Genomic DNA, 115,343 nt, shown 5'->3' with positions numbered 1-115,343 from the left:
GGATGGTAATCGCTCAACAGCCTCAGGTAAACAGTCTCGAAAAGAAACCTTTATTGTTGCCACAGGAATTACTCGTATAATCCGCGAGCTATCCCTTAAGAGTAAGAACCCATGGCACTTCCCGGCATAATCTCCTGTTTACACCCGGTATCCTCCTCCGCAGAACTCAGTCGCCAATTGCAGCAGGGCCAGCAGACACGCGCCGAAGCCTTCTGGTTGCCTGCCGCCCTGCACGATCAGGCGGCAGCAGTTTTGGCTGCGCTGGATGACAAGAGCAGCCTGTTTCTCGACCAGCCCGTTGCCGGACTTTCCCTGCGCAGCCACGACGGCGTCATGCAGGAAGCGGGAACCCTGCTGCTTGGCAATGGCCAGCAGCTGACACTGGCCAGCACAAAAGGGGATGGCGGCCTGGTCCCCACCAGCGCGCTTACCGAGATGGCCGACTGGCTCGAGGCGGGCCACCGCCACTTTTGCTGTTCAGCTGCAGTACAACCTGTGGCCCGGGCCATCCTCAATATCTGGCCCCTGGATCCCTACCTGGCCCGGCATTTTTTGGTCAGTTTTACACCCTTACTGTGCGAAGCAACCGAGGCCGATTATCTGGCGGTGTTCCAGGCGAGGGAATCTCCCGCCATGGCGCAATCTGACTGGGTTCAGGCCTATATGAAACTCGAAAAGAGACTGCACAGATCCTATTTGGATCACTAATTAATCTGGATAAACAGCCAGTTACCCACACGACACAATCTGCCATATGGATTATGTGTGAGCTTGATCATGTTTTGAATTCGGCATAGAGTGCGCCACGTCATCGGAATGACACCGGCTGTTCGTGAAGGGGTGAACCTTTGTTTTTGCAATGCCCCCCGCTCGCTAGTGCACCAGGAATGCGTGCCTCCCGGAAGGAACCGGGATCCCTGCCAGACTCAACGCTGTTGTTCGGCAGAGCCTGCAGCTTACATAAATTAAAAAGTGCGAAGCACGTGAACAACGTGCCATCTCAACGAGGATTTTTTTATGATGAAAATGGCTCCTTCCCTGATCGCCATCGCCATGGCTGCCATGGGTGCAACTGCCGCTCACGCCGCTGACGACATCTACTTCGGTGCCGGTGCTGGTGCTGCCCACTTCAACGGTCTGAACAAGATCGATGGCGGCGGTTACGCTGGTACTGAAGACGCTGCTGCTGCCAACGCCTTCGTCGGTTACAACTTCACCGAAAACTTTGGTACCGAATTCGGTTACCAGTACGCTGGCCGCGGCAACACCGACGGTCTGCGTTACGAGAACCAGGGTGCCACCCTGTCCGGTATCGCTCGTCTGCCGCTGGGCGGCGACTTCTCCGCTTTCGCTGAAGGCGGCGCCTACTGGGCTCACACCGACGGTCTGGGCACCAGCGACACCAAAGTATCCCCGCTGGCTGGCCTGGGCGTGACCTACAAGGTCAACGACGCGCTGGATCTGCAAGCTCGCTACCGCTACATGTGGGACGTGGCTGACCTGCACGCAGGCGACGCCCCGGACGACGTACGCTACAAGTCCAACCAGAGCGTTGCGACCCTGGAAGCCGTATACCACCCGTTCCGTACTTCCTACGTAGCTCCGGCTCCGGCTCCGGTTGTTGAAGAAGCCCCGGCCCCGGCTCCGCAGGTAGTTGAGAAGAACTTCGCCCTGAACTCCGACGTGCTGTTCGCCTTTGGCAAAGACAGCCTGAAGCCGGAAGGCGTTGCTGCCCTGAACGCTCTGTACCAGCAGATCGTTGAGTTCCAGCCGAAAGATGGCAACGCTGTTGTCGTTGGTTACACCGACCGTATCGGTTCCGACGCCTACAACCAGAAGCTGTCTGAAGCCCGTGCCCGCACCGTTGCCAACTTCCTGGTCAGCAAGGGTATGGCTGCCAGCAAGGTTGCCATCGAAGGTCGTGGCGAAGCCAACCCGGTTACCGGCACCAAGTGCAACGGCGTGAAAGCCAAAGCTCAGCTGATCTCCTGCCTGGCTCCGGACCGTCGCGTAGAAGTTCGCGTATCTGGCGTACAAGAAGTTCAGAAGTAATCTGACTTAGTTCAGATAATGCGAAAAGGGGATGCCACGGCATCCCCTTTTGTTTGCCCGCCGTCTGTTTTTGAGCAAAAACACAGCAACCAGCGTCACTTCCTGTCAAATCGTTTCCCCCGGCTTCCTTCTCCATAATCACCGCAGCGCCGCGCCAGTGCTGGATATCTGTACAGAAACTTGATCCGTGCGAGTCAAAAGAATACAGTAAACCCGCTTGTAAGGTATTGGATGAACTATTAAAAGTGCATTCGGCACGGTTAGTTGTCCATGAAGCCAAGGCTTCGTGAGTATCCAGGAACCATCTCTTTTTTCATTCAGACCAACCGTGGTTCACCATGGAGGTCGCAGTGTGACTGTCATCTGCGGCCGGTATAACTGAAAGAGTGCGCAGTACGCCCTAGCACGGCAAACTCAACGAGGATAAAACGATGAAAATGAAAATGGCACCCACCCTGATTGCTCTGGCCATCGCAGCCATGGGCACCACCACCGCTCAAGCCGCCAACGACTGGTACACAGGTATGGGCGCAGGTTGGGCTTATGGTCACGACCTGGACGACTTCGGCAAAGACGCAGACAAGGACGCCACCGCGCTCTCCCTGTTTGGTGGCTACAACTTCAACGAGAACTTCGGCGCCGAGCTGGGTTACCTCTATGCCGGCAAAGGCGGCGTTGACGGCGTTGACTTCAAGACCCAGGGCGCGACCCTGTCCGGTCTGGCCCGTCTGCCGCTCGGCGACATCTTCTCCGTGTTTGCAGAAGGCGGCGCCTACTTCAACCACGTCAACGGCAACGGCAGCAGCGACAACGGTACAGCCCCGCTGGCCGGTCTGGGCGTGACCGCCAAGCTCTCCGACCTGCTCGATCTGCAAGCCCGCTACCGCTACATGTGGAACCTGGGTGACGAGCAGAAAACCTGGGAAACCGACATGAGCGTGGCGACCCTGGAGCTGGTGATGCACCCGAACCGCACCACCTACGTTGCCCCCGTGCCCGCCCCGGCACCCGAGCCCGTTCCTGAGCCGGTGATGGTCGACAAGAACTTCTCCCTGAGCTCGGACGTGCTGTTTGCCTTCGGCAAATCCACTCTGAAGCCGGAAGGTGTGGCCGCCCTGAACACCCTGTATCAGCAGATCGTTGACGTTCAGCCCAAAGATGGCAGCGCCGTGGTCGTCGGTTACACCGACCGCATCGGCTCCGAAGCCTACAACCTGAAGCTGTCCGAAGCCCGTGCCCGCACCGTGGCCGACTTCCTGGTCGGCAAGGGTCTGCCGGCTGGCAAGGTCTCCATCGAGGGTCAAGGCAAGGCCAACCCGGTCACCGGTACCCAGTGCAACGGCATCAAGGCCAAGGCTCAGCTGATCTCCTGCCTGGCGCCGGACCGTCGCGTTGAAGTGCGCGTCACCGGTGTACAGCAAGTTCAACAGTAAGTCGTCAGCCCGCTGACCATGAAGGAGGCCATCAGGCCTCCTTTTTTATTCCCCTCGTCAGGCCCGCCAACCTGCTCCGCTTTTGTGCGCATTTCTGTGCACATTTCCTGCCAACCTGCCCCGTCAGCTGGTTAAACGCTCTGCATCACCTATAAATAGTGGTGGTTGTACTCAACAGGGCTTGCGCCCTACTACACCAGCATCGACGAGGATACGCGATGAACATAAAAGTAAAACCGGTTTGGATTGCATTGGCATTGGCGGCCACGGGTGCCCAGGCGGCGCCGGACAACGACTGGTACGCCGGGGTGGGTGGCGGCTGGGCCATCGCTCACGATCTGGGTGACTTTGGCAAGGATGCGAGCAAGGACGCCACCGCGCTCTCCCTGTTCGGCGGCTACAACTTCACCGAGAACCTGGGGGGGGAGCTGGGTTACCTGTCGACCGGCAACTGGGATGTGCAGGGCAATGACTTCAGCAGCCAGGGCGCCACCCTGTCGGTGATTGGGCGGCTGCCGCTGGGGGATATCTTCTCGGTGTTCGCCGAGGGGGGCGGTTACCTCTACCACGTCAAATCCGTCAACGGCGGTGACAACAACCTGGCTCCGCTGGCCGGCCTCGGCCTCACCGCCAAACTGCACGACTGGGTCGACATCCAGGCCCGCTACCGTTATCTGGTCCGGGTCGGCGACGATCCTGACAACGACAAGGTGGGCAGCGGTACCCAGCGCTGGGTCAGCGACATCAGCACCGCCACCCTGGAGCTGGTGATCCACCCCAACCGCAGCAAACCGGTCGAGCCGGCCCCCGCCCCCATGGTCGTTCCCCCGCCACCGCCCGCCCCCGAGCCGGTGGATCAGACTTTCAACCTGAGCTCGGACGTGCTGTTTGCGTTCGGCAAGGCGGATCTCAAGCCGGAGGGGATGCAGGCACTCGACTCGCTCTACCAGCAGATCGTCGACGTCCAGCCCAAGGATGGCAGTGCCGTGGTGATGGGTTACACCGACCGCATCGGGTCGGATGCCAACAACCAGAGGCTGTCGGAGGCCCGCGCCAGCACGGTCGCCAACTTCCTGATCGGCAAGGGGCTGCCCGCCGACAAGGTGAGTATCCAGGGCAATGGCGAGAGCAACCCGGTCACCGGCAGCCAGTGTGATGCCATCAAGGCCAAAGCCGCCCTCATCGACTGCCTGGCCCCGGATCGCCGGGTGGAAGTGCGGGTCACCGGCACCCAGGGGAGCGCCGCGCCCGCCGCACCTGAGATGCCAGCAGAGCAGTGAACCCGGTCGAGCAGAGGACCGGGCGTGTGACCAGGTGCAGATGACAGCGCGCCGGCCAGCGAGCCCGCCACGCCATGCACAAAAAAGGGATGCCGAGGCATCCCTTTTGCTTTGCTCCTTTGCGCAGGATCAGAAGGAAGTGCGGCGATAGCGACGGTACTCTGGGCGCCAGAAGTTCGCCTCGATGGCCTGATCGATCACCTCGTCCGGGGTCTGCACTGCCTTGCCCTGCAGCATGGCGGTCTTGGCCACCATCTTGGCGATGTAGCGGGAAACCTCATGAATGTCCGCCAGATCCGGCAGCAAGGAGCCCTCCTCCCCCTTCACCAGCGGTGAACACTCTGCCAGCGCGCGGCTGGCCGACATCAGCATGGCGTCGGTCACCCGGGTGGCACCGGCGGCGATGACGCCAAGGCCTATCCCCGGGAAGATGAAGGAGTTGTTGCACTGGGCGATGACGTAGCGCTTGCCCTTGTACTCCACCGGTGCAAACGGGCTACCGGTGGCCACCAGCGCCTGACCATCGGTCCAGCGGATGAGGTCGGCCGGGGTGGCTTCCACCCGGGAGGTGGGGTTGGAGAGCGGGAAGATGATGGGGCGGGCACAGTGCTTGTGCATGGTCTTGACCACCTCTTCGGTGAACAGCCCCGGCTGGCCGGAGACCCCGATCAGGATGTCAGGGCGACCGTGCTCCATCACCTCCAGCAATGAGATGTTGTCCCCCACCGGCCAGTCGGCGATCCGTTCCACCGGCTGGGAGAGACGGCGTTGGAAGTCGAGCTGGTTGGGGATCTTGTCGGTGATGAGGCCGAATCTGTCCACCATGAAGACCCGGCTGCGCGCCTGGGCATCGGTCAGCCCCTCGGCTTTCATCTGCGCCACTATCTGCTCGGCGATGCCGCAACCGGCGCTGCCCGCGCCGAGGAAGGCGACCCGCTTCTCGGAGAGCTTGGCACCGGAGGCCTTGCAGGCGGCGATAAGGCTGCCGAGGGTCACGGCGGCGGTGCCCTGAATGTCGTCGTTGAAGCAGCAGAGCTCGTTCTTGTAGCGATTGAGCAGCGGCATGGCGTTGTTCTGGGCGAAATCCTCGAACTGCAGCAGGATATCGGGCCAGCGGCGCTTGACCGCCTGAATGAAGGCGTCGACGAACTCGGCATACTCTTCGCCCGAGATGCGCGGATTGCGCCAGCCCATGTAGAAGGGGTCGTTCAGCAGCTGCTGGTTGTTGGTACCCACGTCCAGCACCACCGGCAGGCAGTAGGCTGGCGAGATGCCACCGCAGGCGGTGTAGAGCGACAGCTTGCCGATGGGAATGCCCATGCCGCCGATGCCCTGATCGCCGAGGCCCAGGATCCGCTCACCGTCGGTGACCACGATCACCTTGACGTTCTGCTTGGTGGCGTTTTGCAGCATGTCATCGATCCTGTCCTTGTCCGGATAGGAGATGAACAGGCCACGGGCGCGGCGATAGATGTTGGAGAACTCCTCGCACGCCTTGCCGACGGTCGGGGTGTAGATGACCGGCAGCATCTCGGTCAGGTGGTTGGTCAGCAGCCGGTAGAACAGCGTCTCGTTGGTGTCCTGGATGTTGCGCAGGTAGATGTGCTTGTCCATGTCGTTGCCGAACGCCATGAACTGACGGTAGGCCCGCTCGGCCTGCTCTTCGATGGTCTCGATATTCTGGGGCAGCAGGCCTTCAAGGTTGAAGTTGCTGCGCTCTTCGCTGGTGAAGGCACTGCCCTTGTTGAGCAGCGGGGTCTCCAGCAGGGCCGGACCGGCATAGGGAATGTAGAGGGGACGTTTCTGGTTATTATCTTCAAACATGGATCGGGTACCTAAACGATGACCTGGACGAAGGAGTTCGCCGATCCTATGGGCTTGCGCCGTTAATTTCAAAGAGTTTGCACATCCGTTGCAAAAGGTTTGCGACCTAGGCGACGAAAGGCGCCAGGGGTCAGACCAGTGAGCCGGCGAAAGCGGTTGGCAAAGTTGGCGCCGTCGCTGTAACCGACCCGGCCGGCCAGCTCGCCCAGCGGCCAGTTGGTATAGAGCAGCAGCTGGCGCGCCTTGTTCATACGAAGCTCGGTTAGCCAGGCCATGGGGCTCATGCCGAACACCTGCCGGCAGAGCCGGTGCAGGTGGGGCACCGAGCAGGCCATCTGGTCGGCCAGCAAGGCCACGCTCCAGGGCTCGTCGAGGCGTGCCTCCACCCGTCGAAACAACGCCTGTAACCGGAGCTCGGGGGTGCCGCGCACCTCCCCCTGCAGGGTACGCTCCAGGAGCGCCAGCAGCAGGCTCAGCAGCTGGGGCTGCAGCGGTGAACGCACCCCCTCCCCCTGCATCAGGCTAAGCAGATGATAGAGCGGCTCCCCCTCCTCCCCCTGCCAGATGCGGTGACCGAGCCGGTGCAGGTGCTGCCAGCGCGGCACGTCATCCAGCAGGATCCAGCTGGTGCGCCACTGCGCCCCCACCAGCTTGAGGCCGCCCGGCACTGCCGCCGGCAAGAAGATGAGCGAACCGGCCGGGATGGGCCGCTCGCCGTCATCGGTGAGCAGGGCGCCCCCCTCGTCGTGGCTCACCATCAGGATGTGGAACTCAGGCCGGTTACGGCGGATCAGGTAGTGATCGCGGATGTGCGAGAGCCCGGTCAGGAAGATGCCCGCCTCGCCGAGCAGTGGCAGCCCTTCTCGCCCCAGCATCCGCTCCTCGCAAGCCGGGGCGATTTCCAGACACTCGCTGACAAACGGCATAGCACCTCAACAGGATAGTTTTGCACAAGAAAGCCGAGAGAGGCTCACAGTGAAGCCACCCGCCACTCCCCCTATCATACCCATGACAAACCTTGCTTTTTAGCTACCCGGTTAACATAAATGAATTATTGGCAAGCGATTTTAAAACAAACCACCGATCGTGAGTTCATGACCCGATTGTGGCGGCTGGCCCTGCCGGTCTCGCTGCAATCCATGATGTTCTCCCTGCTCGGTCTCATCGACATCATGATGGTGAGCCAGCTTGGCACCACGGCTGTGGCGGCGGTCGGCTTGGGTAACCGGGTCTTCTTCTTCAATCTGCTGGTGATAGCGGGGCTCTCGGGCGGGGTCTCGGTATTGGCGGCACAATATTACGGTCGCGGCGAGATGGCCGGGGTGCGCCGCTCGCTGGCGCTGGCGCTGGTGGGCGCCCTGGCGGTGAGCCTGCCGTTTGCCCTCGTCTACCTGCTCTCACCTGGCAGCGTGCTCGGCTTTGCCAGCCAGGAGCCCGCGCTGCGCGAGCTGGCGGACGAGTTTTTGATGATCACCGGCGCCACCATCCTCTGCACCGCCGTGGTGGTGCCGCTGGAGTCGGCGCTGCGCTCGGTCGGCAATGCCGCCGCCCCCACCCGCATCGGCATCATCGCCATCATCGCCAACGTCATCCTCAACTACGCCCTCATCTTCGGTCATTTCGGCTTCGAGGCGATGGGGGTGGCCGGCTCGGCATGGGGTACCACGATTTCGCGGCTGCTGCAGACTGCACTGCTGCTGTGCTATGTGTGGCGCATCGAACCCCGCCTGATCCCGCGTAAGCAAGACTGGCTGGCCGCCTTCAAGCGCAAGGAGGTGGTGCGCTTCACCCTGATCGCCCTGCCGCTCCTGTTCCATGACGGGCTCTGGGCCTTCGGCATGCTGCTCTACGGCTTTCTTTACGCCCACCTTGGCACCGACTCGCTGGCCATCATGACTACCCTCGGCACGCTGGAGAGCATCCTCATCTCCCTCTTCTTCGGGTTGGCGGTGGCCTGCTCCACCTTGCTCGGCCACCGGCTCGGGGCGGAGGAGTACGAGGTCGCCTGGCAGCACTCCCAGCTCTTCCTGCTGCTTGCCCCCATCGGTGCCCTGCTGGTAGGGATCGCGGTCTGGCTGCTGCAGACCCACCTGCTGCAGTGGGTCGGCAACCTGCCGGGCGAGCTGATGACAGAGGCCGGCCAGGTGCTCGCCATCCTGTGTCTGGGGATGCTGCTCAAGGTGTTCAACATGGTGGGCATCGTCGGGGTGCTGCGCTCAGGCGGGGACGTCAACTACAGCATCTTCATCGACATCGTCGGCATGTGGTGCATCGGCCTGCCGCTCGCCTGGGGGGCGGTCAACCTGCTCGGCTGGTCCCTCTCCTGGGTGGTGGCGGTGATCCTGCTGGAGGAGCTCAGCAAGATGCTGCTGGTGCAGCGCCGCATCCGCCAGCGCCGCTGGCTGCGCAATCTGGTGCTGGGATAAGGGAAGAGAGCAAAGCGGGAAAATGCGGGGTCATATCAATGACAGAAAATCCCCGTTTGCAGTATGCTGGCCCCCTCTTCAATCAGAGGCAGGGCCGACCCTTATGCCCCCTGCCCAGTAGTCGTTTAAGGAGACGAGCATGCAACCACAAAAAGAGCTGATCACCGAGACTGCCCTGCTGGAGATGGCCAACAAGATCATCAAGGAACACGAAGACTTCATCCACGGCATGCGTGCCGATTCGGTGGAGCAGAAGGGGGAGATCCTGGTGTTCAAGGGGGAGTTCTTCCTGGCCGAAGATGGCACCCCGACCGGCAAGACCATGGCGGTGTTCAACATGTTCAAGCTGCTGGCCCAGCAGCTCTCCGGCAAGTACCAGCTGGGCTGAGCCCGCTCAACCCCGCTCAAGCAAGATGCCGCCCTCAGGCGGCATCTGTCTGTATGGCGGCGAGCGCCGCCGGCTTGCCACCCGGCTCCCCCACCACGCAGTTGCGCCCGGCCATCTTGGCCATGTAGAGACACTCGTCGGCCCGGTTGAGCAGGTCTTCGACCCCCTCGCCACGCAGGGCCAGGGTCAGGCCGATACTCACCGTCACCTCCAGCAGTTCATCGGAGGTGGGGCTCTTCACCAGCCGCGCCTCCACCGCCACCCGCAGCCGCTCGGCCACCCGCTTGGCCTGGGCCAGCTCGGCGCAGTCGGGCAGCAGAATGGCAAACTCCTCGCCGCCGTAGCGGCCCAGCACCATGCCGGGCTCCAGCTGCTCCGCCAGGGTCGCCGCCACCTCCTTGAGCACCGCATCCCCCGCCAGATGGCCGAAGGTGTCGTTGATGCGCTTGAAGCGATCCAGATCCAGCAGCAGCACAGCGAACGGCACCTGCTTGCGCACCATGTTCATCCTCGCCTTCTCCAGCTGCTTCATCAGCAGGCGGCGGTTCATCATGCCGGTCAGCTCGTCGGTGGTGGACTCCCGATAGAGCTGCAGCAGCATGTTGAGCTGGCCGCACTGCACCCAGCTGCTGGCCAGGGCAAACAGCCCCAGCAGCCAGATCTGGTTGAGGGTCTGCACGCTCCAGAGCGGCTGCCCCACCAGCAGCCAGTTGCCGGCCAGCATGGTGACCAGAATGCCCCCCGCCAGCTGCAGGCCGAGGGAGAGCGGAATGGGGAAGATGGCGAACAGACTGATGAGCAGGTAGGGGAAGGCCATGTAGCCCGCCTGCAGCTCCTGAGCCGCGCCGAAGCTGTGCAGGCAGATGAGGGAGAAGAGCATCATCACCGCCATCAGGTAGCCAAGCGCCAGCTTCATGCGTTCGCGTTTGAAATGGATGAGGTAGGAGAAGGGGATGAGCGGGGAGAGGGCGAGCAGGCAGAAGATCCGGGCCTGAAACAGTTCATCGAACTGGGCGGCAGGCAAGGTCAGCCAGTCCACCACCGCCCAGGCGGGCAGGCCCACCATCAGCAGACAGGTGAGCAGCCGAAGACGCACCGTCATAAAGCCCATGCGGGTCAGGGTAAAATCTTCGGAGTGGGCACGGGCACTCCAGAACTCCGACAGCTTCAGCATCCAGAGCCTCCAAATCGCAACAGAGGCCTCATTCTACGCCGTGCGGCGGCAAAATCCTATGCAACCCGGGCCATTTACGGGCGAGCGCCGTCACACAAACCGGCGGATCATAATCGCCACGCGCAAACGTTTCAACCCATGGAAAAATAAACCCGTTTCCAGCCGAATTAGCGCTGGTCAGCCCGTTCTCAATCACTAAAATAGCGCCCAATTTTCTCCCCCCCCCACACATTCGAGGTATTTATGGAACAGGCTGCCGCCGTACGCGCAACCCGAGAGGCCCATCCACCCAGACGAGCCCACAGCGAACTGGTCTACGGCATAGAGGATGTCCCACCCCTGCCCCAGACCCTGTTCGCCGCCCTGCAGCATATGCTCGCCATGTTTGTCGCCATCATCACCCCGCCCCTCATCATCGCCAACGCCCTCGGCCTCCCTGCCGCCGACACCCGCTATATCGTCTCCATGTCGCTGGTCATGTCCGGCATCGCCTCCTTCATCCAGACCCGCCGCTTCGGCCCCCTCGGTTCCGGCCTGCTCTCGGTGCAGGGCACCAGCTTCAACTTCCTCGGCCCCATCATCGCCTCCGGTCTCGCCCTCAAACAGGCGGCCATGCCCACCGAGGATCTGCTGGGCACCCTGTTCGGCACCATGCTGGCGGCCGCCCTCACCATCGTGGTGATGAGCCGCTTCCTGCACCTGGTCAAACGGATCATCACCCCGCTGGTGACCGGCATCGTCGTGCTGCTCATCGGCCTGACCCTCATCAAGGTGGGCCTCATCAGCATGGGTGGCGGCTACGGCGCCCTGTCGGACGGCAGCTTCGCCAGCCACACCAACCTCTTCCTCTCCCTGCTGGTGCTCGGCCTCATCGTGCTGCTGCAGCGCAGCCGCAACCCCTGGCTGCGCCTCTCCGCCATCATGATCGCCATGCTGGTGGGCTATGCGGTGGCGCTGCTGCTGGGCAAGGTCAACGCCCCCACCTTCGACGGCCCGCTGCTGATGGTGCCTGTTCCGCTGCACTACGGGCTCGGCTTTGACTGGCAGCTGTTCGTGCCGCTCGCCATCATCTTCGTGGTGACGGCGCTCGAGGCCATCGGCGACATGACCGCCACCTCCGACATCTCCGGCGAGCCGCTGGAAGGACCTGTCTACATGGAGCGGATCAAGGGAGGCGTGCTGGCCGATGGCGCCAACTCCATGCTGGCGGCGGTCTTCTCCACCTTTCCCATGTCCACCTTCGCCCAGAACAACGGCGTCATCCAGCTGACCGGGGTGGCCAGCCGCCACGTCGGTCTCTTCATCGCCGCCATGCTGGCCCTGCTCGGCCTGTTCCCGGCGGTGGCGAGCCTGGTGCAGCAGATCCCCGAACCCGTGCTGGGCGGCGCTACCATCGTCATGTTCGGCACCATCGCCGCCGCCGGCGTGCGCATCATCTCCCGCGAGGAGCTCGACCGCCGCGCCCTGATGATCCTGGCGGTGTCGCTGGCCATGGGCCTCGGGGTGGCACAGGTGCCGGAAGTGCTGCAGCACCTGCCGGATCTGGCCAAGAGCGTGCTCTCCTACGGTGTCGCCACCGGCGGCCTCACCGCCATCATCATGAATCTGCTGCTGCCCAAGCGCGCCGCCGCACAGGCCTGACACTCCGCCATCCTTGCACCAAAGCCCCGCCATGCGGGGCTTTACCTTGCCAGCCGCCACGGGTAGTGTGCTTGGCAGCCTCTGCTCAGGATGCCTTTCATGCCCTATACCCTGCTTCCCCCTCTGCCCAGCAACCACACCCCGGATCAGATCCTGGCCGAGGAGCAGCGCTGGCTGCGAGAGTGTGCCCATGACCGCCAGCCCCTCGCCCACCTCTGGCAGGCGCCCCAGAGCCTTATCGTCACCCGCAAGGACACCCGCTTGCCCCGCTACCAGGCCGCCTGCGAGCAGCTTGCCGCCGAGGGCTGGCCCGTGCATGTGCGCGACAGCGGCGGCACCGCCGTGCCCCACGGCGCCGGCATCCTCAATCTGTCGCTCATGCTGCCTCGCACCACCACGGATCTCGCTCACTACTACCGGCTGCTAGGGGCACCGCTGCTCGCCCTGCTGGGGGAATACGGTCTCGCAGGCAGCTATGACTTCGTGCCCGGCTCGTTTTGCGACGGCCAGTACAATCTGGTGATCGGGGGTCGCAAGGTGACCGGCACCGCCCAGCGCTGGCTGGCGCCGGGTCAGGATCACCACGGCGCTGTGCTGGCCCAGGCCATGCTGCTGGTGGCCGGCGACGTGGACGAAGGCACCCGGATGGCGAGCCGCTTCTACGAGCTGGCGGGTGGCGAGCTGCGCTTTCTGCCGGGCACCTCCACCACCATCGCACAAGCCATCGATTGGCAAGGGCGCGATGGCGAGCTGGTAGAGAGGGTGAAAGCCCGGCTCACCGCGCTGCTGAGCAAGGAGTGAGCACAGGCCCTGCAGCTAGGCTGCAGCAGCCTACTTCCCTCATAAAAGCACCCATAGAAAAAGCCACGACCCGGGTCGTGGCTTTTCGTTTGAATGCAGTGTCGTGGCATCAGGCCGTCTGTGGCTCGGGCTCGGACTCCGTATCGCTGTCCCGGCTGAAGTAAGCGCGGGTCTCGGCAATCACCACGTGGCGCAGGCCGATAAGGCCGATGAGGTTGGGCACCGCCATCAGGCCGTTGACGATGTCGGCCAAGAGCCAAATCATGTCCAGATGCAGGAAGGCGCCGCACGCCACCAGCACCAGGTAGACCAGGCGGTAGGGCTTGATCGCCTTCACCCCGAACAGGTACTCGGTGCAACGCTCGCCGTAGTAGTTCCAGCCAAGGATGGTGGTAAAAGCGAAGAACAGCAGGCCTATGCTCACCAGATACTGGCCGACATGGGCATCGAGCCCCTGGGCGAAGGCCAGACTGGTCATGGCCGCGCCGCTCGCATCGCCGCTCCACACCCCGGTCACCACCAGGGTCAGGCCGGTCATGGTGCAGATGATGATGGTGTCGATGAAGGTGCCGGTCATGGAGACCAGCCCCTGCTCCACGCAGGAATCGGTCTTGGCCGCCGCCGCCGCGATGGGGGCAGAACCCAGTCCCGACTCGTTGGAGAAAACCCCGCGCGCCACCCCGGACTGGATCGCCAGCATGATGCCGGCACCGACGAAGCCGCCGGTGGCCGCATGGCCGGTGAAGGCGCTCTGCAGCACCAGCGCCACTGCATCCGGCAGGGCGGCGGCGTTGCTCACCAGCACGCCGAGGCAGGCAACGATGTAGAAGATGGCCATGAAGGGCACCACCTTGCTCGACACGCTGGAGATGGACTTGATCCCCCCCAGGGTCACCAGTGCCACGATCAGGGTCAGCAGCACGGCGGTCACTTCACGGGGCACCGAGAAGGAGAGGCTCATGGCGTCACTGATGGCGTTGACCTGGGGGAAGGTGCCGATGCCGAAGAAGGCGACGCCGATGCCAAACAGGGCGAACAGTTTGGCGAGCAGCTTGGAGCCGAGCCCCTTCTCCAGATAGTACATGGGGCCGCCCGCCATCTGGCCGTTGGCGTCCTGCTGGCGATATTTGACCGCCAGCAGGCACTCGGCGTACTTGGTGGCCATGCCGAACAGGGCGGCCATCCACATCCAGAACAGGGCGCCCGGGCCGCCCAGCTTGATGGCGGTGGCGACCCCGACGATGTTGCCGGTGCCTATGGTGGCGGAGAGGGCGGTGCAGAGCGCGCCAAAGCTGGAAACATCCCCCTGCTTGCCCTGACCCTGATCGCGGCCAAAGACCAGACGCAGGGCGAGCGGCAAACGCACGATCTGAAGCAGACCCAGACGCAGAGTGAGGTAGACGCCGGTCCCGACCAGCAGGATCAGCAGGGGTGGCCCCCAGATAAAGCTATCGATGGCGGCGAGCGCCGATTGAATTGATGACATGCATCCTCCTTAAGAAACAGAAATTAAGGAGGAGAAGGATGATCTTCCCATAGGTGTCGCGATCCCCAGAGGCGATCGGATGCGGGCCAAAAACGTGTTCACACTCTTGCTGCGAGGCCGTGATCAAGGCTCATGCGCTGCTCGAAAGCCTCATGTATTCACATACACTCCGGTTCCTGCGCTGCTCTTTACCTTGCTGACGACCTCTCGTTACAGACCGTGAACAGTTCCAAGCTCAGGTACAACCATCCCATCCCCTCTGTCCTTTTGCCTGAGAGTTTCCGGCGCCAGATTGCGATGCAATCACGGTGCCTTGCTCCTTCGGCGCCCGATTCAACGGGTCTCTCCAGAGTATCGTCCAGTAGCAGTCCACACCGGTTGCCCGGTACCTGAAAGATTCACTTCTTCGGTGGATGGTTGCCCATCGCTCTCCTGCTACCTTCATCCGAACTAGTTTGGATTAGGAAGCGGGCATGGTAATCCAAAAAGTGTGAGCTGTCTTCCACTCGCGCCCACTCGTCGCCGATTTTTTCGATCCCGGCCAGGCTGAGGCCGAATGTTATTTGTTCGTTAACTATCAATACGTTAGGCAAGGTTGCCTGCACAGCCTGCCGCTCGCTGGTCAAAACATGGGCCATATCAAGATGGTCTTTCGTCTCGACCAGAAAAACTTGCCGACATATCCAATCAAAAAGGTTGCGCACAAACGCAATAAGCCGATAATCCCGCGCATAACTAAGCACTTCGCAAGGAAGTTATGCAGTGTGCCTGGTTGGTCCCACCGGACCGCTCGCCTGACCCGGCCGTCGCCGGTTCAATCGCATATGGCTTGGGCATATCACGCCCCCTAAGGATGACCAAAAGAGAATGAACGAGACCCTGGTTGCACAAGATTACCGTCAGCTGGTTGAACAATTCGGCTCCCCCCTGCTGCTGCTCGACAAGGCAGCCGTCCGCAAACAGTATCGGGCCCTGGCCGCCGCCCTGCCCGATGTACGATTGCACTATGCACTCAAACCCCTGCCCCACGAGGCAGTGGTCTCTGTCTTGAAGGAAGAGGGGGCCTGTTTCGATCTGGCCACCAATGGCGAAGTGGATCTGGTGCGCAGTCAGGGTGTCCGCCCGGGGCGCTGCATTCATACCCATCCCATCAAGCGCGACAGCGATATCCGCTATGCGCTGGAGTACGGCTGCACCGTGTTTGTCTACGACAACCCGCTGGAGCTGGAGAAGTTCCTGCCTTACAAGGACGAGGTGAAACTGCTGCTGCGGGTGAGCTTCCCCAATCCCGAGACCAAGGTCGACCTTTCCAAGAAGTTCGGCTGCACTCCGGAGCAGGCGCTGCCGCTGCTGCAGCTGGCCCATGCCAAGGGGATCAAGGTGATGGGACTGTCGTTCCACGTCGGCTCCCAGGTGCCCCATGCCCGTCGCCACGTACAGGCCATCGACGCCTGCCGCGAGATCATGGAGCAGGCCTGGGAGCTCGGCCTCAAGCCCTGGGTACTGGACATCGGCGGCGGCTTCCCGGTGGATTATGAGGGCGGCGAGTTCGACATCGACGGCTTCTGCGCGCCGATCCGCGAGGCGCTAGCCAAGCTGCCGGCTACCGTGCAGAAGATTGCCGAGCCGGGCCGCTTCATCAGCGCGCCGGCCATGACCTCGGTATCCAGCGTGATGGGCAAGGCCCATCGCGGCGACAAGATCTGGTACTACCTGGATGACGGTCTCTACGGCAGCTACAACGGCCAGCTCTATGACCACGTCACCTACCCGGTGAGCACCCCGCTGGCTCGCGGCGAGCTGCACAACTCTGTGCTCTCCGGCCCGACCTGCGACAGCGTGGATGTGATCCGCGACGGCATCATGCTGCCTGATCTGGCCATCGGCGAGCTGGTGGTGGGCCGGGTGATGGGGGCCTACACCTGGGCATCGGCCTCCACCTTCAACTTCTTCCCCAAGGCAAACATCCTCATTCTGGACAGCTGCCAGAAAGGACAGAAGATGGTTGCCGTGGCCTGACAACAGGCCGAATGCAAAGAGTGGAAGCCGCAGTTTCCACTCTTTCGTGGCATTATCCGGTTAAAACCAGTGCAAGTCTGTTATTGCATGCAAGGTAACTCGACCGTCTGGTATGACTGTGTTTGACATGGTTGGTAGGATTGGAGCCAGGGAGTTTCTCTGCTCACAGCTAGAAGAACTACCATGACTAATCCCAGCAACCATATACCCGAACAGCGTATTAAGGAACTCGAGCAACAATTTGTACTCTTAATCCAGAAAGCCCAGTTTTTTGAGGTCGTCGTCAAAGCACTCAAAAGAAACCACCCAGTGCATCTTGTAAAAAGCGACTCGACAAGTCAACAGGCTTGCCTGTTTCTGGGGATAAACCGTCGGGCTTATTACAAGTGCAATCGGGTCGCCGACCTCCTTCACACACAGAAGTTTTAGGTGTTGGGGTTTTGCTGCGACAGCCACAAGTAAGCGCCATAACCCGGAAGATGCATTATCCGTTGAATGGTTAAGACGATACCGTGCTGATAGTTGGGATAGACAGGCTGTTTGGGATATTAGTCGAGCCCTGCCTGTTGATTCTATTAATGATGAGATATTCCCCCACAGCTTCATCCTTCTATTTTACTGTCCCCCCAGCTTGTGCAAGGTAAGGCCGGAGCCGACCACCCTGGCGGCTATGGTTCTCAAATAGGAATCAATCAAATGGCGTGATGACGGGGAACTCATCCGCAACGCGGCCTCGAAGTATCGTGTTGCTCGGGCTTGTATCTGTCTTTGCATGAGCGGCACGGGGCGGAGCTCGATAACAGATGGCTATAACTGTTACCGAATACATTGGCTGGACAGGTGAACGGGATTCTGAAATGAAAATTGCTACTGAGAAGCCCACAGGATCTGGCGAAAGCGAGTGAGACGGGACGTGAGGCAGCGGATATATACCATTTGGAGCTATCACATTATGTATTGAAATACAGAACCCCCGATGCGGTACATCCGAGATTCTGAGTAACGAGAAGCAAGTCGAGAATGTATAACCCTCTTTCAGAACAGGCCTATCCCATCTGCCGCAGGGTCGGGAAGCATCATTATCCATTCAGCCCCCACGGATCGGACCGTCATCCCCCAGCTGCATACCCTCAGCAGCGGAATTGCCCCACTTTCTCCTTGAGATCCCCCGACAGCTGCTCCAGCTCGTGACAGTTCTGGTTGAGCTGGGTGGCCGCCCCGGTCGATTCGGTCGCGATATGGGCGATGTTGACCACGTTGCGGGTGATCTCCTCGGCCACCTTGCTCTGCTCCTCCGCCGCCGTGGCAATCTGGGTATTCATCTCGTTTATTACGTTGACCGAGCTGACGATCTCGCCGAGCGCCTGACCACAGGCCAGCACGGTACGGTTGGACTCCTCCACCTGCTCCAGCCCCTGCTCCATGCTGCTGGCCGCCTGATTGGCCCCCTGCTGCAACTTGACGATGGTCTTGCCGATCTCTTCGGTGGAGCGCTGGGTACGCTGGGCCAGGGTGCGCACCTCATCGGCCACCACCGCAAAGCCACGCCCCTGATCCCCTGCCCGCGCCGCCTCGATGGCGGCGTTGAGTGCCAGCAGGTTGGTCTGCTCGGCGATGCCGCGAATGGCGTCCATCACGCTGCCGATGTCCCGGCTGTCATCTGCCAGCTGGGTGATCATGGCCGCCGTGTTCTGGATCTGGGAGGAGAGGTGTGACATGCGCGCAATGGCATCCTCCACTATCTGATGGCCGTGCCGCGCGCTGTCGTCGGCATGACGGGCCGCATCGGCCGCCTGGTTGGAGCTGTTGGCCACCTCGGCTACCGTGCTGCTCATCTGGTTCATGGCGGTCGCGGTCTGATCCGTCTCCGCCTGCTGCTGGGCAAACCGCTGGCGGCTCTCGACCCCGATATGGGCCAGCTGGGCCGAGGCCCTGGCAAGCTGCTCGGCGGTCTCGTTGATTTGGGCGATGAGGCCGCGAAAATGGCGGATCACCTCGTTGAGGGAGTGCGCCAGACTGCCCATCTCATCCTTGCGCAGCACGGGGGCCAGCCGGCTCAAGTCGAGATCCGTCTGCATGCCGCGCAGGATCTGCCCCATGGCCGCCAGCGGCTGGCTGACGCTGCGCCCGGCCCAGATCCCGATGAACAGGACGCTGCCCCCCACCACCACAAACAGCGCGACAAACAGCTGGGTCAGCTGCTGCCTGAGCTGGTTGAGCTCGGCCACGTTCTCTTCCGCCTCCTGCAGCTGGAACGCCACCTGATCGCTCACCGCATCGCTGACCGGGTCGATCACCTGATAGAGCGGCATGATGGCGGCGGCGAGCGCCGCGTTGTGTTCGCCCGGCGAACCGTCCAGCAGCCCCATCACCTTTTCTATCTCCCGGTTGGCGGCGGCAAACAGCGCCTCCACCTTGTCCGCCCGCCTGCGCTCCTCGTCACTCATGTCATGGCTGCGATACTGGCGCCAGATGGTGGCGATCTCCTGCTGGGCGGCGCTCATGTCGGCCTTGGAGCGAGCCGGCTCGAAGCCCCCGACGTTGGCCTTGTTGGCGGCATCGATCACCTTGACCGCATAGAGATCGGCGATCTGCTTGAGCTCCTTGAGCTGGACCACCTCCCCCTGATACATGGCGTTGATGCCGGTCATCAGCCGGGACATCGCCTGGGTTGCTCCTATGACCAGCAGCAACAGCGCCAGCAGGGGAACAACACAGCCCAGGATCAACTTCTGCCTGATTGAAATACCTTCCATGGCTTTCTCTCCACTGAAACAGATTGACTGGTCTGAGCCAGCCGCCCAAAAAGCGGTTTTGCCAGACGAAGCGAGCTGCCATAATTGACTGCAAATACCTTTGCAATATTTGGCCCAAATGCAAACACTGCAAAATCACTTCCTGCTCGCCATGCCGAGCCTCACCGACCCCTATTTCGAGCGCTCGCTGGTCTATCTGTGCGAACACAACGAAGAGGGCGCCATGGGGCTGGTGGTCAATATTCCGGTGGACATGTCGCTGGAGACCATGCTGGATCAGCTCAAGCTGGCACCGCCCGCCAACCCGGAACTCAAGCAGCCGGTGCTGCAGGGGGGGCCGGTTCACGCCGATCGCGGCTTCGTGCTGCACAGCTTCCGCCCCGGTTTCAACTCCACCCTGCAGGTGGGGGACGAGCTGATGGTCACCACCTCCAAGGACATACTGGAGACCCTGGGTACCGAGGAGGCACCGGCGCACTGGCTGGTGGCGCTCGGTTACGCCGGCTGGAGCGCGGGGCAACTGGAACAGGAGCTGGTGGACGGCGCCTGGCTGGTGATCCCCCCCAATCCGGATCTGGTGTTCAAGACCCCCATCCACCAGCGCTGGCAACGCGCCGCCGCCAGCATCGGGGTCAATCCCGTTCACCTATCCAGCGACATCGGCCACGGCTGATGCAATCTGCTGTGCAATTTGCGACGCATTCTGAGGAAATTACCCAATGTCATCACGCAGTATCATGGGCTTTGACTACGGCACCAAGAGCATAGGGGTCGCCATCGGTCAGGAGCTCACCGGCACGGCCCGCCCGCTGCGCGCCCTCAAGGCCAACGACGGCATCCCCAACTGGGACGAGATAGACAAGCTGCTCAAGGAGTGGCAACCGGACCTGCTGGTGGTGGGTCTGCCGCTCAACATGGACGGCACCGAGCAGGAGATCACGGTGCGCGCCCGCAAGTTCGGCAACCGCCTGCACGGCCGCTTCGGCAAGCAGGTGGAGTTCAAGGACGAGCGGCTCACCACTACCGATGCCCGCGCCCGCCTGTTCGAACAGGGTGGCTATCGGGCGCTGGAGAAGGGGAGCGTGGATGGCGTCTCCGCCCAGCTCATCCTGGAAGCCTGGATGGAAGAGCAATACGACTGATCTGCCGGGGTGAGGCGCTCGTGCGCCTCACCCCTTCTGCCCCTCTCAGGCCTTGGCCTGCGACAGTTCCTCCTCCTCGCCATGGCGCTCACCGGCCTGCATCATGCGGTTGAGCCAGGGCACCATCAGCCCCATCACCCCCGCCACCAGCAGAGTCACCAGACCAATCTTGCCGAACACGTCCGTGTAGATGGGCAGGGTCTGCAGCGGATCCGTCACCCCCTGCGGCACCGCGGTAAAGGTCGCCACATAGCCCCCGAGCAGGGAGGCCATCGCCTGGGTCAGGAACCACATGCCGAGGATGAAGCCCATCAGCCGCTGCGGCACCAGCGCCGCCACCATGGCCAGCCCCAGGGCGCTGATCATCAACTCCCCCAGACTCTGGAACAGATAGATGAGCACCATGAACCAGGGTGAGGTGAGCCCCTGCGCATCGGCAAACCAGATGCCGGACGCCGCCGCGGTGAGAAAACCGAGGGAGCAGAACAGCATGCCCAGGGTGAACTTGAGCGGCATGGTGAGATCCCGCCCCTGGCTGCCCAGCCGGGTATAGATCATCGCCAGCACCGGGCTGCCCAGCACCACCCAGAAGGGGTTGAGCGCCTGGAAGCTGACCGGGTTGACGGTCACCCCCAGCATTTCATGGTGCATGTTGTTGATGGCAAAGAAGTTGAGCGAGGTCGGCATCTGGGCATAGAGCACGTAGAACACCACCGCCTCCAGCATCAGCACGAAGGCCACGTACATCTTGTTGCGCCCGACGCTGTCGAGCTTGAACGCCTCGCGAAAGAAGAAGACCACCACGGCCAGGGTCACCGTCATCAGCACCATGTTGGCGATCACCACGTGGTGCATCAGCCAGGCGCAGAAGAAGACCAGAGCGACCGAGCCCAGCAGCACCAGCAGCAGCTTGCCGTAGTCGAGCGGCAGGTGGTCGGGGGCCGAGCCTATTCCCTTGACCATGCGGCGGCAGGCGAAGAAGGTGAGCAGGGCTATCACCAGGCCGACCCCGCACAGGTTGTAGGTCACTGTGTAGCCGTAGTGATCGGCCACCACGGGAGCCAGCGACAGGGAGATGAGTGAGCCGACGTTGATCGACATGTAGAACAGGGTGAAGGCGCCATCCAGCCGGGGATCACCGGGCTCGTAGCACTTGGCGAGCAGGCTGGCGGGGTTGGCCTTGAACAGGCAGTTGCCGACGGCGATGGTGCCCAGTGCATAGAAGATGAGGTCGGGGTTGTAGATGGACATGCCGGTCATGAAGTAGCCGATGACCAGTACGATGGCCCCCAGCACCATGGTACGCTTGGTCCCCAGAATATGGTCACCCACGTAACCGCCCACCGAGATGAGGCCGTACACCAGCGCCGAGAAGGCACCGAAGGTGATGAAGGACTGCTCCTGGGAAAAGCCCAGCTGCTGGACGAAGAACACCGCCAGCAGACCCTGGACGCCGTAATAGCCGAAGCGCTCCCATAGCTCGACGAAGAAGATCATGAAAAAGGGTTTTGGTTGTTGCAACAACCCGGTCGGGGTGGATGGACGCATGCTAACCTACCTGTCTGTATGTATTTTCTTATTCATGTGAGCGGCCCCGCAGCCGGGTTGGCCAGGGGTCGCAAGCTTGCTGCCGCGATGCAGACGAAGGGGGGAACAGGCCGGCTGGCCCGGATGGGGTGATGCTGAGGGGCGATGGTTTTCGCCATGCCATGAACCTCCCTGCTCGGGTCATCGATCCCTTGCTGGCGGCAGACCGAATATCGGCGGGCAACCAAAAATGGGGGATCGAACGGGCCTTCCTCTCCTGCCGCGACTCGCTTCCAGTCAAGATGGCCCGGCATTCACCGCATAACGTTAAAACATCGAGCAATCATCACTATTTATGATAATTAACTACATATGAAGTAAGTAAGCCGCAGATCACACTTGTAACTATGCTATTAGTGAAGTTTTCTAATATGGCGGGATTAGTTTTGTTAATCTCAAACGGGTCTTTATTTTACTGCTGCCCCCAGACCAGATGACAACGCCGGGCAAAGCCCGGCGTTTTTCAGAACAGGTGGGTCGCGGCAAATGGCGCCGTGACCCGCGGCCAGTGCCGACTCAGGGAGCCAGCTTGCTCAGGATGGCGTGGGCCGCCTTTACCCTCTCCTGGATGGGGTAGTTGCGGTTGGCCAGCATGACGATGCCCACTCCCTTGGCCGGCACGAAGGCCACATAGGCGCCAAAGCCGTTGGTCGAGCCGGTCTTGTTGAAGAGCCGCTGGCTCCCCATCTCCTTCGGCGCGGCCGTCGTCGGATTGGCCTTCATGATCACCTGGGCCGAGTTGCCTGCCAGCAGCGCCTGCTCGCTGACCGGATAGGGGTAACTCTCCCAGCCCAGTCCCTGGGTCATCCCGCCTACCGAGTAGTGCCCCTGGTGGGTCAAAGCGATGGCCTGCTGCAACCCCTTGTCATCCACCCCGTTGATGTTGGCCTTCACGAAGGCGAGCAGATCCGCCGAGCTGGTCTTGATGCCGTAGGCCTCATCGGCCAGCATGCCGGGATTGACCCTGATGGGCTTGTCCTCTTTCGAATAGCCATAGGCGTAGTTCGCCATCGCCTGCTTCGGCACATTGATATAGGTGTGATGCAGGCCGAGCCCTGGCAGCAGGGTCTGCTCCATCAACTGGGCAAACGGCTGCTGCAGACTGCTCGCCGCCAGATAGCCGAACAGGCCGATACTGGGGTTGGAGTACTGGCGATGGCTGCCTGGCTGATAGGCCGGCGTCCACTGGCGATAGTAAGTCTGCATCTGCTTGAGCGATTCCACCTCGTCGGGGAATTGCAGCGGCAGACCCCCGGCACTGTAAGTGGCAAGCTCGGCCATGGTAATGCCATCAAAGGCGGAGCCCTTGAGCCAGGGAGCGTGCCGGCTCACCTTGTCATCCAGCCCAATGCTCCCCTTGACCACGGCGTAGGCCCCCAGAGTCGCGGTCAGGGTCTTGCTGACCGAGCCAATCTCGAACAGGGTCTGCTCGCTGACCTTCTTCCCCGTTGCCAGCTCGGCAACCCCGTAGTTGAAGTAGTGGGCCTGCCCCCCCTTCAGCACGGCGACCGCCATGCCCGGGATCCTGTGCTCTTTCACCAGCGGACGAATGACGTCATCCACTACCCCGACCAGCGGATCGGCGGGAGCGGCCTGGGTGAGGGGCGACAGCAGCAGGGCGCTCAGCGCCAGCAACGACAAGGGTGAGGTTTGCTTCATGACGATAGATCTCGTGAGGTTGGAAAGCCGCCAGCATAGCGGGCCAATATGTGGCGAACATGAGCACAGGTGAAGTCTGTGTGAAGTCGCGCCTCAAATCATCCGGATTCAATGGGTTATCTGCAACTTATCCTCTTGCCACCGAACTGGCGTATTAAGCTGTAGGGGCAACGACACCGAGGGGAGGCACCCGTGCAGACACAACCACAGATAACCCGGCTGCTGACGGCGCTGGAGCAGGTGATCCTGGGCAAGCCGCTGCAGCTCAAGATTGCCCTGGTGACCCTGCTGGCCCGCGGCCACCTGCTGATCGAGGATCTGCCCGGCATGGGCAAGACCACCCTGGCCCACGCCCTGGCGCAGGTGCTGGGGCTCGACTGCCGGCGGGTACAGTTCACCGCCGATCTGCTGCCGGCCGACCTGCTGGGGCTGCAGATCTTTGACCCCCAGCAGCAGCAGTTTCGCTTTCACCCCGGCCCCGTCTTTGCCCAGGTGTTGCTGGCGGACGAGATCAACCGCGCCAGCCCCAAGGTGCAGAGCGCCCTGCTGGAGGCCATGGCCGAGGGCAAGGTGAGCATCGAGGGGCAGAGCCACCCACTCCCCTCCCCCTTCTTCGTCATCGCTACCCAGAACCCGGCGGATCAATCGGGCACCTACCCCTTGCCGGAATCCCAGCTCGATCGCTTCGCGGTGCGCCTATCTCTGGGCTTTCCGACCCCGGATGCGGAGCGGCGGCTGCTGCGTGGGGCCAGTCAGAGCGCTCCCCTCGAACGCCAGCTCGATGCCGCAGATCTTGCCGCCCTGCAGGCCGAGGCGGCGCAGATCCACCTCGCCGATGCCACCCTCGACTACCTGCTGGCACTGGTGCAGCAGAGCCGCTTCGACGCCGAGCTGCCGCAGCCGCTCTCGCCCCGCGCCGCCCAGACCCTGCTGGCGGTGAGCCGGGCCTGGGCGCTGGTGGCGGGCCGCCGCTTCGTCAGCGTGGAGGATGTGCAGGCGGTCTTCCCCTACGTGGCCGAGCACAGGCTCAGGGGGAGCTTCGGGGTGCAGCGCGGTGAAGCCTGCCCGCTCAGCCAGCGCCTGCTGGCCCGGGTCGATCCGGATCGCCCCTGATGAACTGGCGCCAGCGCAGAGCCAGGTGGCAGCAAGGCTGGCTGGCCAGGCGCATCCCGCCGGCGCGCCAGCTCACCCTGCAGGGGCGCTGTCTGTTCATTCTGCCCACCCGGCTCGGCCTCTGCTATCTACTGGTGATGCTGGCCATCTATCTGCTCGGCACCAACTACCAGAACAACCTGGTATTGCTGCTGGCCTACGGCCTCGGCAGCCTGTTCATGGTCACCATGTGGCTCACCCACCGCAACCTGCTGGGGCTGGCCCTGCTGGGGGGGCCTGCCGTGCTGGGAGAGGTGGGCAGCCCCTTGCCCATACGCATCACGGTGCGCAGCGAACGGCCGCTGCAGGCACTGCAGTTTTCCCTCAATGAAGGGCGGCTCTGGCTAGCGCAGGTGGATGCGGTGCCCCAACCCCTGCTCCTGCCGGTGCTAGGTACCCGGCGCGGGCGCCTGCCGCTGGAGAGGCTGCGGGTGGAGAGCCGCTACCCCCTCGGCCTGTTTCGCTGCTGGTCGCTGCTGGATTTGCAACTGGAGGGCTGGCTCGCCCCGGCCCCGGCGTACGGCCCATTGCGCGGGGAGGCCGCGACCGACGCGGCGGGCAACCGGGGACAACCCACCCCGGCCTCGATGGGAGATTTCGACATGCTGCGGGCCCACCAGAGCGGGGAGCCGCTCAGCCGGGTTGCCTGGAAACAGCTCGCCCAGGGGCGCGGCCTGCTGGTGAAGCAGTTCTGCGAGCCGGGACAGGATGATACCCACCTCTCCCTCTCCCGGGTTGGCGGCCAGGATCTCGAAGCGAGGCTGGCGGTGCTCGCCTGGTGGTGTGGCGACTATGCCAAACGGGGCATTCCCTTCAGCCTGACCCTGGCGGGCCGGACGCTGGGGCCGGACAGCGGCCCCGCCTTTTTGCAGCGCTGCCAACTGGCACTGGCCCGCTTCGACGCCCGGGAGCCGATGCCGGAGACAGACCTCGATGCTGCTCGATAACCGGCGCCTGCTGCCGCTGCTCGCCCTGCTGCAGTTGCTGCTGATCCCAGCCCTCTGGCCCCAGCTGCAGCTCTGGGTGATGGCAGTCTCGCTGCTTGCCCTTGGCGTGCGGGCCATGATGCTGTGGCGGGGCTGGCGCCCGCCGCCCGCCGCCGTGCTGGCACTGCTGGCCATACTGGGCGTGGCGCTGCTGGGCTGGCAGTGGCGCCAGCTCGGCACCCTGCCGGCCCTCATCAACCTGCTCTGGCTCGGCTACGGCCTCAAGCTCATCGAGGTACGGCGGGAGCGGGATGTGGAGCAGGTGCTGCTGCTCGCCTTCTTTCTGGTCGCGCTGGCACTGGTGCAACGGCAAAGCATGGGGTGGGCCCTGGCGATGGCGGGGGCGCTCTGGCTGGCAGTCACCACCCTGCTGGCGGCGGTGCAGCCCCTCGGCCGACGGCTGTGGCTGCACGCCAGCGTCACCCTGCTGCTAGCCGCCCCCCTGCTGCTCACCCTGTTCCTGCTGTTGCCAAGGCTACCGCCGCTCTGGCAGATGCCAAGCAGCAACCGCGCCCTCTCCGGCCTCTCGGAGGAGGTGGCCCCCGGCGACATCAGCGAGCTGGTCAACTCCTCCGAGCTGGCTTTTCGCATCAGCTTCGCCTCAGCGCCCCCCCTGCCGCAGGAGCGCTACTTCCCGCTGATGCGCCAGGAGCTGTTCGATGGCCGCCGCTGGTTGTTAAGCGATGAGGTGCGCCGCTGGCAACAGTCCCAATCCGTGCAGACGCAGCCGGCGGCCAACCCGACCACCCCGCTGCCTGCCGGCGGCTATCAGGTGATCGCCGAGCCCCAGCGCCACCGCTGGACCCTGGCCCTGGCCGATCCCGAGGTGCTGAGCGGCCCGGTCACCTTGAGCCCCCTCGCCACCCTCTATCGCCAGGATCGGGGGGATGGCCGCGTCAGCTACCGGGTCAGCACGGCCGCCATGGCGCCACCAGCCAGCCAGGCGACCCGCCAGCTCAACCTGCAGTTGCCCGCCACCGGCAACCCCAAGGCGCGGGCCCACGCCCTGATGCTCAAGGCCCGCCATCCGACGCCGGAGGCGCTCGCCGCCGCCCTGCTGGGCGAGTTTCGTCAGGGCGACTTCTACTACACCCTGCAGCCGCCACGGCTGGGACAGGACGGGGTGGATGATTTTCTGTTCGAGAGCCGGCGCGGTTTTTGCGGTCACTACGCCATGGCCACCGCCTTCGTGCTGCGGGCGGCCGGCATCCCCGCCCGGCTGGTGACCGGCTACCTTGGCGGCGAGTGGAATCCGAGGGGCAACTATCTGGAGGTGCACCAGTTCGACGCCCACGCCTGGGTGGAATATCTGGATGAGCAGAACCGCTGGCAGCGGCTCGATCCCACCGCCGCGGTGGCGCCCCAGCGCATCGAGGGGGGCATGCCGGCGGCCCTTGGCGGCGAGTTCGCCGCTGCTGACCCGCTCTCTTTGCAGCGCTATCGCAACTGGGTCCTGCTCAACCAGCTGCGCTGGTGGGGGGCCAACCTCGATTACCAATGGACCCGCTGGGTACTCAACTATGATGCGGCCAGCCTGTGGCAACAGCTGGGGCAACGCTGGCCGGCGCTCTCAGGCCATACCCACTGGCTTATTCTGGCCGCCCTGTCGGGGGTGGCGGCTCTGGTGGGCGGGCTGCTGCTCTGGCGTGGCCCGACCCCGGCGAGACTGCGGCTATGGCAGCCCCTGCGCCGGCGCGCCGCCCGCCACGGCTGGCAGCCCTTGGCCGGAGAGAGCGTGGCCAGCTGGTGCGAGCGCCTCGCCGATCTCAGACCCTTGCTGGCGCGGCCGCTGCGACAGGGGGCCTGGCTCTACCGGCGCTGGCGTTATGCCCCGCTGTCACCCACGCAGCGCCAACGTACCCTGCGCCAGCTGCGGCGCCGGCTACGTCAGATCTGCCGGTGCTGGGATGCCAACAGCTGACGGCAGTGTAGCGTCAACACACCTTGCACAAGGTACGGCGACGACTGCGTCAGATCTGCCGGCGCTGGGATGCCCAAAGGTGACGACGATGAAACGGCGCCCAAACAAAAGGGGAGCCCATGGCTCCCCTTGTTATCAGACAACGGCGACTGCGAGGCTTATGCCTGCTTGCTGTTTTGCGCCGGATTGTCCCAGATACCCTCTTCCAGCTGGCTGCGGATCTCGGGGTACTTGTTGGCATCGAAGGTGGGCAACTTGCCCAGCTTGAGCTGGTCGTTGTAATCCTTGGCCAGCTTGATGGCTACCCCGGAGAGCAGCAGGATGGCCACCAGGTTGACGATGGCCATCAGTCCCATGGAGACATCCGCCATGGCCCACACGGTCGGCAGCTCGCCCACCGAACCGAACATCACCATGCCCAGCACGAACAAGCGGAACAGCATCAGGCCGCCCTTGTGGTTGTGCTCGAGGAACACCAGGTTGGTCTCGGCGTAGGAGTAGTTCGCCACGATGGAGGTGAAGGCGAAGAAGAAGATGGCCGCCGCGATGAAGATGTTGCCACCGCCACCGATCTGGGAAGAGAGCGCCCGCTGGGTCAGCTCAACACCTGTGATGCCTGAGCCAGGCTCAAACTGGCCGGACATCAGGATGATGGCGGCAGTACAGGTACAAATGACGATGGTGTCGAGGAACACCCCCAGCATCTGCACATAGCCCTGGGAGGCCGGGTGCGGCGGATAGGGCGTCGCGGTCGCGGCGGCGTTGGGGGCGGAGCCCATGCCCGCTTCGTTGGAGAAGAGGCCGCGCTTGATGCCGTTGATCATCGCCTGGGAGATGGCGTAACCCAGCGCACCCGAGCCTGCCTGCTCAAGACCGAGAGCGGACTTGATGATGAGGCTGAACACGCCCGGCAACTCGTGAATGTTGACCAGCACCACGAACAGCGCCATCAGGATGTAGGCCAGTGCCATGAAGGGCACCACCAGCTCGGCGAAGCGGGCGATGCCGCGGATGCCGCCGAAGATGATGAGGCCGGAGAGCACCACCAGAGCCAGACCGCTGACCCAGTCGGGGATGCCGAAGGCCACGTTCATCGCCAGGCTGATGGAGTTGGCTTGCACCGCGTTGAACACCAGACCGAACGCCAGGATCAGGCAGAGCGAGAACAGCACCCCCATCCAGCGCATGCCGAGCCCCTTCTCCATGTAGTAGGCGGGGCCGCCACGGTAGTTGCCATCCTCATCCTTGACCTTGTAGAGCTGGGCCAGGGTGCTTTCGACGAAGGCGGTCGCCATGCCGATGAAGGCGATCAGCCACATCCAGAAGATGGCGCCCGGGCCACCCAGATAGATGGCCACCGCCACACCGGCCAGGTTGCCGGTGCCGACGCGGGCGGCAAGGCTGGTACAGAGGGCCTGGAAGGAGGAGATTCCGGCCTTGTCTGATTTGCGGCTGTTGCGCAAAACGGAAAACATGTGGCCGAAGTGGCGGACCTGGATAAAACCCAGACGGAAGGTAAAGAAGATGCCGACGCCGATGAGCAGGTAGATGAGCACGGCTCCCCACATCAGGTCGTTAATCATTGCGATCAAGGTGTCCATATTTCTCTCGTTGTTATCACATCCATGGTCAGTCTGCGCTGACCCCTTGCTGTCGATTTCTGAATTTGCGGTTCACTAAAGGGGCGGAATCTAGCATAGCGAAGGAGTTCAGAATAGTGATCGGGATCACTACGGAAACAAAAAACGAGCGTTTTAGCGCAATAAAGCTTCATTTAACTCGCAAAATTTCAACAAAACTGAGAATCCAATCAATCGGCCAACAAATTAGACCCATAAGAAAACCTTTTGGCAATTATCTACATAGAGGTATAACCGGCAAAAAGGAGGCAAACCATTACGCAAGCGTTTACCCATCGGGGATGCCAAAACGGCCCGCTTTCGCCAAACGTTTTACACGTAATAAAATTTCAAGTGGCTGACCACACAATTTATGTGATCGAGGGCACAAAACAGATAATCAACCAAAAAAGTTGTTTTTGACGAAGGATAATTTCAGCGACTAAAAACAGATAAAAGTCGTTTTTTATCAAACACTTTTATCCACTCCTTCCCGCCTGCGCCAGGGAGTGGCTGATAAGCATACAGCCCCCCCTATTGCAGGATGCGCCACATCCGTATTAATTAGGCAGGCAATGACGATGGGGCCTGCCCATCGCGCTTTTCTGAGCCTGAGTCGCCGGGATTTTGTAATTTTATTTCAGAACTGTCGTCTCACGCCCGCCACCCCCGAGCCTGCGTCCTCACCAAGAGAGTGCGCCCTCATAAAGAGATGATATTTGCCATGGCCGATAAATTAACCCAGCTGAAAGCCCTGACCACAGTTGTCGCCGACACCGGCGATATCGAAGCCATCAAGCGCTACCAGCCCATCGATGCCACCACCAACCCCTCTCTGGTGTTGAAGGCATCCGAGATCCCCGAGTACGCGGCACTGATCGAAGACGCCGTCACCTGGGCCAAGGCCCAGAGCCAGGACAAGGCACAGCAAATCATCGACGCGGGCGACAAGCTGGCGGTCAACATCGGTCTGGAAGTGCTGAAGATCGTCCCGGGCCGCATCTCCACCGAAGTGGACGCCCGTCTCTCCTTCGACACCGAGGCCAGCATCGCCAAGGCCCGCAAACTGATCCGTCTCTACAACGACGCCGGCATCAGCAACGATCGCATCCTGATCAAGCTGGCCTCTACCTGGGAGGGGATCCGTGCCGCCGAGGTACTGGAGAAAGAGGGTATCCAGTGCAACCTGACCCTGCTGTTCTCCTTCGCCCAGGCCCGTGCCTGTGCCGAAGCCGGTGCCTTCCTGATCTCCCCGTTCGTGGGCCGCATTCTCGACTGGTACAAGGCCAAGAACGGCCGTGACTACACTGCCAGCGAAGATCCGGGCGTGGTCTCCGTCACCTCCATCTACAACTACTACAAGCAGCACGACTACCCGACCGTGGTCATGGGTGCCAGCTTCCGCAACACCGGCGAGATCCTGGAACTGGCCGGCTGCGACCGCCTGACCATTGGCCCGGCGCTGCTGGAAGAGCTGAGCAAGGCTGAAGGTGCCGTGGTTCGCAAGCTGGACTACACCGGCGAGCGCAAGGCCAAACCGACCCCGATGACCGAAGCCGAATTCCGCTGGGAGCTGAACCAGGACGCCATGGCTCACGAGAAGCTGGGCGAAGGCATCCGCATGTTTGCCATCGACCAGGGCAAGCTGGAAACCATGCTGGCCAGCCGCCTCTGATTGCTGCGCCATCTGCCGACAAAAACCGGGTTCCCGCAAGGGCACCCGGTTTTTTTATGGGCGCAGGATCCGCTGTCATGGGTTCGTCACGAAAACGTTTTATTTTCAATGCCGGTATGTTATACGGATGGTGAAAACGAGAATAACCAAGGAGGGAGCCATGGAAATGTTCAACTTCGATTATGAAGATGTAGTTGAACTCGGTTCACGTAGCCGCGGGACAACGGGAAAAAAACGTAAATGGCGTGAGATAGAGGCGTTGAAAGACAAGCACCGCCTGCAGAAGGAGCTGCAATCCATCGACATCGCCTACGAAGGTCTCTCAGACGAGATCGAGTTGTAAAAACAAGGCCCCGGTTAACCGGGGCCTTGTTTTTCAAGAGAGAGTTACCCCTCAGGAAGAGAGCGGCAGCGACAGGCGCCTGGCCAGATCCTGAAAGTGCTGGCTGATCTCGGGCCCGAACAGGGGATCCCCGATGGCGCGGTTCTGCCAGACCTGCTCGAGGTGACGCCAGTCATCCTCGGTCAGCGAGTCGCGCAGATGGGGGAAGATGACCCCCTCTTCGTAGTTCATGTGCGCCTCCTGCAGCGCCACGAACTGCTCCAGCTTGGCGGTGAACTGATCGAGCGGAATGACCGCATCCATCAGGATCATCTCCACCATCTCCCTGAGCTCGGCACCGGCCTCCACCAGCTTGGCATGCTCCAGTTGCAGCCGGTTGGCCACATCCCCTTCCACTATCCGGTACTTGAGGTAGTAGTCATAAATGATGTCTTCCTTCGGATGGTGATACTTGTCCGATACCTCCCGCAGGTAATCCACCACGTCGCGGATCAGGAAATAGCTGACCCTTTCTTCGCTGCGAATGGCCGCCAGCTTCTGCTTGAGCAGACCCAGCAACCGGGCGATGTTGAGATGATCCTTGTGCAGACTCGCTAACATGGGCACTCCTTGCGCTGAAATGAGACGATTCTGATCCGAGTATACGGCCATTTATCGCGCCGACTTTGCACTCAATCAAGTCAGCTGCAGAGAAAACGGCCAGTGGCGCATGCTGCCCCGCCCTCCCGACGGAGCAAATCACGGCTGTCTGCCCCCGCGTTATTCGCAGACCGAGTGCCAGTTGATGGGGCTCATCCCCTGCTGGCTCAGCAAGCGGTTGGTCTCGGAGAAGTGGCCGCAGCCGATGAAGCCGCGATGGGCCGAGAGCGGGCTCGGGTGGGGAGCGCTCAGCACGTGGTGGCGGCTCCGGTCGATGAAACGCCCCTTCTTCTGGGCGTGGGCGCCCCACAGCAGGAAGACCACCCCCTGACAGCTGGCGTTGATCTGCTCGATGACCCGGTCGGTGAAGGTCTCCCAGCCCAGATGGGCATGGGAGTGGGCCTGGCCTGCCTGCACCGTCAGCACCGTATTGAGCAGCAATACCCCCTGGGTGGCCCAGGACTCCAGAAAACCGTGATTGGGTGTGACAAAACCCGGCAGATCCCGCTGCATCTCCTTGTAAATGTTCACCAGCGAGGGAGGCGTGCGCACGCCGGGCAGGACGGAGAAGCAGAGGCCATGGGCCTGGTTCGGACCGTGATAGGGATCCTGACCCAGGATCACCACCTTGACCTGATCCAGCTCGGTCAGCTTGAAGGCGTTGAACACGTCGGTGGCCGGCGGGTAGATCACCTTGCCCGCCTCCCGCTCGCTCCTGACGGTCGCCAGGGTTGCCTTGAAATAGTCCTGCTCCTTCTCGGAGCCAATCACATCAGTCCAGGTCAGCACCCCAATCTCCTCATTGAATCTGTCGGGGGAGGCGCTTATTTCGACCCGGCCGCTCGTGCGTGCAGGCCGGTGCGCCTCTCTCCTCGATATACAGGGCCGGATGGATGGCCTGCGCCCTGCTCACCCGCTCGGGCACAGCGCAGCACGCCACCATCCTCGATGAATACGGCAGGCCCGGGGTCACCTTGCTTTTTACGCAGGCCAATCGGCCAGCACGCGCCCCCTGCCCCCATTAATGCAGCAAGGGGCTCAGGATAGGGGGCCAGCCCCCAAGACGCAACCAGGATGCCCCTGCGGATTCCTTCTCCCGGCCAAGCCGTGGCCACCGCGCTCACCTTTCGGTCGCCGCTGGCCATCTTCGGGTGAGCAAGAGGTCGGCACTGAACTCCCACGCGACTCCCCATGGCCTGGTCTGGCGATGGCTGGGCCACTCTCCCGCTCGCCTGCCGACCCCCATTGCCCTCTCTTGCCTTGGTTAAGCCTCTCCTTCACCTTTTTGGCGTATCCCTAAACATTGGTTTATCCCCTTCACCTACTGTATGGCGAATCCAGCTTCGAGCGGGCTGGAACATGAAAAGATGTAGTTAAATTACTAGATTTAATTAATGAAAGATGCATAATTTGGATATCTTTCATAATCAGAAAAATGACCTATTTTTGATTAATCTCAATAATCTAATCCCTTAACATCCGCACAGATCGCGTATTTTTTGATTTAGATCAATTTTCGTAATATTACCATCGTGGTATATATGACCCAACAAAGTAAAGGTGTAAGGCAAGGGCCCTTTAAATCATCCCGGTGGTTTAAATACATCAGGGTAATGTCCTTACAGTTGAATCCGCTTTCCTATGAGGAGTCATACCATGATCAAGGGCATCCAAATCACCCAGTCTGCCAACGCCGCTCTGCTGAACTCGTTCTGGCTGCTGGACGAAGAGAAGCAACAGGCTCGCTGCATCTGCGCCAAGGGTGATGCCTTTGCCGCCGATCAGGAAGTCAGCCTCTCCGACCTGGGCCAGTTCGAATACCGTGAACTGCCGGTACAAGCCGAGCCGGCCGTCGAAGGTGGCCAGCACCTGAACGTCAACGTCCTGCGTCGCGAGACCCTGGAAGACGCCATCGCCAACCCGGAGAAGTACCCGCAGCTGACCATCCGCGTCTCCGGCTACGCCGTGCGCTTCAACGCACTGACCCCGGAACAGCAGCGTGACGTGGTGACCCGCACCTTCACCCAGAGCCTGTAAGTCGCTCTGTAGCAACCGGTATCATGAAAAACGGCCCAAACGGGCCGTTTTTTTATGGCTTGAATTCCCCCCCGTTGGCTGCCCGTGCTCGACAAGCTGGCAGCGCACGGCGCAGGTATCGGTGGTTCAATGCTGATCCACCTTGACCGCCAGCGGCGGGTTGTTCAGCGCCTCGTGCATCTGCTGCTCGTCAAGCTGATCGCAGTAACGGGCCACCACCAGGGTTGCCACCCCGTTGCCGATGAGGTTGGTCAGGGCGCGGGCCTCCGACATGAAGCGATCGATGCCGAGGATCAACGCCAGCCCGGCCAGCGGCAGGTGGCCCACCGCCGAGATGGTGGCCGCCAGCACGATGAAGCCGCTGCCGGTCACCCCGGCCGCCCCCTTCGAGGAGATGAGCAGCACCACCAGCAGGGTGACCTGCTGGAACAGATCGAGCGGGGTATTGGTGGCCTGAGCGATGAAGATGGCCGCCATGGTCAGATAGATGGAGGTACCGTCCAGGTTGAAGGAGTAACCGGTCGGGATCACCAGCCCCACCACCGACTTCTTGCAACCGAGCGCCTCCATCTTCACCAGCATGCGCGGCAATACAGATTCAGAAGAGGATGTACCAAGCACGATCAGCAGCTCTTCCCGAATATAGGAAATAAAACGCAGGATGCTGAAACCATTCGCTCTGGCAATAGAGCCCAGTACCAGGAAAATAAACAACAGGCAGGTCATGTAGAAGCAGGCGATTAATTGCCCGAGCTGAACCAGCGAGCCGATACCATATTTACCGATGGTAAATGCCATGGCACCAAATGCACCCACCGGTGCCAGCCGCATGATCATATTGATGATCCCGAAAATAACCTGGGAGAAGCTGTCGATGACATTGAATATCACCTTTCCCTTCTCGCCGATATGGTGCAGGGAGAAGCCGAACAGCACCGCAAATAACAGCACCTGCAGAATATTGCCGCTGGCGAAGGCGCCGATCACGCTGCCCGGGATCACGTCCAGCAGGAAGGGGATGATGCCCTGTGCCTTGGCCTGTTCGGCGTAGGCCGAGATGGCGCTGGCATCCAGCGTGGCGGGGTCGACGTTCATGCCAGCCCCCGGTTGCAGCAGGTTGACCACGCACAGCCCGATGATGAGGGCGATGGTGCTGACCACTTCAAAATAGAGCAGCGCGATGGCACCTGTCTTGCCCACCGCTTTCATGCTCTCCATGCCGGCAATGCCGGTCACCACGGTGCAGAATATAACCGGGGCGATGATCATTTTGATTAATTTGACGAAGCCATCTCCGAGCGGTTTCATGTCCGCTCCGAGGTCGGGATATATATGTCCCAGGATGACTCCGAGGGTGATCGCTAACAACACCTGAAAATACAGGCTGCTGACTATTTTTTTCTGCATTCTTAACGTCCTGTCAGTTTAATGAGATGTGTCATGGCAGAAATACGCATGCAGCAAGCCGTGACGAAATATGGATTATCTCGCCCGGTTCGTGCCGTTCCCTCATCACAACAGGGGCTACTTTCACATGTTGAAAGAAGCAATTAATAGACATCAATCACACAACGGATTTAACAACATTAACACCATGGCAACCCGGATGTATTTATTCCGCGATTGATTTATGCTGGCCCAGGAAATAAAAACAGCGCGAAAACAAAAATGCCCCGCAGTGCGGGGCATTTTTATGGGGCCAGCGTGGGCCAGGTTCAGATGGAAGTATCGAGCGGCTCGAAGCCCTTGACCAGATCGTCGATGGCCTTCATCTGCTTGAGGAAGCCTTCCAGCTTCTCCAGCGGCAACGCGCTCGGGCCGTCGCAACGGGCCACCTTGGGGTCCGGGTGGGATTCGATGAACAGACCGGCCAGACCGACCGCCATGCCGGCACGGGCCAGCTCGGCCACCTGCTCGCGACGACCGCCGGAGGCGGCGCCCATGGGGTCACGGCACTGCAGGGAGTGGGTCACGTCGAAGATGACCGGGTAGCCGCCGGTGCTCTTCTTCATCACCCCCAGCCCCAGCATGTCCACCACCAGGTTGTCATAACCGAAGTTGACGCCGCGCTCGCACAGGATCAGACGGTCGTTGCCGCACTCCTCGAATTTGTCGGTGATGTTCTTCATCTGGCTTGGGCTCAGGAACTGCGGCTTCTTGATGTTGATGACGTTGCCGGTGCGGGCCATGGCCTCCACCAGATCGGTCTGGCGCGCCAGGAAGGCGGGCAGCTGGATGACGTCGACCACCTCGGCCACCGGTTTGGCCTGATGGGGCTCGTGCAGATCGGAGATCACCGGCATGCCGAAGGTCGCTTTCAGCTCCTGGAAGATCTTCATCCCCTCTTCCAGACCCGGACCGCGGTAGGAGTGGATGGAGGAGCGGTTGGCCTTGTCCCAGCTCGCCTTGAACACGAACGGGATACCCAGCTTGGAGGTCACTTCCACGTACTTCTCGCACACGGCCATCGCCATGTCGCGCGATTCCAGCACGTTCATGCCACCGAACAACACGAACGGTTTGTCGTTGGCGACGTCGATGCCATTGACCTTGATATTCTTCTGTTCCATCTCAGGCTTCCTTAGGTAAAAGGGCTTGCAGGGCTTGAATCCACATCCGGCCGCACAGCCCCAGGCTGCGCGGCCTCGATACTCGTCTGTTGCATCTCCCAGGCCTTGCATGCAGCGGCATGGGACTCTCAATTAGGGCCTCGCATGCAGCGAGGCCGTTAGCTCCTCAGTGGAGGGGCTTGGGGCTCAGATCCAGTGCGGCCAGCTGGGCTTTCAGCACGTCGGCCACCGGATCGTCCGGGCACTGTTCAATAAAGTATTCAAAATCGTCGGCGGCAAAGCGCGGGCAGTCGAGCTGCTCGTAGATGAAGCCGCGATCCCGGGTCTCCAACGGGTCGCCGGGCTTCATCCGCAGCAACAGTTCGCTGCAGCGCAGCGCCTCGGTCATCCGGTCCTCCCGCAGCAGGGCGCCCTTGCTCACGTTGAGCAGCCGCTCGATGATCTCCCACTGGCCGGCAGGCTGCAGGTGATCCGAGGTGAGGGTGGCCAGGTTGCCGAGAGCCCCGCGCAGCAGCAGCTCGATGTGGTGCAGGCTCAGCTCGTCGCCGGTGAAGGGGTCCACATAGACCTCTCCCTCGCTGCCGGCGAAGCTCACCAGGAAGTGACCGGGAAAGCAGATCCCCTCCACGTCCAGCCCGAGCTTGCGCCCCAGCTGAATGATGAGGATGCCAAGGCTGACCGGAATGCCCTGCTTGCGGGCCAGGACCTGGGCCAGATCGCAGTTGGCCACCGAGAAGTAGTCCTGCCAGTCGCCGTGAAACCCTAAGGTCTGGTAGAAGCCCTGCAGCAGCTGACGGCGCACCTGGTCGCAATCCCCTTCCTCGATGGCCTCGTCCAGCCAGGCGTCAAGCCGAGCCAGCTCCGCCGTCCCGCGGCCGCTGATGCCATGGATCTCGTCACTCACCGACAGCGCCAGCTCGGCGATGTCATGGGCTTCGAAATCGGTCCATTCGTCTACGCGTATCATCGTCATCATCCTTAACCGAACAGGCTGGCCTGCTTGTAGACGGCCAGCTTGGCGATGAAGAAGAGCCAGCCGAGGGCTCCCAGAAACGCAAACCAGCGGATGCCGTTACTGCGGGCCAGGCGCAGTGCCATCATGGCCAGAAAAGCCACCACCAGGATGGCGGTCAGCTTCTCGCTGAGCCAGGGGGTGGCGTTGTTGAGCGGGTTGAGATCCAGCACCATGCACAGCAGCACGCCGGAGAGCACCACCAGGCCGTTGAGCCAGCCGCTCAACCGAAGGGTACGGGCGCTGGCGGCGCGGCTCGAGCCGGTCTGCAGCCAATAGAAGCGCAACATGAACATCAGCACGGCCAGGCCAATCAGCAGCAGGTGCAGATGTTTGATAGCAAAATACATAACGTGTCCTTGAACAGAGGCAGGCCCGGCCCGCCCGTCATCATCACTGAGCCAGCCGCCCCAGGGTCACCCGCTCGTTATCGCCGTAATCGCGCACGGTTTCCACCTGCACGTAGCCCTGTTGCAGCAGGAGTTGACGCACCGCCTCCCCCTGCTGCCAACCATGCTCCAGCAACAGCCAGCCGCCCGGCAGCAGATGGGCCGGTGCCCCGGTCACGATGAGGCGAATATCCGCCAGCCCCTGCTCGTCCGCCACCAGGGCGGAGCGGGGCTCGAAGCGTACGTCCCCCTCGTCGAGGTGCGGATCCGCCCCGTCGATGTAGGGCGGGTTGGAGACGATCATCGCAAAGCGCGGCGCCTTGCTTGACGAGGGCGCGACCAGCGGTTCGAACCAGCTGCCGTCGCGCACCTCGATGGACAGACCCAGCGCGGCGCTGTTGGCGCGCGCCAGGGCGGCTGCAGCCGGCATCCTGTCCACCGCCCATACATCGGCATCCGGTCGCTCCGACTTGAGCGCCAATGCGATGGCGCCGGTGCCAGTGCCCAGATCCAGCACGGCGCAGGGGCCTGCTGGCAGCCGCGCCAGCGACTGCTCGACCAGCACCTCGGTGTCGGGGCGCGGGATCAGGGTGGCCGGGCTCACCTTCAGCGGCAGTGACCAGAACTCCCGCTCACCAATCAGGTGGGCGATGGGTTCGCCATTGAGACGGCGTTCTAGCCAGCCCTGCAGGGTCGCCTGCTGGGCGGCATCGAGCTCGCGCTCCGGCCAGGTCATCAGGTAGCTGCGCCGGCACTCCAGCAGATGGCAGAGCAGCGCATCGGCATCGGCGCGGGGGGATTCCCCGGAGGCCAACGTCGCCATGATGTGGGCGCGAGCCTGCTGGATCTGCATCAGTTGCTCTCGGCCAGGGAGGCAAGCTGGTCGGCCTGGTACTCCTGGATCATCGGGTTGATGACGCAGTCCAGGTCCCCTTCCATGATCTCGCCGAGGCGATAGAGGGTGAGGTTGATACGGTGCTCGGAGAGGCGCCCCTGCGGGTAGTTGTAGGTGCGGATGCGCTCGGAGCGATCCCCCGACCCTACCAGGTTGCGGCGGGTGCTCTGCTCGGCGGCGCGGTGGCGCTCATCCTCGGCCGCCTGCAGACGGGCGGAGAGTACCGACATCGCCTTGGCGCGGTTCTTGTGCTGGGAGCGCTCATCCTGGCACTCCACCACCAGGCCGGTGGGCAGGTGGGTGATGCGGATGGCGGAGTCGGTCTTGTTGACGTGCTGGCCACCGGCCCCGGAGGCGCGGAAGGTGTCGATCTTCAGATCCGCGGGGTTGATCTCGATCTGCTCGGCTTCCGGCACTTCCGGCAGCACGGCGACGGTACAGGCGGAGGTGTGCACCCGGCCCTGGGATTCGGTTTCCGGCACCCGCTGTACCCGGTGACCACCGGATTCAAACTTGAGGCGGCCGTAGACGTGCTCACCCTCCACCTTGGCGATCACCTCCTTGTAGCCGCCGTGCTCACCGTCGTTGCAGCTGACAATGGAGACCCGCCAGCCCTGGCGCTCGGCATAGCGCGAATACATGCGAAACAGATCGCCCGCAAAGATCGCCGCCTCGTCACCACCGGCGCCGGCGCGGATCTCCAGATAGCAGTTGTTGTCATCCTTGGGGTCGCGCGGCAGCAGCATCACCTGCAGCGCCTGCTCCTGCTCCTCGAAGGTCGCCTTGGCCAGCGGCAGCTCCTCCTGCGCCATCTCGCGCAGGTCGGCATCCTCCTCTTCCAGCATCTGGCGGGTGGCGTCCAGGTTCTCTTCGGCCTGGCGGAATTGCTGGAAAGCGTGAACGATATCTTCCAGCTGGGCATATTCCCGGGTCAGGGCGCGGTAGCGATCCTGATCCGCGGCCACGTCCGGCTCGCCGAGCATGGCCTGTACTTCTTCGTGGCGCTCGATGAGGCCTTCCAGCTTTCTGATCAGTGACGGGTTCATAAATCTTGTGTTCTCGATGGAGGACGGGACGACCGGGTGATCGCCCCCAAACTATGACTCTTGTGACAACCCCAGCACCTGGCGCAACTGGGCCAGCTGATGGTGATCCCCCTGGGCGGCGGCCTGGCGCAGGGCCTGGGTCGGTGCGTGGATCAACTTGTTGGTGAGGCGGTGGGCCAGCGCCTTGAGCGCCTGCTCGGCAGGCTCGCCCTGTTGCAGGGCCAGCAGGGCGCGCTGCAGCTCCTCATCGGCCACCTGTTGGGCCTGATGGCGGTAATCGCGGATGAGATCCACCGAGTGGAGACTGCGATACCAGCCCATGAAGTCATCGCGCTCTTCCTGCACGATGAGTTCGGCCTCGGCGGCGGCCCGTTTGCGGGTCTCGAGGTTCTGCTCGATGATGCCCTGCAGGTCATCCACCGTGTAGAGATAGGCGTCCGAGAGCTCGTCCACCTCCGCCTCGATGTCGCGGGGCACGGCGATGTCCACCAGGAACATGGGCCTGAAGCGGCGAGCCTTGAGTGCGCGCTCCACCATGCCCTTGCCGATGATCGGCAGGGGGCTCGCGGTGGAGCTGATGACGATGTCCGCCTCGTGCAGATAGTCCGGGATCTCTTCGAGCGTCATCACCTGGGCGCCGAACTCCTCGGCCAGCAGCTGGGCCCGCTGCAGGGTGCGGTTGGCCACCATCATCTGGGTGACGTTCTGTTCGCGCAGGTGGCGGGCCACCAGTTCGATGGTCTCGCCGGCACCGACCAGCAGCACCTTGGTCTGGGAGAGATCGGAGAAGATCCGCCGTCCCAGGCTCACCGCGGCAAAGGCCACCGACACGGCGCTGGCGCCGATCTCGGTATCGGTGCGCACCCGCTTGGCCACCGAGAAGGATTTCTGGAACAAACGCTCCAGCGCCCCCTTCACCGCCTCGGATTGCTGGGCATGGGCATAGGATTGCTTGATCTGCCCCAGGATCTGCGGCTCTCCCAGCACCAGGGAGTCGAGCCCGCAGGCCACCCGCATCAGGTGGCGGACCGCCTCCTCGTCCTGATGCCGGTAGATGGCGGAGACCACCTCGGCGGCATCCAGGTCGTGAAACCGCTGCAGCCACTGCAACACCTGCTCGCCCTGCCCCTGCTCCAGGCTACAGTAAAGCTCGGTGCGGTTGCAGGTCGAGACGATCACCGCCTCGCTTACACCGGGTTGGGCGACCAGCTCACGCAAGGCGCGATCGATGCAGTCCGGGCCGAAGGCGACCCGCTCCCGCAAGGCGACACTGGCGGTGTTGTGGTTGATTCCGAGGGCAAGCAAACTCATGAGTGGGCGTGGATCGTATCTGTGCGCAGGGAGTAAAGGCTGCCAATTGTACGAGAAAGGGTAAGTCTTTAAAAGCGATACGACCCCCCCGTATACTGTGCCAAATCACCTTTTCCGGAGCATGACCTTGTTGTTGCGTCTTTTCACCCTTGGCTGCCTGCTGTTGCTGGCCGGTTGCGCCACTACCCAACCCCAGCGCGATCAGGTCAACTGGCAGCAGGAGCGTACCCGGCTCGAGCAACTGACCCACTGGCAGCTGTCTGGCAAGATGGCCATCATCACCGCCCAGCAGAAGGGCAGCGCCCGGGTCAACTGGCAGCAGGATGGCGACGACTATCGCCTCAACCTCACCAGCCTGATCGGCACCCACATCCTGGAGCTCTCCCGCAGCAAGGGCGAGATCACCCTGATCGACAACGAGGGCAACCCGCACCAGAGCCAGGATGCCGAGGCGCTCGTCTATCAGCTCACCGGCTGGAACATTCCGGTGGCCGGGCTGCCGGCGTGGATCAAGGGCTTGCCGGGCGAGGCCGAGTTCGAGCTCAACCCCGACCGCAGTCTGGCCAGTGTGCGTGACGGCCAGTGGCAGATCGTCTATGGCGACTACCGGGATCAGGACGGCTATCGCCTGCCGCACCTGCTCACCATGACCGGCCAGGACAGCCGCCTCAAGCTGCAGATCAACCAGTGGACCATCACCCGCTGATGGCGGCCATCGACAAGGACTCCCCCATGAGCGCCATGCGCTGGCCGGCTCCGGCCAAACTGAATCTCTTTTTGCACGTCAACGGCCGTCGCCCGGACGGCTACCACGAGCTGCAGACCCTGTTCATCTTCCTCAACCACGGCGACTGGCTCGAGTTCGAGGTGATCCCGGCCAGCGACAGGCTCACCCTGAGCCCGGCCATTCCCGGCGTGCCCGATGAACAGAACCTCATCATCCGCGCCGCCCGTCTGCTGCAGGCCAGGCTGCCGAGCCCGCAGGGGGCCCATATCAGGCTGGAGAAGGTGCTGCCCATGGGCGGTGGCATCGGCGGTGGTTCATCGGACGCCGCCACCACGCTAGTGGCCCTCAACCACCTCTGGCAAGCCGGCTTGAGTGAAGACGAGCTGGCCGAGCTCGGCGTGCAGCTGGGCGCCGACGTGCCGGTGTTCGTGCGCGGCAAGGCCGCCTTTGCCGAGGGGGTCGGTGAGCGGCTGCAGCCGGTCGAGTTGCCGAGCGCCTGGTATCTGGTGCTCAAGCCTGATTGCCATGTGGCGACCGCCGCCGTGTTCCAGGATCCGGACCTGCCCAGAGATACCCCGAAAATGGCATTGCACAATCTGCTGGAAGGGGAGTGGAAAAACGATTGCGAATTGCTGGTGAAAAAGCGCCACCCCGAGGTTGCCAATGCGCTCGGCTGGTTGCTAGAATACGCGCCGTCAAGAATGACGGGCACAGGAGCCTGCGTCTTTGCTCAGTTTGAAGACGAAGTGGCTGCTCGGGAAGTGTTGGCAAAAGTGCCGAGAGAGTGGGATGGATTTGTCGCCAAGGGCGAGAACATATCACCACTCTTCGCTACATTGCAACAAGTCAGTGATTGGGGTATCGCCAAGCGGTAAGGCAGCGGGTTTTGATCTCGCCATTCCTAGGTTCGAATCCTAGTACCCCAGCCATCTCCTGAACATCGAACAGGGTATATCGATTCACCTGCCGCAGCAGTCTTGCCGGGAGTGCACACTCCCCCTCGCCGGTTGCAGCACCCATCGTTACCCTTTCGTCTTCGGGAAGGTCACTGGTCATCATGGATGACGGGGCGTCGACCAGCACGACGCTCAACCGGCTTGCCGCATGTAACGTGGGCACCTGACCTGAAAGCAGCCTATAGTGGTCTGACCCGTCAACTTGATAAATCGTTTGCCCCCAAACGATAAGGGTCTAATCAGACTCCCCACATACTGGATGCAACCCCGAGGTTTCAAACCGTGCCTGACATGAAGCTGTTTGCTGGTAACGCAACGCCGGAACTAGCCCAGAAGATCGCAGATCGCCTGTTTATCAAACTCGGCAATGCTGCCGTAGGTCGCTTTAGCGACGGCGAGATCAGCGTACAGATCAACGAGAATGTACGTGGTGGCGATATCTTCATCATTCAATCCACCTGTGCCCCGACCAACGACAATTTGATGGAATTGATCGTGATGGTGGATGCTCTGCGTCGTGCTTCAGCTGGCCGTATCACTGCCGTAATTCCCTACTTTGGCTATGCCCGTCAGGACCGCCGTGTCCGCTCCGCCCGTGTTCCCATCACCGCCAAGGTCGTCGCCGACTTCCTCTCCAGCGTCGGTGTGGATCGCGTGCTGACCGTTGACCTGCATGCCGAGCAAATCCAGGGCTTCTTCGACGTCCCGGTCGACAACGTGTTCGGCAGCCCGGTGCTGCTGGAAGACATGAAGTCCAAGAACCTCGAATCCCCCGTGGTCGTGTCGCCGGACATCGGCGGCGTGGTACGTGCCCGTGCCATCGCCAAGCTGCTGGACGATACCGACATCGCCATCATCGACAAGCGTCGTCCCCGCCCGAACGTCTCCCAGGTCATGCACCTGATCGGTGACGTGGCCGGCCGCGACTGTATCATCGTCGACGACATGATCGACACCGGCGGCACCCTGTGCAAGGCTGCCGAAGCCCTGAAAGAACGTGGTGCCAAGCGTGTATTCGCCTACGCCACTCACCCGGTCTTCTCCGGTTCCGCCGTGGAGAACATCAAGAACTCCGTGATCGACGAACTGATCATCACCGACTCTATCCCGCTCACCGCGGAGATGAAGGCGGTCGACAAGGTCAAGCAGCTGACGCTCTCTTCCGTGCTGGCCGAAGCCATTCGCCGCATCAGCAACGAAGAGTCCATCTCTGCCATGTTTGAGCATTGATAGACCCTGTTGTGACAAAAACCGCCAGCTGGCGGTTTTTGTCTTTCTAGTCCCAGTTACACCCGGTATTGCCCTGCCCCGTCGCAGGTTAAGGATTGTTCCATGAATCGCTTGCGCCCGCTGCTGCTCCTCGCCTTCTGCAGCTTCCTGTTCGCCTGTCAGCCCAACAATGAAAACCAGCCTTTCGTGCTGACTCTGGCTCACATGAACGACACCCACTCCCAGTTTGACCCGGTCAACGCCGAGCTGAAGGGGCCTCTCTTTGGCAAGCAGGGGGAAACCGACACCCTCTACACCCGCTTCGGCGGCTATCCGCGCCTGCTCACCATGGCGAAATCCTTCCAGGCCGATGCGCTGGCCAAGAACCAGCCGCTCCTGCTGCTGCACGGCGGCGATGCCTGGCAGGGCAGCGGCTACTTCAAGCTCAACGAGGGGATGGCCAACGCCGAGCTGCTGAGCCAGTTCGGCCTCGACGCCATGGCGCTGGGCAACCACGAATTCGATCTGGACAACCAGAAGCTGGCCCGCTTCATCAAGGGGGTCAACTTCCCGGTACTGGCCGCCAACCTGGATACCCGCGACGACCCGGATCTGCGCCACGCCGCCAACCTCAAGCCGTTCGTCATCTACTCCTTCGACGGCAACCAGAAGAGCCCGGTCACCGACATCAACAACCTGCCCCAGGGCAAGCAGCTGGTCGCCGTGATGGGGCTGGTGCTGGAGGACATGGCCAACATCTCCCCCAACGTCGGCAAGCTGCGGTTCGGCAATGAAGTCACCTCGGCCCAGGCCACGGTGGATCTGCTGCGCCAGCACGGCATCGACCACATAGTGGCGCTCACCCACATCGGCAACCAGCGGGATCTGGCGCTGGCGGCCAAGGTGAACGGCATCGACGCCATCGTCGGCGGTCACTCCCACAGCCTGCTCGGCGATTTTCGCAACATCGGCTGGGGCAACACCGGCGAGTACGCCCAGCTGGTCACCAACCCGGACGGGGTCGGCATGACCTGCGTGGTACAGGCCGGCTCCTATGCCCAGGCCATCGGGCTGGCCCGGGTCAGTTTCGACGCCCAGGGCAGGGTCATCGCCTGTCAGGGTCAGAACCAGCTGCTGGCCAGCCGCGACTTCTTCGCCGATCCCGCCCGCAAGCAGGCACTGGATGAGACCCGCAGCAAGCAGGCCGGCAAGTTCATCGACGCTCAGCCCAACCTGGTGACCGTGGATGAAGACCCGCGCCTGCGCGGCATCATCGACAGCCACTACAAGCCCGCTCTGGAGCAGGCGTTCGGCCCCGTCATCGCCACCATCCCGGCCGCCCTGCAAAATGCCCGCCGCCCCGGCGACAATGGCAGCGACAGCCACGGCTCCGACGTTGCCTCCCTGGTGGCCGAAGGGCAGTACTACTGGGCCAATACCCCGGCGGTGCAGGCGCTGACCGGCGGTCCGGTCCACTTCGCCCTGCTGGCGGTGGGCGGCGTGCGCGCCGATCTGCCGGCCGGCGAGCTGCGCGAAGGGGATGCCGCGCTCACCCTGCTGCCGTTCAAGAACCAGCTCTCGGTGCTGACCCTGACCGGCGCCGACGTGCGTTCCCTCTTGACCGAGACCATCACCGCCACCCTGCCCGCCAGCGCCCACGCCGGCAAGTTCCCCTACGGCGGCCACCTGCGCTACACCTTCACCGAGACCACCCCGGGCAAGGGCGGCGCCCTGACCCAGTTGCAGTGGCAGAATGCCGACGGCCAGTGGCAGGATCTGGTGGACAGCCAGCGCTATCGGGTGGTGATGAATGCCTACAGCGCCAACGGCAACGATGGCTGGCAGGCGCTGGCCCGCGCCCAGGCGCAGCAAGCCGAGCGGCTGGATCTCGCCTGGCAGGATGGCAAGCTGACCGGCTTCCCGGTCGAGCGGGTGGAGCAGCGCGGCGATCAGCTGAGCGCCCGCTATGCCACCGGCCATCAGCTTGACTGCAAGGCGAGCGGCGTGGATTGCGGCACCGACGCCGCCTCCTTCGTTGCCTACGTGCGCGATGCGCGTCCCACCCTGACCGCCCTGAACGAAGAGACGGTCACCCTGGTGCGTGCCGCGCAGTAACCCGGCCCCCGCCGGCAAGCTACAAAACGGGCCCCACACTGGGGCCCGTTTTGCTGACGTTGGCCACCGGTTCCCCGCTTTTCCCCGGCACTGGCCGAGCTTTGGTTGAGTGATCGCCAGTCGGCGGCTAGAATATTGCGTCCCATTGCCCTGGGCAGTCGGCCCATTGCAAGCAGCGAGTGAAGAAATCAAGCGTGACAAGCCAAATCAAACTGATCGTGGGGCTGGGCAATCCCGGCCCGGAATATGCCAAGACTCGCCACAATGCGGGCGCCTGGTATGTGGAGCAACTGGCACGCTGGCACAATGTCAGCCTGCGCGAAGAGCCCAAGTTCTTCGGCCACACCGCCCGCATCCAGGTGGATGGCCAGGATGTGCGCCTGCTCATCCCGAACACCTACATGAACCTCTCCGGCAAGGCGGTGGCCGCGCTGGCCCGCTTCTACCAGATCGAGCCGGAAGCCATGCTGGTGGCCCACGATGAGCTGGACCTGCCCCCCGGCATCGCCAAATTCAAGCAGGGCGGCGGGCACGGCGGCCACAACGGCCTCAAGGACATCATTGCCAAGATGGGCAACAACAACAATTTCTTCCGGCTGCGGCTGGGGATAGGTCACCCGGGCGCCAAGGAGCTGGTCGCCGGTTTCGTGCTGACCAAGGCGCCCAGCAGCGAGCAGAGCCTGATCGACGCCGCGCTCGACGAATCCCTGCGCGCCACCGACATTCTGTTCAAGCAGGACATGACCAAGGCCATGAACCGGCTGCACAGCTTCAAGGCCGAGAAAGTCTGAATAGAGATGCCTGACACGCGTCAGGCTCGCACAATATGACAGGGTCGCCCAAGAACCTGTCCACGCACTGTGACGAGAGGTCGTCAGCAAGGTGAAGCGCAGCGCAGGAACCGGAGCGTATAGGTATACGTGAGGATTCCGAGCAGCACATGAGCCTTGATCATGGCCTCGCAGTATAGAGCGTGAACAGGTTATGCGACCCCTCAACAGCATCCATCACGTAAGGTAACAATCCATGGGTTTTAAATGCGGTATCGTGGGCCTGCCCAATGTAGGCAAATCCACCCTGTTCAACGCGCTGACCAAGGCCGGCATCGAAGCCGCCAACTTCCCGTTCTGCACCATCGAGCCGAACACCGGCGTGGTACCGATGCCGGATCCCCGCCTCGACCAGCTGGCGGCCATCATCAATCCGCAGCGCGTTGTGCCGACCACCATGGAATTCGTGGACATCGCCGGCCTGGTGGCCGGTGCCTCCAAGGGCGAGGGCCTCGGCAACCAGTTCCTGGCCAACATCCGTGAAACCGAGGCCATCGGTCACGTGGTGCGCTGCTTCGAGGACGAGAACATCGTTCACGTGGCGGGCAAGGTCTCCCCGGCTGACGACATCGAGGTGATCAACACCGAGCTGGCCCTCTCCGATCTGGATGCCTGCGAGCGCGCCATCAACCGCCAGTCCAAGCGCGCCAAGGGCGGCGACAAGGATGCCAAGCTGGAAGTGGAAGTGCTGGAGAAGATCAAGGTGGCACTGGAAGACGGCCAGATGATCCGCGGCATGAAGCTGGACAAGGACGAGCTGGCCGCCGTCAGCCACCTCAACTTCCTGACCCTCAAGCCCACCATGTACATCGCCAACGTGGCGGAAGATGGCTTCGAGAACAACCCCTACCTGGATCAGGTGCGTGAAATCGCCGCCGCCGAGAACGCAGTCGTGGTAGTAGTCTGCTGCGCCATCGAAGCGGACATCGCCGAGCTGGATGACGAAGATCGCGCCGAGTTCATGGCGGATCTGGGCATCGAAGAGCCGGGCCTGAACCGGGTGATCCGCTCCGGTTACGAGCTGCTCAAGCTGCAGACCTACTTCACCGCCGGCGTGAAGGAAGTGCGTGCCTGGACCATTCCGGTGGGCGCCACCGCCCCGCAGGCCGCGGGCAAGATCCACACCGACTTCGAAAAAGGCTTTATTCGTGCCCAAACCATCGCCTTCGAAGACTTTATCGCCTACAAGGGTGAGCAAGGCGCCAAGGAAGCGGGCAAGATGCGCGCCGAAGGGAAGGATTACATCGTCAAAGACGGCGACATCATGAACTTCCTGTTCAACGTCTAATCCCATGAGAGGCCAGCATTTGCTGGCCTCTTTTTTTATCTGGCCCAAGCACCTATCTGCTGGATATGTCGTAAAAAAAACCAGATTGTTGGGCTTTTGCGCGACAGCGACCAATAACTCGCCAAACGCACTCAAATTCGTTTTTTCAGACAAAAAAAGGGTTGACGCCCCAGAGCCAGATACGCATAATTCGGCCCGCACAGTGACGAGGCAACGAGGCACTGGAAGCAAGGTTGGCTATGTAGCTCAGTTGGTTAGAGCATCGCACTCATAATGCGGGGGTCACAGGTTCGAATCCCGTCATAGCCACCATCTCTAGTTGGGGTATCGCCAAGCGGTAAGGCAGCGGGTTTTGATCTCGCCATCCCTAGGTTCGAATCCTAGTACCCCAGCCATTATTTCAGTTGTCGGCATTAAAGTGTCGGTGACAGGTCAAGGGAAGCAGTGATGGGTGTTGAACTCGTCAATGTGTCCAGGTTCAAATCCTGGTATTCCGGCCATTGTTAAAAGATGTTTGATAGACTCTGTCAGGCATCGCTGTTGGGGTATCGCCAAGCGGTAAGGCAGCGGGTTTTGATCTCGCCATCCCTAGGTTCGAATCCTAGTACCCCAGCCATTCTTAAAAAGATGTTTGATAGTCTCTGTCAGACATTGCTGTTGGGGTATCGCCAAGCGGTAAGGCAGCGGGTTTTGATCTCGCCATCCCTAGGTTCGAATCCTAGTACCCCAGCCATTATTCTGTTCTCTTCCACCCAGTGGTTGACAACAAACGGCTATGTAGCTCAGTTGGTTAGAGCATCGCACTCATAATGCGGGGGTCACAGGTTCGAATCCCGTCATAGCCACCATTTTGAAGAACGTTCCTTCAATCATCTGATTGCAAAGAACACTGTTGGGGTATCGCCAAGCGGTAAGGCAGCGGGTTTTGATCTCGCCATCCCTAGGTTCGAATCCTAGTACCCCAGCCATTTTTACTTGTATTCGACGAAAGTCGTACACAAGACGGCTATGTAGCTCAGTTGGTTAGAGCATCGCACTCATAATGCGGGGGTCACAGGTTCGAATCCCGTCATAGCCACCATTACTCTTGCGGAAGTGGCGAAATTGGTAGACGCACCAGATTTAGGTTCTGGCGCCCTAGGCGTGAGAGTTCGAGTCTCTCCTTCCGCACCATCGAAAGCAGTACCAAACAGACCAGCCCAGGCTGGTTTTTTTGTATCCGGCGTTTGCCACTCTTCTTCCCCTCTCCATGCCATTGCACGTCTGCAACCCCTCCCATAGCTGGGCCATGTGCTCTCCTCTGCGACGGCGCTCATGCCCGGCTTTCGCTTTATGCCGTCTTTTGCATGTCAGATTACTGCGGGCAATAAAAAGGCGGCCCGCAGGCCGCCATGTCATATGTGCCGTCAGAACGGGAAGAACCAGGGGATGGCGATGACGCTCACCACCATCACCAGCGCCGTGAAGGGCACGCCGATGCGCACGAAATCCACGAACTTGTAGTTGCCAGGGCCCAGCACCAGGGTGTTGACCGGCGAGGAGACCGGCGTCATGAAGGCCGCCGAGGCGGCGATGGCGATGGTCATGGCAAACGGATAGGGGGAGACCCCCATCTGCTGGGCCGTGCCGAGCGCGATCGGGGCCATCAGTACCGCCGTCGCGGTGTTGGAGATAAACAGCCCGATGATGGCGCACAGGGCGAACAGACTGGCCAGCATCACCCGCGGCCCCATCTCCCCCACCGCCGAGATCAGCGCGCCGACGATGAGATCCACCCCACCGGTCTTTTGCAGCGCGAGCGCAAAGGGCAGCATGCCGACGATGAGGATCAGGGTCGGCCAGTGGATGGACTTGTAGGCGCTCTCCATGTCGATGCAGCGAAACTTGCCCATCAGCAGGCAGGCGATCAGCGCCGCTATCACGTTGGGCACGGGATCCGTCACCATCAGCACTATCATGACCCCGAGCGCGATCAGGGCGTGAATGGCCTGACTGCGGGCCGGCGCCATCTCGTCCACCTCCGCCGGCAGCCCCAACAAGAGAAAGTCACGGCTGTGGGTCTGCAGCAGGCGGATCAAGCTCCAGTTGCCCACCACCAGCAGGGTATCCCCCATCTGCAGCGCCTCGTCCACCAGCTTGCCGCCAAGCGCCTCGCCGGCGCGGCGGATCCCCACCACGTTGAGGCCATAGTGGGAGCGAAACGCCACTTCGCGGATGCTCTTGCCGAGCAGACGGGATTCGGGGATGAGCGACACCTCCGCCATGCCCACCTCCCGCGCCTGATCGGAAAAATACTCCCCGCGCAGGATCATGGGTTCGAGCCGCGCCTCGCTGCAGAACTCCCGCACGTCCGCATCGGGGTCGGACATGTCGATGAGCAGCACATCCTTGGCCTGGAACTCGGTGACGCCAGAGACGGTCACCATCACCCGCCGGAACTTGCGCCAGCGCTCCACCCCGATGACATTGGCCCCGTAGCGGGCCCGCAACTGCAGCTCGTCCAGGGTCTGGCCGATCAGGGGGGAATCGGGCCGCAATGCCAGCCGGCGCGCCCGCCCGGCCAGCCGATAGTCGCGAATGAGATCGCGCATGGTGCTGCGTCCGCTCTGCTTGTGCTTGCCCTCCTCCTCGCTACGTACCAGAGAGGTGCGCATCAGCAGCATGTAGAGGATCCCCATCCCCAGGATGATGACCCCCATGGGGGTGAAGCCGAAGAAGCCGAAGCCGTGGATGTCGTGGCGCATCAGCTCGCTGTTGACCACCATGTTGGGCGGCGTCGCCACCAGGGTCATCATGCCGCTGATGAGGCCGGCAAAGCCGAGCGGCATCATCAGCCGGCCGGCCGGGATCCCCATCCGGTTCGCCACGCTCAGCACCACAGGGATGAAGATGGCCACCACCCCTGTGCTGCTCATCACGGCCCCCAGCAGGGCGACCGCCACCATCAGCAGCACCAGCAATCGGGTCTCGCTGCTGCCGGCCACCTTCACCAACGCGTCCCCCACCTGATAGGCGATGCCGGTGCGCACCAGCCCCTCCCCCACCACGAACAGGGCGGCAATCAGGATGACGTTGGGATCGCTGAACCCCGCCAGCGCCTGTGGCAGGGTCAGGGTACCGCTCAGCACGAACAGTATGATGATCAGCAAGGCAACCACGTCCATGCGGACCCTGTTGCTCACAAACAGATAAATGGCGCCCACCAGCATGCAGAGGACCCAGACCAGCTCGGAATTCACGCTCGCTCCTTTCGTTCAACACCACCCCGGCCGCTGCGGGGGGATTCCATCAAACCACAGCCCATTCATCCCCATTTTGTGACATGTCAATAAAGGGCAGGGCATCATCGCATATCAGGGTGTCATCGGGGGCCTAAAGTTGCTTGCAGTTTGTCCATTCTTTGAGGTGGCTCGGCCCTGCACGGACAAAAGTCCTGCAAAGACCCCCACGCCGCCCCTAGAATAGGCCCGGTTCACGCCCCCCTATTTTCCAAGGAAATGAAAATGAGCATATTCGAGTGGTTCAGCATCAATCACACCCTGGTGACCATACCGCTGGGTGGCGGCTACGCCATGTCGTGGATCGAAGCCGTCGGCACCCTGTTCGGGCTGGCCTGCATCTGGTGCGCCAGCCAGGAGAAGACCATCAACTACCTGTTCGGGCTCATCAACGTCAGCCTGTTCGCCATCATCTTCTTCCAGATCCAGCTCTACGGCTTGTTGCTGCTGCAGCTGTTCTTCTTCTGCGCCAACCTCTATGGCTGGTACGCCTGGACCCGCCCGGCCAATGCCCAGGGGGATACCCTGCAGATCCGCTGGCTCAGCAAGTCCAAGCTCGTCGCCACCGCCGCCGTGAGCGTGCTGGCCATCGCCCTGCTGACCCTCTATATCGACCCGGTCTTCGCCGCCCTGGCACGCACCTCGGTCGCCCTGCTCAACCTGTTTGGCGCCAACCTCGCCACGCCCGAGCCCTCCCCCGATGCCTTCCCCTTCTGGGATGCCAGCATGACGGTGCTCTCCGTGGTGGCCCAGATCCTGATGACCCGCAAGTACGTGGAGAACTGGATCCTCTGGGTGGTCATCAACATCATCAGCATCGGCGTCTACGCTGCCCAGGGGGTCTATGCCATGTCCCTTGAGTACCTGATCCTGCTGTTCATCGCCGCCAACGGCACTCGCCTGTGGATGGTCAGCGCCAAACGTCCGCAACAGGAAGTGATCGCATGAGCCTGCTACCCCATCTGCAATGCCGCCCGGACCAGATCGCCGAACGGGTGGTGCTGTGCGGCGACCCGGCCCGGGTCGACCGCATCGCCGGCCAGCTCGACGGGTGTGACGTGCTGGGCCAGCACCGGGAGTTTCGCCTGATCAACGGCCGCTACCGGGGGCTGCCCGTCACTGTGTGCAGCACCGGCATCGGCGGCGCCTCCGCCGTCATCGCGCTGGAGGAGCTAGTGCAGGCGGGCGCCCGCGCGCTCATTCGGGTCGGCTCTGCCGGCGCCCTGCAGCATGAGATCGCGCTGGGGGATCTCATCGTGGTGGAGGGGGCGGTGCGCAGCGAAGGCGCCTCGCAGGCCTACCTGCCCCCCGAGTACCCCGCCTGCGCCGACATCCGCCTACAAGCTGCCCTGCTCGCCCATCTCGGCGCCAGCGGCCAGCCTCACTGGCACGGGCTGGTGCGCTCCCACGACAGCTTCTATCGGGATGACGAGCAGGAAGTGTGTCGCTACTGGCACCAGCGCGGGGTGCTCGGGGCGGACATGGAGAGCGCCGCCCTGCTCGCAGTGGGGCGCCTGCGCAAGGTGCGGGTGGCCGCCGTGCTCTGCAACGTGGTGGCCTTCGAGCAGGACGTGCAAGCGGGGGTGAGCGACTACGCAGCCAGCGAAACCGCCATGATGACCGGCGAGCGGCTGGCCATCGCCGCCGCCCTCCACGCCCTGACCCAATAGAGCGGGTCTGCCGGGGCCGCTGCGGCCCCGGCAAAACGTTAAGCCAGGCACATTCAGAGGCGCCAAAGCTGGCATCCCGCCTGCACTCTTGCTAGCCTCATGGCCCTCGTCAAGCCGGGCCTTCACCATGCAGCAACAACCCTATCCGCTCGGTCGCTTTCACGCCGAGCTTGCCGCACTCGAACCGCGCTTTGCCGCGGCACTGGCAGACTGCACCCTGTTTTCGCGCCGCTACCTGCCGGGCGAGCCCATCATGCGCCAAGGGGAGCGGTGCGAGCACCTCTATCTGGTGGCCCAGGGGCGGATTTCCCTCAACAGCGCGGTGCACTCAGGGCGGCTGTTTCAACTCGGCGAAATCGAGTGCCATAGCCAGATCTTCGGCGAGATGGAGTTCTTCAGCACCACCCCGGTGCAGTGGAGCGTGGTGGCCGAGACCGAGCTGGACGCTGCCGTCATCTGCGCCGACAAGCTGGCCAAGCGGCTGCTGGCCGAGCCCGAGCTGACCCTCTTCTTCGCCGCGGCGCTCGCCAGCGACTATCTGGACACCCTGGACATCACCACCAGCCGGCTGCTGCACCCCATCGCCTACAACATCGCCTTCGAGCTGTGGCGCGAGCGCCAGCGCACCCCCATGCTGGGTTCACGCAAGCGGGCCCACGAGGCGGCGCGCTTCGGCACCACCGAGCGGGTCTACCGGCGTGCCCTCAAGGAGCTGATCGAACAGGGTATCGTCGCCGATGGTCCCGACGGCCCCGTCATCGCCGATTTGGCCAGGCTGCGCGCCTATCTCGAACTTTGACCTTCCTTTACCATCGGAGTCCCCATGCCTGTTTCAAACATGTCCGTCTCAAACTACCCCGAGTTCACCTTCTTCAGCCGCTTTGTCGCCGACATCCAGGCCGGCCGCAAGACCATCACCATCCGCAACGAGAGCGAGGCCAACTGGCAACCCGGCCAGCGGCTGGCCCTGTTCACCAACCCGGAGCACCAGCCCTTTGGCACCATAGAGGTGCTCTCGGTCAAGGCGGTCGCCTTCGATGAGCTCAATGACGAGCACGCCCGCCAGGAGAACATGACCCTGCCTGAGCTCAAACAGGTGATCCGCGACATCTACCCCACCCTGCCGCCGCTCTATGTCATTGAATTCCAATTCGTTGGGATATAAATACCGACTAACAGTTCTGACCCATACGTTATAACTGTTTTCGCGGAGGCATCTGAATTCACCTCTATCAAGATGCCTTTATGTAAAACCTAGAAAGTAGAGTTGCAGCCTTAATGCTCACTCTGTCTACATTGCAGACTCGTAAACTGTAAACCAGCCGCAATTGCATCCTTTCTCTTGCAACCTTATAGTCTACAACCTGTTCCAATCGCAGCTTTTCCAAGACTATGCTAGACAATGCGGCCCTTGCCCCCCACGAGAAGTGGTGGCTGACCCTCACTTCGCCCCAAATCGCTTTTCAGAAAGAGTGGCGCGAGTATCTCAAACCCACCTCACTGCGAGATGGCCTGGAAGAGAGGAGTGTGCTCGCCGACGACTGGGGCATAGAGAATCGCATCGATCTGCACATGCAGGTCCGTGAGCTGGCCTTCGGCCAATGCCATGGCCACCTCATGCTCGAGGAGTACGGCGCCTTTCACTGCCTGTCACCGAGCCAGTGGCAGGCCATGTGTGAGCGCGCCACCTCGCCGCGTCACCGCGCCTCTCTCGATTTTGTGGCTCGCACCGCCCCCTATATCGGCCCCCATGGTGTGCAGGCGTGGGACTATGGGCGCGCCTCGTACCTCACCCGGGAGGGGCTGCGCTTTGGCTGGGTCAGCGAGGAGGAGTTCTGCTTCATCCACAACCATCTCGCCCACCAGGCTCGTCGGCGTTACCACTCCTGGGAGCAGTACACCCAGGCCTGGTATGCCGGTCGCTGCCTCTGGAAGTTCAGCTATGAAGAGGGCGATCCGGAGCAGGCCGCTCATGCGTTGCTGCACGGCTGGATCGCCAAGCTGATGCGATCCATGTTGGCGGACGCCCTCAAGGATCCCGACAACCCGATCCACGGGCAGAGCTGGTATGAGGTGCCACTGCCTGACGTCGCACAACCGCAAAGCCTCATCGACCTCTTCAACAGCGAGCCGCAGGAATAAACATGGATATCTGGCAACGACTCGGGATCCAGGAGACCGACGATCTGGCCGCCATCAAGCGCGCCTACCACCTCAAGCTGCGTGACTGCCACCCGGAGGATGACCCAGAGGGATTTCGCCTGTTGCGTGAGGCTTATGAGGCCGCCAGCCGGCCACGCCCCGCCATGCATGATGCCGCAGAGCAAGCGGGCGGCTTGGCCCGCCCGGCCGAGGCCGCCGAGCTGGCCGCGCTGCTGGCGCTGCTCGGGGACGCCAAGCGGCGCTTTGTCGCCAGCGAGTGGGATCGCTGGCAGGCGTCATTGCAGCCGCTCTCGCTGGTGCAGCAGAGCCAACTCTCGGACGAAGTGCTTGAGCGCATCTTCGCGTGGCACTGGCTGCCGGGACCACTCATCGAGCGCCTGTGGCAGGCGCTCGACTGGGCCGCGCTGCTGCGCCGTAGCGGCGATCTGCAACGGCAGGGCGAATATCTCGACAGTTGGCGCCAGGCGCCGCTGCCGGCGCCGCTGGCGTGGCTCGCGACCCTGGATCATGCACGCCAGCGCGCCGTGCTCTCCTTCTATCAGCCACTGCTGCTATCGCTCAAGGCCGGCGATCGCAACAGCGTGTTGGGGCTGCTCTATCACTACCCCCAGCACCTGATCGGCGATCACCCTGATCTGCTGCGCCTGCAACTGAGAGCCCTGCGCGCCACCGGTGACAACGGCGATACCACTCATCGCCTCTCACTCGCGCTCGCCCTGCTGGAGCAAGAGTCGCTGAGTGAAGACGACTGGCACCTGCTCTCCGACGCCGCCCTGCGCTGTAGCAAGGAGCAGCTGGTGATGCAGATCGCCGAGGCGCTGGAAGAGAGGGAATTCGAGGCGCTGCTCGCCAATCACCTTATCCAGTGGCATCTGGGCAGCGATCAGACGCTGGCCCGCTGGTTACAGGCCTTTGCCATCGCCAGCGACTGGTCCACCGCCCGCAGTGCTTTTTGGGAGCCCCAGTGGCTGATGCAGCCCTGGCAACAGCCCGATCCCATGGAAGAGTGGTTGCATGATCTGATGCTGAGACTGGACCAGGCCCCCCGGACGATACTGGTACTCGAGTCCATTCCTGGACTTAGGGGCGCACTGGCCCGCCTCTGGTGGTGCAGTGAGTTCGGCACCTGGCAAGCGCTGGAGGAGGCACTGACACAGCCCGAGCTGGCCGAGGCCGAAGGGGGCTGGCTATTCGTGGCGCGCCTGCTGCAGCGTCACGCTCGCCGCACGCTGGCCGAGCGCCCCGAGTTACCGCTGCTTGGCGGCCTGCTCAGTCAGTACGGCAGCGATGACTGGCTGAGTATCGCGCCCCCCAGTGCCGAGCAGATTGCCTGCGCCACGCCGCAGCAGTGGCTCGAGTACCTGCGCCGCTATCCGCTGATGCCGGACGCCTGGTTCCAGGCCATCGCTCAGCGTGCCGACGAGGAAGGGTGGCAAGACGACATGGTTAAGGGGACACATCTGGGGGCTTATCTCTCACACCATCGTCTCTACAGCGACACCCGCCTTGGCGACGCCTGGCACGGCGAGAGCTGGCCCGGTTGTTTCCGCTGGGCACAGTTCTATTACGCCTACGCCTGGACACCGACACCGCATCTCGCTGCCCTGCGCCACGCCATGGGCGTGCTGCCCCCCAGCCAGGATGACACCCCGCTCGCCACCGTACTGCGTCTCTCGGCACAGCCCACTGTCTATCAGGCAGCCATCACCACGGCGTGCGCCCGCTGGCCAGAGCAATATGTGCTGTCAGTGACCCTGGGCAATCAGACCGATCTGCTGCGTAACTCGGAGGTGAGCGATCAGTCGCTGCTCGACAGAGCCAGGGCCCATGAGTTGCCCGCGCTCGCCGCCCTGATTGGCCGGCGCCTCGATAACGAGCCGGATCTCGCCAGCAGCATAGTGTTGTGGAACCTGCTGCTCTGCCACCCGGAGAGCAACGCGGCCTATGCCTACCTGCTGAGCCCGCTACGCAGACGAATGGAGGCCATTCGAAAGGAGTGGAATCTGGATTTGGCAAACTATCCGTATAACAAGGAGTCCCTCATATACGGATATCTGATTCAGGACACCGACACGATCACCGCGCCCACGATTCTGGAGCAGCATCTTCCTTGTGAGAATGCCGCCACCTTTGTCCATCCCAGTTGCTATTGCCTCGGGCTACTGACCCATGACGTGAATCGAAGCGGTTTTAACAGCCGACTCATCCAGCCGCTGCTAAGGGACCAGGAATCGCTCTCCCCACCCCAGCGAGAGGCGGCCAGCCTCACGCTCGGTTACCTCGAAGACAAGCTCAATCAACAGCTTGAACATGACAGAGCCCATGACCGCTCACGCTTCAAACAGCTGGGTAAGGGCGCGCTCCTGTTCACCATGCTCATCGGCTTGCTGCAACTCTTCATGGTCTTCCCGTTGAGCGACCACCCCTTCTCCATACTGGGTGATCCCTACATGGCCTGGAAGACGGAGCGCGGCAGTCTGGTCTCCCTCTGTAGCGTCTTGTTCTTGAACGTCTATCTCATCTATCAGGTAACGCGGGGCACCAAACGGCGGCCCGTGTTACAGCTCTATTGGCTATGGAGCGCGATGTGGTTTTCGATTCTGTTTCTCTCCAATTCGGCGTTTTGGGGACTGCCCATCTGGTTGGGGCATCTGCTCGCCATCTCTGGCGTCAAAGCGGGAGAGCTGCGCCACGGGTGGCCCAAGGCATTCTATGCCAAGGGCCACATGTCGCTTGAGGAGATTATTGGCTAGTTCCACTGCTTGAGCAGGGCGTTCATCTCTTCACGAAATGAGCGGATCTGCTGCGGGTCCTGGCCAGCCAGGACCCGCTCAAATTGCAGCAGCCACTGCTCTATCTGACGCCGCTCATCTCCTGTGCTCTCTTCATACAGCTGCTCCAGCCGCTCGCTCAGGGTCAGATTGGGCAGCGTATCGCGTGGATGGTGCTTGAGACGGGCCAGACGCTCGCAACTCTCGCGCTTGCCCTCCTCGGTCACGCCGGCCGGACTCGTGTCGATCACCTTCTGGAACTGCTCACCCGAATTCACCAGGGTCACGTCCACCTCCAGCATGCCGTTGATGTCATAGCTGAAACGCACGTCCACCTCCTGAATGCCCTTGCCGGTCGGCAACGGAATCTCGAGATCGTCCACATGCAGGTTGTCGCGCACCCAGAACCGCTCCCCCTGATAGATGCTGATGCACACCGAGCTCTGTTGTTCGTGGCCACTGCGGTAACGCTCCACCCGTGAGGCCGGCACCACTGTATTGCGCTCCAGGATCGGACTGAAGATGCCGTGCTGGTCACCCTGGCTGACGGCGATACCCAGCGTGAAGGGACAGACGTCGGTCATGATGAGCTCCTCCACCGCGCTGTCGCGCAGGCGGCAGGCTGCCTGGATAGCGGCGCCCATGGCCACCACCCGATCCGGATCCAGCTCGTAGCGGCCAAAGCGGCCGAGCAGGCGCACCGCCGTTTGCTGCACCTCGCTCTGACGACTCGCCCCGCCGACGAAGATCAGCTCATCCACCTCGTCGGGCCGCAGGCGCGCATCGGAGAGCGACTGACTCAGGGGTTTACGCAGGCGACTAAGCGTCTCACGCCAGATGTCGGCCAAGTCGAACTCGGAGAAAGTCAGGGTGCGGGTCAACTCACCACCAAGTTCAACGACTAGACCAGTACCACTGCGATGGCGCTTGGCTCGCTCACACGCCAGATAGACTTGGCCGAGCTGCGCCAGTGGCATGTCACTACGGTCGGTACCCAGCTGATCCAGTACCGCATCAACCAGATCCTGAGTAAAATCCTCACCACCGAGTCGATTGTCACCGGCCGAGGCGCGCACCTCCATGACGCTGTCCTGATACTCCACCACGGTTACATCAAAGGTACCGCCCCCCAGATCAAACACCAGGAAACGGCGACTATGCTGCTCGTGCAGGCTGTAGGCCATGGCTGCGGCGGTAGGTTCATTGATAAGGCGCACCGCATCAAGCCTGGCTAGCTCGGCAGCCAGCCTCACTTGTTTACGCTGCTGATCGCCAAAGTAGGCAGGCACAGAGATAACCACCTCACGCACCGGGTGACCAAGCCATGCTTCCGCATCTGACTTCAGACTGCCAAGCACCAGCGCGCACAGCTCGGTCGGGGTGTACAGATCCTTGCCCAGTCGGTAACGACGCTCGCTGCCGAGAAAACGCTTGAAGTGGGAGGCGGTATTCGCCGGATCGCTCAACAAGCGTGTAGCCGCCGCCTGGCCCACCAGCAGGGTATTGTCCTCACCGATGCAGACGATCGACGGAGTCAGATCTTCACCATGGGCATTGGGAATGAGGCAAGCTTTGCCATCTTGCCATACGGCGATCGCACTGTTGGTTGTGCCCAGATCAATACCAATCGCTGAGTTCCGCGTCTGCATCATCAAATGCCTCGTTACTGTTTAACCACGTGAAAGAGCGAGGATTGTGCGGCGCATACAAAAAGTGGTCAAGTGGAGCCCACCTTTGAATCATCCGCTCATCTCACCCACAGGCCATAAGTGACTTCAATTGGTCTTTGCCGAGCGATGTGTTAATAGTGTCCTCTTTTGAATCAGGGAGGTGACCCGAGTGTTTGAGATAGCGAGCCTGCGGGAGGGCATGATGCACGGGGTCGAGCTGTTCCAGCTGCTGCTGGAGATCATCTCCATCGCCTGCGTGGTGATAGGGCTGGGCAAGACCCTCTGGCTGGCGGCGCGGGTGCGGGATCATCAACCGGGTTTTCCGCGCATCCGGCTCTGTTTCGGCAGCTGGCTCATTCTGGCGCTGGAGTTCCAGCTGGCCGCCGACATCCTGGCCACCACGGTGGCGCCGAGCAAGGAGGAGCTGATCCGCCTCGCCATCATCGCGGTGATCCGCACCTTCCTGAACTACTTCCTCGGCAAGGAGCTGGAAGCACAAGCGGAACGCCAGCAAGACAAGGCAGAGCGCCAGCAGGAACAGCGCAGCGAGCAGGCCAAGGCGGCCCAGTAGCCAGTTTCCTTGCACTGCATCATCGCTGAGTGTCGTGCCATCCCGACCACAACCATGGCTCTGGATGGCACCTTTGTGACCCTTCCCTCACTTCTGACAATAAGCCACCAATGGAACCCTTTTCAAGGTTTTCACTGCCCTGTTGACTTCCCGCTCATCTGCGTAAGATAGACATTCTCCTCCCCCTACCGGCCAAGCGGATGAACAGAGACTCTATCCACCTCGACCAGTGCGTTATCTACCAGATCTACCCCATGAGCTTTCAGGACAGCGACGGCGACGGCATGGGCGACATCAACGGCATCCGTCAGCGTCTCGGTTATCTGGCCACTCTGGGGGTCGACATGCTGTGGCTCACCCCCCTCTATCGCTCCCCCAAGCGGGACAACGGCTACGACGTGGCGAATTACCGCGCCATCGACCCCGCCTTCGGCACCCTGGCCGAGATGGAGCAGCTGATCGCCGAGGCGGCCGCCCACGGTATCGGCATCATGATGGATATCGTTGCCAACCACACCTCCACCGAGCACGCGTGGTTTGTGCAGGCGCTGGCCGGTGATCCCCGCTATCAGGCCTATTACGTGTTTCGCGATCAGGCCTTCATCGACGCCCATCCTGTCACCTCGATCTTTGGCGGCAGCGGCTGGCAATACGTGCCGGCGCTGGATCGCTACTACCTGCACAACTTCGACGTGAGTCAGGCCGATCTGGACTGGGACAACCCGGCGGTGCGCGCCGAAATGGCAGAGGTGATCAACTTCTGGCTGGGCAAGGGAATCAAGGGGTTTCGCTTCGATGTGATCGATATGGTCAGCAAGAGCTGGTCGCCCCTCGCCATGAGCAACGGCCCCCGCCTGCACGACTATATTCGCGAGCTCAATGCCGAGAGCTTCGGCGGCCAGGGGATCATCACGGTGGGGGAGACCTGGTCGGCTGACCTCGCCCATATGCAGAACTATTCGAACCCCGACGGCAGCGAGTTCAGCATGGTGTTCAACTTCGAGCATCTGGGGCTGGGCAGTGACAAGTGGTCATCCCGCTTCGACCCCCTCGCCTTCAAGCGGGCCATGGCCCGCCACCAGCAGGGGCTGCATGGGCGGGGTTGGAACAGCCTGTTTCTCGGCAACCACGATCTGCCCCGCGCCGTCTCCCGCTTTGGTGACGACAGCCCGAAGTGGCGGGAAACCAGCGCCAAACTGTGGGCCATGGTGCTGCACCTGATGCAGGGCACCCCCTTCATCTATCAGGGGGAGGAGCTCGCCATGACCAACCGCCACTGGCAGCCGGGCGAGCTGCGCGACCTGGAGGCGATCAACTACCGCGCCAGCCAGTCAGGGCTGGATCCTGCCGAACTGAGTCGGCGGCTCGATGCCATCGGCCGCGACAACGCCCGTACCCCGATGCAGTGGGATGCCGGCCACCAAGCCGGTTTCAGCACCGCCACCCCCTGGATTGCCCTCAACGCCAACCACCTCGAGATCAACGCCGCCGAGCAGCTGGCCCGCCCCGATTCGCCGTTTCACTGCTATCGCCAGCTCATCGCCCTGCGCAAGGCGCACCCCGTCATTCGCCACGGCGACTTCGAGTTGCTGGATGGGGACGACCCGGAGCGCATCGGCTATCGCCGCCGCTGGCAGGATCCGGCGAGTGGAGAGCGGCATAGCCTGCTGCTGCTCGCCAACCTCACCGAGCGCCCCCTGGTCATGCCGCACTTTGACCAGGTGGAGGCAGGTGCCACCCTGCTGACCAGCAACTACCCGGGGCCGCCCACCGCCACCTTTGCCCCCTATCAGGCAGCGGCCTGGCTGCTGAAAGCAAGGGGATAACGGCACTCCCTGGCTCGGCGCCAGCCTTCGTCACGGGGGCTGGCCCCTGTGCTTCCCTCTGGTTATTCCCCTCCCGCCGACCTTGCCGACCCGCCCCGGCGATTTACCCACTTAAAAACTTCGCATTTAACGGCTCGTACGACACCGATTTGAAATATCCGAACCGGCCTCGCTATCGACAATTGAAATAGTGCAACACCCTGTTTTTGCTGGAAATAAGCAGCATCAAAAAAGACTCGTTTGTCATCAAGTGAATATATTCAACGCGGTTTAGCCTGGGTTAAAAGTCAATTCAGATTTGCGCTCTTGTGGTTCTTGGCGAGCTCCTTATGGTTTCCATCCGAAGCGTGCGGCGCAGCGCCGTACGCCGACGTTCAGGCTTGCGGGCACCAGCCCGCCATAACAACAGGACATCATCATGCGCAAAACCGGCGTGGCACTCGCCATCTCCAGCCTCTTCTGGTTCCACTCGGCCATGGCGGCCCCTCTGATCTTCCCGGACGACCCTGCCCTCAGCAACGGCCAGCACTCCCCTGCCCTCGAGCGCAGCTTCCAGCTGGCCCAGGACGATCTGGGCAACCGGATCCACCAGCTCCACCTGCCCCTCCAGACCGAGCCGGAACTGGTGGCGGAGCTGGAGCAGATTGGCAGGGAACAGAGCTTTTCGGTCAGCACTCACGCTGACATGTACGCCTGGACCGAGGACAACATGTGGCTGTCGCGCGATGGCGCCCTCGTCTTCCGCCCCCAGGCACCGCTGGCTAACAAGGGGCGCTACCACGCCTTCGTTACCGCCCTCACCGAGCAGAGCCCGGAGGCCGAGCAGGAGGGGCACCACAGCCTCGGCAGCCAGGATTCCCAGGGGCTGGATGATTACATGCTCTCCCAGGCCAATACCTTCGCCGAGGCGCAGGGACGCGAGCTCATCCCCACCTTCTCCATCATCGATGGCGGCAACATGTTGACCGGCCAGCGCCCAGACGGTACCCCCTATGCCCTGATCGGTCGCGACGCCCTGCTGCAAACCACCCTGCACCACAGCCGGCTGGATAGCGAGCGTATCGCCACCCGCCAGCAGAAGATGGAGCGCGACGGCGAGTTTCGGCTGCAACTCGGCGAAGAGGAGTGGCTGGGCAGCCCTCATACCTTTCAGAAGGGCCATGACACCGAGGTGGACCTCATCCTGCTGGAGGCGGCCAACCTGCTGCCACAGGGGCTCGATGAGCCGCAGCGCCACGCCTTTGCCAGAACCGCGCGCGCCAAGGCCGAGCTGGCTCAGTCCGAGGTGAACTGGGCGACCCGCCAGGCGGCGGAGCAGCGCATGTTTCTGAGCACGCAACAGGGGGAGCGCATCGCCGAGCGCTATCGCGCCATCCACGGCCAACCGCTGCCGGCCTCCTTCGACCTGCTGGCCCAGCTCAAACGGGAGTACGCAGGGCTGGTGGTAACCGCCGAACTGCACGTCGACTTCGGCGATGAGCAGATAACCGATGCGCTGCAGACGCTGACGGCCGATGGCGCTACCCTGACCCGGCTTGGTCGCATGCTGCAGGCCGGCGGCTACCAGCGAACTGGGCTGGCTGGCACCGAGCAAGATCATCAGACCCGTCGCTTCCTCGCCATGATGGCCATCAGCCAGCGCCTGATGGCGCAGGAGCTCAAGGTGGCCGAGCGGGATCTGGTGATCCTGGCCCAGCCCGGCTTCCACCTCGACATGGCCATGCGCCCGCTGGCCGACGGCCGTATCCTCTTCAACGATCACGCCGCCAGCGCGGCACTGATCGAGCAGGTGCTGGCCAGCGATGCCCCCCTGAGCGACAGCGAGCGGCAGGAACTGGCCAAGAGCGTGAGCGACCTGCGCCAGCAGGGCGAGCGTTGGCACAAGATCCATGCCCTTATCCATCAGCAACTGCGCGATGCCGGCCTGACCCCCATCGCCACCCCAGGCGCCTTCAGCGTGGGCAGACGGCCGGTGAACTGGATGAACGGCATCATGGGTACCCGTCTGCAGCCCTTCTACATCACCAATGCCGCCAGCATAGCCCCCCTCAATGAGGCGTTCGCCGCCTGGTTGCAACGCGAGGTGGCCGGGATCACCCCCTATTTCGTGGGTCAGGCTGCCAGCAACCGACGGGACGGCTTGAACCAGGCGGAGGCCCTGCTGCGCGGCAGCGGAGGGCTGGACTGCATCACCCTGCACCACGAGTAGTGCCAGGGTCGCAGATTTGACTCACCGGCAAATTCTGGGTATTTTGCGACCAGAATTTTTGTTGGACCGCTTTTCAATGTTGTACATCCTGTTCAAATGCTCGGTCAGGAGGCTGTGCTCCGTGCACTAACACGATGAAGTGTTGCCCGGAGCCCATCGACTGAATCTTCATCAGCTGCGCGAATGCCCTCTCTTTGGGAGGCTGCCCCGCATCTGATGAAAACAGGAGACACAGGCCGGCGAGATGCTTCATCGCCGGCCTTTTTGTCTCTGCCATTTGGCAGCGTTTCACCTTGCTGAGACGGGGGGCCGGTACGTCGCGTACCTGCCCCCCGTTTTTTATGGATGTTACAACCATGAGTGTGCTCACTATCCACAACCTGACCTATCACATCGGCGACAAGACCCTGTACCAGCAGGCGAGCTTTCGTCTCAACGCCGGCGAGCATGTCTGCCTCACCGGCCACAACGGCGCCGGCAAAAGCACCCTGCTCCAGCTGATCCAGGGGGAGCGCCTGCCAGACGGCGGCGACATCCTCTGGCAGCCCGGCATCAAGGCGGGCTATCTCGACCAGCACGCCGCGCGGGATGGCCACCTCACCCTGCGGGGCTACCTGCAGTCGGTGTTCGCCGACCTCTATGAGGCGGAAGCCGAGATGCTGGCCCTCTACGCCGACCCCGAACTGGGGCCGCGGCAGCTGGCCCGGGCGGCCGATCTGCAGGCGCACCTGGAGAGTCAGGGCTTTTACCAGTTAGATCCGCGTATCGACGAGGTGGCGGCCGGCCTCGGCCTGACCCAGCTCGGCATGCAGACGCGGATCGCCAATTTAAGCGGCGGCCAGCGCCACAAGGTGATGCTGGCCGGCCTGCTGCTGCGCACGCCCGAGGTGCTGTTGCTCGACGAGCCGACCAACTACCTGGACACGGCCCACGTCGACTGGCTGGCGGGCTACCTGGAGCGCTTCCCCGGCGCCTTCCTGGTGGTCTCCCACGACCGCGCCTTCGTCAACCGCATCGCCACCGCCATCGCCGACATCGACCGCCAGCAGATCCACACCTATCGCGGCAACCTAGACCAGGCGCTGGCCCAGAAGGGCGCCGCCGAGGCGCTGCACGCCCGTCAATACCAGGCCCAGCAGCGGCAGATCGACAGGCTCGAGCAGTTCATCGCCAAGAACGGGGCCGGGGTCAACGCCAGTATCGCCAACGGCCGCAAGAAGCAGTTGGCGCGCATCGAGCGCCTGGCCGCCCCCGAGCAGGCCAAACCGGTCACCCTCAGCTTTCGTGCCGCCCAGGGGGGCCACCCGCAGCTGCTGACCGCGAGCGAGCTGGAGATCGGCTACCACCAGCCCCTGCTGGCGCCGCTCAGCCTGCAGCTGCGCCGCGGCGAGAAGGTGGTGATCGCCGGCTTCAACGGCATCGGCAAGTCGACCCTGCTCAACACCCTGACCGGTCGCCTCGCCCCGCTCGCCGGTGAACTGGCCCTGGCCCCCGGCCTCAAGTCGGGTTACTTCGAGCAGGCGCTGCACTGGCCCGATCCCGCGGTCACCCCGCTGGCTCTGGTCAAGGCGGCCGCCCCCGGGCTGGATGACAAGGGGGCCCGCCAGCAGCTGGCGCGCCTTGGCATCGGCGGCAAGCTGGCCATCCAGCCCATCAGTGCCCTGAGCGGCGGTGAGCAGACCCGGGTCAAGCTGTGCCGACTGGCGCTGCAGCCCACTCATCTGCTGATATTGGATGAGCCGACCACCCACCTGGATGCCGGCACCAAGGCCGCCCTGCGCCAGGCCCTGTGCGACTACCCGGGCAGCGTGCTCGCCGTCTGCCACGAGCCGGCTTTTGTGGCCGACTGGCCGGATCGGGTGGTGGACATCCAGCAGTTCGCCGCCGTGTCGACCCAAGCTTAAGGAATAAAAATTATGTTACTGAAAGTACTGCTGTTTTTGATTGCGTTTCTGGTCGGGGCCGACGAGCTGATGCTGGGCCCCCTGCTCGCCCCCATCGGCGCCGAGCTGGGCGTCGCCCCGGAACGGGTGACCCTGTTCATCACCGCCTACAGCGTGGCGCTGGCCCTCATCGCCCCCCTGCTCGGCGGCCTGTCGGATCGCCACGGTCGGCTGCGGGTGATGCTGCCGGCCTCCCTGCTGTTTGGCGCCGCCTCGGTGGCCACCGGCCTGGTGGCGAACTTCGAGGTTGGGCTGGCGACCCGGGTGATCACCGGGCTGGCCAGCGCCGGCATGCTCCCCATCGCCTTCGCCATGGCGGCGGACGGGGCACCGGCCGACGCCATGAAGCGCATCGCCTGGGTGCAGTCGGGGCTCACCCTCGGCATGATCTCGAGCCCGGCGGTAGGCGCCCTGCTGGCCCAGCTCAGCAGCTGGCGCACCCCCTTCATCGTGCTCGGCCTCTGCGCCTGGGCCGTGGCGGCGGCCCTGGCCTGGCTCACGGCGCGCACGCCGCAAGTGCATGCCCGCGGCACGCATCCCGCGCCGCAGGGCTCGGTGCTGGCCATTCCGGGGGCGCTCGGCGCCCTGCTCGCCATGGGGTTGGGACTGGGGGGCGGCATCGGCCTGTTCAACCTGGTCGGCCAGCACCTGCACGACAGCCAGGGGCTGCCGGTCTGGTCGGTGGGGCTGCTCTACGGCGCCCTGGGCGTTATCAGCGTGGTCGGCAACGTGCTGATGCCGCGCCTGGCCGGCTATGTGGAGAGCGGCCGCCCCCTGATGCGCGGCGCCCTGGTGGTGTGCGCCCTGGTCAGCGCCTTCTTCTACCTCTATCCGGCCGGCAGCCTGGCCAGCCTCGCCCTGCCGCTGGGCCTGTGGGCGCTGGCCGGCGGCATCGGCTCACCGGCGTTGCAGGGTTACATCGCCCAGCTCGCCCCGGCTCAGCGCGGCATGCTGATGTCGCTGGCCATGACCCTGATGCACCTCGGGGTGGCGCTCTGGTCCGCCGTCGCCGGCTTTGCCTACAGCGCCGGCCCCATGGCCATGGCCCTGCTGGCCCTGTTGCTGTTTGGCGGGGCCATCCTCGCCCTGCGCCCGGTGCGGCTGCCGGGCTGAGTACAACAGGCACAATGACAAGAGGGCCCCCGCGGGAGCCCTCTTCATGACCTCTGCCATGTGGCAGACATCGCCTGGTAACCAGCCCCTCCTCTTCACAAGCCGAGGGATGTGCATCACCCAAGGATGGCGCTCACTCTGCCGGCCACAAGGACAACAGCTGCTGCACGGCCCGATCGGCCTGCTCTGCGCTGGCAAAGTTGGCAAACCCCATCATCACCCCCCTTTGCTGCGCCGGGTTCATGTACCAGCTACTCAGGGCATGCAACGCCAGCCCATTGGCTTGGGCAACCTCGACCAGCTGCTGATCCGTCACGCCCCCGGCAACCTGCGCCAATAGCTGGATCCCGCCAGCCTGCGGCTGCACCCGCAACCGGTCGCCCAGGCGGGTAGCCAAGGCATCGACCAGATAGCCATGCCGCTCGGCATAGACTCTGCGCATCTTGCTCAGGTGGCGGGTGAAATGCCCCTGATCCATGAAGTCTGCCAGGGTGGCCTGCAGCACCGGATTACCCGCGCCGGGCAACTGCGCCACCAGCTCGCGAAAACGGGCGACCTGTGCCTCGGGCACCACCAGATAGGCCAGCCTAAGGCCGGGGTAGAGCACCTTGCTGAAGGTCCCCGTGTAGAGCACGCGCCCCTGATGGTCCAGGCTCTTGAGGGGAGGCAAGGGCCGGCCGTGGTAGCGAAACTCGCTGTCGTAGTCATCTTCGATGATCCAGGCGTTGCGCCGCTCTGCCCACTCCAGCAGCGCCAGTCGACGCGGCAGGCTGAGGGCCACCCCCATCGGGCTCTGGTGGGTGGGGGTGACCACCGCAAACCGGGCCTCGTCGGCGGTTTGCTCACCCTGGCTGACATCCATGCCATGCATGTCGACGGGCACCGGGTGCAACCGCAGGCCCGCCTGCTGCAAAAACTGGCGCGCATGAAAATAGCCAGGCTCTTCAAACCAGCCCAGATCCCCCGCTCGCAGCAGGGCGCGGCACACCAGATCCAGCGCCCCCCGATAACCAACCGTGATGAATACCTGTTCGTGGCTACAGCGGATCCCCCGCGAAATGCCCAGATAGGTGGCGATGGCACGGCGCAGGGCCGGGTGTCCGGCCGGATCCGGCGTCACCATCTCCATATTGCGCAGATGCCGGGTGGCAAGCCGGGCCCAGCTCTTGCGCGGGAACAGATCCAGCGCGGGCACACCCAGCTGGAACGGCAGGATTTCGCTGTGAGGGATCCCCTGGGTCGGCGCAGGTGCGGCGGCGGGTCGGGGAGAGGGTGGCGCCTCGACGAGCCTGTTCAGCCCGGCGGCAACCACAGTGCCCGCGGCACCGCGGGATATCAGATACCCTTCACCGATCAGCATCTGATAGGCCATTTCAACCGTGCCGCGCGCAAGGTTGAGTTCGCTTGCCAGACTGCGCACCGAGGGCACACGGTCGCCAGCGTTCAAGGCTCCGCTCGCGATGGCATGGCAATAGCGCTGGTATATCTGCAGATAGAGCGGGGTTGCCTGCTCCCGGCTGAGGTTCAGATCCTGAATGTCCATGAGAGGGGTCCATGAAATATGGCTCTGTATTCTATCACTTCCGTTGTTTATCCATTATCCACTCCTGTTGGCATCACGATAGAAGAGCAGCATGACAATATTGGCTGATAACACCCTGTACCATGAAAACATGGTATATGGCGCCATCACGGGCGTGCCTTGGCTGACCGCTATTTGCTGATCAGCGTCAGCTTGTCAGTGGTAAAGGTGGTCGTACCGTGGCCATCTGTCGTCGATTTTATTTCATCAGCTTCAGCATTGAATTTTTCGGCAGACAAGGTGACCTTGCCAGAATATTCCATGCCATCCTGGATTTTTCTGACCGAATCGGCAGAGACAGTCACAGACTCATTATCATTTACCTTCAATATGACATTGCCGGTAAATTCCTGAACCGTTCTGGTTTTATCTTCAGATATTTCCATGGCCATGGCCGAGGAGGTAAATAACAGTGAAAGAGACAGCATCGCCGCCTTATTAACAGTGAACTCGAACACGACACAGTCTCCTTGCTATAGCGCTATCAGTTGGCGTATCTTTTATACAAGCCTGCGTGATACGTCAAGATTAAAATCCGTCGCCTCCCGCCCGTCTTTATATCACGCTGTGGCCGAATTATCTCTGCCGGCCTGCCGGTCGTCCGCAATCAATAAAAGGGAGTCAAAAGAGAGCTTATTACTCCCTGTTATCTGTATGGACTACTCCATATGACCATTCTTGTCCCTGTTACCCCTTGGCCGCTTTTTTTATCCTCACATTATCAACCTGGCACTCAGTTAAAGGGGAAATAAAACATATGCATTACCTGACCTCCTTGCTGAGATATTCCCTGGAATAGATTGGCCCACCTCTCGCCGGCCCCGATTGCTGGGAGCCGACACTCGGTCACTGCGGCCCCTCGCTCATGGCGGCATGACGGGTTGCCCCGCGCAGGATATCGCGCCGCGGTTATCTGAATAGACCCGAATCAAGGTGGTTTTCCGCCCTATCAAGCAGGAATATCAGTATGCCCTTACCTTCCAGGATCGCGGACGAGAGCCGCGAGCACATGATGGTGCAGCGCCCTCACTCACTCTGTCTGCTCCCCCCGCTGGCCGCGCTCGGCTATCCGTTTCTATTGATGATCTTCAACACATTGGTCGGCCAGAGCGGCGCTGCCAGTCAGCTCGGCGCCCTGCTCTCGCTGCTGCTGGCCTTGGCCGTTCCCCTGGCGGGGCTGATCCTCGCCAATCGGCCCAGCATCACCACAGGCATGCGTCGACTGGCTTACCTGAGCGTGGCGGCCCCCAGCCTCTATGTCCTGCTCGGAGTGGTGCAGGCGCTGGTCGGCAGCCCGCTGCCCGATGTGCTGGTGTGGTCTCTGTTCTGGGTTGGCGCCATGCTGCTGGGGTGGGAGTCACACCAGACAGAGGCAGTGCAGGCCCGTCCCGTGAGCGGACTGGGACGCTGGCGCGTCGCCCATGGCATCAGCGCACTGGTGCTCTGTTGCTATGTACTCTTTCACCTGGCCAACCACCTGACCGGGCTGGTCGGCCCCGAGCTTCACGCCCGGGTCATGGAGGCGGGTCGCACCGTCTACCGGGCCGGCGTTGTCGAACCCCTGCTGGTGGCGGCGTTTCTCTTCCAGGTCGGCTCAGGTCTCTACCTTGCCTGGCGCTGGAGCCAAACCTCGCATGGCTGGCTGACCACCTTCCAGATCGCCTCTGGCGTCTATCTGTCGGTGTTCGTGCTAGGGCACATGAACTCGGTGTTCATCTATGCCCGCAGCTTCCTCGGCATACCGACCGACTGGAGTTTTGCCACCGGTGGTGAGGCGGGCCTGCTGATGGATCCCTGGAATATTCGCCTGGTGCCCCACTACACCCTCGGCGTCTTCTTCGTACTGGCGCATCTGCTGGCCGGGTTGCGGGTGGTGCTCGCGGCCCACGGCGTGGCAACGAGCCGCATCAGGCTGCTGTGGTACACCGGACTGGCCGGCTCGGCAGCCCTCGCGCTGGCCATCATTGCCGGTATGGTGGGCGTCAGAATATAAGAAAGAAGAGATGTTAAATCATGGCTTGCACGGCTCTAAATAATATTGATGCCTGACCATTAAATATTTCACCGCACATCTTTCGTTGCAATAAATTCGATAAACGACCTGTCCTTTTCGCTTGAACCATCAGTCCCAAAGGAGTGTAGATAATGAAAAAGCATATATTTATGACGGCTTCCGCATTGGTGACCATGCTGACCAGCTATGCCACATTGGCGGACGTCAACTTATATGGCCCCGGCGGGCCGCACACCGCCTTGATCAAGGTAGGCAGCGCCTTTGAAGCGGAGACGGGGATCAAGGTGAACGTCCATTTCGGGCCGCAGGCGACCTGGAATGACGATGCCAGCAAAAACGCCGACATGCTGTTCGGCGCCTCCGAGCAATCGGCCCTGGCGATCGCCACCGACCATCAGCAGCAGTTCGACATCAACAAGATTACCCCGCTCTACCTGCGCCCGGCCATCATTCTGGTCAAGAAGGGTAACCCCAAGCACATCAAGGGGCTGGCCGATCTGGCCAAACCGGGCATCGGCATAGTCGTGCCGGAGGGTGCCGGGGTCAGCAACACCTCGGGAACCGGAGTGTGGGAAGACATGATAGGTCGCACCGGTGACATCAAGCTGGTGGCCGATTTTCGAAACAACATAGTGCAATACACTCCCAACAGCGGCAGCGCCCGCAAGGCATTTCTCGAAGATCCCCGTGTCGATGCCTGGATCACCTGGATTGACTGGGCAAAGAGCAATCCGGACTTTGGTGATGTCGTCAAGATTGAAGATAAATTCGTGGTTTACCGTGATGTCAACATTGTTCTCAAGAATAATCCTGACAAGGATGCCCAACAATTTGCAGAATATCTGAAAGGAGAAAAATCAAAGCAGATTTTTCAGCAGCTGGGCTGGTCCGACAAATTTTAATGACAAGAGAGTGATGACCTCCTGATTGCCATTATTTCATGCCAGTGCAGGGACGCATTGGCATCTATTCCCCCATAAACAGGATGGTCTGATTCACCAGATATTTATTTTGGCAATGCCAACTCTTGCTTAATAAATATGAAGCCTTAATTCATCGAGCGGATAAATTTGAAGATTGACAATCACAACGGCAAAACATTACTCATATTAACGTTCCATCACATATTTTTCTTGCCGCAACGTTGATTCACCCCAACGCGGGATCAGCGAATTCACCGTCACAGGCCAGTGACACAGATTGCCACAAGGAAGGGCACAGCACGCTTTCGCTCCCCCGGGGCAAGGCCCGGTCTCTTTTGTCGTTTGCGTACCCACGCCGACTGTGCAACCAAGGTTTGAGAATGAAACACGACATGCTAACGACGGACGCCAACAGCGCCGTTGCCTCCGTGGTTTATCGCACCAGCGAAGTGATCGCCATCTATCCCATCACCCCCAGCTCCGCCATGGCCGAGCAGTCGTCGGCCTGGGCGAGCCAGGGCAGTGCCAACCTGTGGGGGGATGTGCCGCGAGTGGTGGAGATGCAGTCGGAGGGGGGCGCCATCGCCACCGTCCACGGCGCCCTGCAGACCGGAGCGCTGGCGACCTCGTTCACCTCCTCCCAGGGGCTGCTGCTGATGATCCCCAACCTCTACAAGCTGGCGGGTCAACTCATCCCCTTCGTGCTGCACGTGGCGACGCGCACCGTGGCGACCCACGCCCTGTCGATCTTCGGTGACCACTCTGACGTGATGGCGGTGCGCCAGACCGGCTGCGCCCTGCTCTGCGCCAGCAATGTGCAGGAGGCGCAGGACTTCGCCCTCATCTCCCAGGTGGCCAGCCTCAACAGCCGACTCCCCTTCATCCACTTCTTCGACGGTTTTCGCACCTCCCACGAGATAGCCAAAATAGTGCCGCTCGCTGACGACACCCTGCGCGCCCTGCTGCCCGCCGAGGCGATCCGTGCCCATCGGGAGCGGGCGCTGACCCCCGACAAGCCGGTAATTCGCGGCACCGCCGCCAACCCGGACACCTATTTCCAGTGTAGGGAGGCGAGCAACCCCTGGTATGACGAGGGCTATCGCCACGTGAGCGAGGCGATGGACGCCTTCGGCGCGCAGACCGGCCGCAGCTACCGGCCGTTCGAATACCTGGGTCACCCAGAAGCCGAGCGGGTGCTGGTGCTGATGGGTTCCGCCATCGGCACCTGTGAGGAAGTGATCGAACACCTGCTGGCCCAAGGGGAGAAGGTGGGGCTGGTGAAGGTGCGCCTCTACCGCCCCTTCTCGGCCGCGCACCTGCTGGCGGTCATTCCGAAGAGCGCCAGCAAGATAGCGGTGCTGGATCGCACCAAGGAGCCGGGCGCCCTGGCCGAGCCCCTCTATCTGGACGTGATGGCGGCGCTGGCCGAGGCGGTCAGCCGGGGTGCGCGGGCCAGCCTGCCGCGGGTCATCGGCGGACGCTACGGCCTCTCTTCCAAGGAGTTCGGCCCGGCCTGCGTGCAGGCGGTGTTTGACGAGCTGGCGCTGGCTAACCCGCGCCCGCGCTTTACCGTCGGCATCTTTGACGACATCACCGGCCTCTCCCTGCCGCTGCCGACCTCAGTGCCCCCGGCCAGCCACCTCAAGCTGGAGGCACTGTTCTACGGCCTTGGCAGCGATGGCACCGTGTCGGCGGCCAAGAACAGTATCAAGATCCTCGGCAACCACACCGAGCTCTACCCCCAGGGCTACTTCGTCTACGACTCCAAGAAGGCGGGTGGCCTCACCGTCTCCCACCTGCGGGTGGGAACGCGGCCGCTGCGGTCGGCCTACCTGGTGGAGGAGGCAGACTTCGTCGGCTGCCACCAGTGGCAGTTCATCGACCTTTACCAGATGGCGGAGCGGCTCAAGACGGGGGGCATCTTCCTCCTGAACAGCCCCTATGGTGCGGCCGAGCTCTGGGGCCGCCTCCCCCTCGAGGTGCAACATGCCCTGCGCGAGAAGGGGGCCCGTCTCTACACCATCAACGCCGCCAAGATTGCCCGCGACTGCCAACTCGGCCAGCGCATTAACACCGTCATGCAGATGGCCTTCTTCCAGCTCACCGCCATCCTGCCACTGGATGAGGCCATCCGGCTGCTAAAACAGGCCATCGCCAACAGCTACGGCAGCAAGGGGCAGGCGCTGGTCGAGCGCAACTGGCAGGCCCTCGCCGCCACCTGTGCAGCCCTGACCCAGGTGCCCCTCGGCGAGATGGAGGCCGGCAGTCGGCCCCGCCCGCCAGTGGTCTCCCCCAAGGCGCCTGACTTCGTGCAAACCGTCACCGCCGCCATGCTGGCGGGGCTTGGCGACAGCCTGCCGGTCTCCGCCTTCCCGCCAGACGGCACCTGGCCGGTGGGCACCACCCGTTGGGAGAAACGCAACATCGCCAAGGAGGTGCCCATCTGGCAGGCAGACCTCTGCACCCAGTGCAACTACTGCGTCGCCGCCTGCCCCCACTCCGCCATCCGCGCCAAGGTGGTGGACAAGGCAGTCATGGCCGATGCGCCGGCCACCCTGGATGCGCTGGATGTGAAGGCCCGCGACATGCGCGGCCAGCAGTACGTGCTGCAGGTGGCGCCTGAGGATTGCACCGGCTGCAACCTCTGCGTCGAGGTGTGCCCGGCCAAGGATCGCGCCGAGCCGAGCCGCAAGGCGATCAACATGGAATCGCGGCTGGATCACCTCGAGGCCCAGAAGGCCAACTACGACTTCTTCCTGGACTTGCCCGAGCGCAGCGCCGAGCAGCTGGAGCGCATCGACATCCGCACCTCCCAGCTCATCTCGCCGCTGTTTGAATACTCGGGTGCCTGTTCCGGCTGCGGCGAGACCCCCTACATCAAGCTGCTGACCCAGCTCTACGGGGACAGGTTGCTCATCGCCAACGCCACCGGCTGCTCGTCGATTTATGGCGGCAACCTGCCCAGCACCCCCTACACCACCAATGCCGACGGGCGCGGCCCAGCCTGGGCCAACTCCCTGTTCGAGGACAACGCCGAATTTGGCTTGGGCTTTCGGCTCACCGTGGATCAGCATCGCAAGCGGGTACGTCGCCTGCTGGCGAGCCTGGGAGACGCCGTCCCGGCCGAGCTGCAGCAGGGGCTGCAGGACGCCAGCCTGCCGGTCGCCGAGCAGCGGGCCCATATCGCGCAGCTGCGCGCACTGCTGGAGGGGCGCACCGACGCCGCGGCCCGGGAGCTGGCCCGTGATGCGGACTACCTGGTGGAGAAATCGGTCTGGCTCATCGGCGGCGACGGCTGGGCCTACGACATCGGTTACGGCGGGCTGGATCATGTGCTGAGCCTGGGGGAGAACATCAACGTGCTGGTGCTCGACACCCAATGCTACTCCAACACCGGCGGCCAGCAGTCCAAGGCCACCCCGCTCGGCGCCATCACCAAGTTTGGCGAGCAGGGCAAGCGCAAGGGGCGCAAGGATCTCGGTGCCAACGTGATGATGTACGGTCACGTCTACGTGGCGCAGATCTCCCTCGGCGCCCAGATGAACCAGACGGTGAAGGCGATCCAGGAGGCGGAGGCCTACCCGGGCCCCTCCCTCATCATCGCCTACAGCCCCTGCGAGGAGCACGGCTACGATCTGGCCCAGAGCCACGAGCAGATGAAGCAGCTGACCGCCACCGGTTTCTGGCCGCTCTACCGCTACGATCCGCGCCGCAAGGAGGAGGGCAAGGCGCCGCTGGCGCTCGACTCCCGCGCCCCCAGCGCGTCGCTTGCCGACACCCTGCAGCAGGAGCCCCGCTTCGAGCGCCTCACCCGCCAGCTGCCGGAGGTGGCCAGCCGGCTCTATGAGGAGGCGCAGGAGGATGCCCACCGCCGCTTCGCCTGGCTGAGCCAGCTGGCCGGCAAGGAGGCGCCGGCGCAGGAGTAAGCGATCAAGTTGCCACCAATAAAGAGGGCTCCCCGCGGGGAGCCCTCTTTTTATCGGCTGGCAGCCATCAGGCAGGCATGTCGGCCAGCTCGTGGCGCTTCAACGCCAGCAGGGTGACCAGCAGGGCGGCACTGGCGATCAGCGCCATGCCGATATAGGTGGCGCTGAAGCCAGGCGCCAGCTCGACCGGGCTCAGGCTGGCCAGGTTGTGGCTGCTGCCCGCTGGCAGGGCGGAGTGGAACAGCACGGCGCAGATGGCCACCCCGACCGCGCCCCCCAGCTCGCGGCCGAAGTTGAACAGCGACATGCCGATGCCGCGATCTTCCCGCGGCAGGGCGTTTTGCACCACCACCGAGAGCGCGGGCAGCACCAGGCCAAGGCCGATGCCGGCAAACGCCAGCCCCAGCCTGATCCAGACGTCAAAGTGGATCTGCCACAGGGCCAGCGCCGCCAGGGCGAACCCCACCACCACGAAACGCTTGTAGTAGCCGGTGTGACCGATCAGCTTGCCGCCGACGAAGGCCCCCGCCGTGATACAGACCATGAAGATCACCATGATCTCGCCGCTGTCGCTAGCGCTCATCCCTTTCTGCCACTGCATCTGCAGCGGCAGGTAGACCAGCACGGCGAACATCAGCAGTTGCGAGGCCAGCGCCAGCAGCACGCTCACCAGATAACCGGGCTGACGCGCCAGGTGGGCCGGCAAGATGGGGTCGTGGGCCCGCCGCTCGATCAGCACCAGCAACAACAGGGCCACCACTAGCGCGGCCGCGAGCCAGATGGCGGGCAGCGCCGCCTCCGGCGAGAGCAGCAACAGGGTGAGAGTGGTGACAGTGATGAGCAGCGCCGCCCCCTTCCAGTCGAAGCGGCTGTGACGACGCACATTGAGGTGGCCCAGGTTGCGGTTCACCAGCCAGAGGGCGATGGCCCCAAGCGGCAGGTTGATCCAGAAGATCCAGCGCCAGCTGAGCTGCTCGGTGAAATAGCCGCCGAGCAAGGGGCCGGCAATGCTGGAAACCGCGTAGACCGCCGAGATGTAGCCCTGATACTTGCCCACCTCCCGCGGCGGTATGCTGTCGGCGATAACGGTGAAGGCGAGCGCGATCAGGCCGCCGCCCCCCAGCCCCTGCAGCACCCGGGCGGCCAGCAGGGTCGGCAAATCCTGGGCCAGGCCGCAGGCCACCGAGCCGGCCAGAAACAGGCCAATGCCGATGTTGAGCATGCGCACGCGACCGAACATGTCGCTCAGTTTGCCGTAGATGGGCAGGGCGGCGGTGGCCGCCAGCAAGTAGGCGGTGACCACCCAGGTGAGGGCGGCGCCGGCATTGAGCTCGGCCCCGATGATGGGCAGCGGGGTGGTGACTATGCTCTTTTCCAGTGAACCCAGCGCGATCACCAGGGCCACGCTCGAGAAGATGGTTTTGGGGGACATAAGACGGGCTCGCTCCTTTGTTGCTCCAGCGTCTGCGGCGCAGAACTTGTTATTGTCTCATACATCACCGGCAGATGACCAAAACCAGGGCATCCGTGCCGGCAAGCATGACCCCGGTCGCGGCAATGTGCCCCCCGCTCTGGTAGGCTGCCCTTTTACCCCGAGAGGAAGCAGCCCCATGTCCGAGCAGTTCCGGTTTGAGCAGTACGACGCCCTGATTTTCGATATGGACGGCACCCTGGTGGACTCCATGCCGCGCCACCTGGATGCCTGGGAAGCCACCAGCGCCGAGTTTGGCCTGCCCTTCGATCGCGCCCAGCTCAACGAGTACGGCGGCATTCCCACCCGCAAGATCGTCGCCATCCTGGCCGAACAGCACGGCCTGACAATAGACGTGGAGGCCTTCACCCGCCGCAAGGTGGCCCTCTACATGGAGCATATCCAGCAAGTGAGCGTCTTTCCTGCCATGTGGGAGCTGGTCAGGCGCTGTCACGGCAAGGTCCCCATGGGTATCGGCACGGGCTCGCCGCGCAATCAGGCGGAGTCGATCCTCAAAAGCACCGGGCTCGATGCCTATATCCAGGTGGTGGTGAGCGCCGACGACGTGGTCAACCACAAGCCCCACCCCGACACCTTCCTGCAAGTGGCCGAGCAGCTGGGGGCCAACCCCGCCAACTGCCTGGTGTTCGAAGACACCCAGATCGGCCTGCAGGCGGGTCGCGCCGCCGGAATGGAGACGGTACTGGTGCTGGAGGGGGAGCTCTACCAGCGCTAGGCCCAACACTCTGTGTCAGCAAGGACAAAAACGCCTCCACAAGGGAGGCGTTTTGCATGCAGCAGTGCCGGCATGAGCCGGCCCCGCCTTACATGGCGTTGGTGGATTCGAAGATCTTGTCGGCCGAGGCCTCGACGAAGCCCGGGTAGAGCACGCCGTCGGCCTGCGGGTAGCGCAGGGCGAATTCGTAGAAGCAGCTCGGGATGGTGCGCACACCGTCGCTGAAGGCCACGTCCGCCTTGTCGGCCATGGTGGAGGATTGCTCCAGCATCACCTGCGGGTCCCCTTTCACCTCGCCGCCCACGCTGTTGAGCACAAAGCCGGCCGCTTTCAGGGCTGCATTCACCTGCTCTATGGTGTCGAAATCCCGCAGGCGGTTGATGTTGACGGTGAAGTGGTTGGCGCGATAACCCCAGGCCGCCATCCAGGCCGCATACTCGCTCTCCGCCAGCAGGGTCTGATAGTCGGCATAGGAGACCTGCCAGGGCGCACCGGCATAGAGGAAGGCGGCGGTATCGGTCAGATGATCGGGCACCTGATCCACCAGCTTGTGGATGATGGCCTGGGCGCCTTCGGAGAGCTCTTCTACCTTCAGCTCGCTGATGAACACCTTGGGAGCGTCCGGATCCTTGTGCTCGAAGTGCTTGGCGTAGAGCTTCTTGGCCTTGAACACGTACTCGCCCTTCTGCTCGTAGCCGAGCGCCAGGAAGTGGGCCGCCAACTTCTCCAGCCCCAGCTTGGGCAGGTTGTAGGTACGAAACGCCACGTGATCGTTGACGATGGGTTCACCGCCCCCCAGCAGGGTGTGCACCTTGTGGGCACTCGGGGTCACCTTGATGTAGTTGTCCCACAGATGACTGAACAGGGTGTCGATATCCTTTTGCATCTCTCTTTCCTTTGATTGCGGGTACAGACAGGGGCACCCTGAGGTGCCCCCCTTTTCGTTGTTGTCAGAAGCTCAGGCCGGGAGACAGCTGATCCGGCATGGCGGCCTTGCTGTCTTCGACGGAAGCGACCGGATACGCACAGTAGTCGGCGGCGTAGTAGGCGCTCGCTCTGTGGTTGCCGGAGGCGCCGATGCCGCCGAACGGGGCGGCACTGGAGGCACCGGTGATGGGCTTGTTCCAATTGACGATGCCGGCGCGAATGCGCTTGAAGAAGTGGTTCCAGTCCGCCTCGCTGTCGCCGAGCAGGCCGGCCGAGAGGCCGAAGCTGGTGGCGTTCGCCTTCTCGATAGCGGCATCGAAGTCGTCGTAGCGAATGAGCTGCAGCAGCGGGCCGAAGTACTCTTCATCCGGCAGCGCCTTGACTGCAGTCACGTCTATGATGCCCGGGGAGACGAAGCCGGTGCCCGCTTCCAGGTGCTTGAGGGTAAGCAGGCTCTCGCCACCGAGGCGCTGCAGGTTGGCTTGCGCCTCGACCATGCCCAGTGCTGCCTTCTCGCTGATCATGGCACCCATGAACGGCTGCTCGGCGGCGTCATAGAGGCCGACCTTGATCTGGCCGACCACCTCCACCAGGCGCTTGACCAGAGCATCGCCCCGCGCACCGCGCTCGACAAACAGGCGGCGCGAGCAGGTGCAGCGCTGGCCCGAGGTGATGAAGGCGGACTGCACGATGGCATGGACGGCGCCGTCGATGTCGCTCACCTCTTTCACGATCAGCGGGTTGTTGCCACCCATCTCGAGGGCCAGGATCTTGCCCGGCTGGCCGGCAAATTGCTGGTGCAGGAAGTGGCCGGTGCGGGATGAACCGGTGAAGAAGAGGCCGTCGATGTCCGGGTTACCGGCCAGCGCCTTGCCGGTGTCCACCTCGCCCTGCACCAGGTTGAGCACGCCCTTGGGCAGTCCCGCCTCCTGCCACACCTTCAGCATGGCTTCAGCCACCATGGGGGTCAGCTCGGAGGGTTTGAACACCACGGTATTGCCGGCGATCAGCGCCGGCACGATATGGCCGTTGGGCAGGTGGCCCGGGAAGTTGTAGGGGCCGAACACCGCCACCACGCCGTGGGGCTTGTGGCGCACGAATGCCTTGGCGCCCGGCATGGGGTTCTCCACCGTGCCGGTGCGCTCGTCATGGGCGCGGATGGAGATGGCAATCTTGCCCTGCATGGCGGCGACCTCGGTACGGGTCTCCCACAGCGGCTTGCCGGTCTCGCGGGCGATGGTCAGGGCCAGCGCCTCCTTGTGCTCGCCAAGCAGGTCGGCGTAGTGGCGCACGATGGCCAGACGATCGTTGAGGGCCAGATCGGACCAATGATAGAAGGCTTGGCGGGCGGCCTTGACGGCGGCATCAACCTGGGCGGCGCTGGCGGCCTCCCCTTGCCAGATCACCTGATTCTTGGCCGGATCCTTTGATTCGAACGGCTTGCCTTCACCGGCTAGCCACTGACCGTCGATAAACTGCACTAAATGAGTCATCCAATCACTCCCTGTGGTATGCAGGCAGCCGAGGCTGCCTGTTTCATATTCGGTTTCGTCGCCAGCCGGATCAGTCGAGATCGACGGCACGCACCATGTCGCCATCCTGCACCTTGAGCGCCGCCGCCATCTTGGGCGGAATGATGGCCTCGTGCTTGTCGAGATCGACCCGGATGTTGCCGTAGCAGGCGCGGTAGTGCTCGTAGCGGGTGTTGCAGATCAGGTGGGTCTTGCCGCCGATGGGCTCGCCCACCAGTACCCGCAGCTTCTGGCTGCGGCGCACGCTGCGAATGTTCTTCACGTCGCACTCGACAGTGGGGCCGGCATCGAAGATGTCGACATAGCCGCGATTCACGAATCCTTCGTCCTGCAGCATCTTGATGGCCGGGCGGGTCTTCTCGTGGGTCTGACCGATGACGGCGCGCGCCTCGTTGCTCAGCAGATTGACGTAGATGGGGTACTTGGGCATCAGCTCGGCGATGAAACGCTTCTTGCCGATACCGGTGAGATAGTCGACGGTGGGAAAATCCATCGAGAAGAAATGCTTTTGCAGCCACTCGTAGAAGGGGCTGTGACCATCGCCATCGGAGACGCCGCGCATCTCGGCGAAGACGGTTTCGTCAAACAGCTCGGGGTGTTCGGCCATGAACAGAAAGCGGTGCTTGGAGAGCAGACGGCCGTTGAGCCCCTCGCGGGCGCATTCGCGCAGAAACAGGGTGCAGAGCTCGGAATTGCCGGTGTAGTCGTTGGAGAGGGTGAGCGTCTCCACCACGTTGTAGATGCCGAGCTTGGGGGAAGAGTGCACCACCTTGCCGATGTGATAGTTGTAGAACGGCTGGGACAGGCCCACGGCCGCATCGATGGCGCAGGTACCGACCATTTCGCCGGTCTCCAGATCCTCGGCGACGAAGAAATAGAGGCAGTCACCCTTGCCCGCAGGCTTGTCCGAGAAGGTCTGGGTGGAGGCGTCTATCTTGCGCTGCAGCAGTTCATCGTTGACGGGCAACGAGGTCATGCCGGTGCCAGATTCGATGGCACAGGTCTTGAGACCGGCAAAATCTTTTTGCTCGATGGGACGGATAACCAACATAAATGACAACTCCCTTTCATTGACGACAGGTGGGGGCCCGGCTCCTGCCGGGCGGGTTCCCCACCTCAATTTGGATCAGGCGTTAACCACCTGGGCAACCGCTTTCTCGAACCGGGCCAGCCCTTCCTTGATGTCCGCTTCCGGAATCACCAGGGACGGCGCGAAGCGCACCACGTTGGTGCCGGCAACCAGCGCCATCAGGCCCTGATCGATGGAGGCCAGCAGGAAGTCGCGGGAACGCCCCTTGTAGTCGTCGTTCAGCACGGCGCCCAGCAGCAGGCCCTTGCCGCGCACTTCGCTGAAGCAGTGGTACTTGGCGTTGATGGCTTCCAGCCCTTCGCGGAACAGCTGCTCGCGCTGCTTGATGCCGCTGAGCACTTCCGGGGTGTTGATCACGTCGATCACCGCCTCGGCCACCGCACAGGCCAACGGGTTGCCGCCGTAGGTGGAGCCGTGAGTGCCCACTTTCAGGTGGGAGGCGATTTCGGTGGTGGTCAGCATGGCGCCGATGGGGAAGCCGCCGCCCAGTGCCTTGGCGCTGGTGAGGATGTCCGGCGTGACGCCCAGACCCATGTAGGCAAACAGATCGCCGGTACGGCCGACGCCGGATTGCACTTCGTCATAGATCAGCAGGGCGTTGTGCTGGTCGCACAGCTCGCGCACCCCTTTGGCAAACTCGTCGGTGGGACGAATGATGCCGCCCTCGCCCTGCAGCGGCTCCATCACCACGGCGCAGGTATTGTCGGAGATGACCTCGGCCAGTGCGGCCAGATCGTTGTAAGCCACGTGGGTGATGTCAGCGGGCTTGGGACCGAAGCCATCGGAGTAGGCAGCCTGGCCGCCGACGCTGACGGTAAAGAAGGTACGACCGTGGAAACCCTGATGGAAGGCGATGATCTGGGTCTTGTGGGCGCCAAACTTCTCGATGGCGTAGCGACGGGCCAGCTTGAGGGCGGCTTCGTTGGCTTCGGCACCGGAGTTGCAGAAATAGACCTTGTCGGCGAAGGTAGCGGCGACCAGCTTCTTGGCCAGGCGCAGGGCCGGCTCGTTGGTCATCACGTTAGAGAGGTGCCACAGCTTCTCGCCCTGGGTTTTCAGGGCCTCTACCAGCTTGGGATGGCAATGGCCCAGGCCATTGACGGCGATCCCGCCGGCGAAGTCCACATACTCACGGCCTTCCTGATCCCAGACACGTGACCCTTCACCACGCACCGGGATGATCTTGGCGGGCGCATAGTTGGGAACCATCACTTCATCAAACACTTCACGTGTCACTGCCAACAACTCTGACATATTGCTCTCCTTCGATCTGGCGACAGAATAATCCACCGCCCAAAAGTTAAATCCATGTAAACACATCGGCATTGTCACAGAAAAAAAGCTAAAAGTCTGCAACAAAGCGCGTTACAGGGAACAATGTTCGATTGCCCGTGAGATTTTAGGCAACCGCATTGCATAACGGCTCAGGGGGTGTTGGCAAGAGATAATTTGGACAGGGAGGCAGGTGAATAAAGTGTCAGGGAAAATATTTTTGGCCTCATCACGATTTTGAGAGGCCGATCACGACTTGTCAGGAATTTGCCAGAAAATTGGCCAGCAATTGATGGCCCTGTTCGCTCAAAATGCTCTCCGGATGGAACTGAACCCCCTCTATATTCAACTGCTTATGGCGCAGGCCCATGATCTCGTCCGGGCTGCCGTCGGCATGTTCGCTCCAGGCGGTGATCTCGAGACAATCGGGCAGGGTGTCGCGCTCCACGATGAGCGAATGGTAGCGGGTGACCCGCAACGGGTCGTTGAGCCCCTTGAAGACTCCCTCCCCCCGATGGCGAATGAGCGAGGTCTTGCCGTGCATCATCTGGCGCGCACGTACAACCTGAGCGCCGAACGCCTGGGCCAGGGACTGGTGACCGAGACAGACGCCGAGAATGGGAAGTTGGCCGGCAAAACGGGAGATGGCCGCCAGAGAGATGCCCGCCTCGTTTGGCGTGCAAGGGCCGGGAGAGATCACCAGATAGCGGGGAGAGAGCCGGGCGATGGCGTCCAGCGTCAGCTCGTCATTGCGCTTCACCACCACCTCCTGTCCCAGGGCGCCAAAATATTGCACCAGATTCCAGGTAAAGGAGTCGTAGTTATCGATCAACAACAGCATGGGTCAACCAGGGCAGAGAATTAACGATCCAGATAGCGGCCCTGCTCCATCTCGCGCTCGCGCTGGCACTCGGCCAGGTAGATGGCGGCGGCGATGGCGGGGATTTTGTGGTGCTTGTCGATGGCGTTGGAGACCATCAGTTGCAGGGTATGCAGGTTCTTGGCCTTGCGGAACTTGCGCAGCCAGTGACCCTTGTCACCCAACTCTTCAATCATGGTATTTGATTCGACAGACATGCTAACTCTTGGGGCAGACGCCCGCGTTTGAAATTGGAAGATGAAAACAACGAATAGCAGGTCGGGTAAAACAAAGAAAGCCAGGCAAATACCCAGCTCTCTTCTACTACACCTTCCCAGTATGTCAGGCTCGAGGAACGAAGCCGACTACATCATATACGCTGGCCAGGGTTTTTTCAGCCCTTTCCCGCGCCTTTTGTGCACCTGCCGCCAAAATGGCCTGCAGATGAGCCTCATCCTGACGCAGCTCGTGGAAGCGCGCCTGGATCGGCTCCAGCAAGGCAACCACGGCCTCGGCGGTTTCGGTCTTGAGGTGACCGTACATCTTGCCTTCGAAATGCTGCTCCAGCTCGGGGATGGAGCGACCGGTCACCCCGGACATCAGGGTCAGCAGGTTGGAGACCCCCGGCTTGTTCTCCGGATCAAAACGCACCACCGCCGGCTCGTCGGAGTCGGTCACCGCGCGCTTGATCTTCTTGACGATCTGCTTGGGATCTTCCAGCAGGCCGATGAAGTTGGCCTCGTTGTCATCCGACTTGGACATCTTCTTGGTCGGATCCTGCAGGCTCATCACCCGGGCGCCTTCGGTCGGAATGAAGGGTTCCGGCAGGGTGAACACCTCGCCGTAGAGGTTGTTGAAGCGAGTGCAGATGTCGCGGGTCAGCTCCAGGTGTTGCTTCTGGTCGTTGCCCACCGGCACCTGATTGGCCTGATAGAGCAGGATGTCGGCCGCCATCAGCACCGGATAACCGAACAGGCCGACGTTGACGTTGTTCTCGAAACGGGCGGACTTGTCCTTGAACTGGGTCATGCGCGACAGCTCGCCCATCTGGGTGTAGCAGTTCAGGATCCAGCCGAGCTCCGCGTGCTGCGGCACGTGGGACTGGATGAAGACGGTGCTCTTGGCCGGATCGATCCCCACCGCCAGATAGAGGGCAGCGGCGTCCAGGCAGGCCTTGCGCAGGGCGGCCGGATCCTGGCGGGTGGTGATGGCGTGCAAGTCGACGATGCAGTAGAGGCAGTCGAAGTCATCCTGCATGTTGACCCACTGACGCAGGGCCCCCATGTAGTTGCCGATGGTCAGCTGGCCCGACGGTTGGGCCCCGCTCAATACGATAGGTTTAGTCATCAGAGTGTTGATCCTTGTTATTCGGCCTGCCTGGCCAGCTTATTCGGCCAGCAGCGCGTCGAGCTGGGCAAACTGTTCGCATACCCAGTCCGGGCGGGAATCTGCGATGGGACGGCCGTAGTTGTAGCCGTAGGTCAGCCCCACCACCTTCATGCCGGCGGCCTGAGCGGCCAGCACGTCATTTTCGGAGTCGCCCACCATCAGGGTACGCGACGGGCTGACGCCCAGCTCGTGACAGGCCAGCAGCAGCGGTTCCGGGCTCGGTTTCTTGACCGGCACGCAGTTGCCCCCCAGCCAGAGCGCGAAGCAATCGGCGATGCCGAGGGCATCGAGGATCGGCTGCACGAAGTGGCTCGGCTTGTTGGTCACGATCCCCTGCCGGTAGCCCAGCGCCTGCAGGCGGCGCAGGCTCTGCTCAACCCCGTCATACATGGCCAGCCCTTCCAGCAGGCAGGCCTGATAGTGACGGTCAAACAGCGGACGGGCGCAGGCAAACAGCTCGGGCGCCGCGCGATAGTCCAGCGCCCGCTGGATCAGCTTGTCGGCACCGTTGCCGACCCAGGTCCGCACCACGGCCTCGTCGGCCTCGGCCAGCCCGAGCTCGGTCAGCGTACGGTTGACCGCCAGCGCCAGTTGCGGGGCGCTGTCGATCAGGGTGCCGTCCAGATCGAACAGCACCAGGTCAAAATCACGTTCAGCGTTTGACATGAGAGAGCTCCGCCCGCATCTCGTCGATCACCGCCTTGTAGTCCGGGCGGCTGAAGATGGCAGACCCGGCCACGAACATGTCGGCGCCAGCCTGGGCAATTTCACGGATGTTCTCCACCTTGACCCCGCCGTCGATCTCGAGACGGATGTCACGGCCGCTCTCGTCGATCAGGCGGCGCACCTGGCGCAGCTTGTCGAGGGTGCCGGGAATGAAGCTCTGGCCGCCGAAGCCCGGGTTGACCGACATCAGCAGGATCACGTCCAGCTTGTCCATCACGTATTCCAGGCAGGTGAGCGGGGTGGCCGGGTTCAGCACCAGACCGGCCTGGCAGCCCAGCTCCTTGATGAGTCCCAGGGAGCGGTCGACGTGGTCGGACGCTTCCGGGTGGAAGGTGATGAGGGAGGCGCCGGCCTTGGCAAAGTCGGGAATGATGCGATCCACCGGCTTGACCATCAGGTGCACGTCGATGGGGGCTTCGATACCGTAGTCACGCAGGGCCTGACAGACCATGGGGCCTATGGTCAGGTTGGGCACATAATGATTGTCCATCACGTCGAAATGGACCACGTCGGCACCGGCGGCCAGCACCTTGGCGACATCGTCCCCCAGACGGGCAAAGTCGGCGGAGAGGATCGAGGGGGCAATCAGAAAGTCTTTCATCAGCGTCATCCATTGGCAGCGTGGCAGAAAAAGCGGCGCAATTTTACCGCAAACGAGCGCCGAAAACGACCCGCACACGGTATGGAAAAAGCGAATGCCATCATCACCCGTGGGAGATATAAAAAAACGGCACCCAAGGTGCCGTCTGTCTCAGCCGAGTGGCGCCAGTTCGGCGTCGCTCGGGTAGTAGCCCTGCTCCGGCTCGATGCCGGGCGGATAGAGCGCCAGCAACTCGGCTACCTTGTTGCGGGTGCCACCGTTGCGGCTGATGGTGCGTTTGACCAGGATCTCGTCGAGGCGGGCACCGCGATAGAGTTCGCGGGTCAGCTCGATGTCGTGGTTGCTGATGAGCACGGGCACCCCTTTGCGGGCCGCGGTGTGGCGGGCCAGTCTGGCCAGCACGGCCTGATCGTCCAGGGTAAAGCCGCCGGCCGAATAGGTGGTGAAGCTCGCCGTGGTGGAAAGCGGCGCATAGGGCGGATCGCAATAGATGACCCAATCCTCTTCGGCGCGCTGGATGGCGTCGGCATAACTTTCACAGATGAAGGTCGCCTTCTGCGCCTTCTCGGCGAAGGCCCACAGCTCTTTTTCCGGGAAATAGGGTTTCTTGTAAGAACCGAACGGGACGTTGAAGCCCCCTTTCTTGTTGTAACGGCACAGGCCGTTGAAACCGTGCCGGTTCAGAAACAGGAACAGCAGAGCACGTTCGAAACTGGTATCAGCCTGATTGAACTGGGTACGCAGCCGGTAGTAGGCGGCCTTGTGGTTGTGCTCGGCCACGAACAGCTTGCGCGCCTCGGCGATGAAGCTGTCCGGCGTCTGCTTGAGGTGGTTGTAAAGCCCGATCAGATCCGGATTGATGTCGTTGAGCACATAGGCGTCGTAGTCGGTGTTGAGAAACACCGACCCGGCCCCGACGAAGGGCTCCAGCAACACACGCCCGGCCGGCAAACGCTCGGCAATCTCTTCAACCAGGGAGTATTTTCCCCCGGCCCATTTTAAAAAAGCGCGTGTTTTTTTCATGGAAATCCGGTGTTAAGAAGGCATCGACCAAAAAAGGGGGACGATTCTACCCCCTTCCCGGCCAAAATGGCTATTGCTTCAACTCTTTTTGTACCTGCGCAAACGACTTAGGCCAGGGTTGACCCTTCAGCAAGGCGGGCGACAGCTTGCGAATGGCGGCCTTGGCCTGGTTGCTGCTGGCATAGTCCCCCTGCAGCACCACATACCAGGGGCTGCCGCGGAACTGGGTCTGATAGACCCAGATCTTGCCGGCAAGGCCATTCTCGGCCACGAACTTGTCGACCGCCTTAGTGTTGCTCGCCCCCATCAGCTGGATGCTGTAATGGCTGCGCGGCTTCTTGTTCAGGGTGGCGGCGGGAGTCAGCGCGACCTTGGGTGCAGGAGTCGCCACCGGCTCGGCGGCGGCCGGTTTGACCACCGGCTTGCTGGTAGCCTGCGCGGGTTGGGTCTTGGCGGCTGTTGCCGGCTGGGCGGTGGCATTAGGTGTGGCCGCCTGCTTGGCAGGCGCATCCTGGGTGGCTGCCGCCCGGGAATCGGCACCGGTCAGCTCATCCACCACCGCCGTGGGCAGGGCTCCGCTGACGTTGGGCTGCTTCATCAGCTTCTCGACCACCTCGTCGGAGATCACCACCCGGCGCCCCTCGTAGTTGGTCGATTCGGTGGTAACCGTGTCGCTCTCCACCGACTTGGGCAAGGCCTTGGCATCAGGCTGCCAGTCGCGTACCACACCACCCTGATTGGTGGCGGCACCATCATTGTTCACACTCTGATTGCCGTTCTGGCTGGTATTGCTGCCACCGACGGTGAGCGGATCGCCACCCGACACGGGGATCGGCAGCGCCGTGCTCTGGGCGGGTTCAGACACGGCCCCTTTGTCGTCACTGCTGAACAGGGCCGGCAGCAGATAACTCAGGGCCAGCAGGCCGCCGGCAACCAGTGCCAGCAGGGTCGCAATCTTCTTGACGGGCAACTCGGCCTGACGTTTCTTGGGCCTTCTGTCGGTCATGATATCCTCCAGTAACTGCATGATGGTGGACGGATGTCCATTCGCCACTTTCAGGATCTCTTCCACTTTCGGCTTGGGCAAGAGGGCTGTCGGGATCTTGAGCTCTTTGGCCTTCTCATACAAGAAGATACGTTGTTCGGGGGCGCTCAGTGGCGCGACTTCCAGCTCCAGTGCCGGCATGGCACGCCCTTTGAGCAACGCCTTCTGGGTGCGACACCAGACGTCACTGCCGGACACCATGATCGCCAGCTGATGGGGCACAGCCAGGGTGTCGTTGTGGCGGCACAGGCTCCACAGCTCGCCAACCAGTTCGGCAGGCAGCTCGTCTGCCCGTTCGATCAGCAGCAGCAATGTGGCCGGTTTGCCCTCCAGCATGCGAAAGAAGCTGTCTGCCAGCGCATCCTGTGGATTGAACAGCGGGCGGGCCACCACCTGGGGCAGCAACAGCTGACGCACGTCCACCATTTTCATGGCCGGACTGCCGATCAGGCTGGCGACGCGGACTTTTTCAGGCAGACGATCGAGCATGTCCTGGCACAAGGTGCCGCGACCACTACCGGGTTTGCCGGAAAGAAAAATGAAAGGATGATTGAATTCAATCAGATGCAGCAGCCGGTCAACCAGCTGCCGCTGGGAAGGAAGCTTCAGCAGTTTATTTGTCACGACCAGACTCGATCACCGCCAGCAGTTCAGCATCGGAGACATCGGCCACCACCTGGGCATGACCGATGCCGACCGGCAGCACCAGACGCAGTTTGCCTTCCAGTACCTTCTTGTCGCGACGCATGTGGCGAATGAAGGCGGCAAAATCCATCTCGGGCGGGGCCTGTACCGGCAGATTGGCCGCCAGCAGCAGCGCCCTGATACGGGCTACGTCCTGCTCGGTCAAATCGCCACGGGCCTGTGCGGTCCAGGCAGCCAGCATGGTGCCCGCCGCCACGGCTTCGCCGTGCAGCCAGTTGCCGTAGCCCTTTTCGGCTTCGATGGCATGGCCGAAGGTATGACCCAGGTTGAGCAGGGCACGCACTCCATGCTCGGTCTCGTCCTGACCGACCACGTCGGCCTTGATTTCGCAGCAACGGCGGATGGCATAGGCCAGCGCGGCCGGCTCCTGCGCCTGCAGACGGGACATGTTGGCTTCGAGCCAGCAGAAGAATTCGACATCCCAGATGATGCCGTACTTGATCACCTCGGCCATGCCGGCGGCGAATTCACGGGCAGGCAGGGTCTGAAGGCACTCGGTGTCGATGACCACGTGTTTGGGCTGATAGAAGGCCCCGATCATGTTCTTGCCGAGAGGATGGTTGACGGCGGTCTTGCCGCCGACGGAGGAGTCAACCTGGGAGAGCAGTGTGGTAGGCACTTGAATGAAAGGAATGCCACGCTGGTAGCTTGCCGCAGCAAAGCCGACCACGTCGCCTATCACACCGCCCCCCAGGGCGATCAGAGTGGTATCACGGCCATGGTTGGTTTCCAGCAGAGCGGACATGATCCGCTCGAAGGTTGCCAGGTTCTTGTAGGCCTCGCCATCCGGCAGGATCAGGTGTTCAACCTGATAACCGGACAGCTGCTGGGTAATGCGCTCAAGATACAAGGGGGCGACAACGGTGTTGGTCACTATCATGACCCGCTTGCCCTTGATGGTTTGCGTCAGCACCTCTGCATGCTGCAACAGACCTGCCGCTATCTCGATGGGATAGCTGCGTTCACCCAGTTCGACCTTCAACCTTTCCATGGACGTCCTCTTGATTACATGCCGATCAACTTGACGATTTGATTGGCAACAACTTTTGCGCTCTGGTCATCAGTCTGGATGACAAAGTCAGCCACTTCTTCGTACAGGGCGTTGCGCTCTTGCGCCAGACGCTCGAGTACCTCGCGCGGCGGCTCTTCGGTTTGCAGCAGCGGGCGACGTTTGTCACGTTGCGTCCGGGCCAGCTGCTTCTCAATGGTGGTCTCGAGGTACACCACGATGCCGCGAGCAGATAGTTTGTTGCGTGTTTCACGGCTCTTGATGGCACCGCCACCCGTTGCCAGCACGATACCCTGCTGTTCGGAAAGGTCACCAATGACCTTCTCTTCGCGGATCCGGAAACCCTCTTCGCCTTCAACATCGAACACCCAGCCGATATCGGCACCACTGCGGCGCTCAATCTCATGATCTGAGTCGAAAAACTCCATATGCAGTTGTTCTGCCAGATGTCTACCTATGGTGCTCTTGCCCGCACCCATGGGACCTATCAGGAAAATATTGCGTTTCTCAGCCATGTCTTTTCGTTAGTAATTACAAACTGTACGACCCCGACAAACTCTCGATCGGGGTACCTATGAACCTTATCTTGCGATGGATCAGGAGGGGGATTATCTCAATAGAAATCAGGACTGGCAACCGCAGCCCTTACGCCCCAGCCTCATTGGGGCGTAAGGTTATATGTGTTTTACCTTCACATGTAAAGTCTTCAGAAAGTCTCGGTGACTATCTTCGGTGTCACGAAAATCAGCAGCTCCCGCTTTTTGTTCGCGCTGGTCGTCTTGCGAAACAGCACCCCCAGACCCGGGATATCACCCAGCAGGGGGACCTTGGTCACATCGTTGGTAATGGTCTGCTGATAGATACCGCCCAGCACCAGCGTCTCGCCATTGTTGACCAGCACCTGGGTGGTGATCGACTGGGCGTTGATGGAGACGGCATCGCCGGTACCGGTAGGTACGGTTTCACCCTTGGTGTCCTGGGTCACGGTCAGATCCAGGATCACCCTGTTGTCAGGGGTGATCTGCGGTGTCACCTTGAGACTCAGCACAGCTTTTTTGAAGGTGACCGAGGTAGCCCCACTGGAAGAGGACTCCACATAGGGTATCTCGGTCCCCTGTTCGATCAGCGCCGGCTTTTGGTTGGCCGTGGTCACCCGGGGACTGGCGATGATCTCGGCCTTGCTCTCCTTCTCCAGTGCCGACAACTCGAGATCCAACAAGGTGCCGTTCGCCAGCCGCGCCACCTGGAAGGCCAGGGTACCGGCGGCATTGGTCACCGGCAGGTTGACGTTCAACCGATCGTCCACCCCGGGGCGGGTAATGGTCGAGCCACCGTTGTTGTTGCCGGAACCATCATTGCCCTCGATGGTACCAGAGGTACTGTTGCCGTGACCGTCGTTCTTGGTCACCCCCCAGCGCACCCCGAGTGCCTCGTCGAAACCGTCGTCTATGGTCACCATGCGCGCTTCGATCACCACCTGCTTGACCGGGATATCCAGAATATCCAGCATGCGCTTGATGTTGCTGATGACGTCGGCGGTGTCCTTGACTACCAGCACGTTGGTCCGCTCATCCACGCTCACCGCCCCCTTGGCAGAGAGCAGCTTGGTGCTTTCAGACGAAAGCAGCGCCGCCACCTCGGATGCCTTGGCATAGTTTATCTGCAGGTATTCGGTGTAGAGCGGGGCCAGATCGGCGACCTGATTGCGGCTCTCCAGCTGCTGTTTCTCACGGGCGGCTATCTCTTCCGCCGGTGCAACCAGCAGAATGTTGTTGTCCAGCTGCTTGTCGAGTCCACGCACCTTCAAAATGATGTCGAGGGCCTGCTCCCAGGGCACCCCATCCAGCCGCAGGGTGATGTTGCCCGACACCGAGTCCGTGGTCACCAGGTTGAGATTGTTGAAATCCGCGATGAGCTGCAACACGGTTCTGACCGGAATATCCTGAAAATTGAGGGAGATGGGTTTGCCCTGATACTGCTTCCCGGAACTCGCCGCGGTGCGCTTTTTCACCTCGACGATGAACATCTTGTCTGCCTGGTCGTAGCGATAATCAAACTGACCGTTGACCGACAGCTCGAACAGGGTGTCATTGCCCTGACGAAACACCTCAACCTGAGAAACAGGGGTGGCAAAATCCTGCACATTGATCAGATTGAGCAGGTCGTCCGGAACCCGGGTGCCGTGAAACTTGGCCAGCACAGTCTGACCGCGGCTGCTGACGTCCACGGCGGCTGAGCTGTTATCCAGCGTCACCAGAAATTCCCCCTGTCCGTCCTTGCCACGTCGAAAATCCACGCCTTTGACGGAGTTGAAGTAAGCGCCACTGGCCGAAGTTTGCGGGGTTGGCAACACAGGTTTGCTGGCAACCGGCGCCACCACCGGAGCACTCTGGCGGGCAAGCTGCTGGCTATTGATCAATGCCGACGAGGTTGCCGGCAGGGTATTGATAAGGGCGGACGAATTCGGCTGGGGAGCCACCAGCCCGGAGGAAGAGGTCGTGGTTGGCAGCGGCATGGCCGCCTTGTCCCCCAATGCAACCAACAGCTTGTTGCCCTGCTGGTGCACCTGATAGGGAGTCAGTTGATCGAGCGCAATCTTGATATCGAGACCCGCCCCCTTGCCCTCTACCTTGATGTTATCCACCCCCTGCTGCTTGATGGGCAGGGGATTCACGTTGAGTGCCCCCACCGCCCCCGGCACATGCAGCAGCAACTGGTTGGGTTCATAGGAGAGCCGATCGGTAAACCCGCTGACCGGTTCACTGAAACTCAGCTCCAGCAGCAGTTGATCGGCCATCAGCGGATTGACTTTGACCTCCTGCAGGGTGGCCACCGCCCAGGCCTGGCCCCATGCACCGACGCAAAACAGCAGGGCCACTCTGGTTGCCTTACCTATTGTTGTTCTCATTGCAGTTCATCCCTGATTATCGTTTTGCTTCAAGATTGGCCATGCCCAGCTGGGTTTCTCGAGTCACCCAGCATCCCTTGCCGTCCGGTATAGTCTCAATCAAATCCACATAAGTGTCAGTGATCCTGATCACCCGCCCCTGATCCAGCCCCATATGCTGGTTGAGGCCCACCCGGATGGACTGACCATCCGGCGTTCTGATCAGGGCCCACAGCTGCCCCTGCTTGCCAAGGGAACCCTGCATGCTCAGGCTGGCCAGTGAATAGTTCTCCAGCACCTCTTTCTCTCTGTTGGCGACAATCTGGGCGCAATCCGGTTTCACCTTGGCATCCGTCTTGGCACTGCTGGCCTCGGGCTGGGGAGCGATGAAGGGACTGCGCTGATCACTGAGATGATAAGCCATGGGAGAGAAGGGCTTTATTTCGGGAAGCGGTTCAATGGGAACCGGCTTTCTGGCCTTCACATCGGCCACGTAATTATCCATGTCATCCTGACCGCCGCAGGCCGTCAGCAACAATGCCGGCAACAGAACGCAGAGTATCCTCATTTTTTCTGCTCCACCGTCTTGCCGTTGTATTTATAGGTCTTGGCCAGCATCGACATGGCGATCATGTCATCCTGCTCCTTGCCCTGACCCAGTGTGAACGACTCCAGAATGACAATCCTTGGCAAGGCCGCCATGTCTGCCGTGAACTTGCCGATCTCATGATAGGTGCCCACCACTTCTATTCGCATGGGCAGCTCGGTGGAAAACTCGTGCTTGATCTCCGGCTCCCAGTTGATGCGATTCAACTTGAGGCCGTTGTCGGTGGCGATGAAGCTGATGTCATCCAGCAGCCCGGCCACTTCATGGGTATTGGGCAGCTGTTTGAGCTGGGTATCGACCAGTTGTTCAAGCCGCACCATCTGCGCCTTGTAGGCACCGAGATTGGCGGCCAGCATCGCCTTGCTCTCAAACTGTGACTTGAGCTCCGCCTCCTTGTCGGTTTCCTGGGTCAACAGAGTCAGCGACTTGGCAATCACGTAGTAATAGATGGCGCCCCCAAGCAGGGCGCAGAAGAACAGGATGAAGATCCCCTTGGCCAGTTTGGGCCAGCTGGCGATGTTGTTGAAATCCAGTTCGTTGAGCTGTTGCAGGTTCATTTCTGCCCCTTAGCCATGTCGAGGCTGGCTCCAGCCGCCACGGCGACCTGGAACATCATGGAAAACTGGCTCAGGGAGACGGGTGCCACGTCAGCCGCAAAGATGGTGCTGATCTGCGACTGCCCCAGCCAGCCGGAACCATCGATGCGACGCATCATGCTGGCCACCCTGCCATAGGCTTCGGTCTTGCCGTTCACGTCGATCCGGTTGTCCTGCAGGGCCAATGTATTGAGATACACCCCATTAGGTACCAACGAAGGCAGCTGGTTGAACAGACGAACCGGCAGGTTGCGACGCATCTGCAGATGCTCGATCAGCTGCATGCGGTCAATCAGCTCCTTGCGCCGCTCCTTGAGCAGGCGGATCTCGCCAAGCTGGGCATCGAGTATGGTCATCTCCTGCTGCAGGCGCTGGTTGCGCTGCTGCTGATGGCCGATCTGCTGTTCCACCAGCCAGTCGGCGGCAAAACCGAGGGACGCCGTGATGGCCATGAAGATACCGAGCATGACGCCGAACTGCTTCTTCTGGCGCAGCGCCCTGGCTTCACGCCAGGGAAGGAGGTTTATATTTGACATGGCGTGAAGCTCCTCAATGCCAGACCCAGCGCCGTCATGTACTTGGCACCATGGGCAGCGACCTCTCCCTTGGGTTTGCCAAACAGGGTAAAGGGATCGGGATGCAACACCTCGCAGCTGAGCTCGTTGCCAATCTGAGCCGCCAGCCCGGGCAGCAAGCTGCCCCCTCCGCTCAACACCAGTTTGGAGAGCTCCCGGTGGCCGGAAGAGCTGCAAAACAGCTGGACGTTGCGCCGCACCTGCTGCAGCAACGCATTCATGTGGGGCAGCAACACATCCAGCTCGTGATCGATCGGCAACTTGCCCTGCAGCTTGGCCTGCTCGGCATCATCCAGAGAGAGGCTGTAGAAAGAGGCCAGTGCCTGGCTGTATTGGTCGCCACCGAAGTTCTGCAAGCGGGAGTAGATCACCTCCCCTTTCACCAGTGCGGCAAATGTCATGGCGCTGGCGCCGATGTCGATGACACCGACCGGTTTGTCCCACTCCTGCAGCTCAGGCAGACAGGCGAGTACCGCCCGCCCCAAGGCGTGTGCCCCGACATCCACCACCTTGGTGGTCATGTCGGCTTCCGCCAGCGCGGTGACCCGACCATTCACGCTCTCGGTGCGGGCCGCGCTCAGCAGCACCTCCTGGCGCTCCTGATCGGCGACCTTGCCCAGGATCTCGAAATCCAGGCTCACTTCATCGAGGGGGAAAGGGATGAGTTGTTCAGCCTCAAGCTGGACCTGATTTTCCAGCTCGCTTTCACTCAGGCTGGCATCCACCTGAATGACCTTGGTGATCACGTTGGAGCCGGTGACGGCAGTAGCCACATACTGGCTGCTACCCGAGATGAGACGCTTGAGGCCCTTGAGAGACTGGCCGACCCGCTCGATATCCTGCAGCTGATAATCGACCAGAGTGCCTTTGGGAGTGGCAACCTCCGCCACGGATTCGAGGTGCAGCTTGCCGGGACGGCCGGTGATGGTCACGGCCTTGATGGTCTGACTTCCAAAATCAATGCCTGCCAGTGGAAGCAGAGAACCCTTGTTGAATAGCCCAAACATATACACATCCATGCGTTATATGGGTTTTAGGATTGATTGTAGGACAGCTAATCAGAAGATGATGGCTTAACTCATCCTAAATGCTCTATCTATCAATGTCATAAAGTTTATGCCGAAAAGTGATACAACTCGCTTTCCGAGCCGCGCCCTCCTCCCCTTGGTTATTGAGTCGCAGAGTGCTAACCTCCCGCCTCTTCTCGAGGAGCCGGACCGTCGTCAGGAAAACCTCGAATTCACGAAGGCAAAAGGGCTATACTCTGCGCCCGTTGGCTAATTTTAAGACGATTGGTAGTTCTTCCATGCTGAAATGGCTCGTACGCCTGTTTATTGTCATGATGCTGGGTGCTGTGCTGGGTGTTGCCAGCCTCATCGGTATCTACTTCTACATCAAGCCCCAGTTGCCGGATGTGACCGCACTGCGCGACGTCAAGCTGGCCACCCCGATGAAGGTGTACAGCCGGGATGGGGAATTGATCTCCCAATTTGGCGAAATTCGTCGCATCCCCCTGCATCTGGATGAAATTCCCCAGTCCATGATCGATGCGGTGCTCGCCACCGAAGATGCCCGCTTCTACGAGCACCCCGGCATCGACCCCATCGGCATTCTGCGGGCTGCCACCGTCTGGGCCGTCTCCGGCCAGGCACGCCAGGGCGCCAGTACCATCACCCAACAGGTTGCCCGCAACTTCTTCCTGAGCAACGAGAAGACCCTGGTGCGCAAGATCAAGGAGGTCTTCCTGGCTTGGCGCATCGAGCAGAATCTCTCCAAGGACGAGATACTGCAGCTCTACCTCAACAAGATACCGCTCGGCTATCGGGCCTTCGGGGTCGGTGCCGCTGCCCAGGTCTACTTTGGCAAAGAGGTGAAAGAGCTCACTCTGGACGAGATCGCCATCATTGCCGGTCTGCCCAAGGCCCCCTCCATGCTGAACCCGATCCGTTCGCCGGAGCGGGCCTTCGCCCGCCGCAACGTGGTGCTGGGTCGCATGCTGGAAACCGGCAAGATCACCCAGGCCCAGTATGACGAAGCCTCCAAGATGCCGATCAAGGCCCGTTATCACGGAGCAGAGACCACCCTCAACGCCCCCTATCTCGGCGAGATGGTTCGCCAGAAGATGGTGGAGCAGTTTGGGGAAGACGCCTACACCATGGGCCTGCACGTCTACACCACGGTCACCGCCAAGCGTCAGCGGGCTGCCCGTCAGGCTCTGCTCGACGGCGTGTTCGACTATGACACCCGCCATGGCTACAAGGGGGTGACCGCCCAGCTGTGGAAGAGCGGCGAGGCCGACTGGGATTACGACAAGATCATGGCCCATCTGGCCAAGCAGCCGACCTATCAGCCGCTGATGGCAGCCGTGGTCACCAAGCTGGGTGACAAGAGCGCGACCATAGTGCTGAAAAACGGCAAACAGGCCGAGCTTGGCTGGAACGGCATCAAGTGGGCTCGTTCTTTCATCACCGACGATCGCCAGAGTTTTGCCCCGAAATCGGCACGGGACGTACTCAAGGTCGGCGCCCAGATCTGGGTACGGGAGAAGGGTGAAGAGCTGCTGCTCTCCCAGATCCCCGAGGTCAACGCCGCCCTGGTGGCCATGAATCCGCAGGATGGCGCCATCGAGGCGCTGGTCGGCGGCTTCAGCTTCGAGCTGTCCAAGTTCAACCGGGTCGATCAGGCACGTCGCCAGATAGGCTCCAACATCAAACCTTTCCTTTATGCCACCGCACTGGAGCAGGGCTATACCCTGGCCTCGCTCATCAACGATGCGCCGATCAACCAGTGGGATCCCTCCAAGGGCCCCATGTGGCAGCCCAAGAACTCCCCGGCCATCTATGACGGCCCCACACCGCTGCGCCTTGGTCTTGCCAAGTCGAAGAACGTGATGTCGGTGCGGCTGATGCGCGCCATCGGGCTGGATACCTATATCGACGGCCTCACCCGCTTCGGCTTTGCCCGCGACACCATCTCGCCCAACGAATCGCTGGCGCTGGGCGCGGCCGAGTTCACCCCGCTGGAAGTGGTGCGCGGCTATTCGGTGCTGGCCAACGGCGGCTTCCAGGTCACCCCCTACTTCATTACCGAGGTGACCGACAGCTTCGGCGCGCCTCTCTATCAGGCCAACCCGGCCGCCGCCTGCCGTGATTGCGGCGTACTGGCCGCCGCCGGTCTGGACAGCGCGGATGCCTATGCCAATACGGCCCCCGACTGGAAGGCCCAGTGCCCCATCGATCCCGTCGTGCCCAACAACATGGCACCGCAGACCATCAGTGCCCAGAGCGCCTTCTTGGTCACCGATACCCTGACCACCGCCATCTGGGGCGGCAATGGCTGGCGCGGCACCGGCTGGCGAGCGGCTCGCGATCTCAAGCGCCACGATATTTCGGGCAAGACCGGGACCACCAACGAGTCGCGCGATGCCTGGTTCTCCGGCTATACCCCGAACCTGGTCGCCACCTCCTGGATCGGTTTTGACAACCACCAGCGTGGCCTCGGCCGGGCCGAGTTTGGCGGCGGCGCCGCACAGCCCATCTGGATCGACTTCATGAAGACGGCGCTCAAGCAGATCCCCGAGCGCAAGATGCCGGTACCGGAAGGGATCATCACGGTGCGCATCGACCGTGAAACCGGCCTGCTGACCAACCGCACCGATGGCAGCAGCACGGACGAGTTCTTCAAGGAAGGCACCGAACCAACCCGCTTCGCCACCCAGAGCTCGGATGGCAATCAGGTCTATGGCGGCGATGGCTCGGACACTGACGGCCCCGTCTCCACCGACGATATCTTCTAAACAACCGAGAAGACAGAAACCGGCGCCCAGGCGCCGGTTTTCTTTTGGTGAACACGAATGCGTTGTCGTCAGCCGAGCAGGCTTTTCATCAGGCTCGAGATGCGGGCCGCCAGCTCGTTGAAGCAGGGTCGGCGCACCGAGTAGTGGCGATAGAGCAGCGCTATGGTACGCCCCGGTACCGGATCGATCACCGGCCGGTAGCTGACGCCCCCCTCCTCGGTATTGGCAGGCACCGCGAGCCTGGGTACCAGCGTCATGCCGCTGCCGGCCGCCACCATGTTGCGCAGCGTCTCCAGGCTGGTGCCCTTGAAACGCTGATCCTCGCCGATGCCGGCGGCAAAACAGAAGCCCATCGCCTGATCCCGCAGACAGTGGCCATCGGCCAGCATCAGCAGCTTCTTGCCCTTCAGATTGCTGAGCGGCACCGCCTTGGCCCTGGCCTCCGGATGCTGCTCGGGCACCGCCAGCCACATGGGCTCCTGATAGAGAGGGATGGAGCCAAACCCTTCCATCCCCTCCAGTTCGGCCAGGATCAGGCAGTCCAGCTCCCCCTCTTCCAGCCGTTTGAGCAACACCTGGGTCTGCTCTTCATAGAGGTAGAACTCCAGCTTGGGAAAATGTTCGCGCAGATCCTGGATGATGTGGGGCAACAGATAGGGGCCGACGGTGGGAATGAAGCCGATGTGGATCTCGCCGGACATGGGTTCGGCAAAGTGCTGGCCTATGCTCTTTAGTTCGCGCACCTCTTTGAGCACCTTGCGAGCCTGCTGGGCCATGGCATCGCCAGCCGGGGTAAACAGCACCTTGCGGGAGGTGCGCTCGATCAGGATCACTCCCAGCTCATCCTCCAGCTTGCGCAGCTGGCCGCTCAGGGTCGGCTGACTGACGAAACAGCGCTCCGCCGCCTTGCGAAAGTGCTTCTCCTCTTCCAGCGCCACCAAATACTCGAGATCGCGAAGGTTCATACATCCAGAATCCTGCCAACCAATGGGGCCATTAGCATGCCCAAGAACGGCGGGAGGGACAAGGGATGGTGAGATTGGACAGACCATGCACAGGGGATAAATAAAACGGGCCCGGATCCGGGCCCGTCGGGTCAGCGTCGCCTCATCACACCCGGAAGCGGCGTACCAGCTCCTGCAGCTGGGTGGCCAGATGGTTCAGGTCGTTGCAGGCCTGCGCCATCTGGGTTGCCCCGGCCGCCACCTCTTCCGAGGCATGGCTGATATTGACCACGTTGCGGTTGAGCTCTTCACTCACCGCCCCCTGCTCTTCGGTGGCGGTCGCAATCTGGATGTTCATGTGGGAGATGCTCTCCACCGAGCCGCTGATCTCGGAGATGGACGCCCCCGCCTCGCGCGCCGTACTGACGGTGGAGTTCATCATGTCCTGACTTTGCTGCATTGTTGTGCCGGCCTGTTCGGCCCGCTGCTGCAGCTCGGCAATGATGGTGTTGATCTGGGAAGTGGAGTCCTGGGTCCGTTTCGCCAGGGTGCGCACCTCATCGGCCACCACCGCAAAACCGCGCCCCTGTTCCCCGGCCCGGGCCGCCTCGATGGCGGCGTTAAGTGCCAGCAGGTTGGTCTGCTCGGCGATCCCGCGAATGACCTCCAGCACCATGCCGATGTTGCGGCTGTCGTCACCTAACTGATGAATCACCACGGCGGTGCTCTCGATGGCACCGGCCACCTGCTCAATGCGCTTGATGGAGTCGTTGACGGTGCGGGCCCCCAGCTCGGCGGTGCTGCTGGCAGCGCTGGCGGCACTGGCGGCATCGCTGGTGTTGCGGGACACCTCCTGCACCGTCGCCTGCATCTCGTTCATGGCGGTGGCCAGCTGGTTCAGCTCGTGCTGCTGGCTGTTCATGTTGTTGGCGGACTGACGGGCCACCGCGCTGATCTCCTCGGCCGCTGAGCTCAGTTGCACCACGGAGCCGGAGACTTCACTGACCAGATTGCGCAAGTTTTTCTGCATCTCGCCAAAGCCCTTGGCCAGTTGACCCAATTCGTCATTGTTGAACTGGCTGGTGTCAAGATGGGTCGCCAGATCACCTCCCGACACTTTACCAACCACCTCCAGCAACGCGTTGACCGGGCGCTTGATCTGTTGAGTCAGATACCAAGCCACCAACACCACGAAAAGCAGCGTCACGAGTCCAATCGCTATGCTGAGCAGTTTGGCTGACTCATATGATTGCTCACTGCTGGTATGCATGGCACTACCAATGCGGTCGTTAATCTCGCGCAACGTCATTGTGAGCTGAGTGGTCTGGTCTAACGTAGTGCGGGTAATGCCATCCCGATACTCGCCAATCTTGGCACCTTCGTTGTTCATGACCGCTTGATACAGCTGATCATGGGCGCTGAAGTAAGCCTCTCCTGCTGGTTGCAAGGCACGATAGGTCTGCTCTTCTTCTGCGTCGTTGAAAGCCAAACGGCCATAATCCGACAACGCTTTTAGAAAGCGAGCCTTGGCATCCGAGAAACTGTCGTTCCGTTTGGCGATATCCGCCTGGTCATTGTTGGTCAACGCAATGACCATGGCCAGTTCGGCTCGACGCGCATCCAGCAGCGCAACGTGCATTTGGCTGGCATAGCGAATGGAAGGCACCAGGTTATTGACAATAAGCTGAGTGTTCGCATTCAGGTAGGAGAGCCTGGAGATCCCAAATCCGGCGATGACCAGCACCAATAATGCCAACACCGCAAAACCGGCGCTCAACTTCTGACCTATAGACATATTTTTGAACATGATTGGTATCCTTGGCGGCTAGACGCAAGCCCCTGACATCGAACGTCCGGGCTATCCCCATAGAGCATAGCGCGATGATTGCAAGCGGATGATTTTCATACTATCCGCGGCTCAATATATCGCCCTTCACGGGGATAGCATGAGGGCCGCCCAGGCAGGAAAATCCACTCAGGACTCATCCGGCCAAGATTATCTTCGGCAGGATACCAATTCCCCTCTCAGCGCCCCATCAGCTGCTGGATATGGCGGGCAAATGCCTGCGGCTCGCCCAGGAAAGAGGACGCTGACAAGGGCGTTACCTTGTCCCCCTGCACCAGCCCCAGAGTCGGGTAACCCTGCCCGCCGAGACGACGCATCCAGACCTGGCTGTCCGCCAGATGGCTTGCCAGATCGACCGCCTGATAAGCCTGCACGAAGGCCTCCTGCGCAATGCCCTGCTCCGCCGCCAGGCTGGTCAGATGCTCGAGAGAACCGAGCCAGATGCCATCGCGATAGTGGGACTGCTGGATGCGGTGCAGCATCACCAACCCATTGCCCCCCAGGGATGCCACCGCCAGGATGGCGCGGATCGGCTGCTCCGAGTCCAGCAGCAGCCCATCGCGCAGCAGCAGCTCGTTGAAATAGCGCTCGCCAAAGGGCTGACCGGTCAGCGCCTGGATCCGCTCGTCATGGGGGCGCACATAGTCGCGCAGCGCCTGACCCATGGCCTGGCGGCGACCACCCAGCCAGAGGCCGCCGGCATGCAGTTCGATCTGCAAGCCGGCGACATCGGCCGCGGCTTTCAGCAGCGGGGCGGCACCATAGCACCAGCCACAGAGGGGGTCATAGACATAATGGAGGGTTGTTTGCACTTCGTTCATCATCATTCTCGCTGCAATTCTGGATAAAAAACCGGGCCCTAAGGCCCGGTAAAAAAACACAGGGAAGTAGGCGTCAGGGGGTTACCACTTCATCTCGCCGGTATTGACCTTGGCACCGATGGCCAGACCATCGTCGACCGGCAGGGACGGGTAAGCCTTCTTCAACGCTTCAATCAGCTGCCCGGAGTTCTTGGCCTTGGCCAGCTCCTGCTCAAAGCGCTCTACGTAGTCACGGGTGAAGGTCACGGCTTCGGTACCCTTGGGCGCAGTCCCCAGGAAGTGACCCGGCACCACGCGCTCAGGCTTCAGCGCCAGCAGATTGTTCAGCGCCTTGACCCAGTTGCTGCGAGCGACCTTGGTCTGACTGTCCGCCATCCACACATGTACGCCGCTGTAGACCGGCACACCACCAAAGGCAGTCTTGATGGATGGCGCCCACAGGTAGGCATTCGGAGTGTTCATCTCCTTGATCTCGATCTTCTCGCCATCCAGGGTCAGGTGGCTGGCCGTCATCACTTGCGGTACGGTCAGGCTCTTGGGTGCACCCTTGCCCAGAATGGGGCTCCAGTAGCTCAGCTTGGCATCCTTGGTCTGGTTGATGTGGTCAACCACATGCTGGTCGGCCAGTACCTTGACGTCGGGGAACGCGGCCATGACAGGTTCCAGACCGAAGTAGAAGTCGGGGTCACCGGCACTGATATAGACGGTGGTCAGTTTCTTGCCGCTCTTCTTGATCATATCCACCAGCGCCTGACCGTTTTGCACGTCAAACTGGGCATCGATCAGGATCGCCTCCTTGTCACCGGCCACCAGGGAAGAGGAGACCGGGAAGATGGCCTTCTCGCCAGGGTTGTAGACAGTTACGGTCAGCGGGGCGGCCATGGCGGCACCGCTCAGCAGGGTGGTAGCCAGGGTCAGATTGCGGATCAGGGTATTGTTCATCGGGTATTCCTCATCAAGTCATCAGGGGTTCATCAGATGGACACAGTTTATTGGATCACTTTCGGTACAAATACAGCATAATGAGCGCATCACTGTTGCATTAATCGAGCATATAGAGAGCCTGAACATGGATCGACTGACCGCATTGCGGGTCTTTGTCAGCGTAGTCGAACAGGGCAGCCTGAGCGGCGCCGGGGAGAAACTGGAGATGTCGCGCGCCATGGTGACCCGCTATCTGGCGGAGCTGGAGCAGTGGATGGGGGCACGGCTGCTGCACCGCACCACTCGCCGGCTCAGTCTGACCGGCCCGGGGGAAGAGGCGTTGAACCGGGCCCGGGCCATGCTGGCGCTGGGGGAAGAGATGGAGCAGATCGCCGTGCGCGGCGACGAGGCGCCCAAGGGGCAGCTGCGCATCACCAGCAGCTATTCGCTCTCGGAAGCCCTGCTGGTGGGGGCCGCCAACGACTACCTGGCGCGCTATGCTGGCACCGCCATCGATATCCTGCTGCTGGACCGGACCGTCAACCTGGTGGAGGAGCGGATCGATCTCGCCATCCGCATCACCAATGATCTCGATCCCAACCTGGTGGCCCGCCGGCTCGGCACCTGCCACTCCGTGGTCTGTGCCAGCCCGGCCTATCTGGCCAGGCACCCGACGCCGCACAAGGTGCAGGAGCTCGCCCTGCACAACTGCCTCACCTACACCTATTTTGGCAAGAGCCTGTGGGAATTTCAGGGGCCGGACGGGCCCGAATCTGTGCCGGTCAGCGGCAACCTCAGCGCCAACATCTCCAACCTGTTGCTGGAGGCGACCCTGGAAGGTGCCGGCATCAGCCTGCAGCCTCGCTATTCCGCCCAGCCCCATCTCGAGACCGGCACTCTGGTACCGCTGCTGGAGCAGTGGCAGCCCAAGCGACTCGGCGTCTACGCCGTCTATGGCACCCGCAAGCAGATGTCACCGCTGTTGCGCAGCTTCCTCGACTTTATGGTGGAGCGAATGGCCGCCGACCCCATGTGGCGTGATTAAACCGGCATGAAAAAGGGGCCAGCAGGCCCCTTGCGTTCAATATGCCAGACTCGCTGGCCGCATTCAGGCTTCGAAACCGCTCAGCGGGGCCTCGGCCGGCGTCTCCTGCGCCACATCCAGGAAGATCTCCCGATATGCCACATAGATGGAGTAGTTGAGCGCCGGGATCACTACCAGCAGCCCCACCAGCATCAGCGCCGCACCAAACAGCATCAGGATGGCGGCGACTATGCCCCACCAGAGGAAGGGCCACATGTTGGTCAGGCAGCCTTTGAAGCTGAGCTTGGCCGCCTGCAGGATCCCCACGTCGTGGAAATAGATGAGCGCGGGGGCGAAGGTGATGGCCATCAGCACCGGGATCAGCAGCGCCAGCCCCAGCAGCAGGCAGAGCAGCAGCCCCTGGGCCTGGGCCGCCGTGACCACCAGGGATTCGGGATCCTGGGTCAGCAGGGAGGTAAGCCCCCACATGGAGAGCAATCCCAGGCAGATGAGACCGATCAGGCTGAACAGGGCCAGCACCAGCAGCCCTCCCAGCATCAGCGGCGTCAGCTTGTGGCGAAAACCGGAGAAGAAGTCGGCGAAGCGCAGCGGGTTGCCTTCATAGCCGTGGTGGGCCACCGCCACCCAGCCGGCGCCCCAGACCATGTAGAGCAACTGGGAGATGAGGCTGCCCGCCGGCAGGCGCTCCAGCAGCAGACCGACCGCAAACCAGACGAGAACCATGCCGACGCTGGCCCCCATCCCCTTGTTGAAGATATCGAAGCCGGACCGCACCCAGACCCAGCCACGCCCTATGGGGTGACGGGCGGGTGCTGTGCGCAGGGGGGACAATCCATTCATAACAATTCCTCGGATGAAAACGGCTGGTTGCCGATTCTAGAGCCATGGGGCCCCCGACTCAATGGCGGGCCGCCGTCGACACCGCAGGTGCACGTCATGGCTGCTTGTATCAGACGTTACGGTTATCATAAGAGACCCCTCTGCAAGGGGCGTTCACTTATTCAAGAGAATCCAAAATGCGTACATCTCACCTGGCGCCGCTGCTGCTGGCCTCCCTGTTGCTCAACCTCTGGCAGTGGCAAGCCGACCACTCCGCCGCCCAGCCGGAATCCGACGCCGCCGGCACCGCCCGCGCAGCTCAGTGCGACGCGTCAGCTTCCCAGAGCAACAGCCAGAACCCGGGGCAAAGCCTGCTGGCCAAGCTGCCCGGCAAGGGCCCCCAGAGCGAGCCAGCGCCCGCCCAGGAGGCGCTCCCCCCCAACCCCGAGCTGGAAGCCGCCATCAGCCAGTGGAGCCAGTCGAGCGAAGGGTCCGTGCTGATCGAACGGCTCTATGACGCCGAGCAGGGCAGCCAGCTCACCACCGTCTTCGATCGGCTCGACATCGTGGAGGACGTACGCGGCCAGGTGCAGGAGCAGCTGCGCGAGCTCTATCGCCTCGGCTTCGATCATCCCGACGCCTATGAGCAGGAGAGCCAGCGCATCTGGATCAACCTCAGCAACCTGCTGGGGGAGGATACCCGCACCCGACTCGAGCAGGAGATCTACTCGGGCGACACCAACCGCCTGCTGGAGATCCAGGGCCGCCTGGCGGAGCGCGGCGAGCTGCTGGCACCGGCCCAGCGCCAATCCCTGACGCGCCTGTTGAGCGAGGCGAACCAGCAGCTGGCCCAACAGGAGAGCGGCGATGCCGGCACTTATCTGGAGAACCAACGCGCCTATACCCAGCGGGTACTGGAGAGCAGCCGCGGCTTCCTGAGCCCGGATCAGCTCAAGGTGCTGCAAGACATGCTGGAGCTGGATCTGGTGCGCCAGGAGGTCTCGGTCCAGATGGAAGCCATCTACCAGCGCTTCCAGCCAGCCTCCTGATTTCGTTACCGTTTCGTCTTAGTCAACCCAGCCTGGAATCATCATGAGAGTCGTTTGTTGTCTATTGTTGCTGCTGGCCAGCCAGTCCGCCCTCGCCGAGGGCTTCATCAGCCGCCTGCTCAACCACCCGGTGCCGGGCGGTGTCGCCGTGGTGCCCCTTGGCAGCGAGGCGCAGGCCCCGACCGCCCGCTATCAGGACAAGCCGGTGCTGGTGGTGCGTGAAGAGGGCAAGCGCTGGATTGCCATCGTCGGCATCCCCCTCAAGAGCCAGCCCGGCCCCCACCAGCTGCAGGTGAGCGATGGCCGCACCCTCGGCTTCACGGTCGGCAGCAAGCACTACCGCGAGCAGCACATCAAGCTCAAGAACAGCCGTCAGGTCAACCCGCTGGCCGAGGACATGGCCCGCATCAACCGCGAGCTGGCGGAACAGACCCGCGCCTACCAGACCTTCAGCCCGACCCAGCCCAGCAACCTGCTGTTCGACAAGCCGGTGGAGGGCCCGCTCTCCAGCCCGTTCGGGCTGCGCCGCTTCTTCAACGGCGAGGAACGCAACCCCCACTCCGGTCTCGACTTCGCGGTCGGTGCCGGCACCCCCATCAAGTCGCCGGCAGCGGGCAAGGTGATCCTGATCGGCAACTACTTCTTCAACGGCAATACGGTGTTCGTCGATCACGGTCAGGGGCTCATCAGCATGTTCTGCCACATGTCGAAGGTCGACGTGAAGCTGGGCCAGAGCCTGCCCCGCGGCGGCATCGTCGGCCGGGTCGGCGCCACCGGCCGCGCCACCGGTCCCCACATGCACTGGAACGTCAGCCTCAACGACGCCCGCGTCGACCCCGCCATCTTCATCGGTGCCTTCAAGCCCTGAGGCTGGCTACCTGTCGCGCGCAGGCAGGGGCGTTCAAAATGAAAAAGGCAGCCGAGGCTGCCTTTTTCATGGCCGACTGACCACCTGTCAGGCAGCGCTGTGCTGGCGCGCCTCCCTGTTCATCGCCCGCCACATCACCAGTACCAGCAGGGTGCTGCAGGTGGGCAATGCCAGCCAGACGCCGGATACCCCCCAGAGGGAAGAGAAGCCCCACAGAAAGCCGCCGATCAGCACCAGCTTGCCGCCGGTGAGCAGGGAGGCGATACGGGCCCGGTTGATGGCCTGGAAGTAGGTGGCCCCCACCAGCAGCAGGCCCTCCATCGGCAAGCCCCAGAAGTAGAGCCAGATGCCGAGGCTGGCCACCGGCAACAGGGCCGCGTTGTCGCCGGCAAACAGGTAGACCACCCCCTCCGGCCAGAGATAGAGCGGCAGCATGCCGCACAGGGCCACCAGCAGCGTCACCCCGAGCGCCAGGTTGCGCACCCGCAGCACCCGTGCCCAGTTGCCCGCCCCGGCGTTGAAGCTGGCGATGGGCTGGATGCCCATGGCGATCCCCTCGAAGATGAGATAGAAGAAGGCCTCGCTATAGCTGATGACGCCGTAGGCGGCCACATGCAGCGAAGTACCGACCGAGAGCAGCGCCTTGTTGTGCAGCGCCAGCACCACCGACAGGTAGAGGTACATCAGAAAGCTCGACACCCCGAGTCGCAATGTCTCCCCCATCAGCCGCCAGTCGGGCCGCAGGGTGTCCCAGCGAATGCGCAGCTGGCTGCGCGGGGTGAAGAAGTGCCACAGGCACAGCCCCCCGGTCACCGCCTGGGAGAGCATGGTGGCGATGGCGGCCCCCGCCAGCCCCCAGGGGATCACCGCCATCAGCAGGTAGTCGAGCAGCACGTTGAGCACGCCGCCCCCCACCAGGATCCAGGTGGTGAGGCCGGGTCGCCCGTCGTTGCGCAGCAGGGCGGTAAAGGCCATGGAGAGCACCGCGAACACCCCGAGCCAGGAATACCACTGCAGATAGGCGTATCCGGCGTCGAAGATGGCCCCCTCCGCCCCCATCCACACCAGCATCTCGTCGCCATAGTGGATGCCGATGAAGGCGAGCAGCGCCGAAGCGATGAGCACCATCACCAGCGCGTTGCCGACGATGTGACGGGCCCTGGCCTGCTCCCCCTTGCCCAGATAAAACGAGGCGAGCGCCGAGGAGCCCATGCCGATCAGCGCCCCCACCGCATAGAGCACGGCGCAGATGGGGTAGGCCAGCATCATGCCGGCCAGGCCGTCCTGGCCCAGAATATGGCCGACGAAGATGCCGTCTATGGTGACATAGATGCCGGTGACCAGCATGGCGGCCACGGTCGGAGTGACGTAGCGCCAGAACAGGCGGGAAAGGGGGGCCGTGCCCAGATCGACTGCGGACATAGGATGCTCAATGGAGGGGAAAACGGCCGGAATGATAGCCAAAGCGGGCCGGGATCGCCCGTTATTTATGTTACAAATCATTAATATGGAAAACTTTACCCGCCCAGGCCCCTGCTTTAGGCTAGGGCGACTCCACCTGAACGGAAACGTGCGCCATGTTGCAACGCCTGCTCTCCCTGCTGCTCTGCCTTACTCTTCTCTCTGCCCTTGCCCAGGCCGATGACGCCATCACCCAGGTGGAAGAGCTGCTGCAGAGCGTGCCCAAGACGGACACCCCGGAGAACCAGAAGCTACGGGAGAGCTACCAGCAGGCGCTGCAATTTGCCCGGGAAGCCCAGCGCTATCGCGAGCAGGGCAAGGCCTATCAGCAGGTGCTCATCGACTATCCCAAGGAGTCGGCCCGCCTCAAGGAGAGCCTGCACAACTACCAGCCCCAGCCTCGCCCTGCCCTCTCCTCCCTGAAGGAGGAGGCGCTGCGCCAGGCCATCGGCCTGAGCAGCAACCGCCAGCTCAACCTGCGCAAGGAGCGCCAGGGGGTGATGGACAGCCTCAACCAGCTGGAGAGCACAGGCCAGGAGTATCACCTGCGGGTCGACGAGCTACGCAAGCAGTTGCAGCAGACCCGTGCCCTGCTCGATCGGCTCAGCTTCAGCAGCGAGTCTGACCGCCAGCAGGATGCCCAGCAGCTGGTGACCCGCCTCAAGGAGCAGAGCCTCTCCGACCGGATCCAGATGCTGGAGCTGGAGCAGCTCTCCGCCCAGCAGCGCAACGACCTGGGCAAGCTCAGGCTGCAGGAGCTCAACCTCGCCATCACCGACGAGGACGAGTGGCAGACCAGCCTGCTCAACCAGCAGAACCAGCTGCGCCGCGACAAGACAGAACAGGCACTGGCGGAGAGCGAGCGCCTGCGCAAGCAGCTCACCTCCGACATGCCGCTGCTGCTGGAGCAGCAACAGCAAAACCAGGCGCTCTCCATCCAGCTCGGCGCGCTCGAAGATCAGATTGAGCGGGTGCAGGACGAGCAGCGGGTGATCGACACGAACCTCTCGACCCTGAACGACCTGGTCAACTCGGTGCGCGAGCAACTGGAGTGGCTGCAGATCAGCAACGCCTACGGCGAAAACCTGCGCAGCAAGCTCTCCGACCTGCCCGCCTACTTCCCCCTCGACAAGCTGGAGTCGGCCATCGTCAACGCCCGCATGGCCAAATACCAGTACGAGACCGAGCAGGATGCCCTCAAGGATCCGCGTCAGCTGCGCGATCAGCTGCTGGCCACCGACGGCATCACCCTGGATCGCGCCCAGCTGGCGGTGCTCGACAACCTGCTCAAGGCCAGACGGCAGCTGCTGACCCGACTCAACGACGCCGCTGACAGCCTCATTCAGGAGCAGACCCGGCTCAAGCTGCTCTACAGCCGCCAGAACAGCAAGATCGACGAGATCCGCGAGCTCAGCGCCAGCCACCTGTTCTGGATGCCGGACGTGCGCCCGCTCACCCCGGCCGTGCTGCTCGGGGTGCCGGCCGCCCTCGGCCTTGCCCTCAACCCGGTCAACTGGTTGCAGCTGCCCCAGGCCATCGCCGAGAACAACCCAATCACCCTCACCTTCGCCGGCATCGGCATCCTGGTGCTGGCCTGGTGCTGGTTCAAACTGGCTCGCCACCTGACCCACTACAGCCAGTACATAGCGCCCCGCATCGGCAAGGTGACCCAGGACAAGTTCAGCCTCACCAGCCGGCTGCTGATGCGCTCTCTGCTGGCCTCCCTGCCGCTACCCGCCATGGTGCTGATGGTGCGCGGCCTGCTCGACGGCGCCTGGCAATACCCGTTCGCGGTGGCGGTGGCCCGTGGCCTCGGCGAGATCTGGTTCCTGCTGCTGGCGCTCTTGATGGCGCGTCACCTGACGCTGGAGAAGGGGATCCTGATCCTCCATTTTCGTTGGCAGAAGGAGCGGGTGCAGAAGGTGTGGAGCCAGTTTCGCACCCTGCTGCTGGTGATCATCCCGAGCTTCTTCGTGCAGGGCATGGCCAACAGCTATCAGGAGCACGCCTTCTACGACTCCCTCGGCCGGCTGGCCTTCATCGTCGGCGCCCTCTGGCTGCTGCTGTTCTTCGCCCGCCTCAACCGGGAGCGGCTGCCGCTCACCTGGGGCCAGGCCGACATGAGCAAGCCCCACCTGCTGCACCACTTCATCTGGAACAGCCTGATGCTGGCGCCGCTGCTGGCGGTGATCGGCTCTCTGCTCGGCTACTTCTATACCTCCCGCATCCTGCTGCGCCAGCTGGAGCTGAGCCTGCTGATGGGGCTGGGTTGCCTGCTCGTCTACTATCTGGCGCACCGCTGGATGCTGATCCAGCGTCGTCGCCTCGCCTTCGAGCGGGCCAAGAGCAAGCGCGCCGAGATCCTGGCCCAGCGCGGCCGGGAAGAGGGACACGACGAGCTCAGCTCCGAGATCCCGGATGTGGTAGAGGACACCGAACTGGACCTGGATACCATCAGCGCCCAGTCCCTCGGGCTGGTGCGCACCCTGCTGATGCTGGGCTTCACCATGCTGGTGGTGGTGCAGTGGTCCGAACTCAACTCGGCGTTCAGCTTCCTGCGCAGCATCGAGGTGTGGCAGGTGAGCAGCAAGATCGGCGGCATCGAGCAGGTCGTCGCCATCACATTGCAGGATCTGATGCTGACGGCCTTCACCTTCATCCTGACCGTGGTCACCGCCCGCAATCTGCCGGGCCTGATGGAGCTGACCCTGCTCCAGCACCTGAGCCTCTCCCCCGGCACCGGTTTTGCCATCACCACAGTGACCAAGTACATAGTGCTGGTGGTGGGGGCGCTGACCGGCTTCTCCATCCTCGGCATCGACTGGTCCAAGGCGCAGTGGATGGTGGCGGCCCTCTCCCTGGGCCTGGGTTTCGGGCTGCAGGAGATCTTCGCCAACTTCGTCTCCGGCCTCATCATACTGTTCGAGAAACCGATCCGGCTCGGCGACACAGTCACCATCCGCGAGCTGACCGGCACCGTCACCAAGATCAAGACCCGCGCCACCACCATAGTGGATTGGGACAGGAAGGAGATCATCGTCCCCAACAAGGCCTTCATCACCGAGCAGTTCATCAACTGGTCGCTGTCCGATGCCATCACCCGGGTACGGCTGCGCATCCGCATCGGCCTGACCCAGGAGCCGAGAAAGATACAGACCATTCTGGAAGAGTCGATCAAGGCCTCCACCCTGGTGCTGGAGACCCCCTCCCCCGAGGTGTTCCTGATCGAATTCACCGACTCGGCGCTGATCTACGAGATCCGGCTCTACGTGAACAGCATGGATCACCGCATGCCCATCACCCACGAGGTCCACTCGCTGGTGCTGGAGAAATTGCAGCAACAGGGGCTGGGGCTGCCGCACCAGCAGATCGACATTCGTCTGAGCCGGGCCTGAGTCGCCCTCACAGGAGCACAACATGCAGATCATCGCCCATCGCGGCGCCAGCGGACTGGCACCGGAGAACACCCTCAAGGCCATCAGGCTGGCGCTGACGCTGGGGGCTGGAGCCATCGAAATCGACGTGCAGCAGGCCGACGGCGAGCTGTGGGTCTTCCATGACCGAAGATTGGAGCGCTGCACAGACGGCCGCGGCGTGCTGATGGCCCAGTCGCGTGCCTATCTGGCGAGCCTGAATGCCGGCGAGGGAGAGGGGATCCCGACCCTGTGGCAGGTGATGGAGGCCATCGCCGGCCAGGCCGAGCTGCATATCGAGCTGAAAGGAGCACAAACAGCCGACGAGGTGGCCCGACTGACACTGCGTGCCGAGGCCGAGCTTGGCTTCACGACCGCCCAGTGGGTCGTCTCCTCCTTCCACCATCCCGAGCTTGCCCGCTTCGCCACCCTGCGCCCCGAGATCCGGCTGGGGGCGCTCACCTCCACCATTCCCCTCACCCAGGCGGCCTTTGCGGCCGAGCTGGGTGCCTGGTCACTCAACTGCGACGTGGATTTTGTCGATCAACAGCTGGTGCAGGATGCCCACGATCGCGGGCTCAGGGTGCTGGTCTACACGGTCGATGATCCCGGAGATCAGGCGATGCTGGCCGCCATCGGCGTCGACGGCATCTTCACCAACCGGCCGGATCGCTTTCTGCCATCCGCCAAATTGGACTCATTGTGTCGGAGGTGATCGATAACCGCTGATTTAAGCTATAAATTTAATGGCGCACCGGGATACAAAAAGTTCGACTTTGGCCGATACAGTGTTGGCCCATAACAATAAAACCACACATCGCAGACTGAAGCTCACAAGGATGTAAACATGAACTTATCCATCAAGAACAAGCTTGTCCTCGCCATCGGGGTCATTATCCTGGTCATCACAGGCCTGCAGGTCTGGTACAACACAAGTCAACTGAAAAGCGAGACCCGGCGTCTGATCTGGAGCTTCATCGACGACAGCTCGGTCTCGAATGTCAAAGGCATCTCCCGCTGGCTGGATGCCCGCATCGGCATGGTCACCGCCACCAAGGAGGCCTTCGCCAAGGAAGACGAACCCATCAGCCATCTGGCCCAGACCATGAACGCAGGCAACTTCGACCTGGTCTACGTGGGCACCAAGGATGGCAAGATGATCCAGAGCAAGCCGACCGACCTGCCGGCCGGCTATGACCCCCGTCAACGTCCCTGGTACAAGGACGCCATGGCAGCCGGCAAGCTGGCCATCACCTCGCCCTACGCCGACATCACCACGGGTCAGCTGATCATCACCATCGCCGAGCCCTTCACCCGGGGCAACACCCAGGGGGTCATCGCCGGTGACGTCTCCATCGATGCCCTGGTACGCGATGTGCTGGCCCTCAATTCGGAAGGCACCTACGCCATCCTGGTTGACGGTAATGGCACCATCATCGCCCACCCGGACAAGGAGCTGGCGCTCAAGCCAGCCACCGCCCTCTCCCCCGATCTGACCGCAGCCAAAGTCAACGAACTGGCCCATGACAACACCATCTCCGAGATGGAGATCAGCGGCAAACCCAGCGTATTCGACCTGACCGAGATCCCGAACACCAACTGGTATTTCGGCATCGTGGTGGACGAAGCGGTCGCCTACCAGTCAGTCTCGCGCATGGTCACCTCCGCTCTGCTGCAAGGCCTGCTGACCATCCTCATCGTGGCCGGTTTCTCCTACGTCGCCATCAGCGGCTCCCTGGCACCGTTGAAGACCCTTGGCGAGGCGATTGCCGATCTCTCCCGCGGCAACGGGGATCTGACCCGCCGCGTCAAGATCGAGCGGGAAGACGAAGTGGGCATAGTCGCCAAACACGTCAACACCTTCATCGACCGCATCCACGTGATGGTGCAGGACATCTCCAACTCCTCCGGGCAACTGAACCAGCAGGCCAAGTCGTCCCACAACATGGCGGAGAAATCGAGCCAGGGTCTGGCCCGCCAGCAAAACGAGATCTCCCAGATCGCGACTGCGGTGCACGAGATGTCCGCCACCGCGGTGGAAGTGGCCAGCAACGCCGAGCAGACCGCCGATGCGGCCCGCAGCTCCTCCAGCAGCTGTGAGCACGGCAAGCAGGTGATCGCCCGCAACCAGCGCTCCATCACGGATCTCGCCACCCAGGTCAAACAGGCTTCCGGCATCATTCAGGAGCTGGAGAAGAACGCTCAGGAGATCAACACCATCCTCTCCACCATTCAGGGCATCGCCGAGCAGACCAACCTGCTGGCACTGAACGCCGCCATCGAGGCAGCCCGTGCCGGCGAGCAGGGCCGCGGCTTCGCGGTGGTGGCCGACGAGGTGCGGGTGCTGTCACAGCGTACCCACAGCTCCACCGTCGAGATCCGCAACATGATCGAGACCCTGCAGCGCAACACCCAGGGCGCCGTCAGCACCATGCATGAAGGCCAGCTGCTGGCCCAGAACAGCGTGGAAGATGCCAACGATGCCACCCAGGCACTGGAGCAGATCACCGCCTCCATCAACCAGATCTCCGACATGGCGACCCAGATCTCCAGCGCCGCCGAGGAGCAGCGGGCCGTTACCGACGAGGTGAGCCGCAACATCCAGGCAGTCAAGGACGTCTCGGACGAGCTGGCGGTCGATGCCGACAGCTCACGCCATCTCTCTGAACAACTTAAAAATATTTCAGGTGAACTGAGCAATCAGGTCGGCATGTTCCGCATCTGATGCTGATCGACAAAAGGGGCCGTGCAGGCCCCTTTTTTTATGAAAAAATGCTTTGGTTTCAATAGTTATTACCACATCAACCAGCAGGGATTACCGACTCTCCTGCACGACACCGGTCAGCCCTCGCTCCTGCAACAGCTGGTGCACCGTGACATTCGGATTAGTTTTTTGAACTCAATCACCACATTCTTCTATCCGTGAATAATTCTTATTAAATATTTTTGATAAAAAACTTAAAAACTTTGGGGGTAATACCTAAAAAGAGAGGTGTTTCTCATTTTTTTGAAAGAAAACTACGTATAATCCTGAGCTTAAAATAACCATAGTAATGACAGCGGCTGATACCGATAACTGCAGGATGGCGATAATTACGGCGTTTTCATCCAAGGAATGGGGTGATTTTGATAAAGATCACCATTGCCAAGCACTAAAACAGACCAGTTTGACTTGCATCAAGCCTGAATTTTTTTCATAGAGCAAAATCGTGCCCAGCAAATCTATCCCTAAGGAGGCAGATGTGGATATTATCAAGACC

Annotated in this window: 92 protein-coding genes, 9 tRNA genes and 1 riboswitch (1 of these 102 running past the window's edge); of the genes, 55 read left to right on the top strand and 46 right to left on the bottom strand. The window is 62.0% G+C overall.

The annotated features are described in order from the left end of the window. The first annotated feature begins 111 nt into the window (after window positions 1–111). From ACB033_RS01855 to ACB033_RS01840, 4 genes are all read left to right on the top strand, one after another. Window positions 112–708 carry a hypothetical protein gene (locus tag ACB033_RS01855; RefSeq protein ID WP_139723756.1) on the top strand — a complete coding sequence of 199 codons (597 nt, stop codon included), beginning with the start codon at window positions 112–114 and terminating at the stop codon, window positions 706–708. Between the two features lie 309 nt (window positions 709–1,017). Next, the gene (locus ACB033_RS01850; protein WP_010634702.1) at window positions 1,018–2,052 is read left to right on the top strand and encodes an OmpA family protein; all 1,035 of its coding nucleotides are present in this window, start codon (window positions 1,018–1,020) and stop codon (window positions 2,050–2,052) included. A gap of 431 nt (window positions 2,053–2,483) precedes the next feature. Next, window positions 2,484–3,485, top strand: a complete 1,002-nt coding sequence (gene ompA / locus ACB033_RS01845; RefSeq protein WP_017783398.1) for a porin OmpA — start codon at window positions 2,484–2,486, stop codon at window positions 3,483–3,485. A gap of 218 nt (window positions 3,486–3,703) precedes the next feature. Then, complete coding sequence (locus tag ACB033_RS01840; RefSeq protein ID WP_026458916.1) at window positions 3,704–4,765, top strand: OmpA family protein; 1,062 nt, start codon at window positions 3,704–3,706, stop codon at window positions 4,763–4,765. Between the two features lie 129 nt (window positions 4,766–4,894). Here the strand turns inward: ACB033_RS01840 and ACB033_RS01835 are convergent, their stop codons facing one another. Together ACB033_RS01835 and ACB033_RS01830 are read right to left on the bottom strand one after the other, a co-directional pair. After that, complete coding sequence (locus ACB033_RS01835) at window positions 4,895–6,589, bottom strand: NAD-dependent malic enzyme (RefSeq protein ID WP_017765762.1); 1,695 nt, start codon at window positions 6,587–6,589, stop codon at window positions 4,895–4,897. A 68-nt stretch (window positions 6,590–6,657) separates the two neighbouring features. Further along, window positions 6,658–7,515: an AraC family transcriptional regulator gene (locus tag ACB033_RS01830; RefSeq protein WP_162518775.1), complete on the bottom strand. Its 858-nt coding sequence runs from the start codon at window positions 7,513–7,515 to the stop codon at window positions 6,658–6,660. Between the two features lie 120 nt (window positions 7,516–7,635). On the opposite strand from ACB033_RS01830, the gene ACB033_RS01825 reads away from it, so the two are divergent. Together ACB033_RS01825 and ACB033_RS01820 are read left to right on the top strand one after the other, a co-directional pair. Then, window positions 7,636–9,015 carry an MATE family efflux transporter gene (locus tag ACB033_RS01825; protein WP_054545327.1) on the top strand — a complete coding sequence of 460 codons (1,380 nt, stop codon included), beginning with the start codon at window positions 7,636–7,638 and terminating at the stop codon, window positions 9,013–9,015. Window positions 9,016–9,154: 139 nt separating this feature from the next. After that, entirely contained in the window at window positions 9,155–9,403 is a 249-nt protein-coding gene (locus ACB033_RS01820) for a YciN family protein (RefSeq protein WP_005298586.1), read from the top strand. Between the two features lie 34 nt (window positions 9,404–9,437). Here ACB033_RS01820 and ACB033_RS01815 read toward each other — a convergent pair whose 3' ends face one another. Further along, a complete protein-coding gene (locus ACB033_RS01815) occupies window positions 9,438–10,577 on the bottom strand; it encodes a diguanylate cyclase (RefSeq protein WP_371140298.1) in 1,140 nt (379 codons plus the stop codon). Between the two features lie 243 nt (window positions 10,578–10,820). On the opposite strand from ACB033_RS01815, the gene ACB033_RS01810 reads away from it, so the two are divergent. Next, entirely contained in the window at window positions 10,821–12,218 is a 1,398-nt protein-coding gene (locus tag ACB033_RS01810; protein ID WP_017765758.1) for a nucleobase:cation symporter-2 family protein, read from the top strand. Window positions 12,219–12,317: 99 nt separating this feature from the next. After that, window positions 12,318–13,019, top strand: coding sequence for a protein ligase (locus ACB033_RS01805; RefSeq protein WP_139725078.1), 702 nt, complete (start codon window positions 12,318–12,320; stop codon window positions 13,017–13,019). 109 nt (window positions 13,020–13,128) lie between these two features. On the opposite strand, the gene ACB033_RS01800 is transcribed toward ACB033_RS01805, so the two are convergent. Beyond that, entirely contained in the window at window positions 13,129–14,505 is a 1,377-nt protein-coding gene (locus tag ACB033_RS01800; protein ID WP_054545330.1) for a sodium:alanine symporter family protein, read from the bottom strand. Between the two features lie 249 nt (window positions 14,506–14,754). Further along, window positions 14,755–14,865: riboswitch (glycine riboswitch) on the bottom strand. A gap of 507 nt (window positions 14,866–15,372) precedes the next feature. On the opposite strand from ACB033_RS01800, the gene ACB033_RS01795 reads away from it, so the two are divergent. Further along, window positions 15,373–16,524 carry a type III PLP-dependent enzyme gene (locus ACB033_RS01795; protein WP_139432108.1) on the top strand — a complete coding sequence of 384 codons (1,152 nt, stop codon included), beginning with the start codon at window positions 15,373–15,375 and terminating at the stop codon, window positions 16,522–16,524. Between the two features lie 1,130 nt (window positions 16,525–17,654). On the opposite strand, the gene ACB033_RS01790 is transcribed toward ACB033_RS01795, so the two are convergent. Next, window positions 17,655–19,280: a methyl-accepting chemotaxis protein gene (locus ACB033_RS01790; RefSeq protein ID WP_139725077.1), complete on the bottom strand. Its 1,626-nt coding sequence runs from the start codon at window positions 19,278–19,280 to the stop codon at window positions 17,655–17,657. A gap of 118 nt (window positions 19,281–19,398) precedes the next feature. Here ACB033_RS01790 and ACB033_RS01785 point away from each other — a divergent pair, with 118 nt between their 5' ends. Both ACB033_RS01785 and ruvX read left to right on the top strand, forming a co-directional pair. After that, window positions 19,399–19,953 carry a YqgE/AlgH family protein gene (locus ACB033_RS01785; RefSeq protein WP_005303325.1) on the top strand — a complete coding sequence of 185 codons (555 nt, stop codon included), beginning with the start codon at window positions 19,399–19,401 and terminating at the stop codon, window positions 19,951–19,953. A 46-nt stretch (window positions 19,954–19,999) separates the two neighbouring features. After that, entirely contained in the window at window positions 20,000–20,422 is a 423-nt protein-coding gene (gene ruvX, locus ACB033_RS01780; protein WP_005303327.1) for a Holliday junction resolvase RuvX, read from the top strand. A 45-nt stretch (window positions 20,423–20,467) separates the two neighbouring features. Here the strand turns inward: ruvX and dtpB are convergent, their stop codons facing one another. Together dtpB and blaAQU are read right to left on the bottom strand one after the other, a co-directional pair. After that, the gene (gene dtpB / locus ACB033_RS01775; protein WP_005303329.1) at window positions 20,468–21,970 is read right to left on the bottom strand and encodes a dipeptide/tripeptide permease DtpB; all 1,503 of its coding nucleotides are present in this window, start codon (window positions 21,968–21,970) and stop codon (window positions 20,468–20,470) included. 555 nt (window positions 21,971–22,525) lie between these two features. Continuing rightward, window positions 22,526–23,668, bottom strand: a complete 1,143-nt coding sequence (gene blaAQU, locus ACB033_RS01770; RefSeq protein WP_139725076.1) for an AQU family class C beta-lactamase — start codon at window positions 23,666–23,668, stop codon at window positions 22,526–22,528. Window positions 23,669–23,860: 192 nt separating this feature from the next. Between blaAQU and ACB033_RS01765 the strand changes: the two genes are divergently transcribed. From ACB033_RS01765 to ACB033_RS01755, 3 genes are read left to right on the top strand one after another with little or no spacing between them, the layout of a single operon-like run. Beyond that, window positions 23,861–24,781 carry a MoxR family ATPase gene (locus ACB033_RS01765; RefSeq protein WP_139725075.1) on the top strand — a complete coding sequence of 307 codons (921 nt, stop codon included), beginning with the start codon at window positions 23,861–23,863 and terminating at the stop codon, window positions 24,779–24,781. Continuing rightward, entirely contained in the window at window positions 24,781–25,767 is a 987-nt protein-coding gene (locus ACB033_RS01760; protein WP_139725074.1) for a DUF58 domain-containing protein, read from the top strand. The genes ACB033_RS01765 and ACB033_RS01760 overlap by 1 nt, the downstream gene beginning before the upstream one ends. Next, the gene (locus ACB033_RS01755; protein WP_139725073.1) at window positions 25,754–27,727 is read left to right on the top strand and encodes a DUF3488 and transglutaminase-like domain-containing protein; all 1,974 of its coding nucleotides are present in this window, start codon (window positions 25,754–25,756) and stop codon (window positions 27,725–27,727) included. Before ACB033_RS01760 ends, ACB033_RS01755 begins: the two co-directional genes overlap by 14 nt. Before the next feature lie 158 nt (window positions 27,728–27,885). On the opposite strand, the gene ACB033_RS01750 is transcribed toward ACB033_RS01755, so the two are convergent. Then, window positions 27,886–29,328: a sodium:alanine symporter family protein gene (locus tag ACB033_RS01750; protein WP_005298492.1), complete on the bottom strand. Its 1,443-nt coding sequence runs from the start codon at window positions 29,326–29,328 to the stop codon at window positions 27,886–27,888. A gap of 742 nt (window positions 29,329–30,070) precedes the next feature. On the opposite strand from ACB033_RS01750, the gene tal reads away from it, so the two are divergent. Together tal and ACB033_RS01740 are read left to right on the top strand one after the other, a co-directional pair. Then, entirely contained in the window at window positions 30,071–31,021 is a 951-nt protein-coding gene (gene tal / locus ACB033_RS01745) for a transaldolase (protein ID WP_010633233.1), read from the top strand. 160 nt (window positions 31,022–31,181) lie between these two features. Further along, on the top strand, window positions 31,182–31,364 hold the full coding sequence (locus tag ACB033_RS01740; protein ID WP_005298488.1) for a DUF3545 family protein: 183 nt from the start codon (window positions 31,182–31,184) through the stop codon (window positions 31,362–31,364). A gap of 51 nt (window positions 31,365–31,415) precedes the next feature. Here ACB033_RS01740 and ACB033_RS01735 read toward each other — a convergent pair whose 3' ends face one another. Both ACB033_RS01735 and ung read right to left on the bottom strand, forming a co-directional pair. Continuing rightward, window positions 31,416–31,964, bottom strand: a complete 549-nt coding sequence (locus tag ACB033_RS01735; RefSeq protein WP_139725072.1) for a hemerythrin domain-containing protein — start codon at window positions 31,962–31,964, stop codon at window positions 31,416–31,418. A 159-nt stretch (window positions 31,965–32,123) separates the two neighbouring features. After that, window positions 32,124–32,792 carry a uracil-DNA glycosylase gene (gene ung, locus ACB033_RS01730; protein WP_017765029.1) on the bottom strand — a complete coding sequence of 223 codons (669 nt, stop codon included), beginning with the start codon at window positions 32,790–32,792 and terminating at the stop codon, window positions 32,124–32,126. Window positions 32,793–33,659: 867 nt separating this feature from the next. Between ung and grcA the strand changes: the two genes are divergently transcribed. Further along, window positions 33,660–34,040 carry an autonomous glycyl radical cofactor GrcA gene (grcA, locus tag ACB033_RS01725; protein ID WP_005298483.1) on the top strand — a complete coding sequence of 127 codons (381 nt, stop codon included), beginning with the start codon at window positions 33,660–33,662 and terminating at the stop codon, window positions 34,038–34,040. 126 nt (window positions 34,041–34,166) lie between these two features. Here grcA and ACB033_RS01720 read toward each other — a convergent pair whose 3' ends face one another. From ACB033_RS01720 to hemA, 7 genes are all read right to left on the bottom strand, one after another. Continuing rightward, window positions 34,167–35,447, bottom strand: coding sequence for a dicarboxylate/amino acid:cation symporter (locus ACB033_RS01720; protein ID WP_201881696.1), 1,281 nt, complete (start codon window positions 35,445–35,447; stop codon window positions 34,167–34,169). A 308-nt stretch (window positions 35,448–35,755) separates the two neighbouring features. Beyond that, on the bottom strand, window positions 35,756–36,610 hold the full coding sequence (gene kdsA / locus ACB033_RS01715) for a 3-deoxy-8-phosphooctulonate synthase (protein WP_005298479.1): 855 nt from the start codon (window positions 36,608–36,610) through the stop codon (window positions 35,756–35,758). A 166-nt stretch (window positions 36,611–36,776) separates the two neighbouring features. Further along, window positions 36,777–37,577: a SirB1 family protein gene (locus ACB033_RS01710; protein ID WP_005298477.1), complete on the bottom strand. Its 801-nt coding sequence runs from the start codon at window positions 37,575–37,577 to the stop codon at window positions 36,777–36,779. 11 nt (window positions 37,578–37,588) lie between these two features. Continuing rightward, complete coding sequence (locus ACB033_RS01705; protein WP_010633227.1) at window positions 37,589–37,972, bottom strand: SirB2 family protein; 384 nt, start codon at window positions 37,970–37,972, stop codon at window positions 37,589–37,591. 43 nt (window positions 37,973–38,015) lie between these two features. Next, window positions 38,016–38,864, bottom strand: a complete 849-nt coding sequence (gene prmC / locus ACB033_RS01700) for a peptide chain release factor N(5)-glutamine methyltransferase (protein ID WP_139725070.1) — start codon at window positions 38,862–38,864, stop codon at window positions 38,016–38,018. After that, window positions 38,864–39,952, bottom strand: coding sequence for a peptide chain release factor 1 (gene prfA, locus ACB033_RS01695; RefSeq protein WP_099358660.1), 1,089 nt, complete (start codon window positions 39,950–39,952; stop codon window positions 38,864–38,866). Before prfA ends, prmC begins: the two co-directional genes overlap by 1 nt. A 51-nt stretch (window positions 39,953–40,003) precedes the next feature. Further along, window positions 40,004–41,263: a glutamyl-tRNA reductase gene (gene hemA / locus ACB033_RS01690; RefSeq protein ID WP_139432083.1), complete on the bottom strand. Its 1,260-nt coding sequence runs from the start codon at window positions 41,261–41,263 to the stop codon at window positions 40,004–40,006. A 121-nt stretch (window positions 41,264–41,384) separates the two neighbouring features. Between hemA and lolB the strand changes: the two genes are divergently transcribed. The 15 genes from lolB (at window position 41,385) to ACB033_RS01615 (ending at window position 49,561) form a co-directional block, all read left to right on the top strand. Then, window positions 41,385–41,969 carry a lipoprotein insertase outer membrane protein LolB gene (gene lolB, locus ACB033_RS01685; RefSeq protein WP_095592243.1) on the top strand — a complete coding sequence of 195 codons (585 nt, stop codon included), beginning with the start codon at window positions 41,385–41,387 and terminating at the stop codon, window positions 41,967–41,969. Between the two features lie 26 nt (window positions 41,970–41,995). Continuing rightward, window positions 41,996–42,865 (top strand): 4-(cytidine 5'-diphospho)-2-C-methyl-D-erythritol kinase, encoded by an 870-nt coding sequence (gene ispE / locus ACB033_RS01680; protein WP_026140914.1) that lies wholly within the window; start codon window positions 41,996–41,998, stop codon window positions 42,863–42,865. Further along, window positions 42,845–42,919 (top strand) — tRNA-Gln (locus ACB033_RS01675). The genes ispE and ACB033_RS01675 overlap by 21 nt, the downstream gene beginning before the upstream one ends. A 309-nt stretch (window positions 42,920–43,228) precedes the next feature. Next, window positions 43,229–44,176, top strand: coding sequence for a ribose-phosphate pyrophosphokinase (locus tag ACB033_RS01670; RefSeq protein WP_005298464.1), 948 nt, complete (start codon window positions 43,229–43,231; stop codon window positions 44,174–44,176). Window positions 44,177–44,278: 102 nt separating this feature from the next. Next, window positions 44,279–46,270 carry a bifunctional UDP-sugar hydrolase/5'-nucleotidase gene (locus ACB033_RS01665; RefSeq protein ID WP_371140297.1) on the top strand — a complete coding sequence of 664 codons (1,992 nt, stop codon included), beginning with the start codon at window positions 44,279–44,281 and terminating at the stop codon, window positions 46,268–46,270. A 194-nt stretch (window positions 46,271–46,464) separates the two neighbouring features. Beyond that, on the top strand, window positions 46,465–47,061 hold the full coding sequence (gene pth, locus ACB033_RS01660; protein ID WP_017765021.1) for an aminoacyl-tRNA hydrolase: 597 nt from the start codon (window positions 46,465–46,467) through the stop codon (window positions 47,059–47,061). A 235-nt stretch (window positions 47,062–47,296) separates the two neighbouring features. Further along, window positions 47,297–48,388, top strand: a complete 1,092-nt coding sequence (gene ychF, locus ACB033_RS01655) for a redox-regulated ATPase YchF (RefSeq protein ID WP_005298458.1) — start codon at window positions 47,297–47,299, stop codon at window positions 48,386–48,388. 235 nt (window positions 48,389–48,623) lie between these two features. Further along, window positions 48,624–48,700, top strand: a tRNA-Met gene (locus tag ACB033_RS01650). Window positions 48,701–48,708: 8 nt separating this feature from the next. After that, window positions 48,709–48,783, top strand: a tRNA-Gln gene (locus ACB033_RS01645). 146 nt (window positions 48,784–48,929) lie between these two features. After that, window positions 48,930–49,004 (top strand) — tRNA-Gln (locus ACB033_RS01640). 42 nt (window positions 49,005–49,046) lie between these two features. Continuing rightward, window positions 49,047–49,121 (top strand) — tRNA-Gln (locus ACB033_RS01635). Between the two features lie 38 nt (window positions 49,122–49,159). After that, window positions 49,160–49,236, top strand: a tRNA-Met gene (locus tag ACB033_RS01630). A 45-nt stretch (window positions 49,237–49,281) separates the two neighbouring features. Beyond that, window positions 49,282–49,356: transfer RNA gene (locus ACB033_RS01625), tRNA-Gln, on the top strand. A gap of 36 nt (window positions 49,357–49,392) precedes the next feature. Then, a tRNA-Met gene (locus ACB033_RS01620) sits at window positions 49,393–49,469 on the top strand. Between the two features lie 8 nt (window positions 49,470–49,477). Next, a tRNA-Leu gene (locus ACB033_RS01615) sits at window positions 49,478–49,561 on the top strand. Window positions 49,562–49,794: 233 nt separating this feature from the next. Here the strand turns inward: ACB033_RS01615 and ACB033_RS01610 are convergent. Continuing rightward, complete coding sequence (locus tag ACB033_RS01610; RefSeq protein WP_042007000.1) at window positions 49,795–51,627, bottom strand: SLC13 family permease; 1,833 nt, start codon at window positions 51,625–51,627, stop codon at window positions 49,795–49,797. A 264-nt stretch (window positions 51,628–51,891) separates the two neighbouring features. Here ACB033_RS01610 and pnuC point away from each other — a divergent pair, with 264 nt between their 5' ends. From pnuC to ACB033_RS01580, 6 genes are all read left to right on the top strand, one after another. Continuing rightward, the gene (gene pnuC, locus ACB033_RS01605; RefSeq protein WP_010633219.1) at window positions 51,892–52,614 is read left to right on the top strand and encodes a nicotinamide riboside transporter PnuC; all 723 of its coding nucleotides are present in this window, start codon (window positions 51,892–51,894) and stop codon (window positions 52,612–52,614) included. Beyond that, window positions 52,611–53,336, top strand: a complete 726-nt coding sequence (locus ACB033_RS01600) for a nucleoside phosphorylase (RefSeq protein WP_139725068.1) — start codon at window positions 52,611–52,613, stop codon at window positions 53,334–53,336. The genes pnuC and ACB033_RS01600 overlap by 4 nt, the downstream gene beginning before the upstream one ends. A gap of 127 nt (window positions 53,337–53,463) precedes the next feature. Further along, window positions 53,464–54,135 carry a Crp/Fnr family transcriptional regulator gene (locus ACB033_RS01595; RefSeq protein ID WP_162519853.1) on the top strand — a complete coding sequence of 224 codons (672 nt, stop codon included), beginning with the start codon at window positions 53,464–53,466 and terminating at the stop codon, window positions 54,133–54,135. 39 nt (window positions 54,136–54,174) lie between these two features. Further along, complete coding sequence (yqfB, locus tag ACB033_RS01590) at window positions 54,175–54,501, top strand: N(4)-acetylcytidine aminohydrolase (RefSeq protein ID WP_139725066.1); 327 nt, start codon at window positions 54,175–54,177, stop codon at window positions 54,499–54,501. Between the two features lie 227 nt (window positions 54,502–54,728). Next, window positions 54,729–55,478, top strand: a complete 750-nt coding sequence (locus ACB033_RS01585) for a DUF1266 domain-containing protein (protein ID WP_139432068.1) — start codon at window positions 54,729–54,731, stop codon at window positions 55,476–55,478. A gap of 2 nt (window positions 55,479–55,480) precedes the next feature. After that, complete coding sequence (locus ACB033_RS01580) at window positions 55,481–58,252, top strand: J domain-containing protein (RefSeq protein WP_139725065.1); 2,772 nt, start codon at window positions 55,481–55,483, stop codon at window positions 58,250–58,252. On the opposite strand, the gene ACB033_RS01575 is transcribed toward ACB033_RS01580, so the two are convergent. After that, window positions 58,249–59,922 (bottom strand): Hsp70 family protein, encoded by a 1,674-nt coding sequence (locus ACB033_RS01575; protein WP_193557964.1) that lies wholly within the window; start codon window positions 59,920–59,922, stop codon window positions 58,249–58,251. The two genes, ACB033_RS01580 and ACB033_RS01575, sit on opposite strands and share 4 nt — an antisense overlap. Window positions 59,923–60,109: 187 nt before the next feature. On the opposite strand from ACB033_RS01575, the gene ACB033_RS01570 reads away from it, so the two are divergent. The 5 genes from ACB033_RS01570 to ACB033_RS01550 all read left to right on the top strand — a co-directional run bounded on the left by ACB033_RS01570 (window position 60,110) and on the right by ACB033_RS01550 (window position 67,602). Then, the gene (locus ACB033_RS01570; protein WP_195878967.1) at window positions 60,110–60,511 is read left to right on the top strand and encodes a DUF1622 domain-containing protein; all 402 of its coding nucleotides are present in this window, start codon (window positions 60,110–60,112) and stop codon (window positions 60,509–60,511) included. Window positions 60,512–60,711: 200 nt separating this feature from the next. Then, window positions 60,712–62,337 (top strand): alpha-glucosidase, encoded by a 1,626-nt coding sequence (locus ACB033_RS01565; protein WP_371140296.1) that lies wholly within the window; start codon window positions 60,712–60,714, stop codon window positions 62,335–62,337. Window positions 62,338–62,755: 418 nt separating this feature from the next. Continuing rightward, window positions 62,756–64,546 carry a hypothetical protein gene (locus ACB033_RS01560; RefSeq protein ID WP_371140295.1) on the top strand — a complete coding sequence of 597 codons (1,791 nt, stop codon included), beginning with the start codon at window positions 62,756–62,758 and terminating at the stop codon, window positions 64,544–64,546. Between the two features lie 356 nt (window positions 64,547–64,902). Continuing rightward, window positions 64,903–66,450, top strand: coding sequence for an ABC-F family ATP-binding cassette domain-containing protein (locus ACB033_RS01555; protein WP_371140294.1), 1,548 nt, complete (start codon window positions 64,903–64,905; stop codon window positions 66,448–66,450). 12 nt (window positions 66,451–66,462) lie between these two features. Further along, complete coding sequence (locus ACB033_RS01550) at window positions 66,463–67,602, top strand: MFS transporter (protein WP_371140293.1); 1,140 nt, start codon at window positions 66,463–66,465, stop codon at window positions 67,600–67,602. Window positions 67,603–67,735: 133 nt separating this feature from the next. On the opposite strand, the gene ACB033_RS01545 is transcribed toward ACB033_RS01550, so the two are convergent. Both ACB033_RS01545 and ACB033_RS01540 read right to left on the bottom strand, forming a co-directional pair. Further along, entirely contained in the window at window positions 67,736–69,145 is a 1,410-nt protein-coding gene (locus tag ACB033_RS01545) for a PLP-dependent aminotransferase family protein (RefSeq protein ID WP_139725060.1), read from the bottom strand. Window positions 69,146–69,315: 170 nt separating this feature from the next. Then, on the bottom strand, window positions 69,316–69,642 hold the full coding sequence (locus tag ACB033_RS01540; protein ID WP_139725059.1) for a hypothetical protein: 327 nt from the start codon (window positions 69,640–69,642) through the stop codon (window positions 69,316–69,318). A 509-nt stretch (window positions 69,643–70,151) separates the two neighbouring features. Between ACB033_RS01540 and ACB033_RS01535 the strand changes: the two genes are divergently transcribed. The 3 genes from ACB033_RS01535 to nifJ all read left to right on the top strand — a co-directional run bounded on the left by ACB033_RS01535 (window position 70,152) and on the right by nifJ (window position 76,047). Beyond that, window positions 70,152–71,177: a hypothetical protein gene (locus tag ACB033_RS01535; RefSeq protein WP_139725058.1), complete on the top strand. Its 1,026-nt coding sequence runs from the start codon at window positions 70,152–70,154 to the stop codon at window positions 71,175–71,177. A 152-nt stretch (window positions 71,178–71,329) separates the two neighbouring features. Continuing rightward, entirely contained in the window at window positions 71,330–72,100 is a 771-nt protein-coding gene (locus ACB033_RS01530; RefSeq protein WP_371140292.1) for a substrate-binding domain-containing protein, read from the top strand. Window positions 72,101–72,513: 413 nt separating this feature from the next. After that, window positions 72,514–76,047: a pyruvate:ferredoxin (flavodoxin) oxidoreductase gene (nifJ, locus tag ACB033_RS01525; RefSeq protein ID WP_371140291.1), complete on the top strand. Its 3,534-nt coding sequence runs from the start codon at window positions 72,514–72,516 to the stop codon at window positions 76,045–76,047. Between the two features lie 67 nt (window positions 76,048–76,114). Here nifJ and ACB033_RS01520 read toward each other — a convergent pair whose 3' ends face one another. Beyond that, complete coding sequence (locus tag ACB033_RS01520) at window positions 76,115–77,479, bottom strand: MDR family MFS transporter (protein WP_005298417.1); 1,365 nt, start codon at window positions 77,477–77,479, stop codon at window positions 76,115–76,117. 178 nt (window positions 77,480–77,657) lie between these two features. Between ACB033_RS01520 and ACB033_RS01515 the strand changes: the two genes are divergently transcribed. Then, window positions 77,658–78,254, top strand: coding sequence for an HAD family phosphatase (locus ACB033_RS01515; RefSeq protein ID WP_010633205.1), 597 nt, complete (start codon window positions 77,658–77,660; stop codon window positions 78,252–78,254). Between the two features lie 88 nt (window positions 78,255–78,342). Here ACB033_RS01515 and ACB033_RS01510 read toward each other — a convergent pair whose 3' ends face one another. From ACB033_RS01510 to tapM, 18 genes are all read right to left on the bottom strand, one after another. Continuing rightward, window positions 78,343–79,140: a DUF1338 domain-containing protein gene (locus ACB033_RS01510; protein WP_005298414.1), complete on the bottom strand. Its 798-nt coding sequence runs from the start codon at window positions 79,138–79,140 to the stop codon at window positions 78,343–78,345. Between the two features lie 64 nt (window positions 79,141–79,204). Continuing rightward, the gene (gene astD / locus ACB033_RS01505) at window positions 79,205–80,674 is read right to left on the bottom strand and encodes a succinylglutamate-semialdehyde dehydrogenase (protein WP_139725055.1); all 1,470 of its coding nucleotides are present in this window, start codon (window positions 80,672–80,674) and stop codon (window positions 79,205–79,207) included. A 70-nt stretch (window positions 80,675–80,744) separates the two neighbouring features. Further along, entirely contained in the window at window positions 80,745–81,764 is a 1,020-nt protein-coding gene (gene astA / locus ACB033_RS01500) for an arginine N-succinyltransferase (protein ID WP_005298408.1), read from the bottom strand. A 75-nt stretch (window positions 81,765–81,839) separates the two neighbouring features. Further along, window positions 81,840–83,057 carry an aspartate aminotransferase family protein gene (locus tag ACB033_RS01495; protein ID WP_005298407.1) on the bottom strand — a complete coding sequence of 406 codons (1,218 nt, stop codon included), beginning with the start codon at window positions 83,055–83,057 and terminating at the stop codon, window positions 81,840–81,842. A gap of 277 nt (window positions 83,058–83,334) precedes the next feature. Then, window positions 83,335–83,916, bottom strand: coding sequence for an aminodeoxychorismate synthase component II (locus ACB033_RS01490; RefSeq protein ID WP_005298405.1), 582 nt, complete (start codon window positions 83,914–83,916; stop codon window positions 83,335–83,337). Between the two features lie 20 nt (window positions 83,917–83,936). Continuing rightward, window positions 83,937–84,152, bottom strand: coding sequence for a hypothetical protein (locus ACB033_RS01485; protein WP_139725054.1), 216 nt, complete (start codon window positions 84,150–84,152; stop codon window positions 83,937–83,939). Window positions 84,153–84,276: 124 nt separating this feature from the next. Beyond that, entirely contained in the window at window positions 84,277–85,281 is a 1,005-nt protein-coding gene (trpS, locus tag ACB033_RS01480) for a tryptophan--tRNA ligase (protein ID WP_005298400.1), read from the bottom strand. Between the two features lie 39 nt (window positions 85,282–85,320). Then, a complete protein-coding gene (locus ACB033_RS01475) occupies window positions 85,321–85,989 on the bottom strand; it encodes a phosphoglycolate phosphatase (protein ID WP_139725053.1) in 669 nt (222 codons plus the stop codon). Continuing rightward, complete coding sequence (rpe, locus tag ACB033_RS01470; RefSeq protein ID WP_139725052.1) at window positions 85,976–86,650, bottom strand: ribulose-phosphate 3-epimerase; 675 nt, start codon at window positions 86,648–86,650, stop codon at window positions 85,976–85,978. The genes ACB033_RS01475 and rpe overlap by 14 nt, the downstream gene beginning before the upstream one ends. Window positions 86,651–86,800: 150 nt before the next feature. Continuing rightward, entirely contained in the window at window positions 86,801–87,673 is an 873-nt protein-coding gene (locus ACB033_RS01465) for a Dam family site-specific DNA-(adenine-N6)-methyltransferase (RefSeq protein WP_017765003.1), read from the bottom strand. A gap of 70 nt (window positions 87,674–87,743) precedes the next feature. Then, the gene (locus ACB033_RS01460; RefSeq protein ID WP_139725051.1) at window positions 87,744–89,342 is read right to left on the bottom strand and encodes an SPOR domain-containing protein; all 1,599 of its coding nucleotides are present in this window, start codon (window positions 89,340–89,342) and stop codon (window positions 87,744–87,746) included. Beyond that, window positions 89,332–90,414, bottom strand: coding sequence for a 3-dehydroquinate synthase (aroB, locus tag ACB033_RS01455; RefSeq protein ID WP_139725050.1), 1,083 nt, complete (start codon window positions 90,412–90,414; stop codon window positions 89,332–89,334). The genes ACB033_RS01460 and aroB overlap by 11 nt, the downstream gene beginning before the upstream one ends. Window positions 90,415–90,428: 14 nt before the next feature. Next, the gene (aroK, locus tag ACB033_RS01450) at window positions 90,429–90,947 is read right to left on the bottom strand and encodes a shikimate kinase AroK (protein ID WP_005298388.1); all 519 of its coding nucleotides are present in this window, start codon (window positions 90,945–90,947) and stop codon (window positions 90,429–90,431) included. Between the two features lie 191 nt (window positions 90,948–91,138). Beyond that, entirely contained in the window at window positions 91,139–93,340 is a 2,202-nt protein-coding gene (locus tag ACB033_RS01445) for a type IV pilus secretin PilQ (RefSeq protein WP_139725049.1), read from the bottom strand. Between the two features lie 16 nt (window positions 93,341–93,356). Beyond that, a complete protein-coding gene (locus ACB033_RS01440; RefSeq protein ID WP_017787950.1) occupies window positions 93,357–93,887 on the bottom strand; it encodes a pilus assembly protein PilP in 531 nt (176 codons plus the stop codon). Further along, the gene (tapO, locus tag ACB033_RS01435; protein ID WP_139725048.1) at window positions 93,884–94,483 is read right to left on the bottom strand and encodes a PilO family type IV pilus biogenesis protein TapO; all 600 of its coding nucleotides are present in this window, start codon (window positions 94,481–94,483) and stop codon (window positions 93,884–93,886) included. Before tapO ends, ACB033_RS01440 begins: the two co-directional genes overlap by 4 nt. Continuing rightward, window positions 94,480–95,058: a PilN family type IV pilus biogenesis protein TapN gene (tapN, locus tag ACB033_RS01430; protein ID WP_017781609.1), complete on the bottom strand. Its 579-nt coding sequence runs from the start codon at window positions 95,056–95,058 to the stop codon at window positions 94,480–94,482. Before tapN ends, tapO begins: the two co-directional genes overlap by 4 nt. After that, window positions 95,046–96,116 (bottom strand): PilM family type IVa pilus assembly protein TapM, encoded by a 1,071-nt coding sequence (gene tapM, locus ACB033_RS01425; protein WP_017787953.1) that lies wholly within the window; start codon window positions 96,114–96,116, stop codon window positions 95,046–95,048. Before tapM ends, tapN begins: the two co-directional genes overlap by 13 nt. 287 nt (window positions 96,117–96,403) lie before the next feature. Between tapM and ACB033_RS01420 the strand changes: the two genes are divergently transcribed. Beyond that, window positions 96,404–98,893 (top strand): penicillin-binding protein 1A, encoded by a 2,490-nt coding sequence (locus ACB033_RS01420; RefSeq protein ID WP_010633193.1) that lies wholly within the window; start codon window positions 96,404–96,406, stop codon window positions 98,891–98,893. Window positions 98,894–98,961: 68 nt separating this feature from the next. Here the strand turns inward: ACB033_RS01420 and oxyR are convergent, their stop codons facing one another. From oxyR to ACB033_RS01400, 4 genes are all read right to left on the bottom strand, one after another. Next, on the bottom strand, window positions 98,962–99,858 hold the full coding sequence (gene oxyR / locus ACB033_RS01415; protein ID WP_162519850.1) for a DNA-binding transcriptional regulator OxyR: 897 nt from the start codon (window positions 99,856–99,858) through the stop codon (window positions 98,962–98,964). Between the two features lie 145 nt (window positions 99,859–100,003). Continuing rightward, window positions 100,004–101,644, bottom strand: coding sequence for a methyl-accepting chemotaxis protein (locus ACB033_RS01410; protein ID WP_017764994.1), 1,641 nt, complete (start codon window positions 101,642–101,644; stop codon window positions 100,004–100,006). 218 nt (window positions 101,645–101,862) lie between these two features. Continuing rightward, complete coding sequence (locus ACB033_RS01405; RefSeq protein WP_162519849.1) at window positions 101,863–102,510, bottom strand: DsbA family protein; 648 nt, start codon at window positions 102,508–102,510, stop codon at window positions 101,863–101,865. Window positions 102,511–102,585: 75 nt separating this feature from the next. Continuing rightward, window positions 102,586–103,446, bottom strand: coding sequence for a Vmh family MBL fold metallo-hydrolase (locus tag ACB033_RS01400; RefSeq protein ID WP_042049717.1), 861 nt, complete (start codon window positions 103,444–103,446; stop codon window positions 102,586–102,588). A gap of 127 nt (window positions 103,447–103,573) precedes the next feature. Between ACB033_RS01400 and ACB033_RS01395 the strand changes: the two genes are divergently transcribed. Beyond that, window positions 103,574–104,473 carry a LysR family transcriptional regulator gene (locus tag ACB033_RS01395; RefSeq protein ID WP_017764991.1) on the top strand — a complete coding sequence of 300 codons (900 nt, stop codon included), beginning with the start codon at window positions 103,574–103,576 and terminating at the stop codon, window positions 104,471–104,473. Between the two features lie 63 nt (window positions 104,474–104,536). Here the strand turns inward: ACB033_RS01395 and ACB033_RS01390 are convergent, their stop codons facing one another. Beyond that, window positions 104,537–105,313 (bottom strand): BPSS1780 family membrane protein, encoded by a 777-nt coding sequence (locus ACB033_RS01390; protein WP_017781605.1) that lies wholly within the window; start codon window positions 105,311–105,313, stop codon window positions 104,537–104,539. A 176-nt stretch (window positions 105,314–105,489) separates the two neighbouring features. On the opposite strand from ACB033_RS01390, the gene ACB033_RS01385 reads away from it, so the two are divergent. After that, window positions 105,490–106,341 carry a hypothetical protein gene (locus tag ACB033_RS01385; protein WP_139725045.1) on the top strand — a complete coding sequence of 284 codons (852 nt, stop codon included), beginning with the start codon at window positions 105,490–105,492 and terminating at the stop codon, window positions 106,339–106,341. A 43-nt stretch (window positions 106,342–106,384) separates the two neighbouring features. Then, window positions 106,385–107,209, top strand: a complete 825-nt coding sequence (locus tag ACB033_RS01380; RefSeq protein ID WP_065016828.1) for a M23 family metallopeptidase — start codon at window positions 106,385–106,387, stop codon at window positions 107,207–107,209. Between the two features lie 87 nt (window positions 107,210–107,296). Here ACB033_RS01380 and ACB033_RS01375 read toward each other — a convergent pair whose 3' ends face one another. Then, complete coding sequence (locus tag ACB033_RS01375) at window positions 107,297–108,631, bottom strand: MATE family efflux transporter (RefSeq protein WP_041203103.1); 1,335 nt, start codon at window positions 108,629–108,631, stop codon at window positions 107,297–107,299. A gap of 155 nt (window positions 108,632–108,786) precedes the next feature. Here ACB033_RS01375 and mscM point away from each other — a divergent pair, with 155 nt between their 5' ends. The 4 genes from mscM to frdA form a co-directional block, all read left to right on the top strand. Next, window positions 108,787–112,065 carry a miniconductance mechanosensitive channel MscM gene (gene mscM / locus ACB033_RS01370; protein WP_139725044.1) on the top strand — a complete coding sequence of 1,093 codons (3,279 nt, stop codon included), beginning with the start codon at window positions 108,787–108,789 and terminating at the stop codon, window positions 112,063–112,065. A 22-nt stretch (window positions 112,066–112,087) separates the two neighbouring features. Beyond that, complete coding sequence (locus ACB033_RS01365; protein ID WP_139725043.1) at window positions 112,088–112,798, top strand: glycerophosphodiester phosphodiesterase; 711 nt, start codon at window positions 112,088–112,090, stop codon at window positions 112,796–112,798. Window positions 112,799–112,930: 132 nt separating this feature from the next. Beyond that, window positions 112,931–114,808, top strand: a complete 1,878-nt coding sequence (locus ACB033_RS01360) for a methyl-accepting chemotaxis protein (RefSeq protein ID WP_017764984.1) — start codon at window positions 112,931–112,933, stop codon at window positions 114,806–114,808. 517 nt (window positions 114,809–115,325) lie between these two features. After that, window positions 115,326–115,343 carry the 5' portion of a fumarate reductase (quinol) flavoprotein subunit gene (gene frdA, locus ACB033_RS01355; protein WP_005298339.1) on the top strand. The gene runs 1,767 nt beyond the window's last position, so only the first 18 of its 1,785 coding nucleotides appear in the window; the start codon lies at window positions 115,326–115,328; its stop codon lies beyond the right edge, outside the window.

The organism is Aeromonas sp. S15(2024) (assembly GCF_041402265.1).
Lineage (GTDB): Bacteria > Pseudomonadota > Gammaproteobacteria > Enterobacterales > Aeromonadaceae > Aeromonas > Aeromonas dhakensis.
Note: the sequence above shows the minus strand (reverse complement) of the source record. Positions and strands in the feature narration are given on the sequence as shown.

Coding starts and splice junctions, on each gene's coding strand:
- tapN (WP_017781609.1), bottom strand. CDS start 95,058: ATGTCAAATATAAACCTCCTTCCCTGGCGTGAAGCCAGGGCGCTGCGC.
- kdsA (WP_005298479.1), bottom strand. CDS start 36,610: ATGGAACAGAAGAATATCAAGGTCAATGGCATCGACGTCGCCAACGAC.
- tapO (WP_139725048.1), bottom strand. CDS start 94,483: ATGAACCTGCAACAGCTCAACGAACTGGATTTCAACAACATCGCCAGC.
- ACB033_RS01390 (WP_017781605.1), bottom strand. CDS start 105,313: ATGAATGGATTGTCCCCCCTGCGCACAGCACCCGCCCGTCACCCCATA.
- ACB033_RS01585 (WP_139432068.1), top strand. CDS start 54,729: ATGCTAGACAATGCGGCCCTTGCCCCCCACGAGAAGTGGTGGCTGACC.
- oxyR (WP_162519850.1), bottom strand. CDS start 99,858: ATGAACCTTCGCGATCTCGAGTATTTGGTGGCGCTGGAAGAGGAGAAG.
- prmC (WP_139725070.1), bottom strand. CDS start 38,864: ATGCAGATCCAGCAGGCTCGCGCCCACATCATGGCGACGTTGGCCTCC.
- ACB033_RS01735 (WP_139725072.1), bottom strand. CDS start 31,964: ATGTTAGCGAGTCTGCACAAGGATCATCTCAACATCGCCCGGTTGCTG.
- ACB033_RS01740 (WP_005298488.1), top strand. CDS start 31,182: ATGGAAATGTTCAACTTCGATTATGAAGATGTAGTTGAACTCGGTTCA.
- rpe (WP_139725052.1), bottom strand. CDS start 86,650: ATGAAAGACTTTCTGATTGCCCCCTCGATCCTCTCCGCCGACTTTGCC.
- ACB033_RS01520 (WP_005298417.1), bottom strand. CDS start 77,479: ATGTCCCCCAAAACCATCTTCTCGAGCGTGGCCCTGGTGATCGCGCTG.
- ACB033_RS01565 (WP_371140296.1), top strand. CDS start 60,712: ATGAACAGAGACTCTATCCACCTCGACCAGTGCGTTATCTACCAGATC.
- grcA (WP_005298483.1), top strand. CDS start 33,660: ATGATCAAGGGCATCCAAATCACCCAGTCTGCCAACGCCGCTCTGCTG.
- ACB033_RS01795 (WP_139432108.1), top strand. CDS start 15,373: ATGAACGAGACCCTGGTTGCACAAGATTACCGTCAGCTGGTTGAACAA.
- ACB033_RS01410 (WP_017764994.1), bottom strand. CDS start 101,644: ATGTTCAAAAATATGTCTATAGGTCAGAAGTTGAGCGCCGGTTTTGCG.
- blaAQU (WP_139725076.1), bottom strand. CDS start 23,668: ATGAAGCAAACCTCACCCTTGTCGTTGCTGGCGCTGAGCGCCCTGCTG.
- ACB033_RS01400 (WP_042049717.1), bottom strand. CDS start 103,446: ATGAACAATACCCTGATCCGCAATCTGACCCTGGCTACCACCCTGCTG.
- aroK (WP_005298388.1), bottom strand. CDS start 90,947: ATGGCTGAGAAACGCAATATTTTCCTGATAGGTCCCATGGGTGCGGGC.
- ACB033_RS01375 (WP_041203103.1), bottom strand. CDS start 108,631: ATGTCCGCAGTCGATCTGGGCACGGCCCCCCTTTCCCGCCTGTTCTGG.
- ACB033_RS01855 (WP_139723756.1), top strand. CDS start 112: ATGGCACTTCCCGGCATAATCTCCTGTTTACACCCGGTATCCTCCTCC.
- ACB033_RS01475 (WP_139725053.1), bottom strand. CDS start 85,989: ATGTCAAACGCTGAACGTGATTTTGACCTGGTGCTGTTCGATCTGGAC.
- ACB033_RS01490 (WP_005298405.1), bottom strand. CDS start 83,916: ATGCTGTTGTTGATCGATAACTACGACTCCTTTACCTGGAATCTGGTG.
- yqfB (WP_139725066.1), top strand. CDS start 54,175: ATGTCCGTCTCAAACTACCCCGAGTTCACCTTCTTCAGCCGCTTTGTC.
- ompA (WP_017783398.1), top strand. CDS start 2,484: ATGAAAATGAAAATGGCACCCACCCTGATTGCTCTGGCCATCGCAGCC.
- ACB033_RS01750 (WP_005298492.1), bottom strand. CDS start 29,328: ATGGACACCTTGATCGCAATGATTAACGACCTGATGTGGGGAGCCGTG.
- ACB033_RS01785 (WP_005303325.1), top strand. CDS start 19,399: ATGCAAACACTGCAAAATCACTTCCTGCTCGCCATGCCGAGCCTCACC.
- ACB033_RS01555 (WP_371140294.1), top strand. CDS start 64,903: ATGAGTGTGCTCACTATCCACAACCTGACCTATCACATCGGCGACAAG.
- prfA (WP_099358660.1), bottom strand. CDS start 39,952: ATGAACCCGTCACTGATCAGAAAGCTGGAAGGCCTCATCGAGCGCCAC.
- ACB033_RS01360 (WP_017764984.1), top strand. CDS start 112,931: ATGAACTTATCCATCAAGAACAAGCTTGTCCTCGCCATCGGGGTCATT.
- ACB033_RS01800 (WP_054545330.1), bottom strand. CDS start 14,505: ATGTCATCAATTCAATCGGCGCTCGCCGCCATCGATAGCTTTATCTGG.
- lolB (WP_095592243.1), top strand. CDS start 41,385: ATGACCTTGTTGTTGCGTCTTTTCACCCTTGGCTGCCTGCTGTTGCTG.
- ACB033_RS01830 (WP_162518775.1), bottom strand. CDS start 7,515: ATGCCGTTTGTCAGCGAGTGTCTGGAAATCGCCCCGGCTTGCGAGGAG.
- ACB033_RS01810 (WP_017765758.1), top strand. CDS start 10,821: ATGGAACAGGCTGCCGCCGTACGCGCAACCCGAGAGGCCCATCCACCC.
- ACB033_RS01550 (WP_371140293.1), top strand. CDS start 66,463: ATGTTACTGAAAGTACTGCTGTTTTTGATTGCGTTTCTGGTCGGGGCC.
- ispE (WP_026140914.1), top strand. CDS start 41,996: ATGAGCGCCATGCGCTGGCCGGCTCCGGCCAAACTGAATCTCTTTTTG.
- ACB033_RS01760 (WP_139725074.1), top strand. CDS start 24,781: ATGAACTGGCGCCAGCGCAGAGCCAGGTGGCAGCAAGGCTGGCTGGCC.
- ACB033_RS01790 (WP_139725077.1), bottom strand. CDS start 19,280: ATGGAAGGTATTTCAATCAGGCAGAAGTTGATCCTGGGCTGTGTTGTT.
- ACB033_RS01560 (WP_371140295.1), top strand. CDS start 62,756: ATGCGCAAAACCGGCGTGGCACTCGCCATCTCCAGCCTCTTCTGGTTC.
- mscM (WP_139725044.1), top strand. CDS start 108,787: ATGTTGCAACGCCTGCTCTCCCTGCTGCTCTGCCTTACTCTTCTCTCT.
- ruvX (WP_005303327.1), top strand. CDS start 20,000: ATGTCATCACGCAGTATCATGGGCTTTGACTACGGCACCAAGAGCATA.
- ychF (WP_005298458.1), top strand. CDS start 47,297: ATGGGTTTTAAATGCGGTATCGTGGGCCTGCCCAATGTAGGCAAATCC.
- ACB033_RS01530 (WP_371140292.1), top strand. CDS start 71,330: ATGAAAAAGCATATATTTATGACGGCTTCCGCATTGGTGACCATGCTG.
- ACB033_RS01720 (WP_201881696.1), bottom strand. CDS start 35,447: ATGCAGAAAAAAATAGTCAGCAGCCTGTATTTTCAGGTGTTGTTAGCG.
- ACB033_RS01445 (WP_139725049.1), bottom strand. CDS start 93,340: ATGAGAACAACAATAGGTAAGGCAACCAGAGTGGCCCTGCTGTTTTGC.
- ACB033_RS01825 (WP_054545327.1), top strand. CDS start 7,636: ATGAATTATTGGCAAGCGATTTTAAAACAAACCACCGATCGTGAGTTC.
- ACB033_RS01395 (WP_017764991.1), top strand. CDS start 103,574: ATGGATCGACTGACCGCATTGCGGGTCTTTGTCAGCGTAGTCGAACAG.
- ACB033_RS01510 (WP_005298414.1), bottom strand. CDS start 79,140: ATGCAAAAGGATATCGACACCCTGTTCAGTCATCTGTGGGACAACTAC.
- ACB033_RS01380 (WP_065016828.1), top strand. CDS start 106,385: ATGAGAGTCGTTTGTTGTCTATTGTTGCTGCTGGCCAGCCAGTCCGCC.
- ACB033_RS01850 (WP_010634702.1), top strand. CDS start 1,018: ATGATGAAAATGGCTCCTTCCCTGATCGCCATCGCCATGGCTGCCATG.
- ACB033_RS01465 (WP_017765003.1), bottom strand. CDS start 87,673: ATGAAAAAAACACGCGCTTTTTTAAAATGGGCCGGGGGAAAATACTCC.
- tal (WP_010633233.1), top strand. CDS start 30,071: ATGGCCGATAAATTAACCCAGCTGAAAGCCCTGACCACAGTTGTCGCC.
- ACB033_RS01405 (WP_162519849.1), bottom strand. CDS start 102,510: ATGATGATGAACGAAGTGCAAACAACCCTCCATTATGTCTATGACCCC.
- ACB033_RS01595 (WP_162519853.1), top strand. CDS start 53,464: ATGCAGCAACAACCCTATCCGCTCGGTCGCTTTCACGCCGAGCTTGCC.
- ACB033_RS01755 (WP_139725073.1), top strand. CDS start 25,754: ATGCTGCTCGATAACCGGCGCCTGCTGCCGCTGCTCGCCCTGCTGCAG.
- pnuC (WP_010633219.1), top strand. CDS start 51,892: ATGAGCATATTCGAGTGGTTCAGCATCAATCACACCCTGGTGACCATA.
- ACB033_RS01840 (WP_026458916.1), top strand. CDS start 3,704: ATGAACATAAAAGTAAAACCGGTTTGGATTGCATTGGCATTGGCGGCC.
- nifJ (WP_371140291.1), top strand. CDS start 72,514: ATGCTAACGACGGACGCCAACAGCGCCGTTGCCTCCGTGGTTTATCGC.
- ACB033_RS01495 (WP_005298407.1), bottom strand. CDS start 83,057: ATGTCAGAGTTGTTGGCAGTGACACGTGAAGTGTTTGATGAAGTGATG.
- ACB033_RS01710 (WP_005298477.1), bottom strand. CDS start 37,577: ATGATACGCGTAGACGAATGGACCGATTTCGAAGCCCATGACATCGCC.
- ACB033_RS01805 (WP_139725078.1), top strand. CDS start 12,318: ATGCCCTATACCCTGCTTCCCCCTCTGCCCAGCAACCACACCCCGGAT.
- ACB033_RS01580 (WP_139725065.1), top strand. CDS start 55,481: ATGGATATCTGGCAACGACTCGGGATCCAGGAGACCGACGATCTGGCC.
- ACB033_RS01820 (WP_005298586.1), top strand. CDS start 9,155: ATGCAACCACAAAAAGAGCTGATCACCGAGACTGCCCTGCTGGAGATG.
- astA (WP_005298408.1), bottom strand. CDS start 81,764: ATGTTGGTTATCCGTCCCATCGAGCAAAAAGATTTTGCCGGTCTCAAG.
- ACB033_RS01440 (WP_017787950.1), bottom strand. CDS start 93,887: ATGAGGATACTCTGCGTTCTGTTGCCGGCATTGTTGCTGACGGCCTGC.
- ACB033_RS01665 (WP_371140297.1), top strand. CDS start 44,279: ATGAATCGCTTGCGCCCGCTGCTGCTCCTCGCCTTCTGCAGCTTCCTG.
- ACB033_RS01535 (WP_139725058.1), top strand. CDS start 70,152: ATGCCCTTACCTTCCAGGATCGCGGACGAGAGCCGCGAGCACATGATG.
- astD (WP_139725055.1), bottom strand. CDS start 80,674: ATGACTCATTTAGTGCAGTTTATCGACGGTCAGTGGCTAGCCGGTGAA.
- ACB033_RS01545 (WP_139725060.1), bottom strand. CDS start 69,145: ATGGACATTCAGGATCTGAACCTCAGCCGGGAGCAGGCAACCCCGCTC.
- trpS (WP_005298400.1), bottom strand. CDS start 85,281: ATGACTAAACCTATCGTATTGAGCGGGGCCCAACCGTCGGGCCAGCTG.
- hemA (WP_139432083.1), bottom strand. CDS start 41,263: ATGAGTTTGCTTGCCCTCGGAATCAACCACAACACCGCCAGTGTCGCC.
- ACB033_RS01485 (WP_139725054.1), bottom strand. CDS start 84,152: ATGTCTGTCGAATCAAATACCATGATTGAAGAGTTGGGTGACAAGGGT.
- aroB (WP_139725050.1), bottom strand. CDS start 90,414: ATGGAAAGGTTGAAGGTCGAACTGGGTGAACGCAGCTATCCCATCGAG.
- ACB033_RS01835 (WP_017765762.1), bottom strand. CDS start 6,589: ATGTTTGAAGATAATAACCAGAAACGTCCCCTCTACATTCCCTATGCC.
- dtpB (WP_005303329.1), bottom strand. CDS start 21,970: ATGCGTCCATCCACCCCGACCGGGTTGTTGCAACAACCAAAACCCTTT.
- ACB033_RS01705 (WP_010633227.1), bottom strand. CDS start 37,972: ATGTATTTTGCTATCAAACATCTGCACCTGCTGCTGATTGGCCTGGCC.
- ACB033_RS01600 (WP_139725068.1), top strand. CDS start 52,611: ATGAGCCTGCTACCCCATCTGCAATGCCGCCCGGACCAGATCGCCGAA.
- ACB033_RS01385 (WP_139725045.1), top strand. CDS start 105,490: ATGCGTACATCTCACCTGGCGCCGCTGCTGCTGGCCTCCCTGTTGCTC.
- ACB033_RS01515 (WP_010633205.1), top strand. CDS start 77,658: ATGTCCGAGCAGTTCCGGTTTGAGCAGTACGACGCCCTGATTTTCGAT.
- ACB033_RS01815 (WP_371140298.1), bottom strand. CDS start 10,577: ATGCTGAAGCTGTCGGAGTTCTGGAGTGCCCGTGCCCACTCCGAAGAT.
- ACB033_RS01365 (WP_139725043.1), top strand. CDS start 112,088: ATGCAGATCATCGCCCATCGCGGCGCCAGCGGACTGGCACCGGAGAAC.
- ACB033_RS01420 (WP_010633193.1), top strand. CDS start 96,404: ATGCTGAAATGGCTCGTACGCCTGTTTATTGTCATGATGCTGGGTGCT.
- ACB033_RS01575 (WP_193557964.1), bottom strand. CDS start 59,922: ATGATGCAGACGCGGAACTCAGCGATTGGTATTGATCTGGGCACAACC.
- tapM (WP_017787953.1), bottom strand. CDS start 96,116: ATGGATGTGTATATGTTTGGGCTATTCAACAAGGGTTCTCTGCTTCCA.